Source organism: Bordetella pseudohinzii (assembly GCF_000657795.2).
In the GTDB taxonomy this organism is placed as follows: domain Bacteria; phylum Pseudomonadota; class Gammaproteobacteria; order Burkholderiales; family Burkholderiaceae_B; genus Bordetella; species Bordetella pseudohinzii.
In genome coordinates this window covers 112,800-225,844 of record NZ_JHEP02000004.1, presented here as the reverse complement: position 1 = coordinate 225,844, position 113,045 = coordinate 112,800, and the positions used below count along the sequence as shown (strand labels likewise).

The 113,045-nt window shown below is 67.6% G+C and carries 106 protein-coding genes and 1 riboswitch (2 of these 107 cut by a window edge); of the genes, 45 read left to right on the top strand and 61 right to left on the bottom strand.

Features of this window, described 5'->3' with window-relative positions:
- Both L540_RS07580 and L540_RS07575 read right to left on the bottom strand, forming a co-directional pair.
- Positions 1-62, bottom strand: partial view of a hypothetical protein gene (locus L540_RS07580; protein WP_043207046.1) — the beginning only. The gene continues 355 nt to the left of window position 1, outside the view; only the first 62 of its 417 coding nucleotides appear in the window; its start codon is at positions 60-62; its stop codon lies beyond the left edge, outside the window.
- The gene (locus L540_RS07575; protein WP_043207047.1) at positions 59-490 is read right to left on the bottom strand and encodes a transcriptional repressor; all 432 of its coding nucleotides are present in this window, start codon (positions 488-490) and stop codon (positions 59-61) included. Before L540_RS07575 ends, L540_RS07580 begins: the two co-directional genes overlap by 4 nt.
- A 204-nt stretch (positions 491-694) precedes the next feature.
- On the opposite strand from L540_RS07575, the gene L540_RS07570 reads away from it, so the two are divergent.
- The 5 genes from L540_RS07570 to L540_RS07550 all read left to right on the top strand — a co-directional run bounded on the left by L540_RS07570 (position 695) and on the right by L540_RS07550 (position 6,242).
- A complete protein-coding gene (locus tag L540_RS07570) occupies positions 695-1,351 on the top strand; it encodes a helix-turn-helix transcriptional regulator (protein WP_043207372.1) in 657 nt (218 codons plus the stop codon).
- Positions 1,352-1,460: 109 nt separating this feature from the next.
- Positions 1,461-2,183, top strand: coding sequence for a 5'-methylthioadenosine/adenosylhomocysteine nucleosidase (locus L540_RS07565; protein ID WP_180961749.1), 723 nt, complete (start codon positions 1,461-1,463; stop codon positions 2,181-2,183).
- Between the two features lie 22 nt (positions 2,184-2,205).
- Positions 2,206-2,964 carry a uracil-DNA glycosylase gene (locus tag L540_RS07560; protein ID WP_043207052.1) on the top strand — a complete coding sequence of 253 codons (759 nt, stop codon included), beginning with the start codon at positions 2,206-2,208 and terminating at the stop codon, positions 2,962-2,964.
- Between the two features lie 228 nt (positions 2,965-3,192).
- Positions 3,193-4,971, top strand: a complete 1,779-nt coding sequence (locus tag L540_RS07555) for a DEAD/DEAH box helicase (protein WP_109842507.1) — start codon at positions 3,193-3,195, stop codon at positions 4,969-4,971.
- Positions 4,972-5,069: 98 nt separating this feature from the next.
- Positions 5,070-6,242, top strand: coding sequence for a class I SAM-dependent methyltransferase (locus L540_RS07550; RefSeq protein WP_043207375.1), 1,173 nt, complete (start codon positions 5,070-5,072; stop codon positions 6,240-6,242).
- Here the strand turns inward: L540_RS07550 and L540_RS07545 are convergent.
- Both L540_RS07545 and L540_RS07540 read right to left on the bottom strand, forming a co-directional pair.
- Positions 6,239-7,330 carry a tRNA CCA-pyrophosphorylase gene (locus L540_RS07545; RefSeq protein WP_043207056.1) on the bottom strand — a complete coding sequence of 364 codons (1,092 nt, stop codon included), beginning with the start codon at positions 7,328-7,330 and terminating at the stop codon, positions 6,239-6,241. The two genes, L540_RS07550 and L540_RS07545, sit on opposite strands and share 4 nt — an antisense overlap.
- Positions 7,327-9,456, bottom strand: a complete 2,130-nt coding sequence (locus L540_RS07540) for a lytic transglycosylase domain-containing protein (protein WP_109842508.1) — start codon at positions 9,454-9,456, stop codon at positions 7,327-7,329. Before L540_RS07540 ends, L540_RS07545 begins: the two co-directional genes overlap by 4 nt.
- A gap of 45 nt (positions 9,457-9,501) precedes the next feature.
- On the opposite strand from L540_RS07540, the gene L540_RS07535 reads away from it, so the two are divergent.
- The 6 genes from L540_RS07535 (at position 9,502) to L540_RS07510 (ending at position 15,578) form a co-directional block, all read left to right on the top strand.
- Positions 9,502-10,179: a 5-formyltetrahydrofolate cyclo-ligase gene (locus tag L540_RS07535; RefSeq protein WP_043207060.1), complete on the top strand. Its 678-nt coding sequence runs from the start codon at positions 9,502-9,504 to the stop codon at positions 10,177-10,179.
- A 133-nt stretch (positions 10,180-10,312) separates the two neighbouring features.
- Positions 10,313-11,737, top strand: coding sequence for a circularly permuted type 2 ATP-grasp protein (locus L540_RS07530; RefSeq protein ID WP_043207062.1), 1,425 nt, complete (start codon positions 10,313-10,315; stop codon positions 11,735-11,737).
- A 2-nt stretch (positions 11,738-11,739) separates the two neighbouring features.
- Positions 11,740-12,672, top strand: coding sequence for an alpha-E domain-containing protein (locus tag L540_RS07525; RefSeq protein ID WP_043207063.1), 933 nt, complete (start codon positions 11,740-11,742; stop codon positions 12,670-12,672).
- A 13-nt stretch (positions 12,673-12,685) separates the two neighbouring features.
- Positions 12,686-13,489, top strand: coding sequence for a transglutaminase family protein (locus tag L540_RS07520; RefSeq protein ID WP_043207066.1), 804 nt, complete (start codon positions 12,686-12,688; stop codon positions 13,487-13,489).
- A gap of 34 nt (positions 13,490-13,523) precedes the next feature.
- Positions 13,524-14,387, top strand: coding sequence for a proteasome-type protease (locus tag L540_RS07515; RefSeq protein WP_043207069.1), 864 nt, complete (start codon positions 13,524-13,526; stop codon positions 14,385-14,387).
- Positions 14,388-14,588: 201 nt separating this feature from the next.
- Complete coding sequence (locus L540_RS07510) at positions 14,589-15,578, top strand: tripartite tricarboxylate transporter substrate-binding protein (protein WP_043207071.1); 990 nt, start codon at positions 14,589-14,591, stop codon at positions 15,576-15,578.
- 53 nt (positions 15,579-15,631) lie between these two features.
- Here the strand turns inward: L540_RS07510 and metF are convergent, their stop codons facing one another.
- The 9 genes from metF to L540_RS07465 form a co-directional block, all read right to left on the bottom strand.
- Complete coding sequence (metF, locus tag L540_RS07505) at positions 15,632-16,474, bottom strand: methylenetetrahydrofolate reductase [NAD(P)H] (protein ID WP_043207073.1); 843 nt, start codon at positions 16,472-16,474, stop codon at positions 15,632-15,634.
- Positions 16,474-16,809 carry a phage holin family protein gene (locus tag L540_RS07500; RefSeq protein WP_043207075.1) on the bottom strand — a complete coding sequence of 112 codons (336 nt, stop codon included), beginning with the start codon at positions 16,807-16,809 and terminating at the stop codon, positions 16,474-16,476. The genes metF and L540_RS07500 overlap by 1 nt, the downstream gene beginning before the upstream one ends.
- 61 nt (positions 16,810-16,870) lie before the next feature.
- Entirely contained in the window at positions 16,871-18,292 is a 1,422-nt protein-coding gene (gene ahcY, locus L540_RS07495; RefSeq protein WP_043207380.1) for an adenosylhomocysteinase, read from the bottom strand.
- Between the two features lie 96 nt (positions 18,293-18,388).
- Positions 18,389-18,499: riboswitch (S-adenosyl-L-homocysteine riboswitch) on the bottom strand.
- Between the two features lie 52 nt (positions 18,500-18,551).
- Positions 18,552-19,595: a glycosyltransferase family 4 protein gene (locus tag L540_RS07490; RefSeq protein ID WP_043207077.1), complete on the bottom strand. Its 1,044-nt coding sequence runs from the start codon at positions 19,593-19,595 to the stop codon at positions 18,552-18,554.
- Positions 19,596-19,669: 74 nt separating this feature from the next.
- Positions 19,670-19,891 (bottom strand): DUF1289 domain-containing protein, encoded by a 222-nt coding sequence (locus L540_RS07485; protein WP_043207079.1) that lies wholly within the window; start codon positions 19,889-19,891, stop codon positions 19,670-19,672.
- Between the two features lie 10 nt (positions 19,892-19,901).
- Entirely contained in the window at positions 19,902-20,894 is a 993-nt protein-coding gene (locus L540_RS07480; protein ID WP_414734118.1) for an alpha/beta hydrolase, read from the bottom strand.
- Complete coding sequence (gene leuD, locus L540_RS07475; protein ID WP_043207081.1) at positions 20,839-21,501, bottom strand: 3-isopropylmalate dehydratase small subunit; 663 nt, start codon at positions 21,499-21,501, stop codon at positions 20,839-20,841. The genes L540_RS07480 and leuD overlap by 56 nt, the downstream gene beginning before the upstream one ends.
- Positions 21,498-22,910, bottom strand: coding sequence for a 3-isopropylmalate dehydratase large subunit (leuC, locus tag L540_RS07470; protein WP_043207083.1), 1,413 nt, complete (start codon positions 22,908-22,910; stop codon positions 21,498-21,500). The genes leuD and leuC overlap by 4 nt, the downstream gene beginning before the upstream one ends.
- 37 nt (positions 22,911-22,947) lie before the next feature.
- The gene (locus L540_RS07465) at positions 22,948-23,931 is read right to left on the bottom strand and encodes a Bug family tripartite tricarboxylate transporter substrate binding protein (RefSeq protein ID WP_043207084.1); all 984 of its coding nucleotides are present in this window, start codon (positions 23,929-23,931) and stop codon (positions 22,948-22,950) included.
- A gap of 125 nt (positions 23,932-24,056) precedes the next feature.
- Between L540_RS07465 and L540_RS07460 the strand changes: the two genes are divergently transcribed.
- Positions 24,057-24,980, top strand: coding sequence for a LysR family transcriptional regulator (locus tag L540_RS07460; RefSeq protein WP_043207086.1), 924 nt, complete (start codon positions 24,057-24,059; stop codon positions 24,978-24,980).
- 63 nt (positions 24,981-25,043) lie between these two features.
- Here the strand turns inward: L540_RS07460 and metK are convergent, their stop codons facing one another.
- A complete protein-coding gene (gene metK / locus L540_RS07455; protein ID WP_043207088.1) occupies positions 25,044-26,207 on the bottom strand; it encodes a methionine adenosyltransferase in 1,164 nt (387 codons plus the stop codon).
- 274 nt (positions 26,208-26,481) lie between these two features.
- Here metK and L540_RS07450 point away from each other — a divergent pair, with 274 nt between their 5' ends.
- From L540_RS07450 to xerC, 5 genes are read left to right on the top strand one after another with little or no spacing between them, the layout of a single operon-like run.
- On the top strand, positions 26,482-27,336 hold the full coding sequence (locus tag L540_RS07450; RefSeq protein ID WP_043207089.1) for a lysophospholipid acyltransferase family protein: 855 nt from the start codon (positions 26,482-26,484) through the stop codon (positions 27,334-27,336).
- A complete protein-coding gene (locus L540_RS07445) occupies positions 27,333-28,226 on the top strand; it encodes a lysophospholipid acyltransferase family protein (protein WP_043207091.1) in 894 nt (297 codons plus the stop codon). The genes L540_RS07450 and L540_RS07445 overlap by 4 nt, the downstream gene beginning before the upstream one ends.
- 24 nt (positions 28,227-28,250) lie before the next feature.
- Complete coding sequence (dapF, locus tag L540_RS07440; protein WP_043207093.1) at positions 28,251-29,147, top strand: diaminopimelate epimerase; 897 nt, start codon at positions 28,251-28,253, stop codon at positions 29,145-29,147.
- 24 nt (positions 29,148-29,171) lie between these two features.
- Positions 29,172-29,840: a DUF484 family protein gene (locus L540_RS07435; RefSeq protein ID WP_043207094.1), complete on the top strand. Its 669-nt coding sequence runs from the start codon at positions 29,172-29,174 to the stop codon at positions 29,838-29,840.
- A gap of 8 nt (positions 29,841-29,848) precedes the next feature.
- Entirely contained in the window at positions 29,849-30,820 is a 972-nt protein-coding gene (gene xerC / locus L540_RS07430; protein ID WP_043207096.1) for a tyrosine recombinase XerC, read from the top strand.
- Between the two features lie 10 nt (positions 30,821-30,830).
- Here the strand turns inward: xerC and L540_RS07425 are convergent, their stop codons facing one another.
- The 6 genes from L540_RS07425 to L540_RS07400 all read right to left on the bottom strand — a co-directional run bounded on the left by L540_RS07425 (position 30,831) and on the right by L540_RS07400 (position 37,042).
- Entirely contained in the window at positions 30,831-32,852 is a 2,022-nt protein-coding gene (locus tag L540_RS07425; protein ID WP_043207097.1) for a TonB-dependent receptor domain-containing protein, read from the bottom strand.
- 87 nt (positions 32,853-32,939) lie between these two features.
- Positions 32,940-33,881, bottom strand: a complete 942-nt coding sequence (locus L540_RS07420; protein ID WP_043207099.1) for a nickel/cobalt transporter — start codon at positions 33,879-33,881, stop codon at positions 32,940-32,942.
- Positions 33,878-34,462, bottom strand: a complete 585-nt coding sequence (locus L540_RS07415) for a DUF1007 family protein (RefSeq protein WP_231584754.1) — start codon at positions 34,460-34,462, stop codon at positions 33,878-33,880. The genes L540_RS07420 and L540_RS07415 overlap by 4 nt, the downstream gene beginning before the upstream one ends.
- 41 nt (positions 34,463-34,503) lie before the next feature.
- Positions 34,504-35,451 carry a metal ABC transporter substrate-binding protein gene (locus L540_RS07410; RefSeq protein ID WP_043207381.1) on the bottom strand — a complete coding sequence of 316 codons (948 nt, stop codon included), beginning with the start codon at positions 35,449-35,451 and terminating at the stop codon, positions 34,504-34,506.
- Between the two features lie 11 nt (positions 35,452-35,462).
- A complete protein-coding gene (locus tag L540_RS07405; RefSeq protein WP_043207106.1) occupies positions 35,463-36,338 on the bottom strand; it encodes a metal ABC transporter permease in 876 nt (291 codons plus the stop codon).
- The gene (locus L540_RS07400) at positions 36,335-37,042 is read right to left on the bottom strand and encodes a metal ABC transporter ATP-binding protein (protein ID WP_180961746.1); all 708 of its coding nucleotides are present in this window, start codon (positions 37,040-37,042) and stop codon (positions 36,335-36,337) included. Before L540_RS07400 ends, L540_RS07405 begins: the two co-directional genes overlap by 4 nt.
- A gap of 221 nt (positions 37,043-37,263) precedes the next feature.
- Here L540_RS07400 and L540_RS07395 point away from each other — a divergent pair, with 221 nt between their 5' ends.
- From L540_RS07395 to hslU, 5 genes are all read left to right on the top strand, one after another.
- The gene (locus L540_RS07395; protein WP_043207111.1) at positions 37,264-37,758 is read left to right on the top strand and encodes a Fur family transcriptional regulator; all 495 of its coding nucleotides are present in this window, start codon (positions 37,264-37,266) and stop codon (positions 37,756-37,758) included.
- Between the two features lie 361 nt (positions 37,759-38,119).
- Positions 38,120-39,223 carry a CobW family GTP-binding protein gene (locus L540_RS07390; protein WP_043207112.1) on the top strand — a complete coding sequence of 368 codons (1,104 nt, stop codon included), beginning with the start codon at positions 38,120-38,122 and terminating at the stop codon, positions 39,221-39,223.
- Positions 39,224-39,342: 119 nt separating this feature from the next.
- Positions 39,343-39,807 (top strand): RNA polymerase-binding protein DksA, encoded by a 465-nt coding sequence (dksA, locus tag L540_RS07385; protein ID WP_043207113.1) that lies wholly within the window; start codon positions 39,343-39,345, stop codon positions 39,805-39,807.
- Positions 39,808-39,959: 152 nt separating this feature from the next.
- On the top strand, positions 39,960-40,499 hold the full coding sequence (gene hslV / locus L540_RS07380) for an ATP-dependent protease subunit HslV (protein WP_043207114.1): 540 nt from the start codon (positions 39,960-39,962) through the stop codon (positions 40,497-40,499).
- Positions 40,500-40,525: 26 nt separating this feature from the next.
- Positions 40,526-41,860, top strand: a complete 1,335-nt coding sequence (gene hslU, locus L540_RS07375; RefSeq protein ID WP_043207116.1) for an ATP-dependent protease ATPase subunit HslU — start codon at positions 40,526-40,528, stop codon at positions 41,858-41,860.
- 60 nt (positions 41,861-41,920) lie between these two features.
- Here the strand turns inward: hslU and L540_RS07370 are convergent, their stop codons facing one another.
- Positions 41,921-42,226 carry a copper-binding protein gene (locus tag L540_RS07370; protein WP_032958598.1) on the bottom strand — a complete coding sequence of 102 codons (306 nt, stop codon included), beginning with the start codon at positions 42,224-42,226 and terminating at the stop codon, positions 41,921-41,923.
- Positions 42,227-42,399: 173 nt separating this feature from the next.
- On the opposite strand from L540_RS07370, the gene L540_RS07365 reads away from it, so the two are divergent.
- Positions 42,400-42,963, top strand: a complete 564-nt coding sequence (locus L540_RS07365; RefSeq protein ID WP_043207119.1) for a cob(I)yrinic acid a,c-diamide adenosyltransferase — start codon at positions 42,400-42,402, stop codon at positions 42,961-42,963.
- 29 nt (positions 42,964-42,992) lie between these two features.
- On the opposite strand, the gene lipA is transcribed toward L540_RS07365, so the two are convergent.
- The 10 genes from lipA to L540_RS07315 form a co-directional block, all read right to left on the bottom strand.
- Entirely contained in the window at positions 42,993-43,988 is a 996-nt protein-coding gene (gene lipA, locus L540_RS07360) for a lipoyl synthase (RefSeq protein ID WP_043207122.1), read from the bottom strand.
- Positions 43,989-44,044: 56 nt separating this feature from the next.
- Positions 44,045-44,704 (bottom strand): lipoyl(octanoyl) transferase LipB, encoded by a 660-nt coding sequence (gene lipB, locus L540_RS07355; protein ID WP_043207124.1) that lies wholly within the window; start codon positions 44,702-44,704, stop codon positions 44,045-44,047.
- 9 nt (positions 44,705-44,713) lie between these two features.
- Positions 44,714-44,986 (bottom strand): YbeD family protein, encoded by a 273-nt coding sequence (locus tag L540_RS07350; RefSeq protein ID WP_043207125.1) that lies wholly within the window; start codon positions 44,984-44,986, stop codon positions 44,714-44,716.
- 54 nt (positions 44,987-45,040) lie between these two features.
- A complete protein-coding gene (locus L540_RS07345) occupies positions 45,041-45,907 on the bottom strand; it encodes a D-amino acid aminotransferase (RefSeq protein WP_043207127.1) in 867 nt (288 codons plus the stop codon).
- Positions 45,908-46,010: 103 nt separating this feature from the next.
- On the bottom strand, positions 46,011-47,282 hold the full coding sequence (locus L540_RS07340; RefSeq protein ID WP_109842509.1) for a D-alanyl-D-alanine carboxypeptidase family protein: 1,272 nt from the start codon (positions 47,280-47,282) through the stop codon (positions 46,011-46,013).
- 132 nt (positions 47,283-47,414) lie between these two features.
- Positions 47,415-48,062: an alpha/beta hydrolase gene (locus L540_RS07335; protein ID WP_043207131.1), complete on the bottom strand. Its 648-nt coding sequence runs from the start codon at positions 48,060-48,062 to the stop codon at positions 47,415-47,417.
- Between the two features lie 32 nt (positions 48,063-48,094).
- A complete protein-coding gene (locus L540_RS07330) occupies positions 48,095-48,685 on the bottom strand; it encodes an ABC-type transport auxiliary lipoprotein family protein (RefSeq protein WP_043207134.1) in 591 nt (196 codons plus the stop codon).
- A 4-nt stretch (positions 48,686-48,689) separates the two neighbouring features.
- The gene (locus L540_RS07325; RefSeq protein WP_043207136.1) at positions 48,690-49,616 is read right to left on the bottom strand and encodes an MlaD family protein; all 927 of its coding nucleotides are present in this window, start codon (positions 49,614-49,616) and stop codon (positions 48,690-48,692) included.
- The gene (locus L540_RS07320; protein WP_043207139.1) at positions 49,603-50,430 is read right to left on the bottom strand and encodes an ABC transporter ATP-binding protein; all 828 of its coding nucleotides are present in this window, start codon (positions 50,428-50,430) and stop codon (positions 49,603-49,605) included. The genes L540_RS07325 and L540_RS07320 overlap by 14 nt, the downstream gene beginning before the upstream one ends.
- Positions 50,430-51,518, bottom strand: a complete 1,089-nt coding sequence (locus L540_RS07315) for an MlaE family ABC transporter permease (protein ID WP_048026189.1) — start codon at positions 51,516-51,518, stop codon at positions 50,430-50,432. Before L540_RS07315 ends, L540_RS07320 begins: the two co-directional genes overlap by 1 nt.
- 129 nt (positions 51,519-51,647) lie before the next feature.
- On the opposite strand from L540_RS07315, the gene L540_RS07310 reads away from it, so the two are divergent.
- Genes L540_RS07310 through L540_RS21890 form a run of 3 tightly spaced genes read left to right on the top strand, consistent with a single transcriptional unit; the run spans position 51,648 to position 53,436 of the window.
- Complete coding sequence (locus L540_RS07310) at positions 51,648-52,475, top strand: biotin--[acetyl-CoA-carboxylase] ligase (protein ID WP_043207141.1); 828 nt, start codon at positions 51,648-51,650, stop codon at positions 52,473-52,475.
- A complete protein-coding gene (locus tag L540_RS07305) occupies positions 52,472-53,257 on the top strand; it encodes a type III pantothenate kinase (RefSeq protein WP_043207144.1) in 786 nt (261 codons plus the stop codon). The genes L540_RS07310 and L540_RS07305 overlap by 4 nt, the downstream gene beginning before the upstream one ends.
- A 14-nt stretch (positions 53,258-53,271) precedes the next feature.
- On the top strand, positions 53,272-53,436 hold the full coding sequence (locus tag L540_RS21890; protein WP_165590417.1) for a hypothetical protein: 165 nt from the start codon (positions 53,272-53,274) through the stop codon (positions 53,434-53,436).
- Positions 53,437-53,440: 4 nt separating this feature from the next.
- Here the strand turns inward: L540_RS21890 and L540_RS07300 are convergent, their stop codons facing one another.
- The 6 genes from L540_RS07300 to rfbB all read right to left on the bottom strand — a co-directional run bounded on the left by L540_RS07300 (position 53,441) and on the right by rfbB (position 59,212).
- Positions 53,441-54,655: a 3-deoxy-D-manno-octulosonic acid transferase gene (locus tag L540_RS07300; protein WP_043207388.1), complete on the bottom strand. Its 1,215-nt coding sequence runs from the start codon at positions 54,653-54,655 to the stop codon at positions 53,441-53,443.
- 72 nt (positions 54,656-54,727) lie between these two features.
- On the bottom strand, positions 54,728-55,732 hold the full coding sequence (gene waaC, locus L540_RS07295; RefSeq protein ID WP_043207146.1) for a lipopolysaccharide heptosyltransferase I: 1,005 nt from the start codon (positions 55,730-55,732) through the stop codon (positions 54,728-54,730).
- Between the two features lie 78 nt (positions 55,733-55,810).
- Entirely contained in the window at positions 55,811-56,383 is a 573-nt protein-coding gene (gene rfbC, locus L540_RS07290) for a dTDP-4-dehydrorhamnose 3,5-epimerase (protein WP_043207147.1), read from the bottom strand.
- A complete protein-coding gene (gene rfbA / locus L540_RS07285) occupies positions 56,380-57,261 on the bottom strand; it encodes a glucose-1-phosphate thymidylyltransferase RfbA (RefSeq protein WP_043207149.1) in 882 nt (293 codons plus the stop codon). Before rfbA ends, rfbC begins: the two co-directional genes overlap by 4 nt.
- On the bottom strand, positions 57,258-58,157 hold the full coding sequence (rfbD, locus tag L540_RS07280) for a dTDP-4-dehydrorhamnose reductase (RefSeq protein WP_043207150.1): 900 nt from the start codon (positions 58,155-58,157) through the stop codon (positions 57,258-57,260). Before rfbD ends, rfbA begins: the two co-directional genes overlap by 4 nt.
- Entirely contained in the window at positions 58,154-59,212 is a 1,059-nt protein-coding gene (gene rfbB / locus L540_RS07275) for a dTDP-glucose 4,6-dehydratase (RefSeq protein ID WP_180961768.1), read from the bottom strand. Before rfbB ends, rfbD begins: the two co-directional genes overlap by 4 nt.
- 202 nt (positions 59,213-59,414) lie before the next feature.
- On the opposite strand from rfbB, the gene L540_RS07270 reads away from it, so the two are divergent.
- The 4 genes from L540_RS07270 (at position 59,415) to L540_RS07255 (ending at position 63,665) form a co-directional block, all read left to right on the top strand.
- Positions 59,415-60,683, top strand: coding sequence for an O-antigen ligase family protein (locus L540_RS07270; RefSeq protein WP_231584753.1), 1,269 nt, complete (start codon positions 59,415-59,417; stop codon positions 60,681-60,683).
- Positions 60,684-60,777: 94 nt separating this feature from the next.
- Complete coding sequence (locus tag L540_RS07265; protein ID WP_043207156.1) at positions 60,778-61,347, top strand: SRPBCC family protein; 570 nt, start codon at positions 60,778-60,780, stop codon at positions 61,345-61,347.
- An 87-nt stretch (positions 61,348-61,434) separates the two neighbouring features.
- The gene (locus tag L540_RS07260; protein WP_043207158.1) at positions 61,435-62,787 is read left to right on the top strand and encodes an MFS transporter; all 1,353 of its coding nucleotides are present in this window, start codon (positions 61,435-61,437) and stop codon (positions 62,785-62,787) included.
- 11 nt (positions 62,788-62,798) lie between these two features.
- The gene (locus L540_RS07255) at positions 62,799-63,665 is read left to right on the top strand and encodes a DMT family transporter (protein ID WP_043207159.1); all 867 of its coding nucleotides are present in this window, start codon (positions 62,799-62,801) and stop codon (positions 63,663-63,665) included.
- 6 nt (positions 63,666-63,671) lie between these two features.
- Here L540_RS07255 and clsB read toward each other — a convergent pair whose 3' ends face one another.
- The 7 genes from clsB to L540_RS07220 form a co-directional block, all read right to left on the bottom strand.
- A complete protein-coding gene (clsB, locus tag L540_RS07250; protein ID WP_043207161.1) occupies positions 63,672-64,883 on the bottom strand; it encodes a cardiolipin synthase ClsB in 1,212 nt (403 codons plus the stop codon).
- Positions 64,880-65,740, bottom strand: coding sequence for an endonuclease/exonuclease/phosphatase family protein (locus L540_RS07245; RefSeq protein WP_043207164.1), 861 nt, complete (start codon positions 65,738-65,740; stop codon positions 64,880-64,882). The genes clsB and L540_RS07245 overlap by 4 nt, the downstream gene beginning before the upstream one ends.
- Positions 65,741-65,851: 111 nt before the next feature.
- Positions 65,852-67,642 carry an aspartate--tRNA ligase gene (gene aspS, locus L540_RS07240; protein ID WP_043207166.1) on the bottom strand — a complete coding sequence of 597 codons (1,791 nt, stop codon included), beginning with the start codon at positions 67,640-67,642 and terminating at the stop codon, positions 65,852-65,854.
- A gap of 40 nt (positions 67,643-67,682) precedes the next feature.
- Positions 67,683-68,324 (bottom strand): DUF502 domain-containing protein, encoded by a 642-nt coding sequence (locus L540_RS07235; RefSeq protein ID WP_180961738.1) that lies wholly within the window; start codon positions 68,322-68,324, stop codon positions 67,683-67,685.
- Entirely contained in the window at positions 68,321-68,638 is a 318-nt protein-coding gene (locus L540_RS07230) for an FmdB family zinc ribbon protein (protein ID WP_043207171.1), read from the bottom strand. Before L540_RS07230 ends, L540_RS07235 begins: the two co-directional genes overlap by 4 nt.
- Before the next feature lie 173 nt (positions 68,639-68,811).
- Positions 68,812-70,092: a putative Na+/H+ antiporter gene (locus tag L540_RS07225; RefSeq protein ID WP_043207172.1), complete on the bottom strand. Its 1,281-nt coding sequence runs from the start codon at positions 70,090-70,092 to the stop codon at positions 68,812-68,814.
- 141 nt (positions 70,093-70,233) lie between these two features.
- Positions 70,234-71,856 carry a GMC family oxidoreductase gene (locus L540_RS07220; RefSeq protein WP_043207174.1) on the bottom strand — a complete coding sequence of 541 codons (1,623 nt, stop codon included), beginning with the start codon at positions 71,854-71,856 and terminating at the stop codon, positions 70,234-70,236.
- 269 nt (positions 71,857-72,125) lie between these two features.
- Here L540_RS07220 and L540_RS07215 point away from each other — a divergent pair, with 269 nt between their 5' ends.
- Positions 72,126-73,466: an APC family permease gene (locus L540_RS07215; RefSeq protein ID WP_043207177.1), complete on the top strand. Its 1,341-nt coding sequence runs from the start codon at positions 72,126-72,128 to the stop codon at positions 73,464-73,466.
- Here L540_RS07215 and dapA read toward each other — a convergent pair.
- Positions 73,451-74,377, bottom strand: coding sequence for a 4-hydroxy-tetrahydrodipicolinate synthase (dapA, locus tag L540_RS07210; RefSeq protein ID WP_082149573.1), 927 nt, complete (start codon positions 74,375-74,377; stop codon positions 73,451-73,453). The two genes, L540_RS07215 and dapA, sit on opposite strands and share 16 nt — an antisense overlap.
- A gap of 253 nt (positions 74,378-74,630) precedes the next feature.
- Positions 74,631-75,140, bottom strand: coding sequence for a GAF domain-containing protein (locus L540_RS07205; RefSeq protein WP_043207180.1), 510 nt, complete (start codon positions 75,138-75,140; stop codon positions 74,631-74,633).
- 135 nt (positions 75,141-75,275) lie between these two features.
- Here L540_RS07205 and L540_RS07200 point away from each other — a divergent pair, with 135 nt between their 5' ends.
- Positions 75,276-76,475, top strand: coding sequence for an aminotransferase-like domain-containing protein (locus L540_RS07200; protein ID WP_043207183.1), 1,200 nt, complete (start codon positions 75,276-75,278; stop codon positions 76,473-76,475).
- A gap of 77 nt (positions 76,476-76,552) precedes the next feature.
- Positions 76,553-77,470: a 4-hydroxybenzoate octaprenyltransferase gene (gene ubiA, locus L540_RS07195; protein WP_043207390.1), complete on the top strand. Its 918-nt coding sequence runs from the start codon at positions 76,553-76,555 to the stop codon at positions 77,468-77,470.
- Between the two features lie 44 nt (positions 77,471-77,514).
- Here ubiA and L540_RS07190 read toward each other — a convergent pair whose 3' ends face one another.
- From L540_RS07190 to L540_RS07165, 6 genes are all read right to left on the bottom strand, one after another.
- Positions 77,515-78,645: a zinc-dependent alcohol dehydrogenase family protein gene (locus L540_RS07190; protein WP_043207185.1), complete on the bottom strand. Its 1,131-nt coding sequence runs from the start codon at positions 78,643-78,645 to the stop codon at positions 77,515-77,517.
- A gap of 24 nt (positions 78,646-78,669) precedes the next feature.
- A complete protein-coding gene (locus tag L540_RS07185; protein WP_043207187.1) occupies positions 78,670-80,163 on the bottom strand; it encodes a sugar ABC transporter ATP-binding protein in 1,494 nt (497 codons plus the stop codon).
- Positions 80,163-81,209 (bottom strand): hypothetical protein, encoded by a 1,047-nt coding sequence (locus L540_RS07180; protein WP_043207189.1) that lies wholly within the window; start codon positions 81,207-81,209, stop codon positions 80,163-80,165. The genes L540_RS07185 and L540_RS07180 overlap by 1 nt, the downstream gene beginning before the upstream one ends.
- On the bottom strand, positions 81,206-83,320 hold the full coding sequence (locus L540_RS07175) for an ABC transporter permease (RefSeq protein ID WP_231584752.1): 2,115 nt from the start codon (positions 83,318-83,320) through the stop codon (positions 81,206-81,208). The genes L540_RS07180 and L540_RS07175 overlap by 4 nt, the downstream gene beginning before the upstream one ends.
- An 84-nt stretch (positions 83,321-83,404) precedes the next feature.
- A complete protein-coding gene (locus tag L540_RS07170) occupies positions 83,405-84,427 on the bottom strand; it encodes a sugar ABC transporter substrate-binding protein (protein ID WP_043207192.1) in 1,023 nt (340 codons plus the stop codon).
- A gap of 52 nt (positions 84,428-84,479) precedes the next feature.
- On the bottom strand, positions 84,480-85,502 hold the full coding sequence (locus L540_RS07165; RefSeq protein WP_231584751.1) for an ABC transporter permease: 1,023 nt from the start codon (positions 85,500-85,502) through the stop codon (positions 84,480-84,482).
- Positions 85,503-85,873: 371 nt separating this feature from the next.
- Here L540_RS07165 and L540_RS07160 point away from each other — a divergent pair, with 371 nt between their 5' ends.
- Complete coding sequence (locus L540_RS07160) at positions 85,874-86,254, top strand: DUF4148 domain-containing protein (protein WP_082149572.1); 381 nt, start codon at positions 85,874-85,876, stop codon at positions 86,252-86,254.
- A gap of 130 nt (positions 86,255-86,384) precedes the next feature.
- Here the strand turns inward: L540_RS07160 and glcC are convergent, their stop codons facing one another.
- A complete protein-coding gene (glcC, locus tag L540_RS07155) occupies positions 86,385-87,143 on the bottom strand; it encodes a transcriptional regulator GlcC (protein ID WP_043207197.1) in 759 nt (252 codons plus the stop codon).
- Positions 87,144-87,354: 211 nt separating this feature from the next.
- Here glcC and L540_RS07150 point away from each other — a divergent pair, with 211 nt between their 5' ends.
- Entirely contained in the window at positions 87,355-89,526 is a 2,172-nt protein-coding gene (locus L540_RS07150) for a malate synthase G (RefSeq protein ID WP_043207394.1), read from the top strand.
- Between the two features lie 62 nt (positions 89,527-89,588).
- On the opposite strand, the gene L540_RS07145 is transcribed toward L540_RS07150, so the two are convergent.
- The 6 genes from L540_RS07145 to L540_RS07120 all read right to left on the bottom strand — a co-directional run bounded on the left by L540_RS07145 (position 89,589) and on the right by L540_RS07120 (position 99,666).
- Complete coding sequence (locus tag L540_RS07145) at positions 89,589-90,662, bottom strand: ABC transporter ATP-binding protein (protein ID WP_043207199.1); 1,074 nt, start codon at positions 90,660-90,662, stop codon at positions 89,589-89,591.
- Positions 90,655-92,424 carry an ABC transporter permease gene (locus L540_RS07140; RefSeq protein ID WP_043207201.1) on the bottom strand — a complete coding sequence of 590 codons (1,770 nt, stop codon included), beginning with the start codon at positions 92,422-92,424 and terminating at the stop codon, positions 90,655-90,657. The genes L540_RS07145 and L540_RS07140 overlap by 8 nt, the downstream gene beginning before the upstream one ends.
- A gap of 84 nt (positions 92,425-92,508) precedes the next feature.
- Entirely contained in the window at positions 92,509-93,603 is a 1,095-nt protein-coding gene (locus L540_RS07135) for an ABC transporter substrate-binding protein (protein WP_043207203.1), read from the bottom strand.
- Positions 93,604-93,719: 116 nt separating this feature from the next.
- The gene (locus L540_RS07130) at positions 93,720-96,203 is read right to left on the bottom strand and encodes a sensor histidine kinase (protein ID WP_043207205.1); all 2,484 of its coding nucleotides are present in this window, start codon (positions 96,201-96,203) and stop codon (positions 93,720-93,722) included.
- Complete coding sequence (locus L540_RS07125) at positions 96,190-96,861, bottom strand: response regulator transcription factor (RefSeq protein ID WP_043207206.1); 672 nt, start codon at positions 96,859-96,861, stop codon at positions 96,190-96,192. Before L540_RS07125 ends, L540_RS07130 begins: the two co-directional genes overlap by 14 nt.
- A 66-nt stretch (positions 96,862-96,927) precedes the next feature.
- Positions 96,928-99,666 (bottom strand): cation-transporting P-type ATPase, encoded by a 2,739-nt coding sequence (locus L540_RS07120; RefSeq protein WP_043207208.1) that lies wholly within the window; start codon positions 99,664-99,666, stop codon positions 96,928-96,930.
- A 375-nt stretch (positions 99,667-100,041) separates the two neighbouring features.
- On the opposite strand from L540_RS07120, the gene L540_RS07115 reads away from it, so the two are divergent.
- The 10 genes from L540_RS07115 (at position 100,042) to L540_RS07070 (ending at position 110,924) form a co-directional block, all read left to right on the top strand.
- The gene (locus L540_RS07115) at positions 100,042-101,088 is read left to right on the top strand and encodes a Gfo/Idh/MocA family protein (protein WP_043207210.1); all 1,047 of its coding nucleotides are present in this window, start codon (positions 100,042-100,044) and stop codon (positions 101,086-101,088) included.
- Between the two features lie 8 nt (positions 101,089-101,096).
- Positions 101,097-101,666 carry an acyltransferase gene (locus L540_RS07110; RefSeq protein ID WP_043207213.1) on the top strand — a complete coding sequence of 190 codons (570 nt, stop codon included), beginning with the start codon at positions 101,097-101,099 and terminating at the stop codon, positions 101,664-101,666.
- Between the two features lie 7 nt (positions 101,667-101,673).
- On the top strand, positions 101,674-102,768 hold the full coding sequence (locus L540_RS07105; RefSeq protein ID WP_043207216.1) for a DegT/DnrJ/EryC1/StrS family aminotransferase: 1,095 nt from the start codon (positions 101,674-101,676) through the stop codon (positions 102,766-102,768).
- Positions 102,765-103,847, top strand: coding sequence for a non-hydrolyzing UDP-N-acetylglucosamine 2-epimerase (wecB, locus tag L540_RS07100; protein WP_043207218.1), 1,083 nt, complete (start codon positions 102,765-102,767; stop codon positions 103,845-103,847). Before L540_RS07105 ends, wecB begins: the two co-directional genes overlap by 4 nt.
- A 15-nt stretch (positions 103,848-103,862) precedes the next feature.
- Positions 103,863-105,116: a glycosyltransferase family 4 protein gene (locus L540_RS07095; protein WP_043207220.1), complete on the top strand. Its 1,254-nt coding sequence runs from the start codon at positions 103,863-103,865 to the stop codon at positions 105,114-105,116.
- A 4-nt stretch (positions 105,117-105,120) separates the two neighbouring features.
- A complete protein-coding gene (locus L540_RS07090; protein ID WP_043207223.1) occupies positions 105,121-106,308 on the top strand; it encodes a DegT/DnrJ/EryC1/StrS family aminotransferase in 1,188 nt (395 codons plus the stop codon).
- The gene (locus L540_RS07085) at positions 106,305-106,898 is read left to right on the top strand and encodes a sugar transferase (RefSeq protein ID WP_043207225.1); all 594 of its coding nucleotides are present in this window, start codon (positions 106,305-106,307) and stop codon (positions 106,896-106,898) included. Before L540_RS07090 ends, L540_RS07085 begins: the two co-directional genes overlap by 4 nt.
- 150 nt (positions 106,899-107,048) lie before the next feature.
- Positions 107,049-108,188, top strand: a complete 1,140-nt coding sequence (locus tag L540_RS07080; protein ID WP_231584750.1) for a glycosyltransferase — start codon at positions 107,049-107,051, stop codon at positions 108,186-108,188.
- Positions 108,185-108,889, top strand: a complete 705-nt coding sequence (locus tag L540_RS07075) for a lipid II flippase family protein (protein ID WP_043207227.1) — start codon at positions 108,185-108,187, stop codon at positions 108,887-108,889. Before L540_RS07080 ends, L540_RS07075 begins: the two co-directional genes overlap by 4 nt.
- Positions 108,890-109,037: 148 nt before the next feature.
- Positions 109,038-110,924, top strand: a complete 1,887-nt coding sequence (locus L540_RS07070) for a polysaccharide biosynthesis protein (RefSeq protein ID WP_043207229.1) — start codon at positions 109,038-109,040, stop codon at positions 110,922-110,924.
- An 11-nt stretch (positions 110,925-110,935) separates the two neighbouring features.
- Here the strand turns inward: L540_RS07070 and L540_RS07065 are convergent, their stop codons facing one another.
- Together L540_RS07065 and L540_RS07060 are read right to left on the bottom strand one after the other, a co-directional pair.
- Entirely contained in the window at positions 110,936-112,156 is a 1,221-nt protein-coding gene (locus L540_RS07065; RefSeq protein ID WP_043207232.1) for a glycosyltransferase, read from the bottom strand.
- Positions 112,146-113,045, bottom strand: the 3' portion of a protein-coding gene (locus L540_RS07060) for a glycosyltransferase family protein (RefSeq protein WP_231584749.1). The gene runs 147 nt beyond the window's last position; the window shows 900 of its 1,047 coding nt (coding positions 148-1,047); the start codon falls outside the window, past its right edge; its stop codon occupies positions 112,146-112,148. The genes L540_RS07065 and L540_RS07060 overlap by 11 nt, the downstream gene beginning before the upstream one ends.

Sequence of the window (113,045 nt, the reverse complement as noted above, 5' to 3'; positions counted from 1 at the left end):
TGGCGGGTGAGCACCAGCGGAAACTGCGTCAGGTCGTGATATTGAAAAAGCATGGGGTTCATTCGAAAACTCCTTTGATTGCGTCGCGGCACCGCGCGCAACGTCCATACAGCGAGAGGCTGTAACTCTTGAGCGCGAAACCGTGCCGGCGCGCGATGCGGCGGGCCTGGTCGGCGATGCCGGCATCGCTGCTCTCGGCCACCGCGCCGCAGCCGGTGCACACGAGATGATCGTGGCGGCCCTTGGCGGCCAGTTCGAACACGCTGGTCTGCGCATCGAACTGGCTGCGGGCCAGCAGGCCCGCGTGAGCCAACTGGCCCAGGACGCGATAGACGGTCGCCAGGCCGATATCCACCTGCTCGTCCAACAGTTGCCGATAAACGTCGGCCGCGCTCATGTGGCGGTCGGGATAGCGCTGGAAGATGTCCAGGATCTTCAAGCGCGGATAGGTCGCCTTCATGCCGACGCCGTGCAAGGGGGACTGGTCCATCGGGGCTCTCCTGGTCATGCCAACTCAATGAGAATGATGTACATTTTCATCTACGAACACTAACGAAAAGCCGTCAACAACTTGCGCAAAACCGCCAATCTGTCCTTGCCGCCGGATCCGCAATGGCTGTTTGAGCCGCACCACTTCCTGAGCGAGCGCCAGCCGCGGGGCACGGAAGTGCTGCCGCACTCCCACCTGGACGGCATGTTCCTGCTGGTGCAGGAAGGCCTGATGTTGCTGCACAGCGGCGGCGACTTCAGCTCGCTTGCGCCCGGCCGCCTGGGCTGGATTCCGCCAGGCATGCAGCTGCAGGCGCGCTGGTTCGGCCGCGCGCGCGGCACCGCCATGTTCGTGCGCGCGCATGCCTGCGCCAGCCTGCCGCCCAGGCCCTGCAGCTGGCAGGCCAGCGCGCTCATCGAAGCGCTCTTTCTGCGGCTGGCGCAATGCGCCACGCTGCCCGACGGCCATGCCCGCGGCCTGTTCGAGGTCATGACCGAGGAGCTGCGCCTGATCGAAACCGAGCGCCTGTCGCTGCCCTTGCCGCATGACGAGCGTCTGCGGGACCTGGCGCATGCCTTGCTGGCCGCGCCCGGCGATGCGCGCGGCATCGATGCCTGGGCGCGGGCCTTCAATATGTCGGAGCGCACGCTGATGCGGCGTTTTCGCGCCGAGACCGGCGTAACCCTGGGCCAATGGCGCGCCCAGGCGCGCATGCTGCGGGCGCTGGAACTGCTGGCCCTGGGCGAGCCGGTCACCCAGGTGGCGCTGGCCGTCGGCTACGAAAGCACCAGCGCCTTTATCGGCATTTTCCGCGAGCAGTTCGGCGTGACGCCCAGCCGCTACGCGGCTGGCGGCGCTTGAGGACCCGCCCCTGGCGCGCCGACGGTTTCTGCAATATCGTCGGACCACCGCGGGCCTGGGGCGCAGCCGCTCACGGACGAACGGCCGCGCGCCGAAACTGAAGGAGAACATCATCGCCATAGGTATCCTGGCCGCGCTGGCCGACGAAATCAGCGACCTCACCGCGGCCATGGCGCCTGGCGCCCAGGTGCATCGCATCGGCATGCGCGACTATCACCACGGCCTGCTGCACGGCCACGAATGCGTGATCGCGCTCACGCGCGTGGGCAAAGCCGCCGCCGCGGCCACCACGGCCACACTGCTGCAGCGCTTCGCCATCGAGCGCGTCATATTCACCGGCGTGGCCGGCGGCCTGCATGCCGAGGTCCAGGTGGGAGACGTGGTGATCGGCAGCGAGGCCCTGCAGCATGACATGGACGCCCGCCCGCTCTTTCCGCGCTACGAACTGCCGCTGCTGGGCGTGTCGCGCCTGGAGGCCGACGCCGGGCTCAGCCGCCAGCTGGCCCAGTGCGCCGAACACTTTCTGCAGGGACGCGACAGCCGCGTGCACCGCGGCCTGATCGCCACCGGCGACCGCTTCGTCGGCGACGCCGACACCGGGCGGCAGCTGCGCGCCAGCCTGCCCGACGCCCTGTGCGTGGAGATGGAAGGCGCCGCCGTGGCCCAGGTCTGCCACGAGTTCGGCGTGCCCTGGGCGCTGCTGCGCACCATCTCCGACCATGCCGACCCACACGCCGACGTCGACTTCCTGCAGTTTTTGCGCGAAGTGGCCAGCGTCTATTCCAGCGGCATCCTGAGCCACTATCTGCGGACCTTGCCGCTGGCGCGCTGAGGCTTGTGCCACAATCGCCGCCATGGCTATCGACAATCGTTTGCTTCCCCGCACGCTGGCCGCCCAGGCGGCCGCCTTGCCCGCCGAATGGGCCCAGGTTCTGGCCGCGCCGCGCGTGGCCCTCGCCCTGGACGGCGTCATCCGCCACGTCGAGGCGCGGCTGGCCGAAGGCGCCACCGTCTATCCGGCCACGCCGCTGCGCGCCCTGTCGGCGCTCGCGCCTTCCGAGGTGCGCGTGGTCATCCTCGGCCAGGATCCCTACCACGGCCCGGGCCAGGCCCAGGGCCTGGCTTTCTCGGTGCCTGACGACTGCAAGTGCCCGCCCAGCCTGCGCAATATCTTCAAGGAAATCGGGCGCGACTATGCCTTGTCAGGCGCGCCGGGCCATGACCTCGGCCCCTGGGTGGAACAGGGCGTGCTGCTGCTGAACACCTCGCTGACGGTCGAGGATGGCCAGCCCGGTTCGCACGCCAAGAAGGGCTGGGAGACCGTCACCGACGCCATCTTCGCCCGCGTGGCCCAGGATCCGGCCCCCAAGGCCTTCCTGCTCTGGGGCGCGCATGCGCAGGCCAAGGCCGCCCTGCTGCCGCCCGGCCACCCCCATCTCGTGCTGGCCGCCAATCACCCCTCGCCCCTGTCGGCGACCCGGCCTCCGACCCCATTTATTGGCTGCGGACACTTCCGCCTGACCAACAATTGGCTGGCCAAACAAGGTCAAACCCTGATTGACTGGACAAGAACTTTCAAAAAAAACCCCCATCAGGCCGAATTTCGGTTATGATCGCCGCACTGCACCAATAGATTCGGCATTTTTCTTTCGCCTTTAGGCGCTATGCAGTCGATGCCCGTGACGGGCCCCATGCCGAACTTCATCGATTCCTGACCTCTTTCCTTTCGCCCCGCAGGCCGTTATTCGTTGCCTGCAATCCGCGCACGGTTGATTCGGTCGGCACGATGCTTCCATCAACCGCTGCCTGGTTCCGGGGCTGATTTCCTTTGCCCGCTGCCCATGCATCTGCGCCGCCCTGCGCGGCAAGGAAACGCTATGTCTTTCGAAGACCTGGGCCTGTCGCCCAGCATTCTCTCCGCTCTGCAAACCGCCGGTTTCACCGAGCCCACTCCCGTGCAGGCCGCCGCGATCCCGCGCGCCCTGGCTGGCGCCGACCTCATGGTCTCCTCGCAGACGGGCAGCGGCAAGACCGCCGCCTTCATGCTGCCGGCCCTGAACCGTGTCGCCGGCCTGTCGCCCAACAAGGGCGTGGGCGTGCAAATCCTGGTGCTGACCCCGACCCGCGAGCTGGCCCTGCAAGTGGCTGACGCCACGGCGGCCTACGGCGCCAACCTGCCGGGCCTGCGCACCACCACCGTGGTGGGCGGCGTGCCTTATGGCGCCCAGCTCAAGGCCCTGTCGCGCCGCGTCGACGTGCTGGTGGCCACCCCCGGCCGCCTGATCGACCACCTGAAGGCCGGCCGCGTCAAGCTGAGCACCGTGCACACCCTGGTGCTCGATGAAGCCGACCGCATGCTGGACATGGGCTTCATCGAAGATATCGAGACCATCATCGAGCGCCTGCCCGAAAGCCGCCAGACGCTGCTGTTCTCGGCCACCCTGGACGGCAGTGTCGCCCGCCTGGCCGAGAAGATGATGCGCGAACCCGAGCGCATCGAGATCGCCGGCCACCGCGACAAGCACGCCAACATCACGCAAAGCCTGCTGTACGCCGACGACGCCTCGCACAAGATGCGCCTGCTGGACCACCTGCTGCGCGACACGCGCCTGGACCAGGCCATCGTCTTCACCGCCACCAAGCGCGGCGCCGACGACCTGGCCGACCGCCTGGCCGAACAAGGCTTCGCCGCCGCGGCCCTGCACGGCGACATGAACCAGCGCCAGCGCACCCGCACGCTGACCCAGTTGCAGCGCGGCCAGGTGCGCGTGCTGGTGGCCACGGACGTGGCCGCCCGCGGCATCGACGTGCAAGGCATCAGCCACGCCGTGAACTTCGACCTGCCGCTGCAGGCCGAAGACTACGTGCACCGCATCGGCCGCACCGGCCGCGCGGGCCGCGATGGCCTGGCCTACACGCTGGCCGTGCACTCCGAGCGCCACAAGGTCCGTCGTATCGAGCACTACATCGGCCAGACCATCACGCCCGAAACCATTGCCGGCCTGGAACCCCAGCGCAGCCCGCGCCCGGGCAACGGCCCGCGCTTCGGCGGCAACAAGCGTCCTGGCGAGCGCCGCCACGGCGACCGTCCGCAGCGCGACTTCGGCGATCGTCCCCAGCGCAGCTTTGGCGACCGCCCCCAGCGCGACTTCGGCGACCGCCCCCAGCGCAGCTTTGGCGACCGCCCCCAGCGCGACTTCGGCGACCGTCCTCAGCGCAGCTTTGGCGACCGCCCCCAGCGTGACTTCGGCGACCGGCCCCAGCGCAGCTTTGGCGACCGCCCGCAGCGTGACTTCGGCGACCGCCCCCAGCGCAGCTTTGGCGACCGTCCCCAGCGCGACTTCGGCGACCGGCCCCAGCGCAGCTTTGGCGACCGTCCGCAGCGCGACTTCGGCGACCGGCCCCAGCGCAGCTTTGGCGATCGTCCGCAGCGTGACTTCGGCGACCGGCCCCAGCGCAGCTTTGGCGACCGTCCCCAGCGCGACGCCGGCGACCGTCCCCAGCGCAGCTTTGGCGACCGCCCCCAGCGCGACTTCGGCGACCGCCCGCAGCGCAGCTTTGACAAGCGCGGCGCGCCGGGCAAGCGTTTCGGCAAGCCCGCCGGCGACCGCCGCGGCTGATCGCCAGCAGCCATGAAGACCGGGCCCCTCAGGGCCCGGTTTTTTTTCGTCCCCGCCGCCGCCCAGCGCCGGACTCGGGCGCGTGGGAAAATATGGCCATGCAATCGACTCTTTCTTCTTCCCTGCCGGCCCTGGATGCCGAGGCCAGCGCGCACAGCGCGGCCGTGGCCGACCACCTGCGCCAGCAGATCGATGCGGCGGGCGGCTGGCTGTCCTTCGAGCGCTGGATGGCCCAGGCCCTGTATGCCCCGGGCCTGGGGTATTACACCGCCGGCGCCGTCAAACTGGCTTCGGACCCTGGCGATGCGCGCCAGCCGGGCGGAGACTTCGTCACCGCGCCCGAACTCAGCCCCCTCTTTGCCGGCACGCTGGCGCGCCAGGCCGCCCAATGGCTGCAGGCCACCGGCACGGCGCGCGTGCTCGAATTCGGCGCGGGCACCGGCGCCCTGGCCGAGGGCGTGATGGCCGAGCTCGACCGTCTCGGCTTCGCGGTCGAATACACCATCGTCGAAGTGTCGGCCGACCTGCGCGCGCGCCAGCAGGCGCGCCTGGATGCAGAGCGCGTGCAATGGCTGGACCAGCTGCCCGAAGCCTTCGAAGGCGTGGTGCTGGCCAATGAGGTGCTCGATGCCATGCCGGTGCGCCTGTTCCGCTTTGACGAGCAGGGCCGGGTGCTGGAGCGCGGCGTGGGCTGGCAGGATGGTTTTGTATGGCAAGACCGCCCCGCCGATGCGGCGCTGGCCGCCGTGGTCGCCGCGCGCCTGCCGGCGCTGCCCGGCTATGTGTCAGAAATCAATCTGCAGGGCGAGGCCTGGGTGCGCGAGATGGGCCGCTGGCTCAAGCGCGGCGCCGCCTTGCTGCTGGATTATGGCTTTCCGCGGCATGAGTACTACCATCCGCAGCGCGCCGGCGGCACGCTGATGTGCCACCTGCGCCATCACGCGCACGCCGACCCCTTCGTGGCGCCCGGCATGCAAGACATCACGGCCCATGTGGATTTCACCGCCATGGCCGACGCCGCGCTCGAAGGCGGCCTGGATGTGCTGGGCTATACCTCGCAGGCGCGCTTCCTGATGAACGCCGGCCTGCTGGATCTGCTGGGCCGCCTGGACCCGGCCGACAGCCGGGCCTATGCGCAGGCGGCCGCGCCGGTGCAGAAGCTGCTTTCGGAAGCCGAGATGGGCGAGCTCTTCAAAGTGCTGGCCATCGGCCGCGGCGTGCCGGCCGGCCCGCTGGGGTTTGCGCGCGGCGACCGGCGCGGCAGCCTCTAGACCGCGCCCAGGGCCGCCAGGCGCGCCTGGCGCAAGGCCGGCTTGATGCGCGCGGGTTCGCCGGCGCATTGCCGCGCGACGGCGCCGGCATCGACGCCGCGCACCGCCTCCAGGTCGCGGCGCCATTGGCCGGCGTCAAGCTCGGCCACGACCGAGGCCGTCTCGGCCAGGGCCAGGAAACGCTCGGGCTTGCGCAAGCCGTCGCAACGCTCGATGAGATCCAGCCGCTCGGGCACCGACCGCGCCGGCAGAGCCTGCAGCCACACGGGCAGCAGGCGCGCCTGGTCGGCGCACTCGGTCGGCACGCGCAGGCGCGCGGCCAAGGCGTCGCGCTCGGGACTCAGGCGGGTCAGCAAGGCATAACGGCCCGGCAGCGGCAGCCCGCGCCGCGCCGCCTCGTCCAGACCGGGCGCAACGTCCTCCCATTGCGCCAGCTGCGGCATCACGCGGGACAGGGCGCCGCATTCGGCCCAGACGCGCAGCATGCGCGAGGGCATGGCCTCCATGAGGCCGCGCGACAGCTCTTTCCAGACGCGCTCGGGCACCAGGGCGTCGACCTCGCCTTGCGCCACCATCTGCTGGCACAGCGCCCGCGTTTCGGGCGCCACGCTGAAATCGGTGAAGCGGGCCGCGAAACGGCCCAGGCGCAGGATGCGCACCGGATCTTCGGCGAAGGCTTCGCCCACGTGGCGAAAGCGCCGCGCGCGCAAGTCGGCCTGCCCGTCCAGGGGATCGACCAGCCGGCCGTCCGGCGCGCGCGCGATGGCATTGACGGTGAAATCGCGCCGCCGCAGATCCTGCTCCAGGCTGACGTCGGCGCCGGTATGGAAGGTAAAGCCCTTGTAGCCGCGCCCGGACTTGCGCTCGGTGCGCGCCAGGGCGTACTCCTCCTTGCTCACCGGGTGCAGGAAGACCGGAAAATCCCCGCCCACCGGGATAAAGCCGCGCCTGGCCATTTCTTCGGGCGTCGCGCCCACCACCACCCAATCGCGGTCGCCGGCCGGCAGCCCCAGCAGCGCGTCGCGCACGGCGCCGCCGACGATGTAGACCTGCAGGCCCGCGATGGCTGGATCCGGCGTGGCGCTCATGGCGACTTGGCCATGACGGCGGCCGGCGGCACCACATTGCCCAGGCGCTCCTTGAGCGACTGCGGCTGGCCCGTGAACATGGCCGCATAGTAGACGGCATTGGACATCACATTCTTGACGTAGAGGCGCGTCTCGGTAAACGGGATGGTCTCGGCGAACACCGCGCCCTCGACCGGATGGCTGAAGGTCGCGCGCCAGTTGCGCGGCCGCCCTGGGCCGGCGTTGTAGCCGGCGCTGGCCAGCATTTGCGAGCCGTCCAGGTCGCGCAGCACCATGTTGAGGTATTGCGTGCCGAGCTCGGTGTTGACATCGAAATCATTCACGCTGCCCGGCGTGAAGTCGGTCATGCCTATCTTGCCGGCCACCCATTTGGCCGTGGCGGGCATGAGCTGCATCAGCCCCGAGGCGCCCACATGCGAACGGGCGTCCATGATGAAGCGCGACTCCTGGCGGATGAGTCCGTAGACCCAGGCCGGATCCACATCCAGCGCGCGCGCCTTGGCCGACACCCGCCCCTCGAAGGGCGCGATATAGCGTTGCGAAAAATCGAACTCGCGTTCGGTGCGCTCCGAGGTGTTGACCACGCGGTCATAGATGCCCTCGGCCCGCGCCAGCTCGGCGGCGGCCAGCAGCTGCCGGTCGTTCATCGTGCGCAGGGCGAAGTTCCATTCGGGCACGGCCTCCGAGCGCCAGCCCAGGCGGAACATATGCACGGCGCGCACCAGCGCCGGATTGGCCCGCGCCTCGCGCATTTCGGCGTCATTGACCGGCTCGGCCTGGGGCGGCAGCTTGATGCGCTGGCCCAGCTCCTCGGTGGCAAGCTGGCCATAGAAATTGAACTGGCCGGCGATGCTGGCGTAGGCGCGCTGCGCCTCGGCGGTCTGGCCCAGCGCCGCCTGTCCGCGCGCTTTCCAGTAGACCCAGACTTCTTCATTGCGCTGGGAGGGCGACATCTCGTCTATCGAGGCCACGACCCATTTCCAGTCCACGCGCTGCTGACGCAGCGCGGCGCGGACCTTCCAGGCGTAGTTGTTGTCGGTCATGCGGATGTGGCCGGCCTCGCGATACCACTCATAGGCGCGCGGATCGAGCGCGACGGCGGCGGCCAACGCATACTGCCCGCGCACCCAGGCCAGGTAGGGGCGGGGCAAGTGCCGGGCCCATTCGCGCTCCAGATAGGAATCGGCCACGCTGATGTCCGAGCGCGCCAGGCGGCCCAACGCCAGGGTAACCAGCTCTTTTTCGTTGCGGCCCACCGGCGACTTGCCCTGGCGCACCAGCCATTTCATGGGGTCGCGCATCATCAGGTCGTAGGTCTTGACGTCCTGCGGCTCGAACAAATACTGCACCAGCTTGCGCGCGTCCGTGGTCCGGTTGTTCTCGATGGCATCGCGCAATTGCGGCAGGAGCTCATCCCAGCCGAGGACGCGGTCGGCGACCAGCTGGTCATACAGCGCCCAGCAGGCCGAGCCCGGCGCGAAGGCCTTCAGCGCCTCTTCGGCCGTGGCGCGCTTGCCCGTCATGTGGCGCGCGTCGAGGACCGCGCAGGCCACCTGGGCATTGCTGGCCTTGGCCGGCGCCAGACGGCGCACCGTCTCGAAGTCCCCGCTGCGCGCGGCGGCCAGGATCCAATCGTTGCGCAGCCGGTCTTCGAGGTAGCTGCCGGCATTGGCGGCCAGGAATCGCGTGAGCTGGCTGTCGGGGCGCACGCCATTGGGCGGCACGGCCAATTGATAGCGCAGCAGCCAGTATTGCGGGTAGGCGCCCAGCACATCGCTTTCGGCCTGGGGCGCGAGCGCGCCCAGCACCGACCATTGTTTGCGCGTCATGGCCTCGCGCGCCGAGACCACCGCCTGGCGGGCCGTCGAATCGGGCGAAGCGGGCAACCCGGCCAACACGGCGCGCGGCACGGCGATGGGCCGCGCGGCCTGCTCGGGCGCGAGCGAGGTCTGCAAGGCCAGCGCCGGCGCCGGCGAGGCGGCCGGTTCGGCGCGCTGCTGGGCGTCCACCGGCGCACAGCCCGCGGCCAGCAAGGCCAATAGCGGCAGCAGCCGCCGCAGCCCGCCCGAGGCCAAGGAATTCTGATACCGTTGGGATTGACGCCCCGCGCTCACCGTTGGCTTCATCGTCCGCCCCTTCACGCCTTACACCGCTAGACCAGGCCCGCCCGTATGCAGACCCAAAATACTGGAGAGAATACCGCAGTCGCGCTGCGCGCGCGATTGCGCCGTCAACGCGCCGAGCTGCCCGAAAATCAACGCAGCCGGGGCGCGCTGCTCATGCGCGGCCGGCTGTTCACCTGGCTGAACGTGGCGCGCGAGCGGGCGGCCGGCCTGGGCCGGCCGCTGCAAAGCGTCGCGGCCTTCTGGCCCATGGCCGAAGAACCGGACCTGCGGCCGCTGTTACAACAATGGGTCGACGCCGGCATCACCGTCTGTCTGCCCGTGGTGCGCGAACGGGGAGCCGCCCTGGAATTCCGCCGCTGGACGCCGGATGCCCCCATGCAGGCGGGCGCCTATGGCATCGCCGAGCCGCAGGCTGGCGACCTCGTCGTCCCCGATGTGCTGCTGGTGCCCACCCTGGGCTATACGGCCGACGCCGAGCGGCTGGGCTATGGCGGCGGCTACTACGACCGCACGCTGGCCGCCCTGACGGCGGCCGGCCATCCCCATACCGCCATCGGTATTGCCTGGGATGAGGGGCTGTTGCCGCAAGACTACAAGCCGGCCCCGCATGACGTCCCCCTGGCCGCCGTGCTCACCCCCTCGGGCTGGGTGCCCGAGGCGCCGCTGGAGACCGGCGGCCTGCCGGCCGGGCGCGGCAGCGTGTTCTCGCACATCCTGCGCTAAACGCACCATCCTGACGCACCGGTCGGCACCTCTTATGGTGCGCGCCGGCGCGCGCCCCAGGCGCCGTCCCGCCCGCGAAGCTGGCATGGGGCTTGCTTGATTTCCTGTCAACCGCGCCACCGCAGGAGACAGCATGAAGGACGGGCCCGCCATGGTTTTTGACGAGATGTTCGACGCCCAGGGTCGCGTCCGTCCCCACTATGAGGGCTATGCCTATTGGCTGGAGGGCCAGCCCGCCGAGGCGATGGCGGCGCGCCAGATCGAGGCCGACCTGAGCTTCAGGCGCGTGGGCATCACCTTCTCCGTGGCGGGCGACGCGGCCGGCACCGAGCGCCTCATCCCCTTCGATCTCATCCCGCGCATCATCGCCGCGGCCGAATGGCAGCGCCTGGATGCCGGCCTGAAACAGCGCGTGCGCGCGCTCAACCGTTTCATCCACGACATCTATCACGACCACGATATCGTGCGCGCCGGCATCGTGCCGGCCGAACAGGTTTTCCTCAATGCGCAATACCGGCCGGAGATGCAGGACATCGACGTCGCCGAGGATATCTATTGCCACGTCGCGGGCGTGGACATCGTGCGCGCCGGCGCGGGCGAGTTCTATGTGCTGGAGGACAATCTGCGCGTGCCCTCCGGCGTGTCCTATATGCTGGAAAACCGCAAGATGTCCATGCGCCTGATGCCCGACGCCTTCGGCAGCAACAAGGTCCGGCCCGTGGCGCACTATCCCGACCTGCTGCTGGACAATCTGCGCGAGGTCGCGCCGGGAGGCAACGACGATCCCACGGTGGTGGTGCTCACGCCCGGCATGTACAACTCGGCCTATTTCGAGCATGCCTTCCTGGCCCAGCAGATGGGCGTGGAACTGGTCGAGGGCCAGGACCTCTTCGTCGAGCAGAACACGGTCTATATGCGCACCACGCGCGGGCCGCGCCGCGTGGATGTGATCTACCGGCGGCTGGACGACGATTTTCTCGATCCCCTGTCTTTCCGGGCCGACTCGGCGCTGGGCGTGCCCGGCCTGCTGTCGGCCTATCGCGCCGGCCGCGTCACCCTGGCCAATGCCATCGGCACGGGCATCGCCGACGATAAGTCCACCTATCTCTATGTCCCGGAGATGATCCGCTTCTATCTGGGCGAAGAGCCGCTGCTGTCCAATGTGCCGACCTGGCAATGCGCGCGGCCCGAAGAATGCTCGCATGTGCTGGCGCACATGCAGGACCTGGTCGTCAAGGAGGTCCACGGCGCCGGCGGCTACGGCATGCTGGTCGGTCCCTGCGCCAGCCGCCAGGAGGTGGAGGACTTCAAGCAGCGCGTGCTCGCCAACCCGGCCAATTACATCGCGCAGCCCACGCTGTCGCTGTCGACCATCCCCACCTATGTGGAATCGGGCGTGGCGCCGCGCCACGTGGACCTGCGCCCCTACGTGCTGTGCGGCAAGGACATCCGCACCGTGCCGGGCGGCCTGTGCCGCGTGGCCCTGGCCGAAGGCTCGCTGGTGGTCAACAGCAGCCAGGGCGGGGGCACCAAGGACACCTGGGTACTGGAAGACTGACCATGCTGAGCCGAACCGCCGATCATCTTTTCTGGATGTGCCGCTACACCGAGCGCGCCGAAAGCACGGCGCGCATGCTGGATGTCAACCTGCAGATGTCGCTGCTGCCCCAGGATGCGCTGACGCGCGAGAACTCCTGGCGCGCCCTGCTGCGCATCTCGGAACTGCACGGCCGCTACGAGACCCGGCACGACGCGCTCACCCCGGCCAGCGTGCTGCACTTCATGGTGCGCGACCCGGACAATCCCTCTTCCATCCATGCCTGCCTGCGCGCCGCGCGGGAGAACGCCCGCGCCGTGCGCGGCAGCCTCACCACCGAACTCTGGGAAACTTACAACAGCACCTGGCTGGAGTTCCAGAAACACCTGCAGTCCGGCCTGCCGGAACGCAATCCGGGCGAGTTCTTCGAATGGGTGAAATTCCGCTCGCATGTCGCGCGCGGCGTCACTCAGGGCACCATGCTCGAAGACGAGGCGCTGTGCTTTCTGCGCCTGGGCATGCACCTGGAGCGCGCCGACAACACCGCGCGCCTGCTGGACGTGAAATTCCATGAAGGCGAGCATGGCCCGCAGAACGAGTTCTACCGCTGGTCGGCCATCCTCAGCTCGGTCTCCGGCCTGGAGGTCTACCGCAAGGTCTACCGCGATGTCGTCACGCCCGACCGCGTGGCCGAACTGCTCATCCTGCACGGCGACATGCCCCGTTCGCTGCTGGCCTCGACGCAGGCCGTGGCCGACAACCTGGCCAGGGTGGCCAATGAACGCTCGGCCGAGACCGAACGCCGCGCCGGCCGGCTCAGCGCGGAGCTGCGCTTCGGCCGTGTCGAGGACATCCTGCGCGGCGGCCTGCATGGCTTTCTGGAGAGCTTTCTCGAACGCATCAATGACCTGGGCAACCGCATCAGCCAGGATTTCCTGTTGCCGCTGTCGACCTGATACCGGAGCCCGCATGAAGCACCTGATCCGCCACGTCACCCACTATCGCTACACCTCGCCGGTGAGCTATAGCATCCAGGTCCTGCGCCTGACGCCGCGCCAGGACGAGCATCAGCGCGCCCTGCGCTGGTTCATCGACGCGCCCGGCCCGCTGCAGGAACAGGTCGATGCCTTCGGCAACATCACCCACACCCTGACCATGACCCGCCCGCACGACGAAATCGAGCTGCGCGTCACCGGCCACATCGAGATCGACATGCTGCCGCAGGGGCGGCTGCCCGACGAGGACCGCCGCCTGCCCCTGCATGCCTTCTGCGTGCCCACGCCGCTGACGCATGCCGACGCCGCCGTGCGCGACTTCACGCGCGGCGCGCTGTCGCATGGCCTGAAGACCCCGCATGACGCCCTGACCCTGGCCGAGGCCATCTGCGATCGCGTGCATTACGAACCCGGCGCCACCGATGTCGGCACGGCCGCCGGGGACGTCCTGAAACTGGGCCATGGCGTCTGCCAGGACCATGCCCATCTCTTCCTGGCCTGCGCGCGCGGCCTGGGCGTGCCGGCGCGCTACGTCAGCGGCTATCTCTACACCGAGGCGGCCCACGCGGCCAGCCATGCCTGGGCCGATGTCTGGCTCGATGGCCAGGGCTGGGTCAGCGTGGACATCACCAACCGCCAGTTCGCCTCGGACTGCCACTGCCGGCTGGCCGTGGCGCGCGACTATGACTCGGCCTCGCCGGTGCGCGGCGTGCGCAATGGCGGCGGCGGCGAAATCATGAGCGTCTCGGTGCAAGTCCAGGCTGCCCACCAGCAATAGACCGCATCCTCCTCCCTCTTTTTTTGACCGCGCCATGACCTACTGCATCGCGGCCCAGCTGAACCAGGGCCTGGTCTTTCTCTCCGACTCGCGCACCAACGCCGGCGTCGACCAGATCAGCATTTTCCGCAAGCTGCATGTCTTCGAGCTGCCGGGCGATCGCGTCATGGCGCTCATGACCGCCGGCAATCTGGCCATCAGCCAGGCCGTGCTCAACGTGCTGGCCCAGGAAAACGCCCAACGGCCCGATTCGATCTGGCGCGTGCCCAATATGTTCGAGGCGGCCCGGCGGGTGGGACAGGCCGTCAGGCTGGTCTATGAGCGCGATGCCGAGGCGCTGCGCGAACAGGGCGTGGAGTTCAATATCAACCTGATCTTCGGCGGCCAGATCGGCGCCGCCCCCTGCCGCCTGTTCCAGGTCTACGCGGCGGGCAACTTCATCGAGGCCACGCCCGAATGCCCGTATTTCCAGATAGGCGAGGCCAAGTACGGCAAGCCCATCCTGGACCGCGTGCTGCGCCCGGACACGCCGCTGGACGAAGCCGCCAAATGCGCCCTCATCTCCATGGACTCCACGCTGCGCTCCAATATCTCGGTCGGCCTGCCGCTGGACCTGCTGGTGTATGAGGCCGACGCCCTGCGGGTGACGCATTTTTCCAGCATCGACGAGCAGAACGAGTACTTCGCGATGATACGCGGCACCTGGGGCGAAAGACTGCGCCAGGTCTTCGCCGAGATTCCCGATCCGCTCTGGAGCCGGCCCGAAGACCCGGACTCGCTGGTGCCGGCGCACCGCGTGCACCAGCCCATGCGCATCCTGCCGGCCGGCCTGGCCGGCAACCGCTATGCCGCGCCGCAGCTGCTGGCCCAGGGCGGCTCCCCGACACAGGCCAATTAGGCCGACGCGCCAGCCCTGGCCCGCGGATGGCCAGGCCGCACGCTAGGGCAAATCCCCATTTGGCGCTGCCGAAGTGGGCTTTCCGGAATCGCGAATAGCCAGCCCGCCCGCTCTCGCTCACACTAGCCTATCGCCGCCATCGGCCAGCCCGCCCACAAGGCGCGCCGGCGATGACGACCCAGAACAACGGAGTGAGACTGAATGAAGCGTATCCCGATGAGCCGCCGCGCGGCCCTGCTGGCCCTGGGCGGGCTGTTGTCCCTGAGCGCCCAGGCGCAGGACAAGAACTATCCCACGCATCCCCTGACCCTGGTCGTGCCCTTCGCGGCCGGCGGCCCCACCGATGTCGTGGCCCGCTCGCTGGGCGCCTCCATGAGCAAGACGCTGGGCCAGCCCATCGTGGTCGAGAACCGCACCGGCGCGGGCGGCACGCTGGGCCCCTCCTTCGTATCGCGGGCCCATCCCGACGGCTACACGCTGCTCATCCACCACAACGGCATGGCGACGGCCCCGGCGCTCTACAAAAAACTGCCCTACGATCCCCTCAAGGACTTCGAGTACGTCGGCCAGGTGGCCGATGTGCCCATGACGCTGATGGGCCGCAAGAGCCTGCCGCCCAACGACATGCCGGCCTTCATCGCCTATGCGCGCGCCAACGGCAGCAAGATCAACCTGGCCAACGCCGGTCCGGGCGCCGTGTCGCAGCTGTGCGGCACGCTGCTGCAGGATGCGCTGGGCACGCAGTTCACGGAAATCCCCTATGCCGGCACGGCGCCGGCCATGAGCGCGCTGCTGGGCGGCCAGGTCGATGTGCTGTGCGACCAGACCACCCAGACGCTGCCGCAGATCAAGGGCGGCGGCGTCAAGCTCTACGGCGTGACCACGCTGGAGCGCATCAAGGCCCTGCCCGATGCGCCGACCCTGCAGGAAAGCGGGCTGAAGGGCTTTGAAGTCATGGTCTGGCACGGCATCTATGCCCCCAAGGGCACGCCCAAGGCGGCCATCGACCGCATCAACGAGGCGTTGCGCATCGCGCTGAAAGACCCCGCTTTCGCCACCAAGATGAATGAGCTGGGCGCCGTGATCGTTCCGCCGGCCAAGCAGACCCCCGAAGGCCTGCATGCCTGGCTGCAATCGGAAACCACCAAATGGGGCGGCATGATGAAAAAGGCCGGCATCGAACCGCAATAAGGTTCCGCGCCGGCCTGGCAGGGCGGCTCCCGGCGGGAGCCGCTTTTTTTGCCTTAGAGCTGCAGGTTCTTCCAGATGCCCAGGGTCGCTTCCGACTGGTTAAGGGTATAGAAGTGCAGGCCGGGCACGCCGTTGTCGAGCAAGGTCTGGCAAAGCTCGGTCACGACGTCCACGCCGAAGGCCCGGATCGAGGCCTTGTCGTCGCCGAACTCGGCCAGACGCAGCCGTATCCAGCGCGGCAGCTCGGCGCCGCACATCTCGGAAAAACGCGAGAGCTGGCTGTAGTTGGTGATGGGCATGATGCCCGGCACGATGGGGATGGCCACGCCACGCGCCTGCGCCCGGTCGACGAAATCGAAATAGGCGTCGGCATTGAAGAAATACTGCGTGATCGCGGCATCCGCGCCGGCCCGGACCTTGGCCACGAAATGGTCCAGATCCGCCGTGGGGCTGGCGGCCTGCGGATGCATCTCGGGATAGGCGGCCACTTCGATGTGGAACCAATCGCCGGTTTCCTCGCGGATGAAACGCACCAGGTCGCTGGCATAGCGCAGCTCGCCGGCATCGCCCCCCATGCCCGAAGGCAGGTCGCCGCGCAAGGCCACCACGCGATGCACGCCGGCCTCGCGATAGTGGTTGAGGATGTCGCGCAGCTGCTCGCGCGAGGCGCCGATGCAGGACAGATGGGGCGCCGCGTCGCAACCGAGGTTGGTCAGCGTGCGCACGGTCTCCTCGGTGCCGGCGCGCGTGGAGCCGCCCGCGCCGAAGGTCACGCTGACATAGCGCGGCTGGATGGCCAGCATCTGCTTGGCCGCGCGCACCAGCCTTTCCTGCGCGGCGATATCGCGCGGCGGGAAAAACTCCAGGCTGAGGGCGGGAGAGGTTGAGTCGGTCATCAGGGTATGAGTTTGGACAGCAGGCCGGCGATGATGCTGTAGAGAATCGCACCCGCCACGGCCCACCAGAAGCCGTTGACCTGGAAGCCGCGCAGGATGGAGCCGGCCAGCCAGAACAACAAGGCATTCAGGACGATCAGGAAGAGACCGAGCGTGACGACGGTGATGGGCAGCGTCAGCAGCACCAGGACGGGCTTGACCAGCATGTTCAACAGGCCCAGCACCAGCGCGGCGACGAGCGCCGAACCGAAACTGGCCACGGTGATGCCGGGCAAGAGATAGGCCACGGCCAACAGCGCCACGGCGTTCAGGATCCAGACCAGAATCAATGCCATTTCGATCTCCTGTAAGAAGGGCGGCCACGCGGGCCACCCCTATTGTGCTACATCCCCTTGCTTAGTAGCGGTAATGGCCCGGCTTGAAGGGGCCGTGGACCGGCACGCCGATGTACTGGGCCTGGGCATCCGACAGCGTGGTGAGCTTGGCGCCGAGCTTTTTCAGGTGCAGGCGGGCGACTTTTTCGTCCAGATGCTTGGGCAGCACATAGACCTGGCCGCGGGTGTAGCTGTCATTGCGCGTGAACAGCTCGATCTGGGCGATGGTCTGGTTGGCGAAAGACGAGGACATCACGAACGAGGGGTGGCCGGTGGCGCAGCCCAGGTTGACCAGACGGCCCTTGGCCAGCAGGATGATGCGCTTGCCGTCGGGGAAGATCACGTGGTCGACCTGGGGCTTGATCTCTTCCCATTGGCAATCTTTCTCGATCGCGGCGACGTCGATCTCGTTGTCGAAGTGACCGATGTTGCAGACGATGGCCTGATCCTTCATGGCCTCCAGGTGGGCGCGGGTGATCACGTGGTAGTTGCCCGTGGCCGTCACGAAGATGTCGGCGTGGGGCGCGGCTTCTTCCATGGTCACGACCTTGTAGCCTTCCATCGCGGCCTGCAGGGCGCAGATCGGGTCGATTTCGGTCACCCAGACCTGGGCGCGCAGCGCGGCCAGGGCCTGGGCGCAGCCCTTGCCCACGTCGCCGTAGCCGGCCACCACGGCGATCTTGCCGGCCACCATCACATCGGTGGCGCGCTTGATGCCGTCGACCAGCGATTCGCGGCAGCCGTAGAGGTTGTCGAACTTGGACTTGGTGACCGAGTCGTTGACGTTGATGGCGGCAAAGGCCAGCTCGCCCTTTTGCGACATCTGGTAGAGGCGGTGCACGCCGGTGGTGGTTTCTTCGGTCACGCCCTTGATCTGGGCCAGGCGGGTCGAATACCACTTGGGATCGCGCGCCAGGGTTTCCTTGATGGCGGCGAACAGCACGCGCTCTTCTTCGCTGCCGGGCTTGTCCAGCACCGAGATGTCGGCCTCGGCCTTGGTGCCCAGGTGCAGCAGCAGCGTGGCGTCGCCGCCGTCATCGAGGATCATGTTGGCGTGGCGGTCTTGCGGCCACTCGAAGATCTTGTGGGTGTATTGCCAGTACTCTTCCAGGGTCTCGCCCTTGATGGCGAAGACGGGGGTGCCGGTGGCGGCGATGGCGGCCGCGGCGTGGTCCTGGGTCGAGAAGATGTTGCACGATGCCCAGCGCACTTCGGCGCCCAGGGCCACCAGCGTTTCGATCAGCACGCCGGTCTGGATGGTCATGTGCAGGCTGCCGGCGATGCGCGCGCCCTTGAGCGGCTGGGTGGCGGCGTACTCTTCGCGGATGGCCATCAGGCCGGGCATCTCGGTTTCGGCGATGGCCAGCTCGCGGCGGCCCCAGCCGGCCAGACCCATGTCGGCGACGATGTAATCGGAAAAGGCTTTGTCAGACACTGCGTTCACGGTGTAGATCTCCACGTAAAAATGAACGGCGCACACTGGGCCGGCCGGCGTGAAGAACCATGAAAACACGGCGCCGCCACCTTGCCGGCCTAGCAGCTAAGGTGAGCGCCGTTGCATGGGCGTCGCGCGGGGCGCGGCGCCTGGACAAGGATTCCTGAGCCTGGCGAGCCGTTGTGTCCGGCTTTCGTCGCAGCGCTCCTCAGGGATAGGCGGCATTGTAGCGGGTCGGCCAAGCCGGCGAAAACCCCCGCCAATCGGATCAGACGCCCAACGCCTGCTTGGGCGTGCTTTCGGGGGCCGGATCATCGATGGGCACCAGGGCCGAGAGCAGGTCCTGGGCGATGGCGTCCCAACCGCGCGTCAAGGCCCATTGGCGCACGGCGCGCCGGTCCAGCTGGCGCGCGGCCAGGCAGGCGCGCCCCAGGTCCTTGTCCAGCGCCCCCGTGACGCCCTCGCGCACCACCGCCATCGGCGCCTCGCTGCGGAATGCCGCCACCGGCGTGCCGCAGGCCATGGCCTCCAGCATCACCAGGCCGAAGGTATCGGTCAGGCTGGGAAAGACAAACACATCGGCCGCGCTATAGAGCGCGGGCAGCTGGGCATCGCCCTGCCCGCCCAGGAAATGCGCTTGCGGAAACCGGCGGCGCAGACGGGCCAGGTCCGGCCCCGCGCCGGCGACCACCTTGCTGCCCGGCAGATCCAGGCACAGAAAGGCGTCCAGATTCTTCTCCCGGGCCACGCGGCCCACCGACAGCCAGATGGGGCGCGGCAGATGCGCCAGGACATCGGAGGCCACCGGCTGGAAATGCCTGGCGTCCACGCCCCGCGACCAGGTCTTCAGGCGGCCGATGCCGCGCGCGGCCACGATGCCGGCCACGGTGGGGGTGGGCACCAGCACGCGCTGCGACGGCCGGTGGAACCAGCGCATATAGCGCCAGGGCAGCCCGGCGGGGATGCCCATGCGCGCCTGCAGATAGTCCGGAAACAGGGTGTGGAAAGAGGTCGTGAACCGCCATCCCCGCTTGAGCGCCATGCGGCGCGCGGCCAGGCCCAGCGGCCCTTCGGTGGCGATATGCAGGGCCTCGGGCACCCAGTCGCCCAGCAGACGCCGCAGCTGGCGCCCCGGCGTCAGGCACAGGCGCAGCTCGGGTTCGGACGGCGCGGGCACCGTGCGGCTGCCCTCGGGGCTGATGATACGGATCTCATGGCCCCACTCGGCCAACAAACGGCACATGGCGGTCCAGGTCCGGACAACGCCATTGACCTGCGGATGCCAGGCATCCGTCACGAGCGCGATACGCATGGAGGGCCCCATGGAGACAATGGGGTCGATTAGGCCCGCCGCGTATGACAGGGCAAAGACAGGGCCGGCCGGCCTCAGCTATTGCGCCGCGGATAGCCCTGGGCGCGGATGCGCGCCCAGACTTCGCGTTTTTCGTCGTCGCTCATGAAGACCCAGTTGGCGACTTCCATGGCCGTGCGGCCGCAACCCCGGCAGATGTCGTCGAACAGCGTGGAACACACGGCCACGCAAGGGGAGTCGCTGGCGGCGAATGCGCCGCTCGCGGCGGGTTCTATGGGGTCTTCACGGCTGCTCATGGGCGCAAGCTTAGCACCCGGCCTGCGTCCCTTTTTGCATAGCCCTATCGGCGGCCGGCGATTGCCCGCCGGCCAGGAAGGCCAGCGCCTCTTCCAGCACCGCGCCGGGCGCCTCCTCGGGCAGATAATGGGCCGCGTCGATGGCCCGGCCATCGACCTGGGCGGCCACCGCGCGCCAAAGCCCCAGGACATCGAAATTGCGTCCGACCGCGCCGCGTTCGCCCCACAGCACGCGCAGGGGCATGGCGAGGCGCTGGCCGGCCTGGCGCGACGCGCGGTCATGCTCCAGATCGATCGTGGCCGAGGCGCGGTAGTCCTCGCAGACGCCGGTTGCCCAGCCGGGCAGGCGCGCGCAGCGCTCGTACTCGGCCAGGGCCCGCGGCGCGAAATGCGCCAGGCCTCCGGGCCGCCCGCCCATGACGCCGCGGACGTAGAACGCCGGGTCGCGGGCAATCATGGTCTCGGGCAAGGGCGCCGGCTGTATCAGCCAAAACCAGTGGTAATAGGCCTGGGCGAAGGCCCGGGTCGTGCCTTCGTACATATCGAGCGTGGGCGCGATATCCAGCAGCATCATGCGCTGGACGTGTTCCGGATGATCCAGGCCCAGGCGATGCGCCACGCGCGCGCCCCGGTCGTGGGCCAGCACCGAGAACCGGGGCAGCCCCAGCGCCTGCATCAAGGCCAGCATGTCGGCGGCCATCACGCGCTTGGCGTGCGCGCCATGATCGGGGCTGGCGGCCGGTTTATCGCTGTCGCCATAGCCGCGCAAATCGGCCGCCACGCAGGTGAAGCGGCGCGTAAGCGCGGGCCAGAGGCGATGCCAGATCGCCTGCGTCTGGGGATGGCCATGCAGCAAGAGCAAGGCCGGCCCCTGGCCCGCCACGCGGGCGGCCAGGGCAATATCGCCCACGGCGATGCGCCGCAGCGGCACTTCGAAAAAGGCGTCCTCACTCACCATGCTGTCCTTGTCTATCCAGGCGCTGGCGAACCTCGCGCGCCACATCCTTCATCCAGGGCAGGCGCCGCCAGTGCCGCGCCTCGAAACGCGCCACCGCGTCCAGCTGCCGCAAAGACGCGGCCACCATATCCAGGCCCTCGACAAAACGCAGCCGGTGACGCGGCGACAAAGTGAAATCGTAACCCCTGCCCCCGGCGTCATACAGCCGGCCCGCCGCCGCGTCCACGGTCAGCGCGGCCCGCGCCGGATCGGCGATGCGGCGCAAAAGCGCCTGGGTCTCTTCCTCGGGCAAGGTCACCAGCAACAGGCCGTTGTTCATGGCGTTGGAGAAGAAGATCTCGCCGAAGCTGGGCGCGATCACGGCGCGGATGCCGAACTGCTGCAAACCCCATACGGCATGCTCGCGGCTGGACCCGCAGCCGAAGTTGGGGCCCGCCACCAGAAAGCGGGCGTCCGCATAGCCGGGCTGGTTCAGGACGCAATCGGGACGCGGCCGGCCCTCGGCGTCAAAGCGCAGATCGTAGAACAGCCCCCGGTCCAGGCCGGCCTTGTCGATGATGCGCAAAAACTGCTTGGGCATGATCTGGTCGGTGTCGAGGTTGCTGTAGGGCAAGGGCGCGGCGATGCCGCTCAGAATGGCGTTGGCGTTCATGCCCGGATCTCCTGGCGGATGTCCACGATATGGCCGGCCAGCGCGGCCGCGGCGGCCATGGCCGGGCTCATCAAATGCGTCCGGCCGCCGCGGCCCTGGCGGCCCTCGAAATTGCGGTTGGTGGTCGATGCGCAGCGCTCGGCCGGACGCAGCACATCGTCGTTCATGGCCAGGCACATGGAGCAGCCGGGCTGACGCCACTCGAAACCCGCCTCGATGAGAATCCGCGCCAGCCCCTCGGCCTCGGCCTGGTCCCGCACGGCTCCCGAACCGGGGACCACCATGGCGCGCACGCCCGGCGCCACGCGGCGGCCCCGCGCCACCCCGGCCACCACGCGCAGGTCCTCGATGCGCGCATTGGTGCATGAGCCGATGAAAACCCGGTCTATCGGCAGGCCCTCCAGGCGCGCGCCGGGCGCCAGGCCGATATAGGCCAGCGCCTGGACGGCCGCCTCGCGGGCCAGCGCGTCCAGGCCGTCGAGCGACGGCACCGGCGCATCCACCGGCACGGCCTGGTCGGGACTGGTGCCCCAGGTCACATAGGGCGCGATCTCGCGCGCGTCAAAGCCATGCTCCACGTCGAAACAGGCGTCCTCGTCGCTGCGCAGCGTGGCCCAGTGCGCGCGCGCAGCCTGCCAGTGCGGGCGCAGCTGCGGCGCATGCTCGCGCACATAGGCCTCGGTGATGGCATCCGGCGCGATCAGGGCCGCGCGCGCGCCGGCCTCCACCATCATGTTGCACACCGTCATGCGGCCCTCGGCCGACAGCGCGGCGATCGTGCCGCCGCACAATTCCACGGCATAGCCGCGCGCGCCCTGCGCGCCCAGGCGGTGCACCAGGAAAATCACCAAGTCCTTGGCCGACACGCCGGCGCCCAGCTCGCCATCGATGCGGATGCGCATGGTGCGCGCCAGGCGATAGACCAGGGTCTGCGTGGCCAGGATGTGCTCGACCTCGGAGGTGCCGATGCCGAAACCGAGCGCGCCCAGGGCGCCGTAAGTGGTCGTGTGGCTGTCGCCGCACAGGACCACCATGCCCGGCAGGATCATGCCGTGCTCCGGCGCGATCACATGCTCGATGCCCTGCAGGGGGTCCCGCGTATCGAACAGGGCGATACCCTGGCTGTCGCAATTGCGCTTGAGATTGCGCGCCTGCAAGGCCGCGTCGGGCTGGGCGATCACGCGCGCCTCGCTGGGCACGGGGTGCGTGGGGATGACATGATCGACCACGGCCATCTGCTGCCCGGGACGCAGCACCTGCCGCCCCCTGGCCGCCAGGCCGCTGAAGGCCTGCGGGCTGGTGTATTCGTTCATGATGTGCAGATCGACGTAGAGCAGCACATGCTCCTCGTCCAAGGTCTCGACCACATGGCTTTGCACCAGTTTGTCGTAGAGCGTCAGGCCTGGCATGAAAAAACCCTCTGGCCGGCGAGATGCCGGCGCGTCATCAATTGGCGGAGATGCCCGCCGTTTTCACGATACCGGCCCAGCGTTTGACCTCGGAGGCCACCATGGCGTCGGTCTGCTGGGGGGTGGAAATCAAGGGATCGAAACCCTCGCGGCTCATGCGCGCGCTGATCGCGGGCGAACGCAGCGCCTCGGCCAGCGTGGCGTTCAGGCGCTGCACCACCGCGTCGGGCGTGCCCGCCGGCGCGCTGATCACGAACCAGGTTTCAAAGACATAGTCGGGCAGGCCGGACTCGGCCACCGTGGGCACATCCGGCAAGAGTGCCGAACGCTTGGCGCCGGTCACGCCCAGGGCGCGCAGCTTGCCGCCGTCGACCTGGGGCTTGGCGGCCGACAGCACCGGAAAACTCATCTGCACCTGGCCGCTGATGGTGTCCAGCATGGCCGGGCCGCCGCCCTTGTAGGGCACATGCATGATCTGCGTATTCGATACCGATTTGAACAGCTCGGCGGCCATGTGAAAGGTGCTGCCCGTCCCTGCCGAGCCGAAGCTCAGCGCATTGGCCGGCCGGGCGCGCACATAGGCCAGCAGCTCCTTGACGTCATGCACGGGCAGGTCCTTGTTGACCGTCAGCACATGCTGCGACGTGCCAATGGTGCCCACCGAGCGCAAGTCCTTTTCGGTATCGAAGGGCATGGCGGAGAACAGCGCCGGATTGATGGCCAGCGACATGGTGTTGACCGCCAGCGTATAGCCGTCCGGCTTGGCCCGCGCCACGGCCGCCATGCCGATATTGCCCGACGCACCGGCCTTGTTCTCGACCACGATGGACTGGCCCAGGGCCTTGCCCCAGGCATCGGCCACCAGGCGCGCGGCGATATCCACGCTGCCGCCGGGCGCGAAGGGCGCCACCAGCGTGATCGGGCGGCTGGGGAAGTCCTGGGCCAGGGCGGGCGAGGCCACCAGGGCCAGGCAACAGCCCCATCGGGCCGCAAGGGCGGCAAGCACGGAAGAAGCATGCATGGTGTCTGTCTCCTGTTATGGGCCGTCGAACGCGGCCGTTGTCGTGACCCTGTCAGTGTAAATACCAAGTTAAAACATATAATTAACGTGATTTAAAACCTTTATTAAATTTGATTTAATAATCCATGGACGCCATCTCCGATCTGGCCTTCTTCGGCCTCCTGGTCAGGCAGGGCAATCTGTCGGCGGCGGCGCGCGAGCTCGGCATCACGCCGGCCGCGGTCAGCACGCGCCTGGCCAATCTGGAGCGCCGGCTGGGCGTGCGGCTGCTCAACCGCACCACGCGCCGCATGCATGTCACCCAGGAAGGCGAGCTCTACCTGGCCGAGGGCGCCCGCATCCTGGCCGACCTGGACTCGCTGGAGCGGCGCGTGACCAATACGCGCGAGCAGCCCCAGGGCCTGCTGCGCGTGAACGCCACGTTCGGCTTCGGCCGCGCCCATGTGGCACCAGCCATCTCGGCCTTCGCCAACCGCTACCCCGACGTGGAGGTGCAACTGCATCTGAGCGACCGCGGCGCCAACCTGCTGGAAGACGGCTTTGACCTGGCGCTGCGTTTTGGCGAGATACCCGATGCGCGGCTCACCGCGCGCAAGCTGGCCTCCAACCGGCGCCTGCTATGCGCGGCGCCGGCCTATCTCAGCCGCCATGGCGAGCCGCGCGCGCCGGCCGAGCTGCCGCGCCACCGCTGCATCGTCATCCGCGAAAGCGAACTGGCCTATGGCACCTGGCATCTGCGGGCCGGCCAGCGCAGCGAGACCATCAAGGTGCGCGGCCCCCTGAGCGCCAACGACGGCGAGTGCGCGCTGCAATGGGCCCTGGACGGACAGGGCATCGTGATGCGCTCCGAATGGGAAGCCATGCCCTATCTGCGCTCAGGCCGGCTGCGCCAGATCCTGCCGCAATGGCAAACCCCTCCGGCCGACATCTACGCCCTGTATCCGCAGCGCCTGCACCTGCCCGCCAAGACCCGCGCCCTGGTCGATTTTCTTGCCGAACGCTTCGCGCCCCGCCTGCGCGCGCCCGGCGCCGACGATCCCGTCTGGTAGGCCGCCGCGCGGACGAAAAAAAACCCTGGCATGGGCTGCCAGGGTTTTTTGCCTTGCGGGATCTCAGGCGGATTTCTTGAGCGCCTGGACCTTGTCGGTGGCTTCCCAGGAAAACTCCGGCTCCGAGCGACCGAAGTGGCCATAGGCGGCCGTCTTGGTGTAGATCGGGCGCAGCAGATCCAGCATGTTGACGATGCCCTTGGGACGCAGGTCGAAGTGCTCGCGCACCAGCTTGGCGATCTGGTCGTCGGGGATGACGCCCGTGCCTTCGGTGTAGACGGTGATGTTGATGGGCTCGGCCACGCCGATGGCATAGCTCACCTGCACCTGGCACTGGCGCGCCAGGCCGGCGGCCACGACGTTCTTGGCCACATAGCGAGCGGCATAGGCGGCCGAGCGGTCCACCTTGGACGGATCCTTGCCCGAGAACGCGCCGCCGCCATGGGGGCAGGCGCCGCCATAGGTGTCGACGATGATCTTGCGGCCGGTCAGGCCGCAATCGCCCTGCGGGCCGCCGATGACGAAGCGGCCGGTCGGGTTGACCAGGAACTTGGTTTGCGGCGTGACCAGGCCATCGGGAAAGCAGGGCTTGATGATGTCCTCGATCACCGCTTCGCGGATCGAGGATTGCGAGATCTCGGGCGCATGCTGGGTCGACAGCACCACGGTGTCGACTTCGACCGGACGGCCGTCGACATAGCGGAAGGTGACCTGCGACTTGGCGTCCGGGCGCAGCCACGGCAGGCGGCCGTCCTTGCGCAGCTCGCTCTGGCGCTGCACCAGGCGGTGCGCATACCAGATGGGAGCGGGCATCAGGTCGGGGGTTTCGTCGCAGGCGTAGCCGAACATCAGGCCCTGGTCGCCAGCGCCCTGGTTGAGGTAGTCCTCGGAGCTGCGGTCCACGCCCTGGGCGATGTCGGGCGATTGCTTGTCGTAGGCGACCAGCACCGCGCAGCCCTTGTAGTCGATGCCGTATTCGGTGTTGTCGTAGCCGATGCGGCGGATGGTGTCGCGCGCGACCTGGATGTAATCGACGTTGGCGCTGGTGGTGATTTCACCGGCCAGCACGACCAGACCCGTGTTGCACAGGGTCTCGGCCGCCACGCGCGCATTGGGGTCCTGCGTGAAGATGGCGTCGAGAATGGCGTCGGAGATCTGGTCCGCGACCTTGTCGGGGTGGCCTTCCGAGACGGACTCGGAGGTGAAGAGAAAATCGTTGTTAGCCACGATGCGTCCTTACGTACATGTCCGGCGGGAAGCCGGCCCTCAAGTTGAACGAGGCGCGTTGCGCCCCGGATCGTCCTGGCAAAGGGCATCTGGGCGCGACGCTTTAGCGGATTTGAAGCGGCGGATGCCGCAACGTCGCTCCGCAAGTTGTCGGTTAACTCAGCGACTTCGGGCATTTTAGGCGAAAATGGGCGCCCGGGCGAAGCAACCCTGCCGGTCATGTCGTTTTTACGGACGGACCCGCGGCCTGCCGCGCCGCCTTCCATCACGAAACATGCTGCTCGCCTTTTTCCGCTTCCTCGCCGTCCTGCCTCTGCCGCTGCTGCAGGCGCTCGGACGGGGCCTGGGCAAGCTGGCCTATGCCTGGCCGGGGAAATACCGCCAGCGCCTGCGCGCCAATGCCGCGCAGGCGGGCTATCCGGACCCGGCCTTCGCCCGGCGCTCGGCCGGCGAGATCGGCGCCATGATCCTCGAATCGACCTGGATCTGGTTCCGCGAGGCCGACAGCCTGCGCAAGGCCCGGATAGACGAAACCAATGCCGCGGTCGTCGAGACGGCGCTGGCCGAACAGCGCGGCATCCTCTTTCTCACGCCCCACCTGGGCGGCTTCGAGATCGTGGCCCGCTACCTGGCGCGCAGGATGCCGCTGACCGTCATGTTCCGCCCGCCGCGCAAGGCCGTCCTGGGCCCGCTGTTGGAGACGGCGCGCAACAATTCCGCCATGCACGCCGTGCCGGCCACGATGCAAGGCGTGCGCGAATTCGTGCGCGCCCTGCGCCGCGGCGAAACGGTGGGCCTGCTGCCCGACCAGGCGCCCGGCCAGGGCGAGGGCGTGTGGGCGCCCTTCTTCGGGCGCATGGCCTACACCGTGACCCTGCCCGGCAAGCTCGCCACGCAGACCGGCGTGCCCGTCATCCTGTGCGCGGCCGAGCGCCTGCCGCGCGGCCAGGGCTGGCAGCTGCACTTCGTGCGCGTGCCCGAGCCGCTGCCCGAAGATCCACAAGCCCAGGCCGCGCTGCTCAATCGCAGCATGGAAACCCTGATCCGCCGCTGCCCCGAGCAATATCTCTGGGGCTATAACCGCTACAAGACGCCGCGCGGCGCGCCGCCCGCCCCGACCGCAACATGAGTTCCGACATAAAGACCCGCGCCCTGATCGGGCTGCTCCGCTGGTTCGGCCGCATGAGCCCCCGCGCGCGCCAGCGCGCCGGCGCCTGCGTGGGTTGGCTGACGCAGCACCTGGCCCGGTCGCGCGCCCGCATCGTGCGGCGCAACCTCGAAATCTGTTTTCCCGACGAAAGCCCGCAAACCCGCGAACAATGGGCCCGCGAGCACTTCCGCGCCCTGGGCCAGTCCATCGTCGACCGCGGCGTGCTCTGGTATGGCAGCCCCCAGGCCATCCGCGAGATGGCCAGCGTCAGCGGCGCCGAGACCGTCAACGCGCTGGCCGCCTCCGGCCGCCCGGTCATCCTGCTGGCCCCGCATTTCATCGGCCTGGACGTCGCGGCCACCCGGCTCACCATGGAAGTGCCCAGCGGCGCCACCATGTACACGCCGCAGCGCAACCCGGCCGTCGACGCCATCGTGCGGGCCGGGCGCCAGCGCTTTAACGAGGTCTTCCTGGTGAGCCGCAAGGAGGGCGTGCGCGAACTGATCCGCCATTTCCGCGAGGCGCGGCCCGTCTATTACCTGCCGGACATGGATTTCGGCCGCAATGGCTCGGTCTTCGTGCCCTTTTTCGGCGTCCCGGCGGCCACCCTGGTCGCCACGGCGCAACTGGCGCGCAAATGGAACGCGGCGGTGCTGCCCGTGCTGGACTTCTGGGATCCGGCCACCGGCCGCTACCATGTCGAGGTGCTGCCCCCGCTGGCCGATTTCCCGGGCCAGGACAGCCTGGAAGCCGCCACCGCGCGCCTGAACCGCGAACTCGAAGGCTGGATACGCCGCTGCCCCAGCCAGTACTACTGGGTGCACCGCCGCTTCAAGACGCGCCCGGAAGGCTCGCCCAAGCTGTACTAGGGCCCGGCTGCCAGAAGGACCGGAATGGAGGATAATCCCTGCATGATCTGGAACTTCACCAAAATGCATGGCGCGGGCAACGACTTCGTCGTGCTCGACGGCGTGCGTCAAACCATAGAGATGACCCCGGAGCGCGCGCGCGCCCTGGGCGACCGGCATTTCGGCGTGGGCGCCGACCAGATCCTCCTGGTCGAACCCGCCACGCGCCCGGATGCCGATTTCCGCTATCGCATCTTCAACAATGACGGCAGCGAGGTCGAGCACTGCGGCAATGGCGCGCGCTGCTTCGTGCGCTTCGTTCATGAGCAGGGGCTCAGCGACAAGAATCCCCTGCGCGCCGAGATCGTGAGCGGCGTCATCGTGCTCGACGAGGGCGACGACGAACAAGTCACCGTGGACATGGGCTCCACCCGCTTCGACCCCGCCGCCCTGCCCTTCGACGCCAGCGGCCTGGCCCAGCGCCAGCAAGGCCAGGACACGCTCTACATCCTGCCGCTGGACGATGGCGAGGTCGAAATCTCCGCCGTGGCCATCTCCAATCCGCACGCCGTGCAGGTGGTGGCCGACGTGGACCAGGCGCCGGTCGCCAGGCTCGGCCCGCAGATCGAATCGCACGCCCGCTTCGCCCGCCGCGTCAATGCCGGCTTCATGCAGGTCGTGGACCGCCACGCGATCCGCCTGCGCGTCTACGAGCGCGGCGCGGGCGAAACCCTGGCCTGCGGCACCGGCGCCTGTGCCGCCGTGGCCGCCGGCATCCGCCGCGGTCTGCTCGACAGCCCCGTGCGCGTGCAGACCCGGGGCGGCGTGCTGACCATCGCCTGGGACGGCGCGCAGCTGCGCATGACCGGCCCGGCCGAGTCCGTCTTCCATGGCCAGATCGATATCGACAAACTGGTCTTTTCCATGGCGCTGAACCGCTAAGCGCGCCGCATCCATCAAGGCGACATGACCACCATTGATCCGAGCGCGCAAGACATCGCGCATTTTCTCCAGGAACATCCCTCGTTCTTCGACGAGCATGCGGCGGTGTTCGCCACCCTGCATGTGCCCAACCCGCATGGCGGACGCGCGATCTCGCTGGCCGAGCGCCAGATCCTCACCCTGCGCGAGCGCAACCGCAGCCTCGAATGGCGCCTGAACGAACTGGTGCGCAATGCCGGCGAGAACGAAACCATCAGCCAACAGGTGACGGCCTGGTCGGAGCGCCTGCTGCGCGAAACCGACCCGGGGCGCATCCCGGGCGAAATCGCCCTGGGCCTGGCCGAACAGTTCAAGCTGGACCACGCCGGCCTGCGGCTGTGGAATCTGCCCGGCGTGGCCGGCGATGGCGAACACGGCTATGGCGCCGCCGTCTCCGATGACGTCCGCACCTTCGCCGACAGCCTGAAAACGCCTTATTGCGGCAACGACACCGGCTTCGAGGCGGTGCGCTGGCTGGACGGCACGCCCAAGTCCCTGGCCCTGGTGGCGCTGCGGCCGCAGCCCGATGCCCCCAGCGTCGGCTTGCTGATCCTGGGCTCGGACGACGCCAGCCGCTTCACGCCCGAGATGGGCACGGCGTTTCTTGAGACCATCGGCCGCCTGGCGTCGGCCGTGCTGCAGCGCCTGGCCTGAGCCGGCCCATGAGCCAGGATGCCCACGCCGAGCCGCTTGAAGCCTGGCTGCGGCATCTGCAGACCCAAAGACGCTACGCCGCGCACACGATCGCCGCCTACCGCCGCGATCTCGCCTCCCTGGCCGAACTCGCGCGGCAGGCCGGCCTGCCGTTGGACGCCCTGTCCACCGGACATATACGCCAGGCGGTCGCGCGCCTGCATGCGCAAGGGCTGGGCCCGCGCAGCCTGGCCCGCCGGCTGGCGGCCTGGCGCGGCTTTTATCATTGGTGGGCCCCGCAACAGGGGCTGTCGAGCAATCCCGTGGCGGGTGTGCGCGCCCCCAAGGCGCCGCGCTCCCTGCCCAAGGCCCTCTCGGTAGACCAGGCCCAGGCCCTGCTGGACCACGCGCCAGCCCGCCTGGCCACGGATCCGGCCGGCCTGCGCGATCACGCCATGTTCGAACTGTTTTATTCCAGCGGCCTGCGCCTGTCGGAACTGGTGGGCCTGGATACCCACTACCAGCGCCAGGCGGGCGCGGAGCCGCGCGGCTGGCTCAACCGGGCCGAGGCCGAGGTCGTGGTGCTGGGCAAGGGCGGCAAGCGCCGCACCGTGCCCGTGGGCGCCGCCGCGCTGGCCGCCCTGGACAAATGGCTGGCGGCGCGGGCCGCCCTGCTGGCGCCCGCGACCCCGCCCGCCGATCTGCATGCGCTCTTCCTGGGCGCGCGCGGCGCGCGCATCTCGCCGCGCGTGGTCCAGCAGCAGCTGGCCCGGCTGGCCCAGGCCGCGGGCGTGCCCGCGCATGTGCATCCCCATGTGCTGCGCCACAGCTTCGCCAGCCATGTGCTGCAATCGGCCCAGGACCTGCGCGCCGTGCAAGAACTGCTGGGCCACGCCAATATCGCCACCACCCAGGTCTACACGCGGCTGGACTTCCAGCACCTGGCCAAGGTCTATGACCAGGCGCATCCGCGCGCCAACCGCAAGGCCGGCAAGGACTGAGGCCGCTCCTTCAGTAGGTCATGCGCACGCCCAGCAGCACCGAGCGGCCGGGCAAAGGCGCCGAGGCAGCCAGGAAAGAAGCGTGGTTGTAGGCCAGCTTGTCCAGCAGATTGTTGCCCCGCAGGTAGATGTCATACTGGGCCCCCGCGGCCTTGAAGCGATAGCTCACCACGGCATTGACCATGGAATAGCCCGGCGTCTCGCTTTCATAGCTGGCGATGTCCTTCTGGCGGAACACATAGGCGTACTCGACGCCGCCCGACCATTGCTGCCACTTGAAATTGGCGCGCGCGCCCAGGCGGGCGGCGGGAATGCGCGGCAGATCGCCCTGCCCGCCCGTCAGCTTGCCGCGCACATAATCGCCAAACACGCCGGCCGAGAAGATGGGCGTGAACTGATGCTTGATCTCGCCCTCCACCCCGGTGAATTCCGCGTCCTGCTGCGTGTATTCGATCAGGCGGAAATCCTCGAAGCGATCCAGCGTATTGGCGTAGATATAGTTTTTGACGCGGTTGTGGAAAGCGCTCAGGCTGAAGGTGGTGTCGCCCTCATGCTTGCGCAGCGTCAGGTCGATATTGCGCGAGGTCTCGCGGCCCAGCCTGGGGTTGCCGATCTCGTAGGTGTTGGTCGCCAGGTGCACGCCATCGGCATACAGCTCCTGCGCCGACGGCAGGCGCTGCGAGCGCGACACCGACAGCGCCAGCGAGTAGCGGGGCGCGAAATCCCAGATCGCCGCCGCCGACAGCGAGGTCCCCGACAGGCTGGACTTCTCCTGCCCGCCCACGGGCGAGACGCGCTGCCAATCCTGGCGCGCGCCCGCCTCGAAGCGCCAATCGGCCAGGCGGTACTCTTCGAGCAGGAAAATGCCGTTGGCCCGCGTCTTGCTGCGTGGCAGGAAGGCCTCCTCGCCATCGGCGCGGAAATCGCTGAGAGCCGTCTGCAGGCCCATCACGCCGCGCAAACCCATCCAGGGCTTGTGCTCCAGCTCCAGGCGGGCGTCGAAGCCTTCATTCTTGAAGCGCGTGCCGACCTGGCCGCCTTCGATCTCGTCATGCCGGTAGTGGGTATAGCCGCTGCGCAGGCGCAGCTTGGCGAAACCGGGCAGCGGGTCGAGGTATTCGGCGCGCAGATCGACGCGGTCGCTGCGCAGCCGCACATAGGGAATGCCGCCCTCCGCGCCATGATCGTGGTCGTGCGCATCGCCCGGGCCGTGGCCGCCGCAGTGCAGGTGATCGCCGTGCGGGTGGCAGCTCTCATACTCGTGGTTGTGCCCGGGCAAGCCGTATTTGCTCTCGATGTGCGTGAAGGCCACGCCCACATAGCCGCGCGGCCCTATCCATGACATGCCCAGCGAGCCCTGCGTGGACTCACTGTAGGAGCCGGCCAGCTTGCCGCCGGGCCAGTCCGGCACCTCGTAGTCGCTGCTGCGGCGCTTGAGGCCTTCGACGCGCACGACGAAGTCATCGCTGCCGCCCGTGATGCCGAAGATGCCGGCGCGCTCCTTGGTGCCCGTGGCGCCGCGCAGCTCGGCCTCGGCCGCCAGGCCGCCTTCGGGTTTTTCGGTCGGCACGCGCTTGTCGAGCACATTGACCACCCCGCCTATCGCGCCGCCGCCATGGCGCAGCGTGGCCGGCCCGCGCAGGATCTCGATACGGTCGGCCAGCAGCGGCTCGATGGTGGTGGCGTGATCGGGCGAAACGGCCGAGGCGTCCATCAATGGCGAGCCGTCGGAAAGCACGCTGACCCGCGGCGCCGTCTGCCCGCGGATGACGGGCCGGCTGGCGCCGCCGCCGAAGGTGTCCGCGTGCACGCCCGGCAGGCCGTCGAGCGTGCCGCCCAGGGTGCCTTGGCGGCGCTCGACCAGCGCCTGGCCATCGAGGATGGTCGTCGGCAGGGCCGTGCTGTTCAGGTCCAGCCCGAGCGGATCGGCCGAGACCGCAATGGGCGCGAGCGCGGGCGCATCGCTTGACTGGGCAAAGGCGGCCGGGGTGGCAAATGCCAGGGTCAACGCAACATGGCGGGAGAGCCTCATTCCTCTTTCCTAAATGTTATAACATTCCAATTTGGAGAACGAATGATATAACATTCCAAATACAAGGCAAATAAAAGCAGGGCAAATTCAACCCGCTCCCGCGATCTGCCCGCCCAGCAGCAAAAGCCCCAGCACAAAGACGGCCAGCGCCGCCAGCGACTCGATGCCATAGCGCAGCCGGGCGGCCGCGCGCGGCGACCAGCGCGGGTGGGCGATCAGCGCCCGGCGCGACCACGCCGCCGCCATGGCCAGCAGGGCCACGGTCAACCCCGTGCCCAGACCCATGGTCAAGGCCGCCACCATGCCCGCGCCGAACATGCCCTGCGACAAGGCGAACACCAGCACAATGAGCGCGCCGCTGCAGGGCCGCAGGCCCACGGCGGCGATCGCCGTCCAGGCGCGGCGCCAATCCAGCCGGCCGCTCATCAGCGACAACGGCGGCACATGGCCGCAAGCACAGGCGGCATGGTGCAGGTGGCGCCGGACGCCTTGCGGCGCGGCTACCCAGGGGCGGATGGCCTTGGTCCAAAGCAGCCATGCCCCCAAGGCCACGATCAGGCCATGCGACGCCGTCTCCAGCCACTGCGTGCCGGCGTTCATGACCTGGGCGGTCACATTCAAGGCGCCCGCCAGCAGGGCCACCATCAGGATGGCGACCAGGGCCTGCAGCAGCGCCGAGAGCAAGGCCAGGATGGCGCCATTGCGCGCGCTTTGATGATTGGCCAGCACGAAGGCCGAGATCACGGCCTTGCCATGCCCCGGGCCCAGCGCATGGAAGACGCCATAGGCAAAGGACAGTCCCACCAGCAACCAGGAGCCGTCCTGCTGCCAGGCGCGCACGGCGCTGGTGAGTTGGCGGTAGAAATGCGATTGCCAGCCCGACACCTGGACAAACCATTGCGCCAGCCAGCCGCCCGCCGGCGGGACGCTTTCGGGCACGGCGAAGGGATGGGATTGCGCCCAGGACGGGCCGCCCGCCAGCAAGAGGACCGCCATCATCAAGGCGGCCAGGCAGACCCCGCGCTTCATGGACAGCGCAACTCGTTGCGATGCGTCAGGCCCTTGGTGATGGCGAACAGCTCGTCAGGCAGGGTATCGACATCGGAAGGGATGGCCGCCAGCTGCTGCATGGTCTTCCAGTCCAGCGCCTGGGGCGGCCGATAACTCTGCCGGCAGTTGGCCGGCGCATTGCGCAGACGCCAGGCCTGCGGCGCATCGAAGGCATAGGCCACGAAATACGTGGGATCGAAAACGTCGATGGTCAGGCCCTCGGGCCCCGGGGCCGCCGGCTGGGCCAGCGGCAAGGTGAACGACAGGGACAGGCGCTTGCCGTCCCAGCGCACCTCGGTGTCGCGCGGCGCGGCAAAGCCCAGCGTGGCCCCCTGCCGCATGACCCGCGTGAAGTAATGCGATATCGGCTCGCCCAGCGCGGCCATCCAGTCCTTGGCCATGCCCTGGCGCGTGCCAGGCGCCAGGCCGCCATCGGCCTCGCGCGGCAGGCCTTGCGTGGCATAGGCGCCGAACATTTCGTCAAACAGCCAGGTCTGGCGCAGGGCCGACACCCTGCCCTGCGCATCGAAGACTATCTCGGCCTCGGCGTCTATCCACATATGCGGATGCGCCCATCCCGCCAATGGCGCCGACGCCAGCATCAAGGCCGCAAGGCCTCGGCCAATTGCTGCACATTCCATTCAAACATTCCCACATAGGTCGCGCCCGCTTGACCGGGCTTGGCCAGCGCATCGGAATAAAGCGTACCACCGAGCCGGGTGCCGGATTCGCGCGCGATCTGCTCGGCCAGGCGCGCGTTGCCGATGTTCTCGACAAAGATGGCCGGCACTTGCTCGCGCTTGACCCGCTCGATGACGGCGGCAAAGCCGGCGGCGGAAGGCTCGGACAGCGTCGACAGGCCAGCCACCGGGATGAAGCGCACGCCATAGGCGTCGCCGAAATAGCCGAACGCGTCATGCGTGCTGACCACTTTGCGGCGCGCCTCGGGGATGGCGGCAAAGATCTGCCGCGCCTTGGTCTCCAGGGCCTGCAGCCGCGCGACATAGGCCTCGGCGCGCTGACGGTACTGTTCGGCGTGCGCCGGATCGACCTGGCCCAGGGCGCGGCCGATATTGCGCGCGTAGATCATGCCGTTGCGCAGATCCTGCCAGGCATGCGGATCCTGCGCGCCATGGCCGTGGCCATGGTCGTGATCGTCCCCGTGGTCATGATCGTGGCTGTCATGGTCATGGTCGTGATCGCGCGCGGCGGCAAAGCGGCGCGGCTTGACCCCCTCGGAGGCCGTCGCCTGGCGCCCCTTGAAACCCGATGCCTCGACCAGGCGCGCCAGCCAGGGCTCGAAACCCAGGCCGTTGACGACCAGCAGGCTGGCGCCGGCCAGCTTGCGCGAATCGGCCGCGCTGGGCTCGAAGCCATGGGCATCGCCATCGGGCCCGACCAGGGTTTGCACCTCGACATCCGGACCGCCGATCTCGGCGGTCATGTCCTGCAAGATGGAAAAGCTGGTCACCACCTTGACCGGCGCCGCCCAGGCCGCCGCGGCCGGCAGGACGGACAATACGGCAATCGCCGCGCAACGCGCCCAGATACGCTTCATGTTCACACCTCTTTGGAAAAGACAGGCCCTTGCCGGCGGCGGCACAAACCGCCCTGCGGGCCCAGCGTCAAGGAAAGGAGATAGATCAGGCCGGCGGCCAGGATGATGGCGGGCGAGGCGGCCAGGTCGAAATGAAAGGACGCCACCAGGCCGGCCCAGGAGGCCAGCGCGGCCAGACCCACGGCCAGGGGCATCTGCGTGGCCACCCGGCGGGCCCAGAAGCGGGCCGCCAGCGCCGGCAGCATCATCATGCCCACCACCATGAGCGTGCCGAGGATCTGGAAACCGGCGACCAGGTTGACGACGACCAGCGCCAGGAAGCCGAAGTGCGCCAGCCAGCCGCGGCCGCCGGCCGCGCGCAGAAACCCCGGATCGAAGCATTCGGCCACCAGCAGGCGGTAGATGGCTGCCAGGCTGAACAGCGTCAGGGTGCTGACCAGCCCGGCCAGCCACAGCGCATCGTTGCCCAGGCCCAGCACCGTGCCGAACAGCACGTGCAGCAGATCGACATTGGAGCCGCGCAGCGACACCAGCAGCACGCCCAGCGCCAGCGATATCAGGTAGAAAGCCGCGAAGCTGGCGTCTTCGCGCAGCGGCGTCAGCCGCGTGACCAGGCCCGACAACAGAGCCACCGCCAGGCCCGTGGCGATGCCGCCCGCCATCATGGCGCCCAGCGACAGGCCGGACAGCAGATAGCCCGCGGCCACGCCGGGCAGGATGGCGTGCGACATGGCGTCGCCCATCAGGCTCATGCGCCGCAGGACCAGGAAAACGCCCAGCGGCGCGGCGCCAAAGGCCAGCGTCACCGCGCCAGCCAGCGCGCGCCGCATGAATCCGAAGTCGAAGAAAGGCGCCGCCAGCGCCTGCCACAAGCTCATGCGTACCCCAGCTGCCCGTGCGCCAGGCGCTGGGGCGCCAGCACCTCGGCGGTCGGCCCCCAGCCCAGCACCCGTCCGGACAGCAGCAGGGTCTGGCCGAAGTACTCCCTGACCAGGGCCATGTCGTGCAGCACGGCAATGACGCTGCGCCCCTCGGCATTCAGGGCGCAGAGCAGGGCCATGAGCACGCGCGTGGTCTGTCCGTCCACGGCGGCGAAAGGCTCGTCGAGGACCAGGATGGGCGCATCCTGCATCAGGAGGCGCGCAAAGAGCACGCGCTGCAACTGCCCGCCCGACAAGGCCTGCAACGGACGCCGCGCCAGCTGCTCCAGGCCGACGCGGCGCAGCGCGAGATGCGCCCGCGCGGTCTCGCCGGCATCCACGGCGCGCCAGGCCCCGATGCGCCGCCAGCCGCCCAGCACGACGGCGTCGAGCACCGAAATCGGGAAATCGCGCTCCAGCTCGGCGGCCTGAGGCAGCCAGGCCACCGCGGCGCGATCGCGCCGCAGCCGGCCCGCCATGGGCGCCAGCACCCCGGCCAGGCCCTTGACCAGCGTGGACTTGCCCGCGCCATTGGGCCCTACGATGGCGGTCATGCAGCCGGGCGCGAACCGCCCGCTGATCTCGCGCACGGCGGGCTGCCCGCGCCAGCCGAAGGTGGCGGCTTCAAGCTCGATGGCCGCGGCGTTCAGGATATGGCCCATGCGAGCAGGCTCCAGATCAGCAGGCTGGCGGCCAAGGCCCAGCCCATGCGCCAGGCCACGCCATGGCGCAGGAGCGAAGACGAAGAAAACAAAGACATGACGCAGCGGAATATTCGAGGTTTTATTATGTTATATCATACCAATATTGGCCCCAAGCCCCGCGGCAAGAGGTTTTCTGATACCTTCGCCTCATTCCTGGACGGCCCCGAACCTCTCTCTATATGTCAGCCCCTGCCCGCAACAGCCGCGCCGACGCCGTCGGCGAGCAACTCCGCCTGGCCGAATCGCTCTGTGCCGAGCGCGGCCGCCGGTTGACGCCCATCCGCCGCAAAGTCCTGGAGCTGCTGCTCACCCATGGACGCAGCCTGAAAGCCTATGAGCTGCTGGAGGCCATGCGCGCCGTGCACCCGGGCGCGGCCCCGCCGACGGTCTACCGCGCCCTGGACTTCCTGATGGACGAAGGGCTCATCCACCGCCTGGACGCGGTCAATGCCTGGACTGCCTGCCACGACGCGGCGGGCGCCCCGCATGACCTGCTGGTGGTCTGCACGGGCTGCGGCGCCGTGGCCGAAGTCAGCGACCCGGCCATGAGCCGGCAGCTGGCCGAGCGGGTGGCCCAGACCGGCTTTGCCCTGGCCACGCACGAGACCGAAATCCGCGCCCTCTGTCCCCAGTGCCAGAAGAAGGCGCCGGCCGCGCCCCATCGCCACCACTAGCTCCGTCCCCTCTTGAAATCGGCGGCCTTGCCCCCATTTGCAGGGATTACCCGATATTGGTCGGCTAAGGGCCGCGATCTGCGCCAAAAGAGACGCTAGGGCTGTTACGGGGTTTGCCCCTGACAGCCGACTGTGCTGTAATCCTGCGTCCGGTCGCGATTGGCTGCCCAGTGCAGACCCATCTCGGCAGCCCCAACTCAAGCCGCGAGTTGTCGCATTCACGTCGCAGGCGAGGGCTGGCACCGCGCGGGGCTCACTCCCCGGCAAGCCAGCCGCAGGCGGCAGCTCTACCGATATGGCAGACGCCTATCGGGCCAGCACATTGCCCACCCCGCAGCCGATTTAAGCATCCAGCATCGCCATGAACACCCCGCGCAGTTTGGACAAAATGGTTCCCGTCACGATCCTCACCGGCTTTCTCGGTGCAGGCAAGACCACCCTGCTCAAGCGCATCCTCACCGAATTCCATGGCCGCCGCGTCGCCGTCATCGAAAACGAATTCGGGCCCGAGAGCATCGACAACGATCTGCTGGTGCAGGACCGCGATGAGGAAATCATCGAGCTGTCCAACGGCTGCGTCTGCTGCACGGTGCGCGGCGACCTGATGCGCACGCTCAACGAGCTGCGCGTCAAGCGCGAGGCCGGCCAGCTTGCCTTCGAGCGCGTCATCATCGAGACCACCGGCATGGCCAACCCCGGCCCGGTGTGCCAGACCTTCTTCATGGACGACGACATCGCCGAGTACTACCGCCTGGACGCGGTGGTGACGGTGGTCGACGCCAAGCACGGCATGGCCACGCTCGACGCCCAGACCGAAGCCCAGAAGCAGGTCGGTTTCGCCGACCGCATCCTGGTCTCCAAGCGCGACCTGGTCAACGACGCCGACTATGAAGCCCTGCGTGCCCGCCTGCTGCGCATCAACCCGCGCGCGCCGATCACGCCGGTGCATTTCGGCGAGGTCGACCTGAAGTCCATCATCGACATCAGCGGCTTCAACCTGAATTCCATCCTGGACATCGACCCGGACTTCCTGGCCGACGAGCACCCGGATGCCAAGCATGCGCACGACCACCACGACCATGATCACGGCCATGACCATGATCACGAAGGCGAATGCGGCGCGCATTGCGGCCACGGCCATCACCATCATCACCACCAGCACGACGACGAGATCGGCGCCTTCGTGTTCCGCTCGAACAAGCCCTTCGATCCGGCCCGCCTGGAAGAATTCCTGGGCGGCGTGGTGCAGGTGTACGGCCCGGACCTGATGCGCTACAAGGGTATCTTGTACATGAAGGGCATCAACCGCCGCATGCTGTTCCAGGGCGTGCACATGATGATGGGCGCCGAGCCCGGCAAACCCTGGACCGCCGCCGAGAAGCCGTCCACCAAGATGGTCTTCATCGGCCGCAAACTGCCGCAGGAGATTTTCACCCGCGGCCTTGAACAGTGCCTGGTGGGCTGACGCCCGTCCCGGACCCGTAGAACCGTACTGCAAGGAAAACCTTAGCGCCAGTACACAACAGGCCTGCCGGGCGGCATCCGAGGATGCCGCTGCGGATTGATTCATAGTGGAGTGTTTTCATGGCTACGAAGGCAGCAACCAAGAAATCAAGCAAGTCGACGAGCGATACGGCGATTGATCTGCCCAGCGAAGAAGAATTGCTGGCCATGCCCGAGTCCGACTATATGAACGAACGCCAGCTGGCGTTCTTCAAAGAGCGGCTCAAACAACTCGAACAGGACATCCTGGCCAATGCCGGGGAGACCACCGAGCACTTGCGCGAAACGCAATTCGTGCCCGATCCGGCCGACCGCGCCACCATCGAAGAAGAACATGCCCTGGAACTGCGCACGCGCGACCGCGAACGCAAGCTCCTGAAAAAGGTGCAGCAGGCCATCGCCCGCATCGATAGCGGCGAATACGGCTGGTGTGAGGAAACCGGCGAACCCATCGGCATTCCGCGTCTGCTGGCCCGCCCGACCGCCACGCTGTCGCTGGAAGCCCAGGAGCGCCGCGAAATGCGCCAGAAACTCTACGGCGACTAAGCTGTCCGCAGGACCGACGAGGGGCTATGCTGGTGAAAACCGGCATGGCCCTTTTTCTTTGGCGCCCCCTGGATAAAAAAAGGGCCGCTGCTGGCGCAGCCTTGAAATGCAGGACGGGCGCCCCCAGATACGTCCTTCAAAGGAAGGAAAGCATGGAACAATTTCACGCCACCACCATTGTGTGCGTCCGCCGCGGCAACCATGTCGCACTGGGCGGAGACGGCCAGGTGACCCTGGGCAATATCGTCATCAAGGGCACGGCACGCAAGATCCGCCGCCTCTACCATGACAAGGTGCTCGCGGGCTTCGCCGGCGCCACCGCCGACGCCTTCACGCTGCAAGAGCGTTTCGAGGCCAAGCTGGAAAAACACCAAGGCCACCTGATGCGCGCCGCCGTCGAGCTCACGCGCGACTGGCGCACCGACCGCGTGCTGCGCCGTCTCGAAGCCATGCTGATCGTGGCCGACGTCGAACACACCCTGGTGCTCACCGGCAACGGCGACGTGCTGGAGCCCGAGCATGGCCTGGCCGCCATCGGTTCGGGCGGCGCCTATGCGCAATCGGCCGCGCTGGCCCTGCTGCGCAACACGGAGCTGCCGCCGGAAGCCATCGTCAAGCAGTCGCTGGAGATCGCCGGCGACCTGTGCATCTACACGAATCAGAATCACGTGATTGAAACGCTGGGCGGCTGACGCCGCACGGCCCGAGGACCCAAGCCATGTCCGCATCGACCATGACGCCCGGAGAGATCGTCTCCGAACTCGACAAATACATCATCGGCCAGAACCGCGCCAAGCGCGCGGTGGCCGTGGCCTTGCGCAACCGCTGGCGCCGCCAGCAGGTCGCCGAACCCCTGCGCCACGAAATCCATCCCAAGAACATCCTGATGATCGGCCCGACCGGCGTGGGCAAGACCGAGATCGCCCGCCGCCTGGCCAAGCTGGCCAATGCGCCCTTCATCAAGATTGAGGCCACCAAGTTCACCGAAGTGGGCTATGTGGGCCGCGACGTCGACACCATCATCCGCGACCTGACCGAATATTCGATCAAGCAGACGCGCGAACTCGAAATGCGCCGCGTGCGCAGCCATGCCGAAGACGCCGCCGAAGACCGCATCCTGGATGCGCTGGTGCCGCCGGCCCGCAATGCCATGGGCGAACCGCAGCGCGACGACGGCAACACCACGCGCCAGACTTTCCGCAAGCGCCTGCGCGAGGGCTCGTTGGATGATCTCGAGATCGAAATCGAGATCGCCCAGCCCATGCCTCAGCTCGATGTCATGACGCCGCCCGGCATGGAAGAAATGGCCGAGCAGCTGCGCGGCATGTTCGCCGGCCTGTCGCGCGACAAGACCAAGCCCAAGAAGATCAAGGTCAAGGAAGCCTTCAAGCTCATCGTCGAGGAAGAAGCGGGCAAGCGCGTCAACGAAGACGATCTGCGCGCCGCGGCCATCGCCAATGTGGAGCAGAACGGCATCGTTTTTCTGGATGAGATCGACAAGATCGCCGCCCGCCAGGAAAGCGGCGGCGCCGATGTGTCGCGCCAGGGCGTGCAGCGCGACCTGCTGCCGCTGGTCGAAGGCACCACGGTCAACACCCGCTACGGCATGGTGCGCACCGACCACATCCTCTTCATTGCCTCGGGCGCCTTCCATCTGTCGCGCCCCTCGGACCTGATCCCCGAGCTGCAGGGCCGTTTCCCGATCCGCGTCGAGCTGGACTCGCTGTCGGCCGAGGATTTCGTGCGCATCCTGTCGGAAACCGATGCCTCGCTGGTCAAGCAGTATTCGGCCCTGCTGGCCACCGAAGACGTGCACCTGGAGTTCACCGAGGAGGGCATCAAGCGCCTGGCCGAGCTGGCCTTCTCGGTCAACGAGCGCACCGAGAACATCGGCGCCCGCCGCCTGTACACCGTGATGGAAAAGCTGCTCGAAGAGTTGTCCTTCGACGCCACCGCCAGCAGCGGCCGCAGCGTGAAGATCGATGCGGCCTATGTGGAGTCGCAGCTCTCCGAAGCCGCGGCCAGCCAGGACCTGGCGCGCTACGTGCTCTGACAGCACGCGCCGCCGCCAAACCCCGGCCGCCCGGCCGGGTTTTTTTTGCCCGAACGCTGCTTACTTCGAAATCTCGGTCACCACGTACTTGCCGTCCTTGCGGGTCGCGGTGAACCGGACTTTGTCGCCAGGCTTGATATTGTTCAAGAGCGCCGGCGCGGCCTGGTAGACCAGGGTCATGGCGGGCAGGTCCAGGGCGGCGATCGCGTCATGCTTGAGCGTGACCGTGCCCGCCGAAGCGTCGACCCGCCTGACCTCGCCGCTGGCCTGGGCGGACTGCGCCAGGACCTGGGGGCTGGCCAGGCTGACGAAGGCCATGGCCGTCGTCATGGCCATGGACATGGTGTGTTTGCGCGAAAACGCCATAATAAAATCTCCTGCCGGGCCCGGACTGGGGCCCGCAGCTCAAGAATACCGCGATCAGGGCGCCTTCGATCCGCACCAAACGCAGCCAAGCACTGCGATTCGCAACATTCATGACAATCCGCTGCGTGCCCTAGAATAGCGGGCCCCGCCCCCGCATTCACAAGGACTCCGCCATGGCCAACCGCCTCTCCGTCATCGCCACCCGCACCGGGGATGATGGCACCACCGGACTGGGCGACGGCAGCCGCGTCGCCAAGGATGACGCCCGCATCATCGCGCTGGGCGATGTGGATGAATTCAATAGCGCGCTGGGTCTGCTGCGCTGCGAAGCGCTGCCCGATGTTGTGTCGTCCGATCTGCTGACCATGCAGCATGATCTTTTCGACATGGGCGCCGAACTCTGCATCCCCGGGCACGTCGCGCTCGCCGAAGACCAGGTCGCCTTCCTGGATGCGCGCCTGGCCTTCTACAACGCCGCCCTGCCCGCCCTGCGCGAATTCATCCTGCCCGGCGGCTCGCGCGCCTCGGCGCTGGCGCACCTGGCCCGCACGGCGGCCCGCCGCGCCGAACGCTCGGTGATCACGCTGGCCGCCCAGGCCGAGGTCAACGCGCCGCTGCGCCAGTACCTGAACCGCAGCTCCGACCTGATGTTTGTGCTGGCCCGCTACCTCAACCAGGCGGCAGGCCAATCCGATGTCTATTGGAGCAGCCGCCACTCGCGCAAAACCGCCGACTGAAATGCAAAACGCCCCTTGCGGGGCGCGGGTCAGTTCACGCCCGCGGCGTGCGCCTGTTCATCGGCATGGTAGGAAGAACGCACCATGGCGCCCACGGCCGCGTGGCTGAAGCCCATGGCATAGGCTTCGCGCTCGAACATGGCAAAGGTGTCCGGGTGCACATAGCGCAGCACCGGCAGATGGTGCTCGGACGGCTGCAGATATTGGCCGATGGTGATCATGTCCACGTTGTGCGCGCGCATATCGCGCATGACCTCGAGGATTTCTTCGTCGGTCTCGCCCAGGCCCAGCATGAGGCCGGACTTGGTCGGCACATCAGGATGCAGGGCCTTGAACTCGGCCAGCAGCTTGAGCGAATGCAGGTAATCCGACCCCGGGCGCGCCTGCTTGTACAGGCGGGGCACGGTTTCGAGGTTGTGGTTCATCACGTCGGGCGGGCCGGCATTGAGTATGCCCAGCGCGCGATCCAGGCGGCCGCGGAAGTCCGGCACCAGCACCTCGATGCGGGTCGCGGGAGAGAGTTCGCGGATCTTGGTGATGCATTCGACGAAATGCGCCGCGCCGCCATCGCGCAGGTCGTCGCGGTCCACCGAGGTGATGACGACGTAGGAAAGCTTGAGCGCGGCGATGGTGCGCGCGAGGTTCTCCGGCTCTTGCGCGTCCAGCGGATCGGGGCGGCCATGACCCACATCACAGAAGGGGCAGCGGCGCGTGCACTTGTCGCCCATGATCATGAACGTAGCCGTGCCCTTGCCGAAGCACTCGCCGATATTGGGGCAGGAGGCTTCTTCGCACACCGTGTGCAGGTTGTGCTCGCGCAGGATGCGCTTGATGTCATAGAAGCGCGAGCCCGGCGCCGCGGCGCGCACGCGGATCCACTCGGGTTTCTTCAGGCGCTCGGCCGGAATCACCTTGATGGGAATGCGCGCCGTCTTGGCCTGCGATTTCTGCTTTTGCGTCGGATCGTAGGCGGACACAGCGCTGGCGCTGGTGTCGTTCGAGGGGGCATCAAGCGGCGTGGACATGGGACACCTTCTGGACCGCCTCGGACGCGGCGGCCGGAAACAAAAACGGCATTTTACTACCCCGGCACCGGCGCGCCCGCCGCCCGTGCCCGCTGGCCCAGCCGCCTGGCGAGTTCATCCGCCAGGGCCTGGCCCGCATCGCGCAGGCTACAGGATGCGCCGCAGGACGCCATGTCCGTGGTGCGCAGGCCCTCGTACCCGCAGGGGTTGATACCGGAAAAAGGCGCCAGGTCCATGGCCACGTTCAGGGCCAGGCCGTGATAGGCGCATCCATTGCGTATCTTGATGCCCAGCGCGGCAATCTTGGCCAGCTCGCCGCCGGGCTGCGCGACATAGACGCCCGGCGCTCCGGGCTTGCGCCGCGCCGCGATGCCGGCCTGGTCCAGCACGGCGATGGCGGCGTCTTCGAGCAGCGCGACATAGTCGCGCACATACAGGCCGGCGCGGCGCAGGTCGAACAGGCTATAGGCCACGACCTGGCCCGGGCCATGATAGGTCACCTGGCCGCCGCGGTCGCAGCGCACCACCTCGATGCCGGCGGGATTGAGGATATGTTCGGCCAACCCGGCCTGCCCGAGGGTATAGACGGGCGCATGCTCGCACAGCCAGATCTCGTCGCGCGTCGCGGGCCCGCGGCTGGCCGTGAAGGCCTGCATGGCCTGCCAGACATCCGCATAGCCGGCGCCGGGCGCGAGCCAGGCGACCTTGACATCCATGCCCACGGCTTACAGAACGATGGACACCATGGGGTGGCCGTGCAGCGCGCGGTACAGCGCGTCGAGCTGTTCGCGCGAGACGGCCCGCACGGTGAAGGTCAGGCCAAGATAATTGCCGCCCTTGCTGGGCCGCATCTCGACCGAAGCCGGATCGAACTCAGGGTCGAACTGCAGGACGACGTCGGTCAGGGTCTGGGCGAAATCCGGGTGCTGCTTGCCCATCACCTTGATGGGAAAGTCGGACGGATATTCGATGAGGGAGTCTTCGGGGGAAATATGCATAAGCGTTTGCCTCGCCGCCGGATGGCACGCCGGCCATCCGGCCTGGGGCCGCGGTCAGAGCGCGGCGATACGGGCATCATAACCCGCGCGCAATAGGCGATAAACGGGGCCGGGCTTGCCATCCCCAACCGGCTTGCCGTCGATCCGCGTCACGGGCAGCACTTCCTTGGTGGCCGACGTCACCAGCACCTCGTCGGCGCTTTCGACTTCGGCGCGCGGGATAGGCCGCGCCTCGAAGGGCACGCCGGCCTGCTCGGCCAATTCGGCCATGAGCCCGTAGCGGATGCCTTCAAGGATAAGGTTGTTCTTGGGCGGCGCCAGGAGCTTGCCGCCGCGCACGACCCAGATATTGCTGGACGAGCCTTCGGTGAGAAAGCCGTCGCGGTATTGGATGACTTCGTCGACGCCGGCCTCCACGGCCTGCTGGCGGGCCAGCACATTGCCCAGCAGCGACACCGATTTGATTTCGCAATGCAGCCAGCGCTCGTCCTTGATGGACACGACCGCCACGCCCTGTTCGCGCTGCTGGGCCGAGGGCACGACCAAGGGCGTGACCATGCCGAAGACCGTGGGCGTGATGGCCTGGGCCGGAAAGGCATGATCGCGCTTGTAGACGCCGCGCGTGATCTGCAGATAGACGATGCAGTCCTTGGTGGCGGCGCCCGCGATGAGCTTCTCGATCACGGCGGTCAGGGCCGCGCGGTCCATCGGCATGGGAATGCTGATGGCCGCCAGGCTGCGCTCGAGCCGGTTGAGGTGCTCGGCCATGCGGAAGGCCTTGCCATGATAGGCCGGCACGACCTCGTAGATGCCATCGCCAAAGATGAAACCGCGATCCAGGACCGAAATCTTGGCCTGGTCGGCGCGGGTGAATTCGCCATTGAGATACACCAGGCTATCGCCCGGCATGCCCGGAATCATGAACAGCTCCTAGAAGGAAAGTGACCGCTTGGGCCATGAGGCGAACGGAGGTTTCCGTTCGCCGCTCACATGCCGGACATAGCTTACACCCGCGCGCGCGGGCTTACTGGAACCAGCGCCTGACGGTGTCGGCCATGCGGCCAAAGAAACCGGCGCGCTCGACGTCCTCCTGGACGACCAGGGGTTCGACCCGCAGGACCTTGCCATCCAGGGTGAGCTGCAGCGTGCCCACTTGCTGGCCCTTGGCCAAGGGCGCGACCAGCGGGTCGGTGCGCTGGGCGACGGGCTTGATCTCGCTGCCCTTGCCGCGCGGCACGGCCAGCCAGATGGGGTTGGGCGGGCCGAGCTTGACGTTTTCGGCCTTGCCTTCCCAGACGCGCGCCTCCAGGCCGGGCTGGCTCTGGTCGTAGAGCTTGACCGTGTCGAAGTTCTGGAAGCTCCAGTTCAGCAGCTTGAGGCTTTCTTCGGCGCGGGTGGATTCGCTGTCGGCGCCCACCAGCACGGTGAGCACGCGGCGGTCGCCGCGCATGGCGGTGGACACCAGGCAGTAGCCGGCCGAATCGGTATGGCCGGTTTTCATGCCGTCGACCGAAGGATCGGCCCACAGCAGGCGGTTGCGGTTGGGCTGCGTGATCTTGTTGTAGGTGTAGCTCTTTTGCTTGTAGTAGTGGTAGTGCTCGGGATGATCGGCCACCAGGTGCGTGGCCAGCGTAGCCAGGTCGCGCACCGTGGTGATGTGCTGCGGGTCGGGCAGGCCGGTGGCATTCATGAAATGCGTGCCCTTCATGCCCAGGCGCGCGGCCTGTTCGTTCATGAGCGCGGCGAAGGCGGACTCGCTGCCGCCCACGGCTTCGGCCAGCGCCACCGAGGCGTCATTGCCGGATTGCACGATCATGCCCTGGATGAGCTCGTCGGCGGTCACGGGCTTGCGCGGCTCGATGAACATGCGCGAGCCGCCCGTGCGCCAGGCGTGCTCGGACACGGGCACCTGCTGCTCCAGCGTCAGGCGTTTTTCATCGAGGGCGTTGAACACGACGTAGGCCGTCATGATCTTGGTGAGCGAGGCGGGCTCGACCTTCTGGTCGGGATTGGAGGCGGCCAGCACTTGGCCGCTGTTGACATCAACCGTGATCCAGGCGCGCGCGGCGACGGTGGGCGCGGGCACCGAGGCCAGCTCGCCCACGGGCACCGCCGTGCCCGCCGGTGCCGCCGTGGCCGGCGTGGCCACGGACGTCGCGGGCGACACGGCGGCGGGGGTCTGCTGCTGGGCGGCGGCCGGCAGCGAGGCGGCCAGCATGACGGCCAGCACGGCACTCGGGATCACGCGACGGGAGAATACGGTAGGAGCAAGGGCAGATTGGGACAAGGTCTTCATCGGCTAGGAGGTTCAAAGAGGGCCGGCCGCGGTCACGGCGGCACAACATTATAGGCAGCGTATCCGACACGCCCGAACGCCAAACGTTCCCGGCGTGCCGCAAACATGCAACGCGATGCAACGCCGCGGCATTCAGCCCAATGCCAGTTTCAGGCGCTGTGCGACCAGGTTGCGCAGTGTGATGAGTTTGCCGTGGAAGAAATGCGAGGCGCCGGGGATCACCACGATGGGCAGGTTGCGCGGCCGCGCCCAATCCATGGCCTCGCCCAGCGGCACCACCTCGTCGTTTTCGCCGTGCACCAGCAGCGTGTCTTCGGGCAAGTCGACCTCGCGGAATTGAAAGCGCCCCACGGCGGGCCCCATCAGCATGAGCGCGCCGGGCTGCGCGCCCTGCTCGGCCAGCGTGGCATAGACCTGCGCGGCCACGGCCGTGCCGAAGGAAAAGCCGCCCAGCACCCAGGGCGCGTCGGCCAGCTCGGGCAGGGCCTGGCGGATCTGCGGGATCAGGCCCAGCATGTCCTCGGTCTCGCCGACAGCGCGGTCGAACTCGCCCTCGGATGCGCCCACGCCGCGGAAGTTGGGCCGCACCACGACCAGGCCCGCGTTCGTGCAGGCGCGCCCGATCGTGGTCACGACCTTGTTGTCGCGCGCCCCGCCGTGCAGCGGATGCGGATGCAGCACCAGCGCCCATCCCCGCGGATCGCCGTCGGGATAATCCACCGCGCATTCAATACGCCCGGCGGCGCCGGTGAAAGCGAGGATGTCGGTATGTGCAAACATGGGCCAATCCGCAGAAACGCAAAACCGCGATGTTAACCGGCCCTCGGCGGCAAGACCGAAGCCAGCCAGGCGGCCAGGTCATCGGCGGCGGCGTCGGTGGCCTGGCGCAGCGCCGCCACGCCGCCCGCGGCGTCCTGCGTCGGTGCGGCGGCCTGGCGGGCGAAACGCCGCTGGCCCAGGAGCTTGCCGTCTTGCAGCAAGACCGCCTGCAGGACGACCTGGCCTTGGCTGGAGGCGCCGTCCGGCGCGAAGACCTGCTCGAAGCGCATCAAGGTGACGCGCAGCTGCGGCGCGCCGGTGCCGGCGCTGTCGGCGAGGACCGCGCCTTCACGCGAGAGCCGCTCCTGCAGGCGCTGGCGCACCAGGCTGGACGGCGGCTCGGTCCAGCGGAAACCGGCGTAGGCCTTGGGCGTGGTGCTGTCGCCCACGCGCCAGATCACGCCGGTATCGCCCAGCGCGGCGGCGGCCGAATAGGCCAGCACGATGGCCGAGCGCGACGGCAGCTGGACGGCCGCCGGCGCTTCGGGCCCGAGATCGAACAGCGAGGCCTGGGGCGCCACGCGGCCCACGCCGCAGCCGCTCAACGCCAGGGCCAGCACCGCGGCCAGGCAGATCTTGTTCATGCGTTCATCTCCTAAAGCCGGCAAAACCGGGTTCGCCGGGGCCGGGCTCGACAGGCGCGGGCCCGAACAGGATGGATTGCGGCGTATCGCCCACGCGGCGCAGGGCCGACTGGGCGCTGCGCGCCGCGCCATTGACCGAGTGCGCCATATCGGTGACGGCCGGCAGGGTTTCACGATCCAGGCGCGCCGCGGCGCGCGCGATCTCCTGCAGGCTGCGGCCGGCGGTCGACAAGGGACCGTCGGGGGCATTCAGGCGCGCCAGCGACTGACTGGCCGATTGCATCAGCGCGGAGGCATCGGTCGCGGCCTTGCCCAGGGAATCCACCATCGGCCCCACCCTGCGCAGCGCCGGCGCGAGGTCGCGGCTGGCCTCCTTGAGCTGGGTGCTGATTTCCGCCGTGTTCTTGAGCGTGAGGCTGAGGGCTTCGATATTGGACGGGCTCAGGAGCTGCCGCAGTTCTTCGGCGGTGTCCTCGATCTTGGTCAGCAGCGCCGCGCCGCGGTGCTCCAGGCGGTCGAACAGCCCTGGCCGCAAGGGGATGTCGGGCGGCTGCTTGCCCTGGGCCGCCAGCAGCTCCGTCGAACCGCCGTTGTCGCGCAGTTCGATCGTGGCCTGGCCGGTCACGCCCTGCACGCCCACTTCGGCCCAGGTCGAGGCGGTGATGGGCGTATTCGGCGAGACGCCGATGCGGATGCGCACCTCGCCCGGCCGGTTGACATTGAGCATCAGCGATTGCACCTTGCCCACCGGCACACCCTGATAACGCACCGTCGATTGCGCGGTCAGCCCGCTGACCGGCGCCGAGGAAACGATGTCGTAGAGCTTGACCGTCGAGCGGTCGCGGCCGACCCACACGGCCACCAGCGCGGCGGCGGCCAGCAACACCAGGGTGAATATCCCCGCCAGCAAGGCATGACTACGGTTTTCCATTGCCTGCGTCCTTTGGTGCAAGATCCCCGAGCGCGCGCCTGCCGCGTTCGCCCAGGAAGAAACTTTGGATGAAAGGGTGGTGGATCTTCAGGATCTCGGACACCTTGTCGCAGGCGATGACACGTTTGTCGGCCAGCACCGCCACGCGCGTGGCCAGTTCCAGCAGGGTGTCGAGGTCGTGGGTGACCATCACCACCGTAAAGCCGAGCTGCCGGTGCAGGCTGCGCACCAGGTCGACGAACTCGTCGGAGCGCACGGGGTCCAGGCCGGCGGTCGGCTCGTCCAGGAAGAGCAGTTCCGGGTCCAGCGCCAGCGCCCGCGCCAGGCCGACCCGCTTGATCATGCCGCCCGAAAGATCCGAAGGGCTCTTGAGCGCATCCTTGGCATTGAGCCCGACCATGTCCAGGCGGCACATCACCACGTCCTGGATGAGATCTTCGGGCAGGGTGCGCAATTCGCGCAGGGGCAACGCCACATTATCGAACACCGACAGCGCCGAAAACAGCGCGCCCGCCTGGAACAGCATGCCCCAGCGCTCCGACAGGCGGCGGCGCTCCCGCGTGCTCAGCGTGGAAATGTCCCGCCCCAGGATGCGCACCTCGCCCCGGGCCGGCTGGGCCAGCCCGATGATCTGCCGCAGCAGCACGGTCTTGCCGGAACCCGAACCGCCCACCAGGACGAGTATCTCGCCCGGATAGACCGTCAGGTTGAGATTCTCGTGCACGACATGGTCGCCGAAGGCCGTGCGCAGGCCGGTGACCGAAATGACCGGCGTGAGCGTCAGGCAGTCCGCGGGGATGGCCGGCGTATCCATCAGATGCCCATCTTGCTGAAGATGACCGCATACAGCGCATCGACCAGGATGACGCCGGTGATGGACGTCACCACCGATGTGGTCGTGCCGCGGCCCAGGCTTTCGGTGTTGGGCTTGATGCGCAGGCCGAAGTGGCAGGCCACCAGGGCGATCAGCACGCCGAAGGACACGCCCTTGAAGAGGCCTATCCAGTAGTTGGTGATGGTGATGGCGCCGGGCAGCGATTCGATGAACCACTGCGCCGAGATGCCCAGCTGCATCTGGGCGGCCAGCATGCCGCCCATGAGCGCCATGGCGTCGGTCCACAGCACCAGCAGGGGCATGGTGATGGCCAGGGCGATCACGCGCGGCAGGATGAGGCGCTGGCTGCGCGAAATGCCCATCACGCTCATGGCGTCGAGCTCCTGCGTGACGCGCATCACGCCGATCTGGGCCGTGATGGCCGAACCGGAACGGCCGGCCACCAGGATGGCCGCCAGCACCGGACCCAGCTCGCGCACGATGGACACGCCCAGCAGCCGCACGATGAAGCGGTCGGCGCCGAAGATCTGCAATTGCTGCGCCGACAGGTAGGAGAGCACCACGCCGATCAGAAAGCCGACCAGGGCCGTGATGCCCAGGGCCTGGGCGCCGGTGCGATAGACCTGGGCGGAGATTTCGCGCCAGGGGCCGCGTGAAGGCCGCAGCAGCAGGCCGCCGAAGTCGATCACCAGCTGGCCCAGCATGCGTATCAGTGTCAGGCCGTTGCCCACGGCGTCGAACACGGCCTGGCCGATGGCCGCCAGCCAGCCCAGCCGGTCGGGCTCGGGGGCTTGCGGCGCCGCGCCCCCCGGATTGGCGGCCAGGGCGTCGAAGACCTCGCGCTGGCCGTCGGTCAGGCGCAGCCGCTCGGGCAGGCGCTCGCCCCAGGCCCGCCACAGCAGGTTGGCCCCGATGGTGTCCAGGCGTTCGATGCCGCGCAGGTCCCAGCGGGTGTTTTCATTGGCCTGCGCCAGGGCTTCGCGGCGGGACTGCACCTGGCCGCGGGCGGCCAGGGCCTGCAGGCTCCAATCGCCCCCCAGATAAATCACGGCGCCGTCCCTGCGCATGGGCGGCGCCTGGCAATCGCGGTCGGGCAGTCGTTGCTGGTGCATAGCGTCGCGAAAAAGTGATTCTGGCCGTTACACATCATATAACGTCCAGGCGAAAGATCGCGTTGCCCTACAATTCGGCCCATCATGCCTGTTCAAGCCCTCGACCTGCCCGCCCCCGACGCGCTGCAACGCGCCGTCCAGGCGCGCCTGCCCGGTTTCGCCCATGTGCAATGGGTGGCCAGCACCGGTTCGACCAATGCCGACCTGCTGGCGCGCGCGCGCCATGGCCGCGGCCTCAAGCCCTGGCTGCTGGGCGCCCATCTGCAGGAGGCCGGCCGAGGCCGCGCTGGCCGCCCCTGGCAAAACCGCAGCGGCGCCACGCTGATGTTCTCCTGCGCCTTCGATGTGCGCCTGCCCCCCGCCCAGCTGCCCGCGCTCTCGCCCCTGGCGGGACTGGCGGCCTGCGAAGCCCTGCGCCGCCTGAGCGGCCATGCCGGGGTCTGCGTGAAATGGCCCAACGATGTGCAATGGCATGACGCCAAGCTGGCCGGCGTGCTGGCCGAAACCACCCGCAACCCGGACGGCGACGGCTATACCGTCGTCATCGGCATGGGCGTGAACCTGCGCGACGCCGACACGCTGTCGGCCAGCCTGGGGCGCGCCATCGCCGACTGGACCCAGGTCGAAGGCGGCGGCCGCGTCACCGAAGCCGCCGACATCGTGCAGGCGGCGGCCCTGGCCTGGCAGCAGGCCGTGGCCGATCTTGAACAGCAGGGCTTCGCGGCCTTTGTCGAGCGCTACGCCAGTGCTGACGCGCTGGCCGGCCGCGCCGTCAATGTGATCGACCGCGGCGAAGTCCTTCATGCCGGCCAGGCCGCCGGCGTGGATGTCATGGGACGGCTGCGGGTGCGATGCGACGCCGGCCTGGTCAGCGTGTCGGCCGGCGAAATCTCCGTGCGAGCCCAGCCATGATCCTGCTGATCGATTCCGGCAACAGCCGCCTGAAGCTGGGCTGGCTGGACCCTCGGACCGGCGCGCGCGAACCGGAGCCCGTGGCCTTCGACAACCTGGACCTGGACGCCCTGGGCGCCTGGCTGCGGAAGCAGGCGCGCAAGCCCGCGCGCGCCATCGGCGTCAATGTCGCGGGCCCCGCCCGGGGCGAGGCGATCGCCGCGGCCCTGGCGGGCTGCGGCGTGACGTGGATGCGGCCGCGCCGCGAGGCCCTGGGCATGACCAACGCCTATCGCAACCAGGCCCAATTGGGCGCGGATCGCTGGGCCGCCATGCTGGGCCTGCGGATGCGCCTGCCCGAAGGCCACCCGCCCGCCCTGCTGGCGTCCTTCGGCACGGCGACCACGCTGGACACCCTGGGCCCGGACAATGAATTCGCCGGCGGCCTCATCCTGCCCGGCCCGGCCATGATGCGCGGCTCGCTGGTGCATGGCACGGCCAATCTGCCGCTGGCCGAGGGGCCTGTCACCCCCTACCCGACCGAAACCCATGAGGCCATCGCCACCGGCATCGCCGCGGCGCAGGCCGGCGCGCTGGTGCGCCAATGGCTGGCCGGCCATGACCGCTACGGCCAGGCGCCGGAAGTCTATGTCGCCGGCGGCGGCTGGGCCGAGGTCCGGCCCGAGATAGAACGCCTGCTGCTGCTGGTCGGCGCCAGCCGCGGCGCGGCGCCCAAGCCCGTCATTCTCCAGGCGCCCGTGCTCGACGGCCTGGCCGCCCTGGCCGCCGACGGCTCAACCTGATAGACGAGGGGCCTATGCGCATCCTGTTTCTGGTGATCCTGCTGGCCAATCTCTGGGCCTACGGCCTGGGACAAGGTTGGCTGGGGCCCCGCCCCGATGACGAAGGCCGCGATCCCCGCCGCCTGAACCAGGAACTGAACGCCGACCAGATCAGCCTGACGTCCAAGCGCCCGGGCTGAAGCGCTAGCCCCTGGCGCCGCCCAGCATGTCCCGCAGGACTTCCAGGCTGCGCGCCACGGCGCCCGTGTGGGCCGCCGTCCAGTCGCGCGCGGCGCGGGCGCGGCGCTGCAACAAGGCCGGATCGGCCAGCCACTGAGCGGCCAATTGCAACGCCTGGCGCGCATCATGGACGCGCTCGGCCGCGCCGGCCTCGATGGCATCGCGCGTGGCCTGCTTGAAATTGAAGGTATGCGGGCCGGTGATCACCGGCGTGCCTGCCACGCAAGCCTCGATCAGGTTCTGCCCGCCCAGGGCGGCGAAGCTGCCGCCGATGATGGCCACGTCGGCCGCGGCGTAGTAGAAGGCCATCTCGCCCAGGGTGTCGCCCACCACGAGATCGACCCCGGCCTCGGGCGGGGCCTGCGATACCGAACGCCGCACGGCCCTCAGGCCGGCCGCCTCGGCCTGCGCCCAAGCCTGGTCGAAACGCTGGGGATGGCGCGGAATCAGCAGATAGAGCGGACGCGGTTCGGGCAATGCGCGCATGGCCTGCAGAAAGAGCGCATCTTCGCCTTCGCGCGTGCTGGCGATGGCCACCACCGGCCTGCCGACGGCATCGCGCCAGGTATGGCCGTCGCGCAATTGCTCGGGCGGCAGTTCGACGTCGAACTTCAGGTTGCCGGTCACCGAGACCGCCCGCGCGCCCGCCTCGCGCAGCCGCTGGGCGTCCTCCTCGGTCTGGGCCAACACCTGGTCCAGGCTGGCGATGGCCTCGCGCATGACCGCGCCCAGACGCCGGGTCGTGCGCAGCGAGCGCGCCGAGAACCGGGCGCTGACCAGGGCCATGGGCAGGCGCCGGGCCCGCGCGGCGGCCAAAAGATTGGGCCAGATTTCGCGTTCGATGATCAGGCCGCAGCGCGGGGCGTAGTGGTCGAGAAAACGCCCGGCGGGGCCCGGGAAGTCATAGGGCAGCCAGGCCTGCCGCAACTGCCCGGCGGCGATGGCCTGGCCGAACAGCCGCGCGCCTTCGGCGCGGCCGGTTGCCGTCATATGGGTCAACAGCACGGGCAGGCCGCGCGCCAGCAGCGCCGCCACCAGCGGCTGGGCGGCGCGGGTCTCGCCCAGGCTGACCGCATGCACCCAGACCGCGCCCGGCAGGGCGTCCGTCTCGGGATGGCCGAAGCGCGTGCGCGCCAGCACATCCCATTGCCCGGGCACGCGCCGCGAGCGGCGCCACATCCCCAGCCAGAGCAGCGGCACCGCCAGGCGAAACAGGCAGGTATAGAGGCGGCGGCGCAAGTCTGCTCCCGCTCAGTGCGCCGCCAGCGCCTGCTCTACCGCGGCCATCACGGCCTCGCGCGAGGGCGAAGCGCCGCGGTCGCCCAGGCTGGCGGTGTAGTTGGCGCCCACCAGCGGCGTGCGCACCGGCGTGGAGGCGCGGTAAATGCCTATGGTCGGCCGGCCCAGCGCCGCCGACAAATGGGTCAGGCCGCTGTCCAGGCCCACCATGAGGCGCGAGCCCGCCAGCACGCGGGCCACCGAGGTCAGGTCCATGCGCGGCAGCACTTCCACGCCCTCCATGCCGGCGACCAGCAGGCGGGCGCGTTCGGCCTCCTGCTCATTGCCGGCCAGCAGGCGCAAGGCGCAGCCGGCGTCCTGCAGGCGGCGGAAGACGGCGCGCCAATCGTCCTCGGGCCAGAGTTTGTCCTCGCGACTGGCCGAGGGCATGATGACCGCATAACCGCGATCGTTGTTCAGGTGGTGCAGGCGGCGCCCTTCTTCGAGCTGCGGAGGATCGGCCGGCCGCGAAAAAAACGCCTGCAGGCCGAAGTCCGGCGCGCCGCTGTAGGTATAGCCGAAGGTCTGTGCCGCCAGTTTGCGCTGGCGGATGACGGCCGGCTGCCAGAATTCCACGCGGTGCCGCACGTTGTAGAACAGCGAAGCCAGGGGCTCGCGCGCCGAGCGCCAATCCAGGCCATGACGGATGCCGCGGGTCTGGCGCACCAGCCAGGCCGATTTGAGCAGGCCCTGCATGTCCAGCACGATGTCATAGGGTTCGCCGCGCAGGCGTTCGGCCAGGGCGCGGCGTTCGGCGCGCACCTGCTCCGACCACCAGGCCTTGCGCCAGCGCCGATGGGCAACCTTGATGACGTTGCTGACGGCCGGATGCCATCCCGGAATCTCGGCGAATGCTTCTTCCGCTATCCAATCTATCTGGGCATCGGGCACATGGCGCGCAATGTCGGAAATTGCGGGCAGCATGTGCACCAGATCGCCCAAAGACGACGTGCGAACGATCAATATGCGGGTAGGCATCAACGCTAGGCGCGCCCGGAAAGCGGGCGCTGGATCTTGTAAACCCTCGGAATTTACAACAATTAGCCAGCGGGCTGGTCAGGCGGGCAGTTGCCCCGCCCGGCCGGCCTCCTGCAGCCCGGGCGCCTGCCGGTCGCGCGCCGACAGCCGCGCGGGCCGGGCTGGCCATTGGATGCCGATGGCCGGGTCATCCCAGCGCAGGGTCCGCTCATGCGAGGCCGCATAGTAGGCGGTGACCTTGTACTGGACTTCGCTGCCCTCGGCCAGGGACAGCAGGCCATGGGCAAAGCCTTCGGGGATCCAGAGGCTGCGGCGATTGGCGGCCGAGAGCCTGACCCCCAGCCATTGGCCAAAGGTGGGCGAGCCGCCGCGGATATCGACCGCCACGTCGAACACCTCGCCGGCGACCACGCTGATCAGCTTGCCCTGGGCATGCGGCGCCAGCTGATAATGCAGGCCGCGCAGCACCCCCAGGCCGGATGAAGACTGGTTCTCCTGCACAAAAGGCGCGGGCACGGGCAGGCCCAGTTCGCGCAGCCCCGCCTCGAAGACATCCTGGCGAAAGCGCTCGGCGAACCAGCCGCGGCCGTCGGCCAGCACCTCGGGTTCGATCAAGACCACTCCGTGCAGCGCGGTGGGCGTGATTTTCATGGCCGGCCCTCCTGCAAGACGCGCAACAGATACTGGCCATAGCCATTGGACCCCATGCGGCGGGCCTGGGCGGCCATCTGTCCGGCATCGATCCAGCCAGCGTGATAGGCGATTTCTTCGAGGCAGGCGATCTTCAGGCCCTGGCGCTGTTCTATCGTGCTGACGAAATGCGCGGCCTCCATCAGGGCCTCGGGGGTGCCGGTATCCAGCCAGGCAAAGCCCCGCCCCAGCAGTTCGACGCGCAGGTCGCCGCGCGCCAGGTATTGGCGGTTGATGTCGGTGATTTCCAGCTCGTCGCGCGCCGAGGGTTTGAGGCGGCGCGCCATGTCGATGACATCATGGTCATAGAAGTACAGGCCCGTGACGGCATAGTTGGAGCGCGGCTGCGCGGGTTTTTCTTCGATGCTGGCGGCGCGCCGGTGCTCATCGAAGGCCACCACGCCGTAGCGCTGGGGGTCGCGCACATGGTAGCCGAACACGGTGGCGCCGGACGCGCGCGCCGCGGCCGCCTGCAGCAGCGGCGTGAAATGCTGGCCGTAGAAGATGTTGTCGCCCAGGATGAGGCAGACCGGATCCTCGCCGATGAAGTCCTCGCCGATGAGAAAGGCCTGGGCCAGCCCCTCGGGCGCGGCCTGGACCGCATAGCTCAGGCGCAGGCCGAAGGCCGAGCCATCACCCAGCAGCTTGCGGAAGCTGGGCAGGTCGGCGCCGGTGCTGATGAGCAGGATGTCGCGTATCCCCGCCAGCATGAGCACCGACAGGGGGTAATAGATCATGGGCTTGTCATAGACCGGCAGCAGCTGCTTGGACAGGCCCAATGTGGCCGGATACAGGCGGCTGCCGGTGCCGCCGGCCAGCACGATGCCTTTCTTGATCATGCCTCGGGCCCCCAGGGACTGGCGCGCCAATCGGACAGCAGGCGGTCCACGCCCGCGCGCCAGTCCGGCAGGCGCAGGCGGAAGACGGCCTGCAGGCGCTCGCAATCGAGCCGTGAATTCAGCGGCCGGGCGGCCGGCAGCGGGTAGTCGGCGCTGGAGATGGCGTGCACGGCGCGCACCGCCAGCGGCCAGCCCAGGCGGCGGGCCTGGTCGATCAGGTATTGGGCATAGCCATGGCGCGAGACCTGTCCCGCGGCGGCCAGATGATAAAGACCCGAGACCGAAGGCTGCTCGCGCGCCTGGCGCAAGGCCAGCGCGGTGACATCGGCGACCAGGTCCGCGCTGGTCGGCGCGCCGACCTGGTCATCGACCATGCGCAAGACCTCATGCCTGGCGGCCAGGCGCAGCACGCCGCGCGCAAAATTCCCGCCATGCGGGCCATAGACCCAGGACGTGCGCAGCAGAAGATGATGCGCCCCGCTGCGGCCCACCGCCTCATCGCCGGCCAGCTTGCTCTGCCCATAGCGGTTCAGCGGCGCGGCGGGGCTGTCTTCGGCGCGAAACGCCTGGCCGGCGCCATCGTAGACATAGTCGCTTGAGTAATGCACCAGCCAGCCGCGGCGCGCGCGCATCTCCCGGGCCAGCAGGCCGGGGGCCTCGGCATTGACGCGCATGGCCAGCCCGGGCTCGGCTTCGGCGCGGTCCACGTCCGTGAACGCGGCGGCATTGACGATGACATCGGGATCGGCCTGGCGCACGGCCCGCTGCAGCGACGCCGGATCGGCCAGGTCCAGCCCCGAATCGCGGCCCAGGGCCAGCAGCTCGCCCAGGGGAGCCAGCGAGCGGCCCAGCGCCCGGCCCAACTGCCCATCCTTGCCCAGCAGCAGGATCTTCATGGACCTTCCTTGTCTATCCAGCGGGCGCGATAGGCGCCGCTTTCGACATCGGCCACCCATTGGGGATGCTCGAGATACCAGGCCACGGTCTTGGCCAGGCCGCTGGCGAAATCCTCCGCGGGCGTCCAGCCCAGCTCGGCGGCCGCCTTGCCGCTGTCGAGCGCATAGCGCCGGTCATGTCCCGGACGGTCGGGGACATGCGCGATGAGATCGCGATAATGTCCCGCGGCCGGCGGGCGCAGCGCCTGCAGCAAATCGCACAGGCGGTGCACCACGTCCAGATTGCGCAGCTCGCAGGAGCCGCCGATGTTGTAGGTCTGGCCCGGCCGGCCATGACGCAGGACCGCGCACAGCGCCCGCGCATGGTCTTCCACATAGATCCAGTCGCGCACCTGATCGCCCGCGCCATAAATCGTCAGCGGCCAGCCGCGCAGCGCCGACAGCAACATGAGCGGGATCAGTTTCTCGGGGAACTGGCAGGGTCCGTAGTTGTTCGAGGCATGGGTCAGCAGCACCGGCAGGCCATAGGTGCGATGCCAGGCGCGCGCCAGATGATCGGCGCCCGCCTTGCTGGCCGCATAAGGGGAACTGGGCGCGTAAGGGCTGGTTTCGATGAAACGCCCTGCCCGGTCGCCCAGATCGCCAAAGACCTCGTCGGTCGATACCTGGAGAAAGCGGAAGTTGTCACGCGCCGGGCCCGTCAGGCCGGCCCAATAGGCCCTGGCCGTCTCCAGCAGGACATAGCTGCCCACCAGGTTGGTCTGGACGAAATCGCCCGGACCGTCGATGGAACGGTCGACATGCGATTCCGCGGCCAGATGCACGACCGCCTCGGGACGATGGCGCTCGAACACGGCCCGCAGGGCCGCGCCATCGCAGATATCGATGTGTTCCAGGGTATGCCGGGGGTGCGTCCCGCACTCTTCCAGGGACGCGATATTGCCGGCATAGGTGAGTTTGTCGACGTTGACCACGCTATCCGGCGTGTTACGGACGATGTGCCTCACCAAGGCCGAACCGATGAAACCGGCGCCGCCGGTAATCAGGATTTTCATGAATGCATGTGCCGCAAGGCCGCGGCCGGACCGGCCGCCGCCGGTCATTGTAGCCAGAGGCCTTGCGGGTATCCCTATGTCCCCAGATTCATAAATCAGACATACTCCGAGAACGTCTGACGAAAATTCGAGGTGCGATTCCCTATAATTCGCCGGCCTTGCGCTGCGCAAGCGCCGCGCAACCCCCTGCCCCTGCCGGGCATTGTCCCTCACCATCCCGATGCTCAACCGCTTGTCCCCCTGGCTGCTGCTCGCCACGATCACCGCGACACCCGTCCTGCTGTTGACCACCTCCAGCGGCGGCAGTGCGGCCTTCTATCTGGCGATCCTGCTTTGCCTGGCCGTGCTGGCCAGCGCCGGACAGCGGCCCGACCTGCGCGACTACCGCAAGCTCTGCCTGGCCGCCTGCGCCCCCCTGGCCGTGGCGCTGTTGAGCAGCGCCCTGCACGGCGCCTGGAGCAATGCCGCCCTGGAGCGCGGCCTGCGCCTGGCCCTGGGCCTGCCCTTGCTGCTGGCCGCCATGCAGGCCATCGGGCCGCAGCGCCTCAAGCATGCCCTGTGGGGCATGCTGGCGGCCGGCTGGGCCGGCACCGCCACCCTGCTGGCCCTGGTCCGCGGCGATCTGGCCCAGCGCCCGCTGACCGATGAGTACAACGCCGTGGGCTATGGCAACCTGCTGCTGCTGTTCGCGGTCATCAGCCTGTTCTCGCTGGCCTGGAAGCTCACGCGCCATGCGCGCCTCGAAACCGCCATCAAGCTGCTGACGCTGGCGGTGACCTTTGCCGGCTTCATCCTGACCCAGACGCGCAGCGGCTGGATCGCCATGCCCGTCTTCGTGGCGCTGGCCCTGTGGGTCTTTGCCCGCATCCGGCATCCCCTGCGCCTGCTGGCGGCCGCGGTGGGCACGCTCGCCGTGCTGGTGGCGCTGGGCTCGCTAAGCCCGTCGCTGCGCGACCGCGTCGACCAGGGCTTGGTGCAGTACCACGAATGCAAGACCGCCCCCACCAGCGACACCTCCGTCTGCATCCGCCTGCAGCTTTGGCGCGCGGCCTGGGGCATGATGCTGGACAACCCCCTCAAGGGTGTGGGCCCATCGGGCTTCACGCGCGGCCTGAGTGAGCTGGCGGCCCAGGGCCGGGTGTCCCCCTTTGTGGCCGGGGGCTTTGGCGAACCCCATAACGACCTCCTGGACGCGCTGGCCCTTTATGGCATTCCGGGCGGCCTGGCCCTGCTGCTGCTCTATGCGGTGCCGGCCATCCTCTTCCTGCGCCGCCTGGGCCGCGACCGGCCGCAGGCCGCGCGCGCGGCGGCGGCCATGGGCGCGGCCGTCTGCCTGGGCTTTGCCCTCTTCGGCATGACCGAACTCATGTTCCGCGGCATGCGCACCCTGGGCTTCTATGCCATGTTGGTCGCCCTGTTCGCCGTGCTGTCCGATCCGGCGCGCCATCCCCGGCGGCAATGCCAGGCATAGCGCCCGGCGGCGATTGGTAGCACAATAAGTCTCAAAGACCCGGGCTCCAAGCCGGGCCCGGATGCTGGGATCACAACACAGCAAGGAGACAGCCATGCGCATAGCCGATGCCCAATGGATACCCTCCACGCCGCACCAGACCTGGGATGCGCTTTTCGATCCCGAGGTCCTGCAGCGTTGCCTGCCGGGATGTATCCGTGTTTCCCGCCTGACCGACACGGAGTACGAATTCACGGTCCGGGCCAAGGTCGGCGGCATAGACGCCGAATACGAAGGCGAGGTCCTCGTCTCGGATCTCACCCCCCCTGAAAGCTGTTCCCTGGCCTTCGACGGCAAAGGTGCCGCCGCGGGCCTGGCCATCGGCACCGCTCAGGTGCACCTGAGCCCCAAGGACAACGGCACCCGTATTTCCTACACTGTCGCGGCCATGGCCGGCGGCAAGCTGGCCGCGCTGGGCGAGCCGGCCATCATGAAAGCGGGCGGCAAGATCGTCGACAAATTCTTCAGCGGCTTTATCGACCACATGGCCGCCCAGCCCCGCATCGCGCCCCCGCCCCCGCCGCCCGAACCCGAGCCGCGCGGGCTGGCCGCTTCGCGCTGGTCCTGGGCGGTGGCCCTGGCGGTGGTCATCGTGCTGGTGGGGTATCACACCCTGTTCAAATAGGCCGCGGCGGCCGGTGATATTCTTGCCGGCATGACTGCTCCCGCCAACCCTTCAGAAACGTCGCCGCACTCCCGCCATGATCTGCTCATGGCCATGGCCGGCGTGTCGGCCACCGTCGTCCTGGTGGCCTTTGACTCCACCATCGTCAGCACCACCCTGCCCCGCGTGGCCGAAGCCCTCAACGGCATGGCCCTGTACGCCTGGGTGGGCACCGGCTATCTGCTGGCCACGGCCGCTTCCATCCTCATCTTCGGCCGCCTGGGCGATATGTTCGGGCGCAAGCCGCTCATGCTGGTCTCGGTGTCCCTGGTCGCCCTGGGTTCCATTGCCTGCGGCCTGTCGCAATCCATGGAGCAGCTGATCGCCTTCCGCACCCTGCAGGGGGTGGGCGGCGGCATGATGATCGCCACCGCCTTCGCGGCGCCGGCCGATCTTTTTCCCGATGCGCGCGAGCGCGTGCGCTGGATGGCCCTGGTCTCGGCCGCCTTCGCCATGGCCAGCGGCATCGGGCCGGTGCTGGGCGGCGCGGCGACCCAGGCCCTGGGCTGGCGCGCCGCCTTTTTCATCGCGCCCATCGCGGCCGTGATCGCCCTCTTCCTGCTGGCGCGCTATTTCCCGCGCATCCGCCAGACCCATGCCCAGGGAGGCCGGATCGACTGGCTGGGCGGGCTGCTGCTCATCATCGTGGTGGGCGCGCCGCTGGCCGCCATGGAACTGGCCTTCGCCCCGGGCGACAGCGCGCGCCCCATGCTGGCCGCCGGCCTGGCCATCGCCGGCGTGGCGGCCGCCTGTTGCCTCATCCCTTATGAGCGGCGCGTCGCCTCGCCCATCTTCCCGCTGCGCATCCTGTCCGGCCCCGAGCCGCGCCTGCTCAACCTGGCTGCGGTGGCGGTCGGCGCGACCATGTTCATTCTGGTGTTCTACAGCCCGCTGCTGCTGCAACAGGAACTGCGCTACAGCCCCAGCGAGGCCGGCCTGCTGCTCACGCCCCTGGTGGCGGCCATCTCGCTGGGCAGCATCATCAACGGCCGGCTCTTTCCCAAACAGTCCGAACCGCAGCGCCTGATGGTCTTCGGCGGTCTTCTGCTGGCGGCGGGGTCGGCCATGGTGCTGGCCATCGGGCCCGGCACCTCGACCTGGTGGATCATCGCCGCCTTTGCCGTCAACGGCACGGCGCTGGGCTTTCTCCTGCCCAACCTGACGCTGTTCATGCAGATGCTGAGCGAGCGCCGCGACGTGGGCGTGGCCTCGGCCCTGGTGCAGACCACGCGGGCCATCGGCAGCGCGGCCGGCACCGCGCTGGTGGGCATCGCGATTTCGCACACATCCGTCCTGGTCGGAGTGCGGATTGGTCTTACACTATGCGTTGCCCTCTCCCTGCTCGCGGCCGTGATCGCGCATCGCGTCAAGATGAAGAACGTCATCACCCGCCGCTCCTGATCCCGATTTTCATGCAACGCCGAGACCTCTTAGAACTGATCGCCCTGGCTGCCGTCTGGGGCGGATCTTTCCTGTTCATGCGGGTCGCGGTGCCGGAATTCGGGCCGGCGCCCCTGATCGAGCTGCGCGTCGGCCTGGGCGCGCTGGTGCTGCTGCCCCTGGCCATTCTGCGCGGCCGCCTGGGCATCATGGCGCGCCACTGGAAAGCCATTTTCATGGTCGGGGTGTTCAACGCCGCCCTGCCCTTTCTCCTCTATGCCTACGCCTCCCTCTCCCTGGGCGCGGGCTTTCTGTCGGTGGCCAATGCCGTCACCCCGGTCTGGGGCGCGGTGATCGGCTGGCTCTGGCTGCGCGACCGCCTGCCGGCCCTGCGCGTGCTGGGCCTGGCGATCGCCTTCCTGGGCATCGTGGTGCTGGTCTGGGACAAGCTGGAATTCCAACAGGGCGGCACGGGTCCCGCCGTCCTGGCGGCCCTGGCCGCGCCCTTCTTCTATGGCATCGCCGCCAACTGGACCAAACGCTTTCTGAGCGGCGTGGACGCCTTGGCGAACGCGACGGGCAGCATGCTCAGCGCCGCCCTGGTGCTGCTGCCGCTGGCCATCGCCCATTGGCCCGGACAGCCCGTCTCCGTGCAGGCCTGGGTCGCCACCGTCCTGCTCGCCGTGCTCTGCACGGGCGCGGCCTATGTGGTGTTTTTCCGCCTGATCGCGGTGCTGGGCCCCACGGCGGCCGTCAGCGTCACCTTCCTGGTGCCGGTCTTCGGGGTCTTCTGGGGCGTCACGCTGCTGGACGAAGCGCTCACCTCCAGCATGCTTGCCGGCGCCGGCGTCATTCTCGTGGGCACGGCCCTGGTCCTGGGCCTGCTGCGCCCGCGCTGAACGCCGTCAGTACGTGTCGGAACGCCCGGTCAGCGCCACGCCGATGCGCAAGGCCGTATAGGCCATGACGTCGATGGCGCGCCGCAGCCAGCCCCGGCGCTGATAATCCAGGGGGCGGATGAACTGCCCGCCCTCGTCGATGGCCCGCTCCAGCCGCTCTTGCAGATCCCAGGCAAAGGGCTGGTCATCGACCACGACATTGGCCTCGCGCGCCAGCAGCAGGCTGAAGGGATCCAGATTGGACGAGCCCACGGTGGCCATATTGTCGATCACCGCCACCTTGGCATGCAGATAGGCCGGCATGTACTCGTAGATTTCGATGCCGTCGCGCAGCAGCTGGTCATAGAGCGAGCGCGTGGCGAAATACTGCAGGCGGTACTCGGGCTTGCCTTGCAGGAGCAGGCGCACCCGCACGCCCCTGGCCGCGGCCTGCGCCAGCGCGCGGCGGAACTGCCGGCCCGGAAAAAAATAGGCGTTGGCGATGAGCACGTCGCGCCGGGCATGCGCGATGCCATAGAGATAGGCCCGCTCGAAGGTCTGGCGGAAACGCAGGTTGTCGCGCAGCACCAGCGCGGCCCGCAGCTTGCCGCGGGGCTGGGCATGGTGCGGATGCGGCCGGCGCAGCCGCAAACGCCGCCAATCCGAGGGATGATGGCGCAGACGGCTCCAATTCAGCCTGACCCAGAGCAGATCCTGGGCATAGACGATCTGCGGCACCAACGGCCCCTCGATGCGCACGGCGAAATCGAAGCGCGGCGCGGCAATCCCGTCCGTCGGATCGAGATCATCGTAGTCGTCGACGATATTGATGCCGCCCACGAAGGCGATGGCCGCGTCGATGACGGTCACTTTGCGGTGCAGGCGGCGCAGCCGGCTGCGCGAGAATTTCAGCCGTCCCAGCCAGTGCGGCTCGGGACGGAACACGCGGCAATGGCCGCCGGCCTCGTTGATGCGCCGCATCACTTCCGGCGCCGTGGCCGCGCTGCCGAAACCGTCGAGCACCACCCTGACCTTCACGCCGCGCTCCGCGGCGCGCTCCAGGCAGTCCAGCACCTGCCGGCCGGTGCGGTCCAGGGTGAAGATATAGGTTTCCAGGTGGACGCTGACGCTGGCCTGGTCGATGGCCGCGCACAGGGCGGGGAAAAAATCGGCGCCGTTTTGCAGCAGGCGTATCGCATTGCCGTCTGTCCATGACAGGCGGACGATGTCGGCCCTCACGGCAGCTCAAGCTCCGTCAGCAGGGGCGCATGATCGGACAGGCGCGCCCATTGTCGTCCGCGCAGCACGCGGGCGCTGCGCACGGCAAACCCGCGCTGGTAGATGCGGTCGAGACGGAACCACGGAAACACCGCCGGAAAGGTGCGCGGCGGCGGTAGCGGGCAATAAGCCCCGCCCATGCCCAGCTGGTTGCTGCGCTCGATCACCGCATTGTTGCCCGGCACGCCGCGCAAGACGTCGGTCAGGCGGCGCATCGAATCGCGCAGGCGCGGCAGCTCGCCGCCCGAGCTGCGCGGCGCGTGCGAAAACACCTCGTACAGGCCCAGCTGCTGCACGAACTGCGGCGCCAGCTTGTCGCCCCAGTCGTTGAAATCGCCCGCGATGAGCAGGGGCGCGCCATCGGGCACTTCGGCGCGTATGCGCTCGATCAGGGCCTGGATCTGGCGCTGGCGGCTGCTGGCGAACAGGCCCAGGTGCACCACCAGGCAGTGCACCTCGGTGCCGCCCACGTCGATGCGCGCGTGCAGCAGGCCGCGCTGCTCCAGCTTGTGATCGGAGATGTCCTGGTTGAAGTGGTCAAGGATGTGGTAACGCGACAAGAGCGCATTGCCATGGTCGGTCGCATCGCGCACGGCGTTGCGGCCATAGGCGACATTCAGGCGCAACGCGGCCGCGAGCGATTCGTGCTGCGCATGCAGGAAGGAGGAGGCTTCATTGCGGCCCTGGACCTCCTGGAGAAACACCAGGTCGGGACGCAGGCCATACAGACCCAGGCGCAGGTCGTTCAATGACTCATAGCGCCCAAGAGACGAGCGTCCCTTGTGGATGTTGTAGCTGACGACGCGAATAAGCGACATAAACCGTATGACGCCTCATCTGTCAGGAGTATCGGCAAGCACGGCCCGGACCCTCCTGAGGCCGCGGGCCGTCGCGGCGCCGCGTCACGCGGCGCCGCCTACAAGCTTACTTCATTTCACTTCGGTATTGCGCAGGCGGATATGCAGCTCGCGCAATTGCTTGTCATCGACCGCCGAAGGCGCTTGCGTCAGCAGGTCCTGCGCGCGCTGCGTCTTGGGGAAAGCGATCACGTCGCGGATGGACTCGGCGCCCGTCATCATGGTGACGATGCGGTCCAGGCCGAAGGCGATGCCGCCATGCGGGGGCGCGCCGTATTGCAGCGCGTCCAGCAGGAAGCCGAACTTCTCGCGGGCCTCTTCGGCGCCGATCTTGAGGGCGCGGAACACCTTGCTCTGCACTTCCTCGCGATGGATACGCACCGAGCCGCCGCCGATTTCCCAACCGTTGAGCACCATGTCGTAGGCCTTGGCGAAGGCCTTGCCCGGGTCGGTCTCGAGGAAATCCTCGTGCCCGTCCTTGGGGCTGGTGAAAGGATGGTGGGCGGCGGTGTAGCGGCCTTCTTCTTCGTCGTACTCGAACATCGGGAAGTCCACCACCCACAGCGGACGCCAGCCGCCGGTGAACAGGCCGGTCTTCTTGCCGAACTCGCTGTGGCCGATCTTCACGCGCAGCGCGCCGATGGCGTCGTTGACGACCTTGGCGCGGTCGGCGCCGAAGAAGATGATGTCGCCGTCCTGGGCGCCGCTGCGCTTGAGCAGCTCGGCCAGCGCGGCATCGTGCAGGTTCTTGACGATGGGCGATTGCAGGCCGTCGCGGCCCTTGGCCACTTCATTGACCTTGATATAGGCCAGGCCCTTGGCGCCATAGATGCCGACGAACTGGGTGTAGGCGTCGATCTCGCTGCGCGAGAGTTCCGCGCCGCCGGGCACGCGCAGCGCGACCACGCGGCTGCCGGCCGTCGTGGCGGCCGAGGCGAAGACCTTGAAGTCCACGTCGCGCATGACATCGGTCACGTCGGTGAACTCCAGGTTCACGCGCAGATCCGGCTTGTCCGAGCCATAGCGCGCCATGGCTTCGGTCCAGCTCATGATGGGGAAGGGATCCGGCAGGTCGACGTTCTGCACCACCTTGAAGACGTGGCGGATCATGCTCTCGAAGACAGCACGGATCTCGGTCTCGCTCAGGAAGGAGGTTTCGCAATCGATCTGGGTGAATTCCGGCTGACGGTCAGCGCGCAGGTCTTCGTCGCGGAAGCACTTGGTGATCTGGTAGTAGCGGTCGAAGCCCGACACCATCAGCATCTGCTTGAACAGCTGGGGCGACTGCGGCAGCGCGAAGAAATGGCCGGCGTTCACGCGCGAGGGCACGAGGTAGTCGCGCGCGCCTTCCGGCGTGCTCTTGGTCAGCATCGGCGTTTCGATGTCGATGAAGCCGAGCTGATCCAGGAACTTGCGGACCTCAATGGAGACGCGATAGCGCAGCATCAGGTTGCGCTGCATCTGCGGGCGGCGCAGATCGAGCACGCGGTGCGTCAGGCGGGTGGTTTCGGAGAGGTTGTCGTCGTCGAGCTGGAAGGGCGGCGTCACCGAAGGATTGAGGATCTCGACTTCGCGGCACAGCACTTCGATCTCGCCGGAGGCCAGCTCGGCATTGGTCGTGCCCTCGGGACGTTCGCGCACCAGGCCGGTCACGCGCACGCAGAACTCGTTGCGCAGACGCTCGGCCGTGCCGAAGGCTTCGGCATTGTCCGGATCGAACACGATCTGGGCCAGGCCGGCGCGATCGCGCAAGTCGATAAAGATCACCCCGCCGTGGTCGCGGCGGCGGTTCACCCAGCCGTACAGGGTGACAGTCTGGCCGAGATGGTCACGGCAAACCTGGCCGGTATAGCAGGTACGCATGCGGGATAACTCCGTTGATAGGCTTGTGAGCGTAAAAAAATCAAGGTTCGGCGCGAGGCGCCTCTGCCGGGGTAAGCGGATGCCTGCCGGAGAGGTCGGGCGGCGCCACCACACCCATGGAAACGATGTACTTCAATGCCGCGTCGACCGACATATCCAGATCGATCACCTGATCGCGCGGCATCATGAGAAAAAAGCCCGACGTCGGATTGGGCGTCGTCGGCACATACACACTCAGATGCTCGCCCGGCAGGTAGGAGGCGACCTCGCCGCTGGGCACACCCGTCAGGAAAGCGATGGTCCAGGAGCCGGCGCGCGGATACTGGATCAGCACGGCCTGCCGGAACGCCCGGCCATTGGGCGCCAGGATGGTGTCGCTGACCTGTTTGACCGAGTTGTAGATCGAGCGTACCAGCGGAATGCGTCCAAGGATACGCTCCCATTGGTCGAACAGGCTGCGCCCGAGCAGATTGGCGGCCAGCACGCCCGTCAGAAGCACCACCGCGATCACCAGCACGAAGCGGAAACCCGGGATCTCGACGCCGAACAGGGATTCGGACGACAGAAACCCAGGCACGAAACCTTCGAGGGTGGCCACCAGCAGGCCCAGGACCCAGACCGTGATGGCCAGGGGCACCCAGATCAGCAGGCCGGCGATGAAGTACTTCTTGAACACGATCAGGTCGGCGTGCTGGACGTGGCCGGGGCCGCCGGCGCGCTGGCGGGCGCGCTGGCCGAAGCGGCGCTTTCACCGCCTCCCGCGCTGCTGCTCTCGGAAGGCGCGGCCTTGCCCGTGGCCGAATTGCCGGCGCTGTTATTGCGAAAATCGGTCACATACCAGCCCGAGCCTTTGAGCTGAAAACCCGCGGCGGTCACCTGTTTGGCAAAACTGCTTTTGCCGCACTCCGGGCAATCCGTCAGCGGCGCATCGGAAATCTTCTGCAGCACGTCTTTCGCGTAGCCACAGCTGCTGCACTTGTAAGCGTAAATAGGCATGAAATGAGGGCTCCTGGCCTCACCGGCAAATGAGTCCGGCCCGGGCAGCCCTCCGTCAAGCGCGAGGAACCATCCGGGCCCAGCCGAAAAAATACGGGAAAGTCTTGAATTTTAGCGGGTTTTGCGGATGCATCCGGCGGCGCCATCCGCGTCCGCCATTGATACGACCCCTTTTATGTCGGCAAAAGAAACATCCCGGCCGCGACCAGGGTGGGCACCAGGGCGGCCAGAAACAGTTTTCCGGAGGAAATGCTGCCGTCGGGGAAGTGATTTTTCAGCAGGGCGAAGCCGGCCGGATTGGGCGCGTTGGCGATGACGGTCAGGCCGCCGCCGGTCACGGCTCCGGCCACCAGCATATAGCGCCAGGCTTCGCTGGTGCCCTCGACCAGCGAACCCAGGTAGGTCAGGGCCGCATTGTCGGTGATGGCGGTCAGCGCGGTGGCGCCCCAGAACAGCACCGCGGGCTGCAAGCCGCCCAGCAGATCCTGCAGCCACCACTTCTGCAGACCGCCCAGGACCACCAGGCCGGCCAGGAAAAAGCCCACCATCAGGCCTTCCTTGATGAGCAGGCGGTTCTGGTGGCGCTTGTAGGCTTCGGCAAAGCCGATGAACATCATCAGCAGGCCGAGAAAGACCGCCGGATGGTGGGCCGTGAGCACCACGCCCACCAGGAAGAGCACATGAACGAAGATCACCACCCCCGGCACGGCCGGGCGCGCGTGCTCGACCTCGGAGGCGGCGCTGCCGCCCGAGGCCTGGCTGCTGGCCAGCAGGGCCTGGCGACAAAGCAGCGTCAGCACGCCGGCGTTCAGGCAGACGGCAAGCGCGGCGCGCCAGCCGAAATGCGTGGCCATGAAAGCGGTATCCCAGCCGAAGGTCGAGGCGACCATGAGCACGGGCGGCGCGGCATAGGACGTGAGCACCCCGCCAATGGACACATTGACGAACAACACGCCCAGGGCCAGGTATTTGAAGCCCGCGTGGCCATGCACGCGGAAATAGCCATCGCGCAGCAACAGCGCGGCCAGCGTCATGGCTGCGGGCTCGGTGACAAAGGAGCCGCCCAGCGGCACCACCGACATCACCACGAAGAAGGTCGCCAGCTCGCGGCGCAGCGGCAGCAGGCGCGCCAGGGCGCGCACCAGCATGTTCACCAGTTCAAGAATGGGGCGGCTGGAAGCCACCACCATGATCACGAACACGAACAACGGCTCGGTGAAGTTGCGCGTGTCCATGTAGCGCACGGCGGCTTCGCTGCCCTGCATCGCGGCCATGGCCACGATGAGCACGAAGGCCCAGACGCCGAAGACCGCCTCGACTTCGGACAGCAGGTGCCAGACGCCGGCATGAGGGCCGTTGCGGTGCGCCAGCCGGGCGAACACCGGGACGGAAAACGTATGCAGGACAGCCACGGCGAAAAGCACGGTGGCGACAATCTCGATAGGCTGGGTCATGCGGAATCTGCCGACCGCCGGCCTGCCTGGCGGCAGGTCCGGCGCACATTGGATAAGCCGCGAAATATAACGCACGGCCCGCGCCCGCCCGCGCGCGCGGGTCTCGGCGTTTTCCCGTAGAACGGCCCGCGGCGGCCGGTGTCAGGCCCGCGCGCGGCGCACCATGTCCGCGCCTTTCTCGGCAATCATGATGGTGGGCGAATTGGTATTGCCCGAGGTGATGGTGGGCATGATGGAGGCATCGATCACGCGCAGCCCGCTGACGCCTCGGACCCGCAGCTGGGGGTCGACGACGGCGGCCTCATCGCTGCCCATCCGGCAGGTGCCCACCGGATGGAAGATGGTGGTGCCGATCTCGCTGGCCGCGCGCGCCAGGTCCTCGGCGCTTTGCGCCTGCGGGCCGGGCTTGTACTCTTCCGGCCGGTAGCGGGCCAGGGCGGGCTGGGCGACGATGCGCCGCGTCAGGCGGATGCTGTCGATGGCCACCTGCCTGTCCTCTTCGGTCGACAGGTAGTTGCAGAGAATCTCGGGCGCCACCTGGGCGTCGGGCGAGACGATGCGCACATGGCCGCGGCTGCTGGGGCGCAGATTGCAGACCGAGGCGGTGAAGGCGGCAAAGGGATGCAGGGGCTCGCCAAAACGCTCCAGCGACAGCGGCTGCACATGGTATTGCACATTGGCGCGCGTCTGCGCGGCGCTGGAGCGCGCAAACGCCCCCAGCTGCGAGGGCGCCATGCTCAAGGGGCCGCTGCGCGACCAGGCGTATTGCGCGGCCATCAGCGCCTTGCCCCACCAATGGCCCACCATGGCGTTCAGCGTCTTGGCATTGGAGACGCGATAGACCAGCCGCAGCTGCAGATGATCCTGCAGATTGCCGCCCACCCCCGGCGCATCATGCACCACGGGCAAGCCCAGCGCCTGCAGATGCGCGCCCGGCCCCACGCCGGAAACCTGCAGCAGTTGCGCCGATCCGATCGAGCCGGCCGCCAGCAGGACCTCGGCCCGCGCCTGGGCCAGGCGGCGCTGGCCGCCCTCATCCAGGAACTGCACGCCGCAGGCGCGCTTTTGCTCGAAGACGATGCGCTCGGCGCGCGCGCCCGTCATCACATGCAGATTGGGGCGCTGACGCGCCGGCCGCAGAAAAGCCTTGGCCGAGGTCCAGCGCACCCCGCCGCGCTGATTGACCTCGAAATAATCGCAGCCCTCGTTGTCGCCCTGGTTGAAATCCTGGATGGGCGCGATGCCCGCCTGGGCGGCGGCCTCGCGGAAGGCATCGAGCAGCTCCCAGGACAGCCTCTGACGCTCGACCCGCCATTCGCCGCCCGCCCCGTGGAAAGCGCTGGCGCCGGCATGATGGTCCTCGCAGGACTTGAAATAGGGCAGCACCTCATCCCAGCTCCAGCCGCTGTTGCCCATGGCGGCCCAGCCGTCGTAATCGGCCTGCTGCCCGCGCATATAGATCATGCCGTTGATGGCGGAACTGCCGCCCAGCACCCGGCCGCGCGGATAGCCCAGGCTGCGTCCCGCCAGGCCAGGATCGGCCTGGGTGCGGTAGCACCAATCGGTGCGCGGATTGCCGATGCAATACAAGTAGCCGACGGGGATGTGTATCCAGTGCCAATTGTCCTTGCCGCCGGCCTCCAGCAGCAGGACCTTGACCGAGGGATCCGCCGAAAGCCGGTTGGCAAGCAGGCATCCCGCCGACCCCGCTCCCACGATGATGTAGTCGAAAACCAGGTCGGGCGTGCCGGCGGGCGCGGTCATAAGGGATTTGTCTCCGTGTTGTTGTAACGCAAGCGTCATCGTGCGGCAGTTGTAGACCAGCCCGCCCCCGCTGCCAACCCGTATCGTCCCCAACTTCGGAACCTTCATTTAATCTGACGGTCAGCCCGTATTCAGCTTTGCGTCAGCAAGCGCCGCAATCGCCGTGCCGGCATGCCGGCGCCGGCCTCCGGGGAGAATTGAATGCAAGTGCTTACTCACGTTCCATCCCGCAAGAAAGCCTGGTTTTTCCTCGCGGCGGGCGAGGCCGGTTGGCGCGCGCCGCGCCTTGCGCCATGAAGGCCGCTCCCCGCCTGTCGGTCCTGGATGCCGTCGCCGTGCTGGTCGGCGTGGTGATAGGCATAGGCATCTTCGGTTTTCCGCCGCTGGTGGCCCAGCACGCCAGCTCGCCGGCCATGTATATCGCGCTCTGGGGCGCGGGCGGCCTGGTCATGCTGGTGGGCGCCCTGTGCTACGCCGAACTGGGCGCGGCCTATCCCGGCGCCGGCGGCGAATACCTCTATCTCGCGCGGGCCTGGGGCGCTCGGCTGGGTCTGCTGTTCGCCTGGGCGCGCTGCACCGTGATCCAGACCGGCGCGATCGCCGTCGTGGCCTTCATCTACGGCGATTACGCCCAACAGCTGCTGCCGCTGGGCGAGCATGGCGCGGCCCTGCATGGCGCCCTGTCGGTGATCGTGCTGACCGCGCTGAACATCGTCGGCACCCAGCCCTCCAAGCGGCTGCAATGGATCTTCACGCTGCTGACGCTGGCCGCCCTGGCCGCCGTCATCATCGCCAGCCTGCTATCGGCCCCACAGGCAAGCGCCACCGCCGCTCCCGCTCCCTTGAGCGGCCATCCGGCCGGCCTGCTGGGCATGGGCATGGTCTTCGTGCTGCTGACGTACGGCGGCTGGAACGAAGCCGCCTATCTGAGCGGCGAGCTGCGCGACCCGGCGCGCAATATGAGCCGCGTGCTGCTCACGGGCACGGCCGTGGTCGCGGGCGCCTATCTGCTCATCAACCTGGCCCTGCTGGAGATTTTCGGCCTGCAAGGGCTGCGCGACACCCAGGCGGTGGGCGCGGCCGTGATGCAGCTGGCCGCCGGGCCCTATGCGGCGGCCTCCCTGAGCCTGCTGGTCTGCGCCACCGCCCTGTCCACCATCAACGGCACCATCATGACCGGCGCGCGGCTCTACTATGCGCTGGGCCGCGACGTGCCGCGGCTGGCCGTGCTGGCCAGCTGGAGCGCGCGCGGCCAGACACCCGTGCGCGCCTTGCTCGCGCAAGGCGGCATCACGCTGTTGCTCATCGGCATCGGCGCGGTCAGCCAGAACAGCGTGCAGACCCTGGTGGCCTACACCGCGCCGGTCTTCTGGCTTTTCATGCTGCTGGTGGCGCTGTCGGTGGCGCGCCTGCGCCGGCTGGACCCGGACCGGCCGCGCCCGTTCCGCGTGCCCTGCTATCCCCTGCCGCCCCTGCTGCTGGCGCTGACCTGCGCCGGCCTGGTCTACTCCAGCGCGGTCTACGCAGGCGCGGGCGCGCTGCTGGGGCTGGCCGTGCTGGCCGCCGGCCTGCCCCTGTTGCGGCTGGCGCCCGTTCAGGCGCGCGGGTAGCGCCGGTCCAGCTCGGCCACGGCCGCCTCCAGCTGGCTGATCAGCGCCAGGCTGGCCGGCGCCATGGGCGCGCGCAGTTGCTCGCGCAACAAACCCTGGCGCGCCAGCAGGCCCTTCAGCGGCGCCGGGTTGGGTTCGGCGAAGAGCAGGCGAATCACGGGCGCCAGCGCGTGATAAAGCTGGCGGGCCAGGACTCCCTGCTGGGCCTGCATGGCCTGGTACATGGCCACGAAAAGATCGGGACGCACATGGGCGGCGGCCGCGATCAGGCCGCTGCCGCCCATGGCCAGGGTGGCCAGCACCTGCATGTCCTCGCCGGCCAGCACCTGCAGCCCGCCATGCGCGATCACGGCCTGGGTCTTGTCCAGCGAAGCGCCGCAGTCCTTCACGGCGCGGATATTCGGATGCCCGGCCAGCGCCAGCATGGTGGCCGTCTCGATCTGCACGCCCGTGCGATAGGGGATGTCGTAGATGATGAGCGGCACGGAAGAGGCATCGGCCAAGGCGCGGAAATAATCCGCCAGGCCGGCCTGGCCGGGACGCACGTAATAGGGCGCCGGCGCGAGCAGGCCGGCCAGCGGACGCGAGGTGAACACCGCCTGGCGGCGCAGCACGTCGCGCTGGTGATTGCCGGCCAGGCCCATGACCACCGGCATGCGGCCGGCCTCGTCGAGCACGGTGTCCAGCACCACCAATTGCTCATACTCGTCCATGGCGGCGGCCTCGCCGGTGCTGCCGCAGACCACCACGCCGTCCACGCCGGCCTGGCGATACTGCCGCATCAGGCGGCGCAGGGAAAACAGGTCGGGGCCGTCCTCGTCGAACGGCGTCACCAGGGGAACCCAGACGCCATGAAAGGACACGGGAGCCGCCACGGGGGTGGCGGTTTCAGCTTGAACTAGGGTCGACACAGGTCACTCCTTCAGGTTGAGCCCGTGCAGAAGTGCGATGTCGAGTGAGAGACTGGATTGCGCGTGGGCCGCGCAGCCGGATCTGCCGCTGTTCCGTCGCCCATCTGACGGAACAGCACGCTCCGGTCAGATGAGCGGCTGTTTTTTGGATTTCAGGCCGAACGCAACCCCCACGCGCGAGGCGTGGCTGACGGTAGCGGAGATTCGGGCCTGGTTCATGAAAACAGGAAAAATGAAAGATGCGGCGCTAAATCTACGCGGCGCCCTGGACCTTGTCAACGCGCAGGCTGGCGAGAAACACCTGGCACAAGGCCTCCATGCCCTGCCGGTCTTCTTCATCGAAACGGCCCGGCAAGGGGCTGTCCACATCCCACACCCCCAGCAGCTCACCGTCGTGCACCAGCGGCACGACGATTTCCGAGCGCGACGCGGCATCGCAGGCGATATGACCGGGAAAGGCATGCACATCGGGCACCAACTGCGTGCGCCGCTGGCTGGCCGCCGCGCCGCAGACCCCGCGCGACAGGGCGATGCGCACGCAGGCCGGCTTGCCCTGGAAGGGCCCCAGCACCAATTCCTGGCCATCGTAGAAGTAAAAGCCCGCCCAATTGATCTGCGGCAGGGCCTGCCAGGCCAGGGCCGCGAAATTGGCGGCATTGGCGACGCGGTCGTGCTCGCCCTCGAGCAGGGCCCGCGCCTGCGCGGCCAGCTCGCGGTAGAACTGGGATTTGGATTCGGTCGAGAGCGCGGCGGCCTGGAACATGGCTGAATGTTACTAAAATTAACTGTACCGGAAGAAATCGTGCCCGGTGATTTTAGACCCGCTCCCGGGCAGGCCCTCGCGTTGTGCAACAATAAAACCACGCAAGCACGTTTCCTTCTTTTCTACAAGCTCCCCATGGACAAGCCTTTCGAACCCGCGTGTTCCTTCTCGGAACGCGCCCAGCAACTGACCAGCTCCGCCATCCGCGAAATCCTCAAGGTCACTGAACGGCCCGAGGTCATTTCCTTTGCAGGCGGCCTGCCGGCGCCCGGCGGCTTCCCGGTGGAAGTGGTGCGCGCGGCGTTCGACAAGGTCCTGGCCACCAATGGCCGCGCCGCCCTGCAATATGGCCCGACCGAGGGCTACGCCCCCTTGCGCCAATGGGTCGCCGACGACCTGAACAGCGCCGGCGCCAATGTCGACGCCGACCAGATCCTCATCGTGTCGGGTTCGCAGCAGGCCCTGGACCTGCTGGGCAAGGTCCTGATCGACAAAGACAGCAAGGTGCTGGTCGAAGACCCCAGCTATCTGGGCGCGCTGCAATCCTTCAGCCTCTACCAGCCGCGCTATGTGCCGGTGCCCACCGATGACGGCGGCCTGATCCCCGAAGCCATCACCCCCGAACTGGCCGCCGGCGCGCGCTTTCTGTACGCCCTGCCCAATTTCCAGAATCCCACGGGCCGCACGCTGGACCGCGCCCGCCGCGTGGCGCTGGTGCAGCGCGCCGCCGAGATGGGCCTGCCCATCATCGAGGACGATCCCTATGGCGAACTGCGCTATGCCGGCGAGCCGCAGCCCGGCCTGCTGGCCCTGGGCGCCGAGGCCGGCGCCACGGTGATCCGCCTGGGCACCTTCTCCAAGGTGCTGGCGCCCGGACTGCGCCTGGGCTATATCGCCGCCCCGCGCGCCATCATCCACAAACTGGTGCAGGCCAAGCAGGCCACCGACCTGCATACCCCGACCCTGACGCAAATGGCCGTCTACGAAATCGTCAAGGACGGCTTCCTGCAGGAGCACCTGCCCAATGTGCGCGAGATCTATCGCAAGCAGGGCCGCTGCATGCTCGACGCCGTCGCGCGCGAGTTCCCGGCCGGCGTGAGCTGGACCAAGCCCGAGGGCGGCATGTTCCTGTGGGTGACGCTGCCCGAGCACATCGACAGCGCCAAGCTGCTGGCCGAGGCGGTCGAACAGAACGTCGCCTTCGTCCCCGGCGCGCCCTTCTATGCCGGCACGCCGCGCGCCAACACGCTGCGCCTGAGCTTTGCCACGGTGCCCGAAGACAAGATCAACACGGGCATCGCCATCCTGGGCAAGCTGCTGCGCCAATACGTCTGAGCCCCAGGCATGCGTTATAGTCGGGCGCGGCGGTCCATCCCGCCGCGCCCTTCTTTTTGCTATCGATAGTGCCCACCGTGAACACCCCCCAAACGACCGACCTGAGCGACATCGTCTTTGACGACTGGGTCGAGCGCTGGCTCCCTCGTTCCTGGCGGCCGTATGCCCGCCTTTGCCGCCTGGACCGCCCGATCGGCACCTGGCTCACCCTGCTGCCCTGCATCGCGGCGCTGGTGCAGGCCGCCGGCGGCTGGCCCGATCTGCAAAGGCTGATCGTCTTCTCGCTGGGCGCGCTGCTCATGCGCGGCATCGGCTGCACGGTCAACGATATGTGGGACCACGATATCGACAAGCATGTCGAGCGCACGCGCTTCCGGCCGCTGACCAGCGGCCAGCTCGGCATGCGCCAGGCGGTGTGGTTCCTGCTGGGCCAGCTGCTGGTCTGCGCCTCGCTGCTGTTCTTCATCAATGACCTGAGCCGCTGGTGGGCGCTGGGCGTGCTGCCCTTCGTCTTCATCTATCCCTTTTGCAAGCGCGTGACCTACTGGCCGCAGGCCGTGCTGGGCGTGTGCTTCAACTGGGGCATGCTGATGGCCTGGACCGACACACAGAATCACCTGCCGCTGGCCGGCGTGGCGATGTGGCTGGGCGCGGTGCTCTGGCAGATCGGCTACGACAGCATCTACGCCTATGTCGATGTGCGCGACGACCGCAAGCTGGGCCTGCATTCCACGGCCATGCGCTTCGGCGAACAGGGCAAGCTCTGGATCGGCGGCTTCTACCTGGCCTCGGCCCTGCTGTGGACCTGGGCCGGCTACGACATGGGGCTGGGCTGGGGCTATTTCGCAGGCATGGCCGTGGTCGCCCTGCACCTGGGCTGGCAGCTGGCCGTCTTTGACCTGCAGCGCCCCGACCGCAACTTCATGCTGTTTCGCGCCAACCTCTGGACAGGCGCGCTGCTGATCGCCTCGGCCCTGGCCGGCACCCTGCTCTAGCGCCGGCCGGCCCGGCATGCCCGGGCCGCACGCGGCGCAAGCGCCTATCCCTCGAACTCGATGACCTGCCGGATCGCCTCGCCGCGGTGCAGCCGGTCGAAGCCGGCATTGACGTCCTGCAACGCGATGCGATGCGTCAGCAGCTTGTCCACGGCCAGCTTGCCGCGCCGGAACAGCCCCAGGAAACGCGGGATATCGCGCGAGGGCACGCCCGAGCCGAGATAGCTGCCGCGCAGCGATCTTTCTTCGGCGACCAGGGTCAGCGGCGAGATATTGAGGACCGCCTTGGGATTGGGCAGGCCGGCGGTGATGGTGGTGCCGCCTCGGCGGGTAAACGAAAAAGCGCTTTCCAGCGCGCGCGCCGAGCCGGCGAACTCCAGGGCGGCGTCCACGCCACCCTGCGTGGCTTCCTTGATCTTGCCGGTCAGATCCGGATCGCCGGCCTCGAAACAATGCGTGGCGCCCAGGTCGCGCGCCATCTCCAGCTTGGCCGGCAGTGTGTCGACCGCCACGATGGTCTCGGCGCCCGCGGCGGCCGCGCCCAGCACGGCGGCCAGGCCCACGCCCCCCAGCCCCACCACGGCCGCGCGGCCGCCCGGCGCAACCGCGCCGGTGTTGAACACCGCGCCGGCGCCCGTCAGCACCGCGCAGCCCATCAAAGCGGCAATGCTCAAGGGCACTTCGCGGTCTATCTTCACCAGGCTGTTGCGCGACAGCACGGCATGGGTGGCGTAGCTGGACACGCCCGTCAGGTGATAGACCCGCTGGCCATCGCGCGACAGCCGCGAGCCGCCGCCCAGCATTTCGCCCCGCCCATTGGCCGCCGCGCCCGGCTCGCACAAGGCCGGCCGTCCCGCCTGGCAAGGCACGCAATGGCCGCAGGACGGCACAAACACGAACACCACATGATCGCCCGGCGCGAGATCGCCGACGCCTTCGCCCACACGCTCGACGATGCCCGCGCCCTCGTGGCCCAGCACCATGGGCACGGGACGGGGCCGGTCACCGTTGATGACCGACAGATCGGAATGGCACAGGCCGGCGGCGGCCACCCGCACCAGCACCTCGCCATGGCGCGGCTCGGCCAGATCGATTTCGCACACGTTCAAGGGCCGGGTCTGGGCATAGGGGCCGGGCCGGCCGATTTCTTCCAGCACTGCAGCGGTGATCTTCATGACGTCTCCTTCGGTGGCGGCGCGTCAATGCACGGCCGCATACATGATTTTTTCTTCGGTGGCCTCTTCGATGCCGAACTCCTCGACCACCCGCCCTTGCCGGGCCACCAGCACGCGGTCGGCCAGGTTCATGATTTCGGGCAGATAAGAAGAGATCACCACCACGGCGAGACCGCTGTCGGCAAGCTCGTTGATCACCGCATGCAGCTCGGCGATCGCGCCCACGTCCACCCCGCGGGTGGGCTCGTCCAGGATCACGAGCTTGGGCCGCTGGACCAGCGACTTGGCGATGACGACTTTCTGCTGGTTGCCGCCCGACAGTTCGATCACCTTGGCGTTGTCGTCGATGGCGCGGATATTCAGGCGCTGGGTCCAGACCTTGGACAGGGCCATCATCTCGCTGTGCGACACCAGAGGCGAGCGGTTCAGGTCCGCGCCCAGCAGGCCGGTGTAGATATTCTCGGCGATGGACTTGGTCTCGAAAAAGCCCTCCAGCTTGCGGTCCTCGGTGACGTAGACAATGCCGTCCTTGACCGCCGGCCGGGGCGTGCGGTAGCGCACCGAGCGCCCTTCGAGCCGCAGCTCGCCGCCATGGAAGAAATCGCGCTTGACGGCGCCGGCGATGATCTTGGCCGTCTCGGTGCGGCCCGAGCCGATCAGGCCGAAAATGCCCGTGATCTGCCCGCCATAGACCGAGAACGAGGTGTTGCGCACCATGCGCCCCATGGACAGGTTCTGCACGCTCAGGACCTTGGGCCCGTAGGGCCGCGCCTTGCGTGCCGTCTTTTGATAGATTTCTTCGGTGAGCTTGCGGCCGACCATATGGGAGATGATGCGGTCGCGGTCAAAGGCGCTGGCGCGATCGGTGACGATCTGCTGGCCGTCGCGCAGGATGGTGATGCGGTCGGAGATCGCCAGCGCCTCTTCGAGAGCATGGCTGATGAAGATAATGGACACGCCATCGGCCTTCAGGCGATTGACCAGGCCAAAGAAGTGATACTTCTCCTCGGGCGTGAGGGTGGCGGTCGGTTCGTCGAAGATGATGACGCGCGCCTTGTGATGCACGGCGCGCGCGATTTCCACCATCTGTTTCTGCGCCGCGCCCAGCTGGCTGACGTACTTGGTCGGATCGACATTGAAGTTCAGCGACTGCAGGAACTGCTGGGCCGATATATAGATGCCGCGCAGGCGATTGAACAGCTTTTCATTGCCCAGATAGATGTTCTGCGCCACGGTCAACGAGGGCACCAGCGAGGTCTCCTGGAACACCATGGCAATGCCGTTGCGCAAGGCGTCGACAGGCTTGGAGAAGGTCAGGCGCGCGCCCTTGAACAAGACCTCGCCCTGGGTCGGGCTGTGCACCCCGGCGATGATCTTGGTCAGCGTGGACTTGCCCGCGCCGTTTTCTCCCAAGAGGGCATGGATCTCGCCCGGCCTCAGGTCAAAGTCCACTTCGCGCAAGGCCGCCACGCCATGGAACTCCTTGGTGACCTTGCGCAACTCGACGATCGCTTCCATCAGTCTCTCCCCGCGTCCAGCCACAGCACTTCGTTGCCGCCCTTGGAGGCGACCCACAGCCGGCCCTCGTGTTCGAGCACCGAGGTCACGCCATGCCTGCGTCCGCCGGCGCGGCTGTGCAAGCTGCGCACAGCCACGAAACGGGCATCGAGCTCCACCACCAACCCATAGGACAGCGTGGGCGACCAGGGCTTCAAGATGCCCATCTGCTTGAGCGCGCCGCCCTGCATGGGCTCAAGAAAGGAGTCGCCCGAGCGCAAGGCCGGCGCGATCCAGTACGGCGGCGCCACCTCGGCCATCATGGCCTGGCGGTAGACCGGTTCGCGCAGGACCAGTTCCAAGAGGGGATTGCAGGGCGCGAAAAGCGCCAGCCATGCGCCGCCGCCCGCGGCCGGCGCCAGGCCCGCCGGATAGCCGGGCAGGTTCTCGCTCAACTGGACCCGCTTGCCCGCGCCGTCGATCCGCAGCAGCCGCCGCGTCCAGCTCTCGCTGACGACCACGCCCTGGGGTTGGGGCAGCAGGCCGAAGGGAAAGCCCAGCTTGTCCGCCATAAGCTGCAGACGCCCCGCCGGGATGTCGTAGCGCAACACCTGCCCGCTGCGGCGCATTTCCAGGAAATCGCGCGACCAGTCGGCCATGGGATGGACCGTGGAGCCCACCGCGATCCACAAGACCTGCTCCGACGCATAGGCCAGCGCCGTCACGCAGGACAGCCCGGCCAGGGCCGGCGGCGACTCGCCATCGACGCGGATGCCGCCGCCATCGATGGCCACCGCCAGGGATCCGGACGGCGCGGCCGCCATCGCCGTGATCGTCCCCGGCATCCGGGCCTGCTCGCCCGAAGGCGACATCAGCGCGTCGCCTTCGGCCCATAACACCTGGCCTTGCCTGAGCGCCAAGGATCCCGGCTGCCTGGCGGGCAGGCCGGCGGGCGCGTCTTCAAGGCGGTTATTGGGTTTGAGCGCCCCATCCAGCGGCGGCACGGTCAAGGCCGCGCTGCCCCGGCCCAGGAGGCGATCTGAAACCGACTTCAACAGGCCCATCATGCCGTCTTCCCCCAATAGTCCGACCACGCCGACCAGTTCGGATCGGCATTGGGCAGGCGCACGCGGCCGATCCGGTTATTGGTGATGCCGCCCAGATAGAGCCAGCCTTTGTGCTCGCGCATCGACGTGATCATCGGGTGGTTCTTGGCTCCCCGGTCCCACAAGGATTCCAGCACCTCGCCCGCCTCGTTGAAGCGGATGACGCAACCGATGTTCAGATTGGGGTAGAGCCACTGGTCGAAGGCGATGCGGCGCGACATCCGCCGCCGGAAGTCCGGCATGCGCAAGGCCACGTCCAGCGCCGGCGAGCGCATGCCCATGATGGCGCACCAGTATGTGCCGTCCGAGGCGCGGTTGATGTTGTCGGGGTAGCCCGGCAGCCTGTCGACCACGATGTCCACCTTGCCGGCGCGCGGGCCGCTGATCCACAGGCGGCTGATGCGGCAGGCCCAGCTTTCGGCAAACAGGATGGACTGCCCGTCGCGCGCCGTGCACACCCCATTGGGGAACACCAGCTTGCGCACCGCCGTATGCGTCTTGCCCGTGGCCGGGTCGTGGCAGATGATCCGCCCATTGCCGCGGCTCTCCAGCGCATCCACCGGCCAGTCGTGCATCTCGTAGCGCACCGTGGCCTCGGAGAAGTAGATCTTGCCGTCGGGCGCGATATCGCAGTCGTCGGCCAAGCGCAGGCGGCTGTCGTCCACGATGGACAAGGGCGAACGGTTGGTCTCGTCCGTCAGCTTGGACACCTCGCCTTGCTGCGTGACCTTGTACAAACCCATGCCGCCGATGCAGACCACCAGGTTGCGCTCGCGGTCCAGGCTCATGCCCAGGGGCGAACCGCCGATATGGGCAAAAACTTCATGGCGCGTGTAGTCGGGCGGGAAGAAGCGCACGATGTCGCCATGGCGCGTGCCGCAATACAGCACATCGTCCTCGTCCAGGATCACATCTTCGGGGCTTTCCACTTCGCCCAGGCCGATGATTTCGACATCGGCCAGCCTATCATTGGGCGCCAGCGGCCCTTCCTGGGTGCTGCGCGGCTCGGGCAGCTCGATCAGCGTCGGCGAGACATAGACCTTGTTGAGCAGCTTGTCGCGGTTCTTCAGCCAGCGCACATCGATGAAAACGGCGAAGATCAGCGTCAGACCCAGGACCATGGGGCCGGACCCGGAGTTCAGGCCCAGGCGCAGCACGCCATTGGTCATCACGAAGACGATGACCGCGCCGATCAGGGCCTTGACGACCGAGCCGCGCCCGCCGCCCAGCGAGTTGCCGCCGATGATGGCCGCCGTGAGCGCCATGATCTCCAGGCCCATGCCGGTATCCGAGCCGGCGCCCGACAGACGGGCCGCGTAAAGCACGCCGGACAGGCCGCAAAGCATGCCAGACAGCGTATAGGCCGAGCAGACGATGCCGCGCACTGGCAGGCCGATGTTGTGCGCCGACCGGCGCGAGCCGCCCACCGCCATGGCGCGCCAGCCGGGCCGCGAGCGCGTGATGAGCACATGCCCGATCAGCGACACCACGATCAGCAGCACGAACGCGAAAGGCATGCCCAGCACGTCGCCCATGCCGATCAGGTCCCAGACCTCATCGGAGAAAAAACTCATGGACATCGCCTGCACATACTTCAGCAGCAGCATGTCGACGATGGCGCGCACGATGATGAGCGTGACCAAGGTGGTCAGGAAGGCGCGCAACCGCAGATAGCCGATCAGCAGGCCATTGACCAGGCCGACGGCGCCGCAGACCAGCACCGTGGCGGGAATGGCGGCCCATAGCGGCCAGTGCGCCAGGTTCAGCAGCGCCAGCGCCGTGAAATTGCCCAGCGCGAAGTTCGACCCCACCGATAGATCGATGCCGCCGACAATGATCACCACCATCATCGCCAGGCAGATGAGCCCGAACTCTCCGAGCTGGCGCGACATCATCGAGAGATTGCCGGCCGAAAAGAAATTCGGCAGCAGCAGGCCGAAGACCACGATCACCGCCACCAGCACCAGGAAGGGGATGGCGTTGTCTATCCATTTTTTCGAGAGAATCTCGCCGATCACATGATCGGGGATGAAGCGATATCTCAGCTTTTTGAGCGTACCTACCTGAGCCACTGCGTACCTCATGCAATAGGTGTTCCGCCGCCGCGACGGCGGCGGACCAAGCGAAAGCGAAGCCGTTTGCTCAAGCCAGCCGCGTCAGCGCAGAATCTTGGCGTATTCCTCGGGGTTGAAGCAGGTCCCGTCCCGGACGTCGGCCTTGGTCATATAGCGGTAGGGCGAATACATCTGGGTCTTGATGGCGCCGCCGCCCTTCTTGTTCTGCAAGGCCACCATGATGGCCGTCCAGGCATCGCGGCCCATGCCGACGGCGTCATAGTTGTAGACCGCCGAGAAGGTGCCGTCCTTGAGCTTGTCGCACATGGATTGCGCGCCGCCGCCCGAGGTGATGAAGAACACCTTGTCGGCCAGACCGGCCTGCTTGATCGCCGCGCCCGTGCCCACGCCCTGCCCGTCCCAGACGTCGATGACGGCGCAGATATCGGGGTTTTGCTGCAGCACCGTTTCGGTGATGGAGCGGGCCTTGGAAGCATCCCAATCGGCGGCCTGGCTGGAGACAATCTTGATATCCGGATGCTTGGCGAACACCTTGTTAAAGCCCTGGACCTGATAGAAGCTCACGCCGCCGGTCAGCACGCCCTGCACAATGGAGACCTTGTGCGAGGTATTGGTCCCCGCCCCGCATTTCTCGACCACCTTGTTGGCGATGGCCTCGCCCATGCCGATGAAATCCGGCGCGACGACCGCATCGGTCTGCACCGCGCCCGCCATATTCATCTGCACCACCACGATGCCCTGCTGGTTGGCCTGCTTCATGAGGCGCGCCAGCGATTGCATGTCCGGGTTCTGCGTCAGGATGACATCGGGACGCTCGGCCAGCAGGGCCGTAAAGCCCTGCACCATGGCGCCCGTGTTCCAGTTCGGATCCTGGGAGGTGAACTTCATGCCATAGACCTGGGCCTGCTGCTTGACCACGCCGCCCCAGGCCTGGGCCAGGTCGAAGCCGATGGAGATCGGAAGATAGGCGATCTTCTTGTCCTTCAGCGCCTCCAACGCCGGCGCGCGGAAGGGGTCGTTCATGACCTCCTGCGCAACCGCGCCGCTTCCGAACAGGATCGCCGATACCGCCAGCCCGACACGCACGCGCTTGATGATTCCCATCTCTGTCTCCTTGACGTTCTACTTATTGAATTGAAGCGCTTCAAAATCAGGTTCAAATATCACCCTGCTGTCCCGTCTGCTCATCGCGCGGGTTCAGCAGGCTGTCGACGACAATCGCCAGCAGCAGGATCAGGCTCTTGATGACGTTCTGCACCGTGTACTGGATGTCCATGATGGTCATGCCATTCATGAGCACGCCGATCAGCAGGGTGCCCACCAGCACATTGCGCACATTGCCCCGCCCGCCCGACAGGCCCACGCCGCCCAGCACCACGACCAGGATGACGTCGTAGATCATGTTGGAGTTGACGACGCGGGTATTCATGGCCGCCACCGAGGTCGCGGTGATGATGCCGGCCAGGAAGGCGATGGCGCCCGAAATCACGTACTGCATGACCAGCACGGGCCGCACGGGAATGGCGCTCAGGCGCGCGGCCGCGGCGTTATCGCCGATGGCGTAGATGAAGCGGCCCGGCTTGGTATAGCGCAGGAAGGCCCAGACGGCGATGGACACGATCAGGGCCACGATGACCGGCGCGGGGATGCCCAGCACATAGCCCTGGCCGAGAGACTTGATCCAGCCGATGTTCTGCGGCATGTAGACCACGTCCGTGGCGGTGATGAGCTGCGAGCGGCCGTAGCCATAGACCACCGTGCCCATGGCCAGGGTGGCGAACAGCGGCGGAATCTCCGCGTAGGCGATCAGGATGCCGCTGATCAGGCTCATCAGGACCGCGAAGCCCAGGCCCAGCGCCAAGGCCAGGCCCAGCGGGCTGCCCGTGGCCTGCAACTGCAAGGCCCAGGCGACCGAGATGGCCATGATGGCGACCATGGACAGATCGATGCCCCGGCCCAGCACCACGATCAGCATGCCCACGCCGAGAATGCCCAGCACGGCGACGCTGCGCAGCAGCGACAACATGTTGGCGGTGGACAGAAAGTTGGGCAGGGCGAGGACAAAGACGCCGAACAGCAGAAGCGTCAGCAGGAAGACGATGCGTTCCTGGTTGAGATAGCGAGTCAGGTCCAGGCGCCGGCCGGCCTGCGGTAGATCGGGATGACTGCCTTGCGCCACGTTCCGTCCTCCAGGTTTTTGTGCATTCTTATAAGTCCATCCACCCCGGGCGGGACTTATTTATTGGTGAACGGTCACTTCGACAACTTTGAATAGACGAGCGCGGCGTTATCGGCTCATCCGGCCGGCGCGACGCTGCCGGCCGCCAAGGGTGCGCGGGGCTAGGCGCCGCCTGTCCGCCCCCATATCCCCACTGATGGAATTGTTATTGCTGGATAACTTCGATTAGCGACAAATTTGGAATAATGTTTTCTGCTACCTAGGGTTTATCCCAGGTCTTGATAGGCACAGAATGGCTTCACCGGGACACAAACCGAGGCGCTGATGGATGCCGCCCAGTTTGCATCCTCACTCATTACGGAGGATTCACCATGAAGTCGCTCGCTACTGCTGCAATGCTGTCCATGGCCGTGATGGCCGGCGCCCAGGCCGCCGATGTCGAACCCAGCCGCGCCCAGGTCCAGGCGGAACTCGCCCAGGCCAAGGCTTCGGGTCAATACACCTTCGGCGAACAAGCCTATCCCGCCGCCTTCGCGCAAACCGCCACCCTGTCCTCGGCTCAAGTCCGTGACGAACTGGCCCAGGCGCAACACGCCGGCCTGGTGACCACCGCCAACCTGGATTACCCGCCCGTGGCCGCCACGGTCGATAGCCATGTGAGCCGCGCGCAAGTGCGCTCCGACCTGGCCCAGGCCAAGGCCGACGGCATCGTCACTTTCGGCAACCTGGACTATCCGCCCCAGAACGGTTGATCGGCCGCGCCGGTTCCCCCCCGCCCCGGCGCACTGATTTCCCAAGGTCGACGCCCGCCTCGTGGGCTGCGCAAGCAGCCCCCTGGCGGGCGTAGGCCTTTCTGGCCGTCTGTTTTGCGGCGGGTCCCGCTCAGGTCCAGCCTTCCAGGCGCAGGGTGGCGCGCACCAGGCGCTCGCCCTCCTGCTCGATTTCATTCAGGCTCTGGCGCACGCTGTCGACGTGCTCGGTCGCGGCCCGGTGCGCCTGGTCGGGCTGGCGCGCCATCACCGCATTGAACAGCCGCGTATGCTGCCGGTCGATCTGGCGCTTGTGCGGCTCGCGGTGATAGAGATTGTTCACGCAGGCAAAGACCGACCCCAGCATCAGGTCGGTCAATGACTGCAGGGTGTGGACCAGCACGGGATTATGCGAAGCCTCGCAGATCGCCAGATGGAAAGCATGGTCGAGATGGGCGTGCGTGGCGCTGTCGGCCGGCTTCAGGTGGGCGGCCACCATGGCCTCGTAGCGGCGCCGGATCAGGATGAAGTCCGCCTCGGTGCCGCGGATGGCGGCCAGCCTGGCCGACTCGCCCTCCAGGAGGGCGCGCACCTCCAGCAAGTCATACAGCGTGCGCGGCTGCGAATGGAACAGATGCACCAGCGGGCCGGCATCGACCTTGGCGATCTGCGACACGAAGGAGCCGCGCCCCTGCTCGGTGCGGATGATCTGGCGCGCCCGCAGCAATTGCAGCCCCTCGCGCAGGGCGCTGCGCGACACGCCCAGTTTTTCGGTCAGGCGCCGCTCCGAAGGCAGCGGCTGCCCGGCCTTGAGCACGCCGTCGACGATCAGCTGCTCTATCCGTTGCGCGACCCCTTCGGCCACCTGGCCGCGCTTGCCGGCCTCGTCCATCTGCAGATTTGCCACTGGTATGACCAGTTCCCGCCCGCTGCCGGGCAAGGACTCCATATACGTTCAAGTACCTGAAATAAAACCATAAAAAACGTTTGTCCGCCAATACGGCAGTGCACAAACTGGTATGACCAGCGGCCTGGGATATGGACAGCCGCGGCCGCAGGACCGATGATCCCGCTATCCCTTTTTGACTTTGCAGAGCGACACCATGACCGAACGCATCGCAGGCCTGCAGGTGGCGGCCTCCCTGTATCAGTTCATCGAAAAAGAGGCCCTGCCCGGCTCCGGCCTGGACAGCCAGGCCTTCTGGGCGGGCTTTGCCGCCCTCATCCACGACCTGGCGCCGCAAAACCGCAAGCTGCTGGCCGAGCGCGACCGCCTGCAGGCCGAATTGGATCAATGGCATCGCAGCCACCCCGGCCCGGTGCGCGACCCCGCCGCCTATCGCGCCTTTCTGGAGAAGATCGGCTATCTCCAGCCCGTGCCCGCCTCGGTGCGCGCGCGCACCGAAAACGTCGACGACGAAATCGCCCGCCAGGCCGGCCCGCAGCTGGTGGTGCCGATGTCCAATGCGCGCTATGCCCTGAACGCCGCCAACGCCCGCTGGGGCAGCCTGTATGACGCCCTCTATGGCACCGATGCCATCCCGGACAGCGCCGGCGCGGCCGGCCCGGCCTACAACCCGCGGCGCGGCCAGGCCGTGATCGAACGCGCGCGCGACTTCCTGGACGGCGCGGCCCCGCTGGCGCGCGGCTCGCATCGCGAAGCCACCGGCTATGTGCTGCGCGGCGCCCAGCTCATCGTCACCACGGCGCAAGGCGACACGACGCTGAAGAACCCCGCCCAGTTCCAGGGCTATCGCGGCGAGGCCGCCGCGCCCTCGGCCATCCTGCTGGCGCACAACGGGCTGCACTTCGAGATCCAGATCGATCGCCAGCACACCATAGGCGCCACGGACACGGCCGGCGTGAAAGACGTGCTCATGGAAGCGGCGCTCACCACCATCATGGACTGCGAAGACTCCGTGGCCGCGGTCGACGCCGAAGACAAAACCCATCTCTACCGCAACTGGCTGGGCCTGATGCGCGGCGACCTGACCGAGTCGGTCACCAAAAACGGCAAGACCTTCACGCGCCGCATGAACCCCGACCGCGATTATCTCGCGCCCGACGGCAGCGCCTTCACGCTGCCGGGCCGCTCCCTGCTCTTTGTGCGCAATGTGGGCCACCTGATGACCAATCCGGCCATCCTGGACCGCGACGGCCACGAAGTGCCCGAGGGCATCATGGACGCGGTCATCACCTCCCTGGCCGCCCGCATCGATCTCACCCAGAAGCGCAATTCGCGCAAGGGCTCGATCTATATCGTCAAGCCCAAGATGCACGGGCCGGCCGAGGCCGCCTTCGCCGACACGCTCTTTGCCCGCGTCGAAGACCTGCTCAAGCTGCCGCGCAACACCCTCAAGATGGGCATCATGGACGAGGAGCGGCGCACCAGCGTCAACCTGAAGGCCTGCATCGCCCAGGCGGCCGATCGCGTGGCCTTCATCAACACGGGCTTCCTGGACCGCACGGGCGACGAAATGCACTCGGTGATGCAGGCCGGCCCCATGATGCGCAAGGGCGATATGAAGTCCAGCGCCTGGATCGCCGCCTATGAGCGCAGCAATGTGCTGGTGGGCCTGGATTGCGGCCTGCGCGGACGCGCCCAGATCGGCAAGGGCATGTGGGCCATGCCCGATCTGATGGCCGCCATGCTGGAACAGAAGATCGCCCATCCCAAGGCGGGCGCCAACACCGCCTGGGTGCCCTCGCCCACGGCGGCGACCCTGCATGCGCTGCATTACCACCAGGTCGATGTGCAGGCCGTGCAGCAAACGCTGGAAAAAACGCGCCTGGCCGATGTGGCCGATGAGCTGCTCGCCGGCCTGCTCACCATTCCGGTGGGCGACCCCACCGCCTGGAGCGCGTCGGATATCCAGCGCGAACTCGACAACAATGCCCAGGGCATCCTCGGCTATGTCGTGCGCTGGGTCGACCAGGGCGTGGGCTGCTCCAAGGTGCCCGACATCAACAACATCGGCCTGATGGAAGACCGCGCCACGCTGCGCATCTCCAGCCAGCACATCGCCAACTGGCTGCTGCATGGCGTGGTCAGCCATGATCAGGTCCGGCAGACCTTCGAGCGCATGGCGGCAGTGGTGGACCAGCAGAATGCCGGCGACCCCAACTATCTGCCCATGGCCGGCCATTTCGACAGCTCCTACGCCTACCGGGCCGCCACGGCCCTGGTCTTCGAAGGCCTGGAGCAACCCAATGGCTATACCGAGCCGCTGCTGCACAAGGCCCGCCTGGCCTTCAAAGCGGCCCACGGCGCCTGAGGCCAACGGGCAAAAAAAAGCCGCCCGGCCGTCTTGCGACGGCCGGGCGGCTTTTTTAGCGCCTATCCTCGCGGGAAAATCCAGACACTTGCGGCCGGCAGGGCCAGACGGCAGGGGCCGGCCTCGCGGCCTTGCGGGCCGTAAGCGCGCAGGGAGAGGCCATCCTGCCCGCCCGCGCGAAAGAGATACTCCCAACGGTCGCCCAGATACATGCTGGTGATCAGCAGCAGATCCAGATGGTTGCCCTCGGGATCATCCTGCAGACGCACCTGTTCGACGCGGATGACGGCGGTGGCATCCTTGCCCGCGGCCGCGCCCTCGGCGGCATGGCCCCACAGCGCCCAGCCCTGGCCCTCGATGCGGGCGCGCCCGTCGCGCACCTCGGTCACGCGGCCGTCCAGGCGGTTGTTGCTGCCCATGAACTCGGCCGTGAACAGGGTCGCCGGCGAGCCGTACATTTCCTGCGGCGTGCCCTGTTGCTCGATCTTGCCGTTGTTCAGCAACAGGATGCGGTCTGAGATCGCCATGGCCTCGCTCTGGTCATGGGTGACCATCAGCGCCGACAGCCCCAGGCGCACGATCAGCTCGCGCAGGAAGGCCCGCGCTTCTTCGCGCAGCTTGGCGTCCAGGTTGGACAACGGCTCGTCCAGCAGAATGACGGGCGGGCTGTAGACCAGGGCGCGGCCGATGGCCACGCGCTGCTGTTGGCCGCCGGAGAGCTGATGCGGATGACGCTGCCCCAGCTTGCCCAGGCCCAGCTGATCCAGCACGTCCTGGACGCGCTGGCGCACCTCGCCGCCGGCCACGCCGCGCAGCTTCAGCGGATAGGCCACGTTATCGAACACGGTCTTGTGCGGCCAGAGGGCATACGACTGGAATACCAGGCCCAGATTGCGGTCCTCGGCCGGCACTTCCTTGCCCGCCGCGCCGTCGTATACCACGCGCTCGCCGATGCGGATGCGCCCGGCCTTGGGGCCTTCGAGGCCGGCGACCGCGCGCAGCAAGGTCGTCTTGCCGCTGCCGGAGGGACCCAGCAAGGACACCACCTCGCCCTGGCGCAAGTCCATGGAAACGCCCTTGAGGACGGGGTTGTCTCCGTAGTCCAGGTGCAGGTCTTCGACGGAAAGCTCAATCATGAAGTTTGACTCCGAAACGCAGCGCGATGCCCAGGCCGACCACGACCAGGACAATATTGATAAAGGAAAGCGCGGCCACGATGTCGATGGCGCCCGAGGCCCAGAGCGACACCAGCATCGAACCGATGGTCTCGGTGCCGGGCGACAGCAGATAGACGCCGGTCGAATACTCGCGCTCGAAAATCAGGAACATCAGCAGCCAGGAGCCGATCAGGCCGTACTTGGCCAGCGGCACCGTCACGTGGCGGGTGACCTGCGCGCGCGATGCGCCCGTGCTGCGCGCGGCCTCTTCCAGCTCGGGCCCGACCTGCAGCAGGGTGGAAGAAATCAGGCGCAGGCCATAGGCCATCCAGACCACGGTATAAGCCAGCCAGACGCTGAAGATGGTGCTGCGCATGGCGCGCAGCCACTCGACGAAGTGCTCGCGCAGCCATTCGGCGAAAGGCAAGGCCGACAGCCAGCCGTCTTCGAGCGAGTTGTCCAGCCACATCGGCACGAAGAGAAAAACCCAGAGAAAGGCCAGGCCCGCCAGCAGCCCGGGGACCGCGCGCGGCACCAGCACGCTGTAGTCCAGAAAGCGGGTGACGTTATCCGGCTTGCGATGCATGGCCAGGCCGATGAAGAGATAGCAGAACACCGCCAGCGCGCCGCCGAACACGCCGATGGCAATAGAATTGATGATGGCGCGGATCAGGTTGGGCTGCGAGAACACCGTGCGGAAGGCGTCCAGCGACAGCACATCGAACAGCGACACGCCCATGCCCCAGTTGGAGACAAAGGCCCGCAGCAGCACGCCGATCAAGGGCACGACGATGGTCACCAGCAGCCAGAAGGCCACCACGCCCCCGGCCGCCCAGCGCCAGCGGCCCAGCGGCAGCGGACGCGCGCGCGAGGCCTTGCCCTTCATGGTCACGAAGCGGTTGGCCGTGCGCATCAGGCGGCGCTGCAGCATCACCAGGGGGATGGTCATGGCGATCAGCACCACGGCCACGGCGGCCATCAGGTGATAGGAAGGAATGCCCAGCTTATTGGTGAGCTTGTACAGATAGGTCGCCAGCACCAGGTTGCCCTCGGGGTCGCCCAGCACCAGGACCAGGCCAAAGACCTCCAACCCCAGGAAAAAAAGCAGCACCGTGGCGTAGAGCATGGCCGGGCGCACCATGGGCAGGCTCACCGACATCATCACGCGCAGCGGCGAGGCGCCGGAGACACGCGCCGCCTCCTCCACATCCGAGCCCATGCTGCGCAGGGCCGACGAGATGTAGAGATAGGCATGCGGCACGTGCGTCAGGCCGGCGATGATGACGATGCTGGTCAGCGAATAGATGTTCCAGGGGATGAAGCCCAGCAACTGCTGCGCCCACATCGAGAAAAATCCCACCGGCCCGGCGGCCACCACATAGCCGAAGCCCAGCACCATGGGCGAGACAAAGACCGGCACCAGGATGAGCGGCTCGATCCAGCGCCGCCCCGGCAGGTCCGTGCGTATCATGAGAAAGGCCAACATCCCGCCCAGCGGGATCGCGATGGCCGCCAGGCCGAAGGCGAGAATGAAACCGCTCTTGAGGGCCTTGTAGAAATCCGGATCGTCAAAGATGAAATGAAAGGCATCCAGGCTGAAATGCTTGCTGGGCGCGAAAAAAGGCGCCGACAGAAAACTCTGGACGATGATGAACGACAACGGCACATAGATCGCCAATGCCGTAAGCAGCACGACGACGCCGCGCGGCAGGGATTGCCATTTTCTGCGCAATGACTGCATGGAAAATCCTGTCTTCGAATGATGAGCGGCCCGCGCTCTGCGGGCCTGGGGGCGGACGCGCGCGCCCGCCCCGGCCGCGCGGACTTACTTGCCCGCGGCAGCGCGCCACTGCTTGATGAACTCGAGGCGCTTGTTCTGCTCGAGGTACTCGAGCAGGCTTTCGTTGACGGGGATGGGCTTGAGCGCCGCTCCCAGCTTCTTGGTCATGCCGTCGACGTCGTTGTCGCCGTCGATGTCATCGCGGATCGACGCCATGTCGGCGCGGTTGGCCACGATGTCCTGGCCCTTCTTGGACAGCAGGTAATCCATCCACAGCTTGGCGGCGTTCTTGTTCTTGGCCTTCTTGCTGATGAAGGCCACGCGCGAGAGCACCAGCGCGTAGTCGGTCGGATAGGCGATGCCCAGCGAAGGATCGTTCTTGGCGCGCGCCTCGGCGTAGGAACCGAGGATGTTGTAGCCCACCAGGTTTTCGCCCGAGGACACGCGCTCCATCATCGTGCCGGTCGAGGACTGCACGATCAGGCCGCCCTTGGCCGTGTCGCGCAAGGTGTCGAAGTAATGCGCATCATTGGCCTTGTCCTGCACGGCCAGCATGAAACCCACGGCCGATTTCTCGATGTCGTAGGTCGTCACCTTGTTCTTGAACTTGTCCGGCTGGCCGGCGATCAGCTTGGCCAGCGCCGTGTGCGTGGTCGGCACTTCGTTCTGCGGGATCAGGCGCTTGTTGTAGATGAAGACCGCCGGCTCATACGTGGTGCCATAAGCCGAATCCTTCCACACGGCCCAGGCCGGCAGCTTGCCCGCCTCGGCCGAACGGTATTGCAGGGCATAGTCCGTGGCCAGCTTGAGCGCCGAGTCCATGGACGAGCTCCAGACCACGTCGCCGCTGGTGCTGCCCGAAGCCTGCTCGCTGATATAGCGGTTGTACAGCTCGGTGCTGTTCATGTCGTTGTACTCGACCTTCACACCCGGGAAGGCGGCCTCGAAACCCGCGATGATGGGCGCGGCGGCCTTGGTGTCGGTGGTCGAATAGATTACGACCTTGCCTTCTTTCTTGGCGCCGTCGAGGATCTTCTGGTAGTCGGCCGGGTAGCCCTGGGGCACCTGGGCGCCGGCGCTGCCGGCGGCCAAGGTGAAGGCGGCCGCCAGCGTGGCGGCCAGGCAGGATTTGGCGAACATGGCTGTCTTCTCCATTGGAATGATGAAGCTGGTTCTCGGACCAGCCTGGGCGCATCTTAGGTTTCGCAGTCTGTCGGCGTCCTGTCATCGCGCCCGCATTCGCATCGGGGAAACCCCTAGGGCCGTCTGGCCTGAGCCGGCGCTTCCGGCGTATCCGTCACCAGCCGCATCCAGTTCTGCACAAAGCGGGATTGCCGCTGCTGGTCCAGTCCGACCAGCAGCGCCGGACTGAGCACGATGGGCTGCACGATGCCGCGCGCCCGCGCCTGCAGCGCATCGGCCGTCCAGGGGCCGGGCGTGCCCGGCACCAGCGCGCCCAGGGCCGCATGGTTGGCGGCCACTTGCTGCCCCGCCGGCGACAGCAGCCAATCCACCATGGCGCGCCCCAAGTCCGGATTGGGCGCGCGCCGGGCGATGAGCACCGAGCGCGCCAGCACCAGCATATAGTCCTGGGGCAGGATCACGCCGATGGCCTCGCCCGCGGCCTGCCGCGCCAGCGCATAGGAGCCCAGGAGGTTGTAGCCCAGGTCGAGCTCGCCGCGCTCGATGGCGTCGAGCAGCTCGCCGCTGTTGGTCGCCAGGCGCACGCCGACCTGCCCCAGCGCATTGGCCAGACCCCAGAAATTGGACGACACCAGCTCATCCTGCTCCGCCAGCACATAGCCCACATTGCTGGCGGCGATGTCGTAGGTGCCCACACGGCCGCGCAGGCTGGCGCCCTCCTGCTCCAAAAGGCGCAACAGCGCCTGGCGCGAGCGCGGCGCGGTCGCTTCGCTGAAGCGGCGCGGGTTGTAGACGATGACGGCCGGCTCGAAGGTGAAACCATAGACTTCATCGCGCCAGACCGCCCAGGACGGCAGGCCACGCGCATAGGGCGAGGCGTAGCTGAGGGCATAGCCATCATTGGCCAGCCGTATCTGCAGATCGGGCGCCGAACTGATCAGCACATCGACGTCCTTGAGCCGGCCGGCCACGGCTTCCTCGTAGAGTTCGCGGCTGTTCATCTCGCGGTACACCACGGTCACATCGGGACGCTCCGACTGAAAGCCCGCGACCAAGGGCGCGATGACCGGCGTGTCGGTGGGCCCGGCCACGGTCAGCACGCGGCCCGACGGACGCGGCGCCGGGTAGCGGCTTTCCTGGATGACCTTGGCCGCCTGGACCGGCGCCGGCCAGAGGCCGGGCAAAAGGCAGCAGACGGCCAGCAAGGCCACGGCCAGGCGCGCCCGCCCTTGTGCCAGCGGCAGCACAACGCGCGCCATCAGGCCGCCGCCCGGCCGGTCCTGCAGCCACAAGGAGCCGCCATGGGCCTGAGCCACCGAACGCACGATGGCCAGGCCCAGGCCCGAGCCGGGCAGGTCGCTGGCGCCGCGCTCGAAGCGCTGCTGCACCCGCTCCCTGTCGGCCTCCGGAATACCCGGCCCGCGATCCGAGACCGTCAAGGCAAGGCGATAACCGGCTACCGGCGTGACCTGGATCTCCACCCATGAATCGGGCGCGTAGCGCAAGGCATTGTCCACGAGATTGCGCAGCATCTCGCGCAAAGCCACCCGATCGCCCATGACGCGCGCGCGCCGCAGCTGCGGCGCGATGGTGATGCGCAGCCGCCGCGCGTCCAGCGGACCGATGCGCCGGCGCGTCTCGTTGACCGTCTCGGCCACACCCACGGCCGCGCGCTCGCCGCGCCCCAGGCGATGCGCGATGGTGGCATCCATCAACAACTGGTTGATCAGCTGGCTGGCCTGGGTGGCGTTCTGGTGAATGCGCGCCACGCGCTCGCGCAGGCGCCGCGGATCCTGCTCTTCCAACGCCACCTCCGCCTGCGCCCGCAGCGAGGCCAGGGGCGTGCGCACCTGGTGGGCGGCATCGGCCACCAACGTATTGAGGCTGTCCATCATGACCGACAGACGCTGCATGAAAGCGTTCAAGGCCTCCGACAGGCGCCGGACTTCGCGCGGCACTGGCGCGCGCAAGGGCGCCAGGTCGTCCGGCTCGCGATGGCGCAGTTCGCGCTCGACCACGGCCAGGGGCGCGAAAGCGCGCTGGATGCCAAACCACAGCAAGGCCAGGGCCACGCCCACCACGACCAGGAGCGGCCACAGGCTGCGATTGAGGATCTCGGCGGCCAGGGCCTGGCGCGAGCCCAGCGTCTCGGCCACGCGCACGGTCACCCAGCCCGCATGCTGGCTGGCCGATACCAGCCGGCCCACCGTGGCCACCCGTATGGCTTCGTCGTGATAGCGCTCATAGGCAAAACGCGGCACGGCGGAATCCGCCAGCGGCAAGGCGGGTGCCAGGTCGGCATAACCGGTGATGGCCCGGCCGCTGCCATTGAGCACTTGGTAGAAAACCCGCTCGCTGCCGGGCAGCATGGCCAGCGAAGAAAACGGCGGCTCGACGGTCACGCCGCTGTCGTCGATCTGCACCGAGCCGGCAATGGTCAGGGCCGAGGCGGCCAGCAGGCGGTCGAAAGCCTGCTCGGCCGCGCGATGCCCATAGGCGCGCAGGAAGAAAAACAGCGCCACCGAGGCGCAGGCCAGCGACAGCAGCGCCAGCATGAACACCCGCCGGCGGATGGAGAAGCCGTCATGAGGACGCATCTGGACGCGCCTGATAGCCGACGCCACGCACAGTGACGATATCGATGGAAGCCCCCGCGAGCTTCTTGCGCAAGCGCGAGATCAAGAGCTCCAGGGCATTGAGCGACACATCGTCGGCGTCAAAGAGCTGCGCCATCAGGCGCTCCTTGGCCACCGTCTGGCCCTGACGGGCCAGCAGGATCTCCAGCAAGCGGAACTCCCGCCGGCCCAGTTCCAGCAGCTGCCCGTCGAGCTTCACGGCCCGGCCGGCGGTATCCAGGGTCAGGTTGCCGAAGACCGTCACGCTGGAGGTCTGCCCGCCCGGCCGGCGCATCAGGGCGCGCAGCCGCGCCTCCAGCTCGCGCAAATCGAAAGGCTTGACCAGATAGTCGTCGGCGCCCAGATCCAGCATATCGACCTTGTCCTCGATCTCGGCGCGCGCCGTCATGACGAGCACGGGCGCCTCCAGGCCGGCGGCGCGCAATTCGCGCAGCACGGCATAGCCGTCCTTGCCCGGCAGCGTGATGTCCAGCACCAGGGCGTCCCAGGGCTCGGCGCGCCCCCACTGGACGGCCGCCAGCCCGTCGCGCGCCCACTGCACGCTATGGCCGGCATTGCGCAGCTTGCTCTCCACCGCATCGCCCAGGTCAGGATTGTCCTCGACCAGCAAAATGCGCATGTCTCCCCTCTTATGTCATGGCTTTCCGCGGGCGCAGTGTAGCTCGCGGCCGCTTTCAACCAGCCTTCATTTTTCGCCGCGCAGGCGCCGGCCCAGCGGCGTATGGCGGATCACGGCCTTTTCGAGCTCGGCTCCCAGGAAAACCAGCAGGCCGGCGCCTATGACATCCAGCCATTCTCGCCTGCCCAGGGGCGCCGAGCCGAACACCGCATGCATGAAAGGCGTATAGGTATACATCAGCTGCAGCAGCATGCAAGCGCCGATGGCCAGCCAGACATAGCGGTTGCCGAACAAGCCTTCGCGACTGAGCACCGAATCGAAGATATGGCGGCTGTTGATGAGATAGAACATCTCGGCCATGACCACGGCATTGACCGCCATCGTGCGCGCCCGCTCGATGTCCACGCCGTCGTTCAGCTCCCACAGAAACAAGCCCAAGGCGCCGGCCATCATCAGCACGGACACAAAGAAGACCCGCCAGATGAAAAAGCCCGAAAGCAAGGGAGACCCGGGCGGGCGCGGCCGCTGGCGCATGATGCCGGGCTCGGCCGGCTCGAAAGCCAGGGCCAGGCCCAGGGTGCTGGACGTCACCAGATTGATCCACAGCACCTGCGCCGGCGTCAGCGGCAGCGTCAGCTGGAACAGGATGGCCGCGATCACCAGCAGCGCTTCGCCGCCATTGGTGGGCAGCATGAAAAGCACGAACTTCTTCAGGTTGTCATAGACGGCCCGCCCCTCGCGCACGGCGGCGGCGATGGTGGCGAAGTTGTCATCGGCCAACACCATGTCGGAAGCCTCCTTGGCGGCCTCCGTGCCCTTGTTGCCCATGGCCACGCCCACATCCGCGCGCTTGAGCGCCGGCGCATCGTTGACGCCGTCGCCGGTCATGGACACCACCTGGCCCTGCGACTGCATGGCCTGCACCAGCCGCAGCTTGTGCTCGGGGCTGGCGCGCGCGAACACCTCCACGCTCATCACCATCTCGCGCAGCGCGCGATCGTCCATCAGCGCCACCTCCGAGCCCGTGACCACCGGCCTGCCCACCCCGATAGCGAGCTGCGCGCCGATGGCGCGCGCGGTCTCGGCATGATCGCCGGTGATCATCTTGACCTGGATGCCGGCGCGGTGGCAATCGGCCACGGCGGCAATCGCCTCGCCGCGCGGCGGATCCATCATGCCCACCAGGGCCAGCAGCAGGAAATCCGACTCCGTGTCGGCAAACGCCAGCTGCGCGCCGGCCGGGCGCGCCCGCTTGCAGGCCAGCGCCAGCAGGCGCAGGCCCTTGGCGGCCGTGTCGGTGGCCATGCGGCGCCAGTAATCGACATCCAGGGCCTGCTCCACGCCGTCCAGGCCCATCTGGGCCCGGCACATTTCCAGCACCCGCTCGGGCGCTCCCTTCACGAAGATCCAAGGTTCGCCCGGCACGGGCTCATGAAACGTCGCCATGAAGCGGTGCTCGGACTCAAAAGGGATCACATCCAGGCGCGGCCAGTCCTGGCGGCCGGCCTGGGCGGAGAAACCCGCCTTCTCGCCCAGCACCAGCAAGGCGCCCTCGGTGGGATCCCCCTCCACCCGCCACTGCCCCTCGTCCTGGCGCAGGACCGCGTCATTGCAAAGCACCCCCGCGCGCACGCTCAGGGCGAGCGCGGGATAGGCGGCGGGATCGATGCGGCGCGCATCGACTTCGCAATAGCCCTCGGGCGCATAGCCCACGCCCTGGACATCGACGCACAGGCTGGCGCAGACCACCCGCTGCACCGTCATCTCATTGCGCGTGAGCGTGCCGGTCTTGTCGGAACAGATGACGGTCACCGAGCCCAGGGCCTCGACCGCCGGCAGACGGCGCACGATGGCCTTGCGCCGGGCCATGCGCTGCACGCCCAGGGCCAGCGTCACCGTCATGATGGCGGGCAGGCCCTCGGGAATGGCCGAAGCGGCCAGGGCGACCACCATCATGAACATCTCCGCCGGCGGATGGCCCAGCCACCAGACCCCGACGGCAAACAGCAAGGCCGACATGGCCAGGATGACCAGGGCCAGCACACGGCCGAAATGGTCCACCTGCCGCAACAGCGGCGTGGTCATATTGTCGATGCCGGCCAGCAACTGGTTGATCCGCCCCAGCTCGGTCTGCATGCCCGTGGCCACCACCAGGCCCCGGGCCTGGCCAAAGACCACCACCGTGCCGGAATACGCCATGCCATAACGGTCGCCCAGGGGCGCGTCCTCGGCCACCGGCGCGAGCTGTTTCTCCACCGGCAGCGACTCCCCGGTCAGGGCCGCCTCGTCCAGGCGCAGCTCCTTGACCTCGACCAGCCGCAGGTCGGCCGGCACACGGTCGCCGGACACCAGGATGACCTGGTCGCCCGGCACCAGGTCGGCGGCATCGATCTCCTGGCGCAGGCCGTCGCGCACCACCACCGCCCGGGGCGACAGCATGGCGCGGATGGCGTCCAGCGCGCTTTCGGCCTTGCCCTCCTGCACAAAGCCGATCACGGCGTTGATGACCACGGCGGCAAACAGCACGCAGGTGTCTATCCAGTGACCCAGCACGGCCGTCACGACGGCCGCGCCCATCATGACGTAGAGCAGGATGTTGTGGAACTGATGCAGGAAACGCATCAGAACGCCGCGCCGGCGCGCCTGGGCCAGGCGGTTGGGGCCGAACTCGGCTAGTCGGGCGGCGGCTTCGTCGCTGGTCAGGCCGCCAGGCCGGGCCTGCAATGCTTCTTCGGCCGCCCGCGGCGACAAGCTATGCCAAGGCAGGACGGGCTGGGATTCGGAACCATCGCGACGGTCGGTCATTGGATATCTGACACCTCTTGAATGGAGAAAGCCGCCCCCGGGGCGAACTCGTCTCTATGATACCGACGATGTCAGCACGGCTTTTTGCTCCCGGGCAAAACCTTCAAAAAAACAAAAAATAGACACAGCTAATAACAATAGGTCTCATTGGCGCGGAATAATCTGATCGAGCTTCCAGCTTCGATCGCGCGCGATATTGATATCACTTGCGCAACATTCGCCTTTCCACGGCGGGCCCATTCGTAGGAAAAAGGCCTCAATCCTTGGGACAATCGCTGGATTCACGGTAATATTCAGCGCTATTCCGTGCAATATCTCAGCAATGATGCGCCGGATTAAACCTACAACAATCAACGCGCGCCAACTCGCACAAAAATGACCCCTATTTCCGATCGCAAAATCCGTTTTGCCTTAGTAGGCTGTGGGCGAATTTCCAAGAACCACATCGCCGCCATCGCCCAACACAATGATCGCGCCGAACTGGTGGAAGTGTGCGACATCGATCCGGCAGCCCTGAAGGCAGCCGCCGACGCAACGGGCGCCAAGCCCTATGCCTCGCTCACGGAACTGCTGGCCAACAGCACCGCCGATGCCGTCATCCTCGCCACGCCCTCCGGCCTGCACCCCTGGCAGGCGATCGAAGTCGCCCAGGCTGGCCGCCACGTCGTGAGCGAAAAGCCCATGGCCACCCGCTGGGAAGACGGCAAGCGCATGGTCAAGGCCTGCGACGACGCCGGCGTCCGCCTCTTCGTGGTCAAGCAGAACCGCCGCAACGCCACCCTGCAATTGCTCAAGCGCGCCGTCCAGGAAAACCGCTTCGGCCGCATCTACATGGTGACGGTCAATGTGTTCTGGACCCGTCCGCAGGAGTACTACGACGCGGCGCGCTGGCGCGGCAAATGGGAATGGGACGGCGGCGCCTTCATGAACCAGGCCAGCCACTACGTGGACCTGCTGGACTGGCTCATCGGCCCGGTCGAGAGCGTTTATTCCTACACCGCCACCCTGGCCCGCCGCATCGAGGCCGAGGACACGGGCGTGGCCGCCCTGCGCTGGCGCCATGGCGCCATGGGCTCCATCAACGTCACGATGCTGACCTATCCCCAGAATCTCGAAGGCTCCATCACCATCCTGGGCGAGAAAGGCACGGCCCGGGTCGGCGGCGTGGCGGTCAATCGCATCGACGAATGGAAATTCGCCGAACCGCATCCGGACGACGACAAGGTGCGCGAAGCCAGCTACGAGACCACCTCGGTCTACGGTTTCGGCCATCCGCTCTACTACGACAACGTCATCCGCACCCTGCGCGGCGAATGCGAGCCAGAAACCGACGGGCGCGAAGGCCTGCAATCGCTGGCGCTGCTGACCGCCATGTACCGTTCGGCGCGCGACGGCGTGCGCGTTCCCCTGCCCCTGGACTGAGGCCCGCGATGAGCATTCATTCCAGCGCAATCGTCGACGAGGGCGCCCGCATCGGCCCAGGTACCCGCGTCTGGCATTGGGTCCATGTCTGCGGCGGCGCCGAGATCGGCGACAACTGCTCGCTCGGCCAGAACGTCTTCGTGGGCAACCGCGTGCGCATAGGCAACCGCGTCAAGATCCAGAACAACGTCTCGGTCTACGACAACGTCTTCATCGAAGACGACGTCTTCTGCGGCCCGAGCATGGTGTTCACCAACGTCTACAACCCGCGCGCGGCCATCGAACGCAAGAACGAATACCGCGACACCCTGGTCAAGCAGGGCGCCACGCTGGGCGCGAATTGCACCATCGTCTGCGGCGCCACCATCGGCCGCTATGCCTTCATCGGCGCCGGCGCGGTGGTCAACAAGGACGTCCCCGACTTCGCGCTCATGGTGGGCGTGCCCGCCCGGCAGATCGGCTGGATGAGCCGCCACGGCGAACAGCTCGACCTGCCCCTGACCGGCGACGGCGAAACCACCTGCCCGCACACCGGCGACCGCTACCTCCTCAAAAACGGCATCTGCCAATTGGCTTGAGTCAGCTATGCAATTCATCGACCTGAAGAAGCAATACCAGGCCCTGCGCGATCCGATCAATACGCGCATCCAGCAAGTCCTCGACCACGGGCAATACATCATGGGCCCCGAAGTCAAGGAACTGGAGACGGCGCTGTCGGCCTACACCGGAGCCAAGCACTGCATCACCGTCGCGTCCGGCACCGAAGCGCTGCTCATCGCCCTGATGTCGCTGGGCGTGAAAGCCGGCGATGAAGTGATCACCACCTCCTTCACCTTCGTTGCCACCGCCGAAGTCATCGCGCTGCTGGGCGCCGTGCCGGTCTTCGTCGATGTCGAACCGGACACCTGCAACATCAAGGCGGCCGATATCGAAGCGCGCATCACGCCGCGAACCAAGGCCATCATCCCCGTGTCGCTCTACGGCCAGTGCGGCGACATGGACGAGGTCAACGCCATTGCCGACAAGCATGGCATCCCGGTGATCGAGGACGCCGCGCAAAGCTTTGGCGCCACCTATAAGGGTAAGAAGAGCTGCAATCTGTCGACCATCGGCTGCACCAGCTTCTTCCCCAGCAAGCCCCTGGGCTGCTATGGCGACGGCGGGGCGCTGTTCACCAATGACGACGCGCTGGCCCAGGCCATGCGCGAAATCCGCGTGCACGGCCAGTCCGGCCGCTACTATCACACCCGCATCGGCGTGGGCGGCCGCATGGACACGCTGCAATGCGCCGTCGTGCTGGGCAAGCTGGAACGCTTTGACTGGGAAGTCCAAGAGCGCCTGCGCATCGGCGCGCGCTACCAGGAGCTGCTGGCCGACCTGCCGGCGGGCGCCCGCACGGTGACCGTGCGCCCGGACCGCGACAGCGTCTGGGCCCAGTTCACCGTCATGGTGCCCAATCGCGAACAGGTCATCGCCAAGCTCAAGGACGCCGGCATCCCGACGGCGGTGCACTACCCGCGCCCCATCCATGCCCAGCCCGCCTATGCCCATTTCGCGGCCGGCGACACGCCGGTGTCGGACGCCTTGGCCGCCACGGTCATGAGCCTGCCCATGCACCCGGATCTTGACGCGGCGACCCAGGACCAGATCGTGGCCGCCCTCAAGCAAGCACTCCAATGAGCAAGAAGATCCTCACCGTGCTGGGGGCCAGGCCCCAGTTCATCAAGGCCAGCGTGGTATCGGCGGCCATCGCCGCCCACCCGGGCCTCGATGAAGTGGTGGTCCACACCGGCCAGCATTTCGACGCCAATATGTCGGATGTCTTTTTCGAGGAATTGGGCATGCAGCCGCCCAAGCACCACCTCGATATCCACGGCGGCGGCCATGGCGACATGACCGGACGCATGCTGATCGCGCTGGAGCGCGTCATGCAGGAAGAGCAGCCCGACATCGTGCTGGTCTACGGCGATACCAATTCCACCTTGGCCGGCGCGCTGGCCGCGGCCAAGCTGCACATCCCGGTCGCCCATGTGGAAGCGGGCCTGCGCTCCTTCAATATGCGCATGCCCGAGGAAATCAACCGCATCCTCACCGACCGCGTCTCGCGCTGGCTCTTCACGCCCACCGACAGCGCCACCCGGCACCTGGCCGCCGAAGGCATCCAAGGCGACAGCGTGGTGCAGGTGGGCGATGTCATGTTTGACGTGGCGCTGCACCACGGGCGCCGCGTGACCCAGGATGGCGGCGTGCTGGCCCGCCTCGGCCTGACCGCCGGCGGCTATATCCTGGCCACCATCCATCGCGCCGAGAACACCGATGATCCCCAGCGCCTGAACGTCATCGTCAACGCGCTGATGACGCTATCGGCCGAGCGTCCGGTGATCTGGCCGCTGCATCCGCGCACCCGCGGCATCCTCCAGCGCCTGGGCCTGCTGGACACGCTGGCGGCCCGCGTGCGCCTGATCGAGCCGGTTGGCTACCTCGACATGGTCCAGCTCGAAAAATACGCCGCGCTGATCACCACGGACTCCGGCGGCGTGCAGAAAGAAGCTTTCTTTCACCGCGTGCCCTGCGTGACGCTGCGCGACGAAACCGAATGGACCGAACTGGTCGAGGCGGGCTGGAACCGCCTGGCCCCGCCCGTCAGCGAGCAGGACATCGTGCAAGCCGCCCGGCGCGCGCTCGACGAGACGCCCCGGGAAGTCCAACCCTACGGCGACGGACAGGCCGCGAGCAAGATCGCCGACACCCTGGCCTGACCAGGGCTGTCCATCATGCGCATCCTGCTGATCAACCACTATGCCGGTTCGCCGCGCTACGGCATGGAATTCCGCCCCTACTACTTCGGGCGGCAATGGGTGGCGGCAGGACATGAGGTCAAGATCGCGGCGGCCACGGTATCGCATATCCGCGCCCACCAGCCGCCAGCGCGCGGACGGCTCACGCGCGAGCCGATGGAAGGCATCGAATACCTCTGGTATGACACGCTGCCCTACCAGGGCAATGGCGCCAAACGCCTGCTCAACATGCTGCAGTTCAGCGCGCGCCTGTACCGCCTGAGCGACGATCTGGGCAATTGGCGGCCCGACATCGTCATCGCCTCGTCCACGCACCCCTATGACGTGCTGCCCGCGGCGCGCCTGGCGCGCCGCGCCCGCGCCCGGCTGGTCTTCGAGGTCCACGATCTTTGGCCGCTGACCCCCCGGCTGTTGGGCGGCTTTGGCGCCTGGCACCCGATGATCGCCAGCATGCAATACGCCGAGGACTACGCCTACAAGCACGCCGACCTCACCGTTTCCATGCTGCCCTGCGCCCTGCCCTATATGCAGGGCCGCGGACTCGATCCGGCGCGCTATGCCCACGTCCCCAATGGCGTGCCCGTGGCCGAGTACAGCGCCCCCGACTTCGACAACCCCGATTACCAGCGCGTCCGCGCCCAGATCGAGGCCCTGCGCGAACGCTGCGATTTCGTCGTGCTCTATGCGGGTACTCATGGTCACGCCAACGCCCTGGACATGCTGCTGCAAGCCATGGCGCGGCTGCGCCAGGCGCCAGTCGGCCTGGTGCTGCTGGGCAGCGGGCCGGACAAAGCGGCCCTGCGGGCCCAGGCCCGCGAACTGGGCCTGGACCGCGTGGTCTTCGCCGACCCGGTGCCGCGCCCGGCCGTGCAGGCCGTGATGACGCACGTCGACGCGGCCTATATCGGCCTGCGGCGCAGTCCGCTGTTCGCGTTCGGCGTCAGCCCCAATAAGTTGTTCGACTACATGCTGGCCGCAAGCCCCGTGATCCAGGCGATCGAAAGCGGCAATGACATCGTGCGCGAGGCAGCCTGCGGCCTCTCGGTGCCCGCCGAAGATCCGCAAGCCCTGGCCCAGGCCATCCTGCAGCTGCGCGATACTCCGCCGGCCGAGCGCGGCCAGATGGGCGCGCGCGGCCGCCAATACGTCCTCGACCATCACGACTATCCCGTTCTGGCGCGGCAATTCATCGACGCCGTGCTTGCGCGGCCGGCCCCTACCGAGCACTGAACCCATGAGCGACTTCATACCCTTTGCGCTGCCCGATATCGGCGAGGAAGAGATCCAGGTCGTGGCCGACGCCATGCGTTCGGGCTGGCTCACCACCGGCCCCAACGCGAAGGCCTTCGAGCAGGAGTTCGCCGCCTACCTGGGCGATGACCTGCAGGCCATCGCCGTCAACTCCGCCACCGCCGGGCTGCACCTGGCGCTGGAAGCGATAGGCGTGGGGCCCGGCGACGAAGTCATAACCACCACGCACACCTTCACCGCCAGCGCCGAGGTGGCGCGCTATCTGGGCGCCGAACCCGTCCTGGCCGACATCGACCCGGCCACGCTGTGCATCTCGCCGGCGGCCATCGAGCGCGCCATCACTCCACGCACCAAGGCCATCATTCCGGTCCACTATGGCGGGCTGTCCTGCGACATGGACAGCATCCTGGACATCGCGCGCCGCCACGGCCTGCGCGTCATCGAAGACGCCGCCCACGCCCTGCCCGCTAGCTGGCAGGGCGTGCGCATCGGCGCGCTGCAAAGCGACCTCACCGTCTACAGCTTCTATGCCACCAAGACGCTGGCCACCGGCGAAGGCGGCATGGTGGTCACGCGCGACCCGGCGCTGGCCAAGCGTTGCCGCGTCATGCGCCTGCATGGCATAGACCGCGACGCCTTCGACCGCTTCACGTCCAACAAGCCCGCCTGGTACTACGAAATCGTGGCGCCCGGCTTCAAATACAACCTGACCGACACGGCCGCGGCCATGGGCCGCGTGCAGCTGCGCCGCGTCCAGGCCATGCGCGACCGCCGCGCCGCCATCGCCGCGGCCTATGACCAGGCTTTCGCGGACCTGCCCCTGGTCCTGCCCCCCTGTCCCGGCCGCACCCCGGGCGTGCAAAGCCGCCCCCATCGCGGCGACGACGAACATGCCTGGCATCTCTACGTCATCCGCCTGCAGCCGCAGGCGCCGCTGCGGCGCGACGATTTCATCGTGCGCATGACCGAGAACGGCATAGGGTGCAGCGTGCACTACGTGCCGCTGCACCTGCAGCCCTATTGGCGCGACCGCTACCAGCTCACCCCCGGCATGTTCCCGCACTCCCAGGCCGCCTTCGAAACCATGGTGAGCTTGCCGCTGTACTCGCGCATGAGCCAGGCGCAGGTGGACAAAGTGATACGCACGGTGCGTGAACTGCTCGCGCAATGATCAAGCGGGCATTCGACCTGATCTGTTCCGCCCTGGGGCTGCTGCTGCTCTCGCCGCTGCTCCTGCTGGTGGCCATCGCCATCAAGCTGGACAGCCCGGGGCCGGTGTTCTTCCGCCAGGAGCGCATCGGACGCCACGGCAAGCCCTTCCGCATCCACAAGCTGCGCAGCATGACGCAGCGGCAGTCCGCCCAGGCCAGCCAGATCACCATCGGCGCCGACGCGCGCATCACCCGCGTCGGCGCGCTGATCCGGCGCTGGAAGCTCGATGAACTGGTCCAGCTGATCGATGTCTTCCAGGGCAATATGAGCCTCGTCGGCCCCCGCCCCGAAGTGCCGCGCTATGTGGCCTTGTATCCGTCCGACGTGGCCGGCCTCGTGCTGTCCGTGCGGCCCGGCATCACCGACCCTGCCTCCATTCATTTTCGAAACGAAAACGAATTGCTCGGAAAGGCCCAAGACCCGGAAAAAATGTACCGGGAAACCATTCTTCCGGAAAAACTCCGACTCCAAGCAGCCTATGTCCAGGAGCAGTCCTTTTTCGGCGATATCGCCATCATCCTGCGCACTATCTGCAGCATCGGCCGCTAAACGCCGTCATTTATTGAAATAAGGGCCACTGACCGGCAGGCGGCCGCAAGCCTTGCCTGTGTTAATTTCGCTGCACGGTCATCAATAGCCTGATCGCGTTTTACAGCATCGCGGGCGGCCGGCTATTCGCCGCCCGATGGAAGATCCACCGTGTTGCCCCGCAGTACCACCGGCGCCACCTCGGCCGGCACCTCGCCGATCTGCATTCTCCTGCTGGCCCCGGGCCAGAGCATCCACACCATCCGCTGGGCCAACGGACTCGCGCAACGCGGCCTGGACGTCCACCTGGCGGCGCTTGAGGCCTTCCCCGAAGGCGCCTACGATCCGCGCGTGCGCCTGCACCGTCTGCCTTGGGGCAGGCCATTGGGCTACGCGCTGGCCACCGGCGCGCTGCGCCGCCTGGTGCGGCGCATCCAGCCCGACCTGACCAATGCGCACTATGCCACCGGCTATGGCCTGCTGGCCCGGCGCGCCGGCTGCCGCCCCATGGTGCTCTCCGCCTGGGGCAGCGACATCTATGAATTCCCGCGCGCCAGCAGCTGGCACCGCCGCCTGCTGCAGCGCAACCTCAACGCCGCGACCGTGCTGTGCGCCACCAGCCAGGCCATGAGCCGCGAGATGTCCAAGCTGACCCGCGGCATGATCAATATCACGCCCTTTGGCATCGACGAATCGGCCTTCTCGCCGGCCGGCGCCCGGGCCGCGAACGGCCCGCTCGTCATCGGCACGGTCAAGGCCCTGGAGACGCACTACGGTATCGACATCCTGCTCAAGACCTATGCGCGCTCCCGCGCCCTGCTCCGGACCACCCATCCGGCGCTGGCGGCCAGGCTGGAGCTGCATATCTATGGCGACGGCAGCCTGCGCGCCGCGCTCGAAGCCCTCGCCGCCAGGCTGGACATCGCCGATTCGACCCGCTTCATGGGCAAGATTCCCCATGATTCGGTGCCCGAGGTCTTGCGCGGCTTCGATGTCTACGTGGCCCTCAGCCGCATGGACAGCTTCGGCGTGGCCATCCTGGAGGCCAGCGCCTGCGGCCTGCCCGTCCTGGTATCCGACGCCGATGGCCCGGCGGAAATCGTGGCCGACGGCCAGACCGGCTTTGTCGTCCCCCGCGAGGACGACCTGGCCGCCTCCCGGCGGCTGACCGAACTGCTGCTGGACCCTGCCCGCCGCCAGGCCCTGGGGCAAGCCGGACGCCAGCGCGTGCTGGACCGCTACACTTGGAACCTCAGCCTGGACGCCATGCTCGGCGTCTATGACCGCGCCCTGTCCAAGATCCGCTCATGATGCCTCTGCTCGCCTGGCTGGTGATCGCAAGCTATTCCATCATTCACCTGCTCGAATACCTCAGCTACTACGCGCGCGTGGCCGGCCGCCTGGCCGGCAGGCCCGTGACCGGCTACGCCATCCAGAACGCGACCATCACGGTCACGCGCTTCTTCTACCTGGCCCTCATGCCGCTGCTGGGCTTTCTGATCGACAAGCAGATTCCCACCCGGCAATACATCAGCATGGGCCTGGGCGCGCTGCTGGGCGCCACCCTGCTGTCGCTGCTAGGCTGGAGCCTGCGCGACCGCTGGATCGCCCTGCTGGCCAATTTCGTGCGCCAGCGCGCGGGCCAGCCCGCCCTGGGCCTGGCCGAAGTGCGCGCACAGCTCATGCAGCGCCACCCCGTGCCCGCGCGCCGCATCACCCTGCTGGCCGCGGCGGTCTTTCTCTGCTATTGCCTGGGCGTGCTGCTTGCCTACTACTTCGCGCTGGTCTTTCACGACTACCGCAGCACGATTTCCCAACTCTCCGGCATGGTCAACGGTGTGGCAACCGTCCTACTCACTTTTGTCCTGGAGCCGCGCATCGCCAGCATCGTCGACGCCCGTCCGGCTGGCGACGTCCACCATGCCATCCAGGCCATGCTGAACGGCCGACTCATCGCCGTCGGCATCCTGGCGCCGCTGCTTTTCCTGGGCGTCTGCATCGGTTTCGCATGAGGCAGGCCGCGGCCGCCGGCGGGCATCTCGGAAGACGCCAGGCCGCACCGGACAGACTTTCCTGGCGCCCGGACCGGCCCCAGCCGCCTATCCCCCTGAGCAGTCGCTAAAATTGCCGCATCACCGCCCCTTTTGGTCCGCCCCCCTGATGATTCTTCCGTATCCCATCCGGCGCCTGTTCGTCGATCTGCCACGGCCCGTCAAGCAACTGCTTGCCGTCGTGCTCGACGCGGTGATCCTGCTGCTCGCCTTCCATTGCGCCCTGTGGCTGCGCTTCGAGCTGTTCTTCGTCACCCGGCAGTATCTTCTGCTGTCGCTGGTGGCCTGTGCGGGCGGCATCGCCGCGCTGGCCGCCTTTGGCGTCTACTTCTACATCCTGCGCTACATGAGCGAACGGGTGGTCGCGGCCATCCTGGGGGGCATCATCGTCTCGGTGATGGTCGTCACCGCGAGCAATACCTTCCTGCAGTTGTCCACGCTGTCGCGCGGCGTGCTCATCATCTACGCCGCGCTGGCGCTGGTCGGCCTGATAGGCGTGCGCCTATGCGCGCGCAAGCTGCTGTTCCCGGCCGACCACCACATGGCCGACCCCCGCATCCCGGTCCTGATCTACGGCGCCGGCGGCGCCGGCTCCCAGCTGGCGGCTGCGCTGCGGGCCGGCCCCTACTACCGCCCGGTCGCCATGCTTGACGACGATCGCCGCAAGCACCGCCTGGTGGTGGCCGGCCTGCGCGTCTATCACCCCAACCAGCTCTCGCGCCTGATCGACCGCCACAACGTGCGGCAGCTGCTCATCGCCATCCCCTCGGCCACCCCGCCACAGATCCGCGCCATCGTCGAAGCCGCCGAGCCCTACCGGCTGCGCATCCGCCTGGTTCCCAGCATGCGCGAACTCATCGACCCGGCCAACGGCGTGCGGCTGCGCGACGTGCAGGTCGAAGATCTCCTGGGCCGCGATCCCGTGGCCCCGATCGGCGCACTGCTCGGCCAATGCGTCACCGGACGCAGCGTCATGGTCACCGGCGCGGGCGGCTCGATAGGCTCCGAACTCTGCCGCCAGATCCTGGCCCTCAAGCCCAGAAAACTGGTCCTGCTCGAAATCTCCGAACCTGCGCTCTACACCATTGAACAGGACCTGCGCCTGCGCTACCCCGGCATCGATATCGTCGGCGTGCTGGGCTCCGTGCGCGACGCTCACCACTGCCTGGCCCAATTGCGCCGGCACGGCGTGCAGACCATCTATCACGCGGCCGCCTACAAGCACGTGCCCATCGTCGAACAGAACGTCGGCGAAGGCATACGCACCAATGCCTATGGCACCCTCAGCATCGCCGAGACCGCCATCCAGGCCGGCGTACAGGACTTCGTGCTCATCTCCACCGACAAGGCAGTGCGCCCCACCAATGTCATGGGGGCTTCCAAGCGCCTGGCCGAACTGGTGCTCCAGGCCCACGCCCAGGTGCAGCACCACACCCGCTTCTCCATGGTCCGCTTCGGCAACGTGCTGGGCAGCTCAGGCAGCGTGGTGCCGCTCTTTCGGCGCCAGATCCTCGACGGCGGCCCCATCACCCTGACCCACCCCGAGATCACCCGCTATTTCATGACCATCCCCGAGGCCGCCCAGCTGGTGCTGCAAGCCGGCGCCATGGGCGAATCCGGCTCGGTCTTCGTGCTCGACATGGGCGAGCCAGTGCGCATCCGGGACCTGGCCGAACGCATGATCCGCATCTACGGCCTGACCATCAAGAACCCCGAACAGCCCGACGGCGATATCGAAATCCGCATCACCGGCCTGCGTCCCGGCGAAAAACTCTACGAAGAGCTGCTGATCGGCGACAACTCGCAAGAGACCCTGCACCCGCGCATCATGCGCGCCACGGAATACAACATCCCCTACGAGACACTGATGAGCCAGCTGCGCATGCTGGACCGCGCTCTGCAGACTGGCGACGTGCACGAAATCGTGACGCTGCTGCGCCAGATCGTGCGCGAATACGCGCCGGTGGAAAACAGCTGCGTCGGCGCCCCCGCGTGAGGCGGGCCCGGCTAGAGCGAAGCCAGCAGCTCGGCCAGGCTGCGATGGTTGAGCGCCGTATTGAAAAAGCGCCGCTGCGTGTCTTGGGCGGCCTGGCGCATGGCCGCATAGGCGCGGCCATCGTCCAGCAGCTGCGCCATGCGCTGCGCCACCTCGCCCGCGTCCGGCTGCGGCGGCACGCTCAGCCCGCCGCCGTGCGCCAGCATTTCCGGCACCCCGCCGACCGCGGTGGCGACCACCGGAATGCCGAAAGCCATGGCCTCCATGATGGACACGGGCTGGCCTTCGGATAGGCTCATATTCAGAAAAAAACTCACCGGCGTCTGCGCATAGTGGCGGCGAATGGCCTCATTGTCCGTCTCGCCGGCGAACACCATTGCCAGATTTTCCGGCGCGGCAACCGCCGCCGGCAGCGCCGCCTGCGCGCGCGTCGCGCCATAGTGGGTCCAGCGCACCTGGACTTGCGGCAGGCGGCGCGCCAAGGCGGCGGCCACTTCGGCAATGAGATCCAGTCGCTTGACCGCCGCCGGATAGGAACAGGACACCAGCTGGACCTCGCCGGCCGGCGGCGCCGGATTCACGCGGATGCCGCTCTCAACGCCCAGGGGTAGCGCAACGGTCGTCGGGCAGACGCCCGGATACCGCGCCTCCAGATAGGCACGCGCCTCTTCCGACAACAAGACCACAAGGTCCATCCGCGGCAGGGTCAAGGGACGGTAAGGGATGTAGCCCTGGTTGTTCGCACGCTCTTCATAAAGATCGTAGCCATGAGCGCGCGTGACGCGCATCGGCTTCGCTTGCCGCAGCAGGCCGGCTCCCGTCGCCTCGCCCTTGAACCAGTAGGTGTAGATGATGTCGAACTGCTGCAAGCGCCCGGCCATGCGCAGCACCGCGCTGGCCCGCAGGCTTTCCTTGAGGAAGTGCAGCCAATGGGTCGGGCGCCCATGCCGCATGCAACGCCGGGCCTCGGCCCAGAACTGTCGGCTCCCCAGCGCGTGGGCGAAGGTCAAGGGCAGCTGCCATGGCCGGTGCAAGCGCGCCAACCCTTGCTCGACATGCACCTGAGCCGGCAGCGCCGGATCCGCCTGCCGCAAGGGCCGCAGCGGCATGAGCGTCACCTCGTGGCCATAGGCCACCAATGCCTTGAGCTCCGGCAGGATGAAGCTGCGCTCGCGTGCGCCCGCGTCCGGATAGCCGTTGGTGATCAGCGCGATGCGCTTTTTAGTGGACATGCCGGCGCACCTGCTCAAAAAAAGCCAGCCTCTCGGCCTCCTTGACCGCGTAATCCAGGCGGCGCCGCGCATCGGCGCGATCCAGGCTCCGGCCTTGCCACCGCCGCACGAAATCCCTCACGGCCTGCACCGCGCCTTCTACATTGTTTTCCGTGTTGCCTATGTCCAGCCAATAGGGCGCGCCCCGCAGGTCGGCGTCTTCATAGCCGGCGATGACGGGCAGGCCATAAGCCAGATACTCCCGCGTCTTCAAGGGCGCGGCTTGCCGCATCCCCTTGCGATGCAAGGCCAGGGTGCCCAGGGCCACATCGGTCTGCGCATAACGCCGCGCCAGCTCCTCCCCATACAACCCGCCATGGAAACGCATATTGGCCGGGCCTTGCTGCGCCTGGCCCGGCACCACCACATGGAAATCAAATTCCGGCAGCAGGGCCGCCAAGCGCACCACCTTGTCCACGCCATGCCAATCCTGCCCGGGCGAGCCGACCAGCAGCAGCTGCGCCCGTTGATTGGACGGCGGCCTGCGCGGCTCCACGCGGTCGAAATCATAGCCATTGCTGATCACCGTGCGCAGCGCATGGCCGACGACCGGCACATCATCGGCCAGTTCCTGGGTCACGGCGACCAAGCCCGAGGCCGCGCGCGGAAACCGCCTGCGGCTCATGCATTCAATCAGATACTTGATCGGCGCGCTGCGCCGGTATTCATTGCGAGCGATCGAGTTGTACTCGATGACCATCGGCGCAACACCGATAGCGCTGACCGCCCCCGGCCACCACAGTATCTGGCGCAGATAGACAATATCGGGCCGCCATTGGGACAAGGCCTGCCGGATCGACCGGCCCGACAGCGCCGCGGCCAATATCGGCGGGCGCGCCCCACTGCGCAG

Excerpts from the sequence above, each read along its gene's own strand:
- waaC (WP_043207146.1), bottom strand. The coding sequence starts at position 55,732 with ATGCCTACCCGCATATTGATCGTTCGCACGTCGTCTTTGGGCGATCTG.
- L540_RS07425 (WP_043207097.1), bottom strand. The coding sequence starts at position 32,852 with ATGAGGCTCTCCCGCCATGTTGCGTTGACCCTGGCATTTGCCACCCCG.
- L540_RS07315 (WP_048026189.1), bottom strand. The coding sequence starts at position 51,518 with ATGCGCAGGGACGGCGCCGTGATTTATCTGGGGGGCGATTGGAGCCTG.
- L540_RS07310 (WP_043207141.1), top strand. The coding sequence starts at position 51,648 with ATGCCTGTTCAAGCCCTCGACCTGCCCGCCCCCGACGCGCTGCAACGC.
- L540_RS07415 (WP_231584754.1), bottom strand. The coding sequence starts at position 34,462 with ATGTGGATAGACGCCGAGGCCGAGATAGTCTTCGATGCGCAGGGCAGG.
- L540_RS07075 (WP_043207227.1), top strand. The coding sequence starts at position 108,185 with ATGATGCCTCTGCTCGCCTGGCTGGTGATCGCAAGCTATTCCATCATT.
- L540_RS07330 (WP_043207134.1), bottom strand. The coding sequence starts at position 48,685 with ATGAACAAGATCTGCCTGGCCGCGGTGCTGGCCCTGGCGTTGAGCGGC.
- L540_RS07110 (WP_043207213.1), top strand. The coding sequence starts at position 101,097 with ATGAGCATTCATTCCAGCGCAATCGTCGACGAGGGCGCCCGCATCGGC.
- L540_RS07370 (WP_032958598.1), bottom strand. The coding sequence starts at position 42,226 with ATGGCGTTTTCGCGCAAACACACCATGTCCATGGCCATGACGACGGCC.
- L540_RS07070 (WP_043207229.1), top strand. The coding sequence starts at position 109,038 with ATGATTCTTCCGTATCCCATCCGGCGCCTGTTCGTCGATCTGCCACGG.
- L540_RS07515 (WP_043207069.1), top strand. The coding sequence starts at position 13,524 with ATGACCTACTGCATCGCGGCCCAGCTGAACCAGGGCCTGGTCTTTCTC.
- hslV (WP_043207114.1), top strand. The coding sequence starts at position 39,960 with ATGGAACAATTTCACGCCACCACCATTGTGTGCGTCCGCCGCGGCAAC.
- L540_RS07065 (WP_043207232.1), bottom strand. The coding sequence starts at position 112,156 with ATGTCCACTAAAAAGCGCATCGCGCTGATCACCAACGGCTATCCGGAC.
- L540_RS07205 (WP_043207180.1), bottom strand. The coding sequence starts at position 75,140 with ATGTTCCAGGCCGCCGCGCTCTCGACCGAATCCAAATCCCAGTTCTAC.
- L540_RS07480 (WP_414734118.1), bottom strand. The coding sequence starts at position 20,894 with ATGTGGCGCGCGAGGTTCGCCAGCGCCTGGATAGACAAGGACAGCATG.
- L540_RS07185 (WP_043207187.1), bottom strand. The coding sequence starts at position 80,163 with ATGGAAGCGATCGTCGAGTTGCGCAAGGTCACCAAGGAGTTCCATGGC.
- L540_RS07230 (WP_043207171.1), bottom strand. The coding sequence starts at position 68,638 with ATGCCTATTTACGCTTACAAGTGCAGCAGCTGTGGCTACGCGAAAGAC.
- L540_RS07265 (WP_043207156.1), top strand. The coding sequence starts at position 60,778 with ATGCGCATAGCCGATGCCCAATGGATACCCTCCACGCCGCACCAGACC.
- L540_RS07105 (WP_043207216.1), top strand. The coding sequence starts at position 101,674 with ATGCAATTCATCGACCTGAAGAAGCAATACCAGGCCCTGCGCGATCCG.
- L540_RS07435 (WP_043207094.1), top strand. The coding sequence starts at position 29,172 with ATGACCACCATTGATCCGAGCGCGCAAGACATCGCGCATTTTCTCCAG.
- L540_RS07170 (WP_043207192.1), bottom strand. The coding sequence starts at position 84,427 with ATGGGAATCATCAAGCGCGTGCGTGTCGGGCTGGCGGTATCGGCGATC.
- L540_RS07525 (WP_043207063.1), top strand. The coding sequence starts at position 11,740 with ATGCTGAGCCGAACCGCCGATCATCTTTTCTGGATGTGCCGCTACACC.
- L540_RS07530 (WP_043207062.1), top strand. The coding sequence starts at position 10,313 with ATGAAGGACGGGCCCGCCATGGTTTTTGACGAGATGTTCGACGCCCAG.
- L540_RS07445 (WP_043207091.1), top strand. The coding sequence starts at position 27,333 with ATGAGTTCCGACATAAAGACCCGCGCCCTGATCGGGCTGCTCCGCTGG.
- wecB (WP_043207218.1), top strand. The coding sequence starts at position 102,765 with ATGAGCAAGAAGATCCTCACCGTGCTGGGGGCCAGGCCCCAGTTCATC.
- L540_RS07220 (WP_043207174.1), bottom strand. The coding sequence starts at position 71,856 with ATGACCGCGCCCGCCGGCACGCCCGACCTGGTTTTCGACTACATCATC.
- L540_RS07085 (WP_043207225.1), top strand. The coding sequence starts at position 106,305 with ATGATCAAGCGGGCATTCGACCTGATCTGTTCCGCCCTGGGGCTGCTG.
- leuD (WP_043207081.1), bottom strand. The coding sequence starts at position 21,501 with ATGAACGCCAACGCCATTCTGAGCGGCATCGCCGCGCCCTTGCCCTAC.
- L540_RS07535 (WP_043207060.1), top strand. The coding sequence starts at position 9,502 with ATGCAGACCCAAAATACTGGAGAGAATACCGCAGTCGCGCTGCGCGCG.
- leuC (WP_043207083.1), bottom strand. The coding sequence starts at position 22,910 with ATGCCAGGCCTGACGCTCTACGACAAACTGGTGCAAAGCCATGTGGTC.
- L540_RS07095 (WP_043207220.1), top strand. The coding sequence starts at position 103,863 with ATGCGCATCCTGCTGATCAACCACTATGCCGGTTCGCCGCGCTACGGC.
- L540_RS07125 (WP_043207206.1), bottom strand. The coding sequence starts at position 96,861 with ATGCGCATTTTGCTGGTCGAGGACAATCCTGACCTGGGCGATGCGGTG.
- L540_RS07120 (WP_043207208.1), bottom strand. The coding sequence starts at position 99,666 with ATGACCGACCGTCGCGATGGTTCCGAATCCCAGCCCGTCCTGCCTTGG.
- L540_RS07520 (WP_043207066.1), top strand. The coding sequence starts at position 12,686 with ATGAAGCACCTGATCCGCCACGTCACCCACTATCGCTACACCTCGCCG.
- rfbB (WP_180961768.1), bottom strand. The coding sequence starts at position 59,212 with ATGAAAATCCTGATTACCGGCGGCGCCGGTTTCATCGGTTCGGCCTTG.
- dapF (WP_043207093.1), top strand. The coding sequence starts at position 28,251 with ATGGAGGATAATCCCTGCATGATCTGGAACTTCACCAAAATGCATGGC.
- rfbA (WP_043207149.1), bottom strand. The coding sequence starts at position 57,261 with ATGATCAAGAAAGGCATCGTGCTGGCCGGCGGCACCGGCAGCCGCCTG.
- L540_RS07190 (WP_043207185.1), bottom strand. The coding sequence starts at position 78,645 with ATGAAGATCACCGCTGCAGTGCTGGAAGAAATCGGCCGGCCCGGCCCC.
- lipA (WP_043207122.1), bottom strand. The coding sequence starts at position 43,988 with ATGTCCACGCCGCTTGATGCCCCCTCGAACGACACCAGCGCCAGCGCT.
- L540_RS07300 (WP_043207388.1), bottom strand. The coding sequence starts at position 54,655 with ATGTGGCGCCGCTCGCGGCGCGTGCCCGGGCAATGGGATGTGCTGGCG.
- glcC (WP_043207197.1), bottom strand. The coding sequence starts at position 87,143 with ATGGACGAGGCCGGCAAGCGCGGCCAGGTGGCCGAAGGGGTCGCGCAA.
- L540_RS07245 (WP_043207164.1), bottom strand. The coding sequence starts at position 65,740 with ATGTCGCTTATTCGCGTCGTCAGCTACAACATCCACAAGGGACGCTCG.
- L540_RS07305 (WP_043207144.1), top strand. The coding sequence starts at position 52,472 with ATGATCCTGCTGATCGATTCCGGCAACAGCCGCCTGAAGCTGGGCTGG.
- L540_RS07345 (WP_043207127.1), bottom strand. The coding sequence starts at position 45,907 with ATGATTCCGGGCATGCCGGGCGATAGCCTGGTGTATCTCAATGGCGAA.
- L540_RS07405 (WP_043207106.1), bottom strand. The coding sequence starts at position 36,338 with ATGAGCTTGTGGCAGGCGCTGGCGGCGCCTTTCTTCGACTTCGGATTC.
- L540_RS07570 (WP_043207372.1), top strand. The coding sequence starts at position 695 with ATGTTCCTGCTGGTGCAGGAAGGCCTGATGTTGCTGCACAGCGGCGGC.
- L540_RS07225 (WP_043207172.1), bottom strand. The coding sequence starts at position 70,092 with ATGACCCAGCCTATCGAGATTGTCGCCACCGTGCTTTTCGCCGTGGCT.
- L540_RS07485 (WP_043207079.1), bottom strand. The coding sequence starts at position 19,891 with ATGAGCAGCCGTGAAGACCCCATAGAACCCGCCGCGAGCGGCGCATTC.
- aspS (WP_043207166.1), bottom strand. The coding sequence starts at position 67,642 with ATGCGTACCTGCTATACCGGCCAGGTTTGCCGTGACCATCTCGGCCAG.
- rfbD (WP_043207150.1), bottom strand. The coding sequence starts at position 58,157 with ATGAAGATCCTGCTGCTGGGCAAGGATGGGCAGTTGGGCCGGGCGCTG.
- L540_RS07420 (WP_043207099.1), bottom strand. The coding sequence starts at position 33,881 with ATGAAGCGCGGGGTCTGCCTGGCCGCCTTGATGATGGCGGTCCTCTTG.
- L540_RS07560 (WP_043207052.1), top strand. The coding sequence starts at position 2,206 with ATGGCTATCGACAATCGTTTGCTTCCCCGCACGCTGGCCGCCCAGGCG.
- L540_RS07145 (WP_043207199.1), bottom strand. The coding sequence starts at position 90,662 with ATGATTGAGCTTTCCGTCGAAGACCTGCACCTGGACTACGGAGACAAC.
- L540_RS07365 (WP_043207119.1), top strand. The coding sequence starts at position 42,400 with ATGGCCAACCGCCTCTCCGTCATCGCCACCCGCACCGGGGATGATGGC.
- L540_RS07460 (WP_043207086.1), top strand. The coding sequence starts at position 24,057 with ATGGACGCCATCTCCGATCTGGCCTTCTTCGGCCTCCTGGTCAGGCAG.
- L540_RS07465 (WP_043207084.1), bottom strand. The coding sequence starts at position 23,931 with ATGCATGCTTCTTCCGTGCTTGCCGCCCTTGCGGCCCGATGGGGCTGT.
- L540_RS07395 (WP_043207111.1), top strand. The coding sequence starts at position 37,264 with ATGTCAGCCCCTGCCCGCAACAGCCGCGCCGACGCCGTCGGCGAGCAA.
- L540_RS07550 (WP_043207375.1), top strand. The coding sequence starts at position 5,070 with ATGCAATCGACTCTTTCTTCTTCCCTGCCGGCCCTGGATGCCGAGGCC.
- L540_RS21890 (WP_165590417.1), top strand. The coding sequence starts at position 53,272 with ATGCGCATCCTGTTTCTGGTGATCCTGCTGGCCAATCTCTGGGCCTAC.
- L540_RS07135 (WP_043207203.1), bottom strand. The coding sequence starts at position 93,603 with ATGTTCGCCAAATCCTGCCTGGCCGCCACGCTGGCGGCCGCCTTCACC.
- L540_RS07140 (WP_043207201.1), bottom strand. The coding sequence starts at position 92,424 with ATGCAGTCATTGCGCAGAAAATGGCAATCCCTGCCGCGCGGCGTCGTC.
- hslU (WP_043207116.1), top strand. The coding sequence starts at position 40,526 with ATGTCCGCATCGACCATGACGCCCGGAGAGATCGTCTCCGAACTCGAC.
- L540_RS07350 (WP_043207125.1), bottom strand. The coding sequence starts at position 44,986 with ATGCATATTTCCCCCGAAGACTCCCTCATCGAATATCCGTCCGACTTT.
- L540_RS07325 (WP_043207136.1), bottom strand. The coding sequence starts at position 49,616 with ATGGAAAACCGTAGTCATGCCTTGCTGGCGGGGATATTCACCCTGGTG.
- L540_RS07545 (WP_043207056.1), bottom strand. The coding sequence starts at position 7,330 with ATGAGCGCCACGCCGGATCCAGCCATCGCGGGCCTGCAGGTCTACATC.
- L540_RS07490 (WP_043207077.1), bottom strand. The coding sequence starts at position 19,595 with ATGCGTATCGCGCTCGTGACGGATGCCTGGCATCCGCAGGTCAATGGC.
- xerC (WP_043207096.1), top strand. The coding sequence starts at position 29,849 with ATGAGCCAGGATGCCCACGCCGAGCCGCTTGAAGCCTGGCTGCGGCAT.
- L540_RS07540 (WP_109842508.1), bottom strand. The coding sequence starts at position 9,456 with ATGAAGCCAACGGTGAGCGCGGGGCGTCAATCCCAACGGTATCAGAAT.
- L540_RS07200 (WP_043207183.1), top strand. The coding sequence starts at position 75,276 with ATGGACAAGCCTTTCGAACCCGCGTGTTCCTTCTCGGAACGCGCCCAG.
- L540_RS07160 (WP_082149572.1), top strand. The coding sequence starts at position 85,874 with ATGAAGTCGCTCGCTACTGCTGCAATGCTGTCCATGGCCGTGATGGCC.
- L540_RS07130 (WP_043207205.1), bottom strand. The coding sequence starts at position 96,203 with ATGCGTCCTCATGACGGCTTCTCCATCCGCCGGCGGGTGTTCATGCTG.
- L540_RS07335 (WP_043207131.1), bottom strand. The coding sequence starts at position 48,062 with ATGTTTGCACATACCGACATCCTCGCTTTCACCGGCGCCGCCGGGCGT.
- L540_RS07390 (WP_043207112.1), top strand. The coding sequence starts at position 38,120 with ATGAACACCCCGCGCAGTTTGGACAAAATGGTTCCCGTCACGATCCTC.
- rfbC (WP_043207147.1), bottom strand. The coding sequence starts at position 56,383 with ATGAAAATCACGCCCACCGCGCTGCACGGAGTGGTCTTGATCGAACCC.
- L540_RS07150 (WP_043207394.1), top strand. The coding sequence starts at position 87,355 with ATGACCGAACGCATCGCAGGCCTGCAGGTGGCGGCCTCCCTGTATCAG.
- L540_RS07400 (WP_180961746.1), bottom strand. The coding sequence starts at position 37,042 with ATGGGCCATATCCTGAACGCCGCGGCCATCGAGCTTGAAGCCGCCACC.
- L540_RS07115 (WP_043207210.1), top strand. The coding sequence starts at position 100,042 with ATGACCCCTATTTCCGATCGCAAAATCCGTTTTGCCTTAGTAGGCTGT.
- L540_RS07260 (WP_043207158.1), top strand. The coding sequence starts at position 61,435 with ATGGCCATGGCCGGCGTGTCGGCCACCGTCGTCCTGGTGGCCTTTGAC.
- L540_RS07340 (WP_109842509.1), bottom strand. The coding sequence starts at position 47,282 with ATGAAGACCTTGTCCCAATCTGCCCTTGCTCCTACCGTATTCTCCCGT.
- lipB (WP_043207124.1), bottom strand. The coding sequence starts at position 44,704 with ATGGATGTCAAGGTCGCCTGGCTCGCGCCCGGCGCCGGCTATGCGGAT.
- L540_RS07450 (WP_043207089.1), top strand. The coding sequence starts at position 26,482 with ATGCTGCTCGCCTTTTTCCGCTTCCTCGCCGTCCTGCCTCTGCCGCTG.
- L540_RS07555 (WP_109842507.1), top strand. The coding sequence starts at position 3,193 with ATGCATCTGCGCCGCCCTGCGCGGCAAGGAAACGCTATGTCTTTCGAA.
- L540_RS07500 (WP_043207075.1), bottom strand. The coding sequence starts at position 16,809 with ATGGCATTGATTCTGGTCTGGATCCTGAACGCCGTGGCGCTGTTGGCC.
- L540_RS07510 (WP_043207071.1), top strand. The coding sequence starts at position 14,589 with ATGAAGCGTATCCCGATGAGCCGCCGCGCGGCCCTGCTGGCCCTGGGC.
- L540_RS07320 (WP_043207139.1), bottom strand. The coding sequence starts at position 50,430 with ATGGATACGCCGGCCATCCCCGCGGACTGCCTGACGCTCACGCCGGTC.
- dksA (WP_043207113.1), top strand. The coding sequence starts at position 39,343 with ATGGCTACGAAGGCAGCAACCAAGAAATCAAGCAAGTCGACGAGCGAT.
- L540_RS07575 (WP_043207047.1), bottom strand. The coding sequence starts at position 490 with ATGGACCAGTCCCCCTTGCACGGCGTCGGCATGAAGGCGACCTATCCG.
- metF (WP_043207073.1), bottom strand. The coding sequence starts at position 16,474 with ATGACCGACTCAACCTCTCCCGCCCTCAGCCTGGAGTTTTTCCCGCCG.
- L540_RS07090 (WP_043207223.1), top strand. The coding sequence starts at position 105,121 with ATGAGCGACTTCATACCCTTTGCGCTGCCCGATATCGGCGAGGAAGAG.
- L540_RS07180 (WP_043207189.1), bottom strand. The coding sequence starts at position 81,209 with ATGATGGGCCTGTTGAAGTCGGTTTCAGATCGCCTCCTGGGCCGGGGC.
- L540_RS07255 (WP_043207159.1), top strand. The coding sequence starts at position 62,799 with ATGCAACGCCGAGACCTCTTAGAACTGATCGCCCTGGCTGCCGTCTGG.